This window comes from Pseudomonas sp. UYEF17 (assembly GCF_040546125.1).
Taxonomy (GTDB): domain Bacteria; phylum Pseudomonadota; class Gammaproteobacteria; order Pseudomonadales; family Pseudomonadaceae; genus Aquipseudomonas; species Aquipseudomonas putida_Z.
In genome coordinates this window covers 56,876-155,251 of record NZ_JBEPNE010000014.1, presented here as the reverse complement: position 1 = coordinate 155,251, position 98,376 = coordinate 56,876, and the positions used below count along the sequence as shown (strand labels likewise).

Genomic DNA, 98,376 nt, shown 5'->3' with positions numbered 1-98,376 from the left:
ATGACTGTTACCCTGATCAAGACCATCGCAATGGAAGACGGTCTGCGCTTCGCTATCCGTGAAGGCGGTCGTACCGTCGGCGCCGGCGTCGTAGCCAAAATCATCGAGTAATCACTCGACCGATTGAAAAAACCCCCGCTCAGCGGGGGTTTTTTTTATTGGGTTGACACTAAATGGGGGCGTCTATAGAATCACGCCTCCTTTTAGCGGGCGTAGTGCGTCCGTTGGGAACAGCCTGGAGTCTGAAATCCAATGCAAAATCAGCAAATCCGTATCAGGTTGAAGGCTTTCGACCATCGCCTGATCGACCAATCCACCCAGGAAATCGTGGAAACCGCGAAACGTACTGGTGCACAAGTGCGTGGTCCAATTCCACTGCCTACCCGCAAAGAGCGTTTCACCGTTCTGGTTTCCCCGCACGTCAACAAAGACGCGCGTGACCAGTACGAGATCCGCACTCATAAGCGCGTTCTGGACATCGTCCAGCCAACGGATAAAACCGTTGATGCGCTGATGAAGCTTGATCTGGCGGCAGGTGTGGAAGTACAGATCAGCCTCGGCTAAGACTTCGGTCTGGTCGTGTAACGCTCTGAAATGGGCGGCCATAGCGGGTGAAAGCCCCGTACACTCATGAGGTTTACAACATGACTATTGGTGTAATCGGTCGCAAGTGCGGTATGACCCGCATTTTCACCGAAGAAGGTGTCTCCATTCCGGTCACGGTCATCGAGATCGAGCCGAATCGCGTCACCCAGTTCAAAACTGAAGAAACCGATGGCTACCGTGCAGTGCAAGTCACTGTCGGCGAGCGTCGTGCTTCGCGTGTGACTGCCGCTCAGGCAGGTCACTTCGCCAAGGCCAACGTTGCCGCTGGTCGCGGTGTCTGGGAGTTCCGTCTTGAAGAAGGCGATTTCCAGGCTGGCGATCTGATCAAAGCTGAACTCTTCACTGCAGGCCAGCTGGTAGACGTTACTGGTCAGTCCAAAGGTAAAGGCTTCGCCGGTACCATCAAGCGCTGGAACTTCCGTGGCCAGGACAACACCCACGGTAACTCCGTGTCGCACCGTGTCCCAGGTTCCATCGGCCAGTGCCAGACTCCTGGTCGTGTGTTCAAGGGCAAGAAAATGTCCGGTCACATGGGCGCCGAGCGCGTGACTGTTCAGTCCCTGGAAGTAGTTCGCGTAGACGCTGAGCGCAACCTGCTGCTGGTCAAGGGTGCCGTTCCAGGCGCTACTGGCGGCGACGTGGTTGTACGTCCAGCTGTCAAGGCTCGCGGTTAAGGGGAAACTGACATGCAACTCAATGTAAATGACGCTCAGGCGATCGAAGTTTCCGAACTGACTTTCGGTGGCGAATTCAACGAGACGCTGGTACACCAAGCAGTCGTGGCCTACATGGCCGGCGGCCGTCAGGGCACCAAGCAGCAGAAGACCCGTTCCGACGTGGCTGGTGGCGGTAAGCGCCCATGGCGTCAGAAGGGTACTGGCCGTGCTCGTGCTGGTACCACTCGTGGTCCGATCTGGCGTGGCGGTGGTGTAACCTTCGCAGCTCGCCCTCAAGATCACTCGCAGAAGCTCAACAAGAAGATGTATCGCGCAGCCCTGCGCTCCATCCTCGCTGAGCTGGTGCGTAGCGACCGTCTGGTCGTGGTTCAGGACTTCGCTGTTGAAGCACCGAAAACCAAAGATCTGCTGAACAAGCTGAACGGCATGGGTCTGAACGACGTACTGATCGTTTCCGACGCTGTTGATCAGAACCTGTACCTGGCTGCTCGCAACCTGCCGCACGTCGACGTACGTGACGTACAAGGTTCCGACCCGGTCAGTCTGATCGCATACGAGAAAGTGTTGATCACTGTCTCGGCCGTGAAGAAATTCGAGGAGCTGCTGGGATGAACCAGGAACGCGTATTCAAAGTCCTCCTTGGCCCGCACGTTTCCGAGAAGGCTACCGTTCTGGCTGAGAAAAAAGGCCAGTTCGTATTCAAGGTTGCTACCGATGCAACCAAGCTGGAAATCAAGAAAGCTGTCGAAGGCCTGTTCAACGTAAAAGTTGAAAACGTGTCGACTGTTAACGTTCTGGGTAAAACCAAGCGTACCGCACGTGGTCTGGGCAAGCGTAATGACTGGAAGAAGGCGATCGTCTCCCTTCAGCCAGGCCAAGATCTCGATTTCAGCAGCAGTGCTGAGTAAGGAAGGGGTGCATCATGGCAATCGTTAAATGCAAACCGACTTCCCCTGGCCGCCGTTTCGTGGTCAAGGTGGTCAACCAGGAGCTGCACAAAGGCGCTCCTCACGCACCGCTGATCGAGAAGAAATCGAAGTCTGGTGGTCGTAACAACAATGGCCGCATCACCACTCGTCACGTTGGTGGTGGTCATAAGCAGCATTACCGTCTGGTCGACTTCCGTCGCAACGACAAAGATGGCATCCCAGCCACTGTCGAGCGTATCGAATACGACCCGAACCGTACTGCTCACATCGCCCTGCTGTGCTACGCAGACGGTGAGCGTCGCTACATCATCGCCCCTAAAGGCGTGAGCGCTGGCGACCAGCTGATCGCAGGTGCCCTGGCCCCAATCAAGGCCGGTAACTCCCTGCAGCTGCGCAACATCCCAGTAGGTAGCACCATTCACGGCATCGAACTGAAGCCGGGTAAAGGTGCTCAGATCGCTCGTTCCGCTGGTGCTTCGGCTCAGCTGATCGCTCGTGAAGGCGTCTACGTGACTCTGCGTCTGCGTTCCGGTGAGATGCGTAAAGTACTGGCTGAGTGCCGTGCGACCCTGGGCGAAGTCTCGAACTCCGAGCACAGCCTGCGTTCGCTGGGTAAAGCTGGTGCCAAACGCTGGCGCGGCGTTCGCCCAACCGTTCGTGGTGTTGCCATGAACCCGGTTGACCACCCACATGGTGGTGGTGAAGGTCGTACCTCCGGTGGTCGTCATCCGGTATCGCCATGGGGCTTCCCAACCAAGGGTGCGAAGACCCGTGGTAATAAGCGTACCGACAACATGATCGTCCGTCGTCGCAAGTAACTAGAGGGATACGACAGTGCCACGTTCTCTGAAAAAAGGTCCTTTTATCGATCTTCACCTGCTGAAGAAGGTCGAAGTGGCGGTGGAGAAGAACGATCGCAAGCCAGTTAAAACCTGGTCGCGCCGTTCGATGATCCTGCCACAAATGGTCGGTCTGACCATCGCGGTACACAACGGTCGTCAACATGTCCCAGTTCTGGTGAACGAAGACATGGTCGGCCACAAACTGGGCGAGTTCGCCGGTACCCGCACCTATCGCGGGCACGTGGCTGACAAGAAAGCCAAGCGTTAAGGGGTAAGGAAATGGAAGTAGCCGCTAAGTTGTCGGGCGCTCGCATCTCCGCCCAGAAAGCCCGCTTGGTCGCCGACCAGATCCGCGGGAAGAAGGTGGGCGAAGCGCTCAACCTGTTGGCCTTCAGCAGCAAAAAAGCCGCTGAAATCATGAAGAAAGTCCTCGAGTCGGCCGTTGCCAACGCCGAACACAACGAAGGCGCAGACGTTGATGACCTGAAGGTCTCCACCGTCTTCGTCAACGAAGGGCGTTCGCTGAAGCGCATCATGCCACGTGCCAAAGGCCGTGCTGATCGCATCGTCAAGCGGTCTTGCCATATCACTGTCAAGGTTGCGGACAAGTAACGGAGTCGATCAGATGGGTCAGAAAGTACATCCCACTGGCATTCGCCTGGGAATCGTCAAGGAGCACACCTCCGTCTGGTACGCAGACGGTGCTACTTACGCAGATTACCTGTTGAAGGATCTGAAAACGCGTGAGTACCTCCAGGACAAACTAAAAAGCGCGTCCGTAAGCCGTATCGATATTCATCGTCCGGCTCAAACTGCACGCATCACCATCCACACCGCTCGTCCCGGTATCGTTATCGGTAAGAAAGGTGAAGATGTCGAGAAGCTGCGTCAGGACCTGACCAAGCAGATGGGTGTGCCTGTGCACATCAACATCGAAGAGATCCGCAAGCCGGAACTCGACGCTATGCTGGTTGCGCAGAGCGTAGCTCAGCAGCTGGAACGCCGCGTAATGTTCCGTCGCGCCATGAAGCGCGCCGTACAGAACGCCATGCGTATTGGTGCCAAGGGCATCAAGATCCAGGTGAGCGGTCGTCTCGGCGGTGCTGAGATTGCTCGTACCGAGTGGTATCGCGAAGGTCGTGTGCCTCTGCACACCCTGCGTGCCGATATCGACTACAACACCTACGAAGCTCACACCACTTACGGTGTGATCGGTGTGAAGGTTTGGATCTTCAAAGGCGAAGTTATTGGTGGTCGCCAAGAAGAACTGAAACCACAAGCACCAGCGCCTCGTAAAAAAGCTGCTAAGTAAGGGGTACGCCAAATGTTGCAACCAAAGCGTACAAAATTCCGCAAGCAGATGACCGGCCACAACCGTGGTCTGGCACTGCGCGGTAGCAAAGTCAGCTTCGGCGAATTCGCCCTGAAAGCTGTTGCTCGCGGTCGCCTCACCGCTCGCCAGATCGAGTCCGCACGTCGTGCGCTGACCCGTCACGTAAAACGTGGCGGTAAGATCTGGATCCGTGTCTTCCCGGACAAGCCGATCTCCAAGAAGCCTCTCGAGGTTCGTATGGGTAAAGGTAAGGGTTCCGTGGAATACTGGGTTGCCCAGATTCAGCCAGGCAAAGTCCTGTATGAAATCGAGGGTGTTTCTGAAGAGCTGGCGCGCGAAGCTTTCGCCCTGGCTGCTGCAAAGCTGCCTCTCGCCACCTCCTTTGTTAAGCGGACGGTGATGTGATGAAAGCGAATGAACTTCGTGAAAAATCGGCACAGCAACTGAATGAGCAACTGCTCGGCTTGCTGCGCGACCAGTTCAATCTGCGTATGCAGAAAGCAACTGGCCAGTTGGGGCAGTCGCACCTGCTCTCGCAAGTTAAGCGTGACATCGCTCGCGTGAAAACTGTGCTCAACCAGCAGGCAGGTAAGTGATCATGGCTGAAGCTGAAAAAACCGTCCGTACGCTGACTGGCCGTGTCGTCAGCGACAAAATGGACAAGACCATCACCGTTCTGATCGAGCGTCGCGTAAAGCACCCGATCTACGGTAAATACGTTAAGCGTTCGACTAAGCTGCACGCGCACGACGAAGCCAACCAGTGCAAGATCGGCGACAAGGTTTCCATCCGTGAAACCCGTCCGCTGGCCAAGACCAAGTCCTGGGCACTGGTTGAAGTCCTCGAACGCGCTGTTGAAGTCTAAGGGCTAGGGGTCGGAGAAATTTTATGATTCAGACTCAATCCATGCTCGATGTGGCCGATAACAGCGGCGCTCGTCGCGTCATGTGCATCAAGGTGCTCGGCGGTTCGCACCGCCGTTACGCCGGCATCGGTGACATCATCAAGGTAACCGTCAAGGAAGCAATTCCGCGCGGTAAGGTCAAGAAAGGCCAAGTGATGACCGCTGTTGTAGTGCGCACCCGTCACGGTGTTCGTCGCGCTGACGGTTCCATCATTCGTTTCGACGGCAACGCTGCTGTTCTGCTGAACAACAAGCAAGAGCCGATCGGCACTCGCATCTTCGGGCCAGTGACCCGTGAACTTCGTACTGAGAAGTTCATGAAGATCGTCTCGCTCGCCCCTGAAGTGCTGTAAGGAGATCCGACATGCAAAAGATTCGTCGTGACGACGAGATCATCGTGATCGCCGGCAAAGACAAAGGTAAGCGCGGTAAGGTGCTGAAGGTTCTGGCTGATGACCGTCTGGTCGTTGGTGGTGTGAACCTGGTCAAGCGTCATACCAAGCCTAACCCGATGGCGGGCGTACAGGGCGGTATCGTCGAAAAAGAAGCGCCTCTGCACGCTTCCAACGTTGCCATCTTCAACGGCGAAACCAACAAGGCTGACCGCGTTGGTTTCAAAGTAGAAGACGGTAAAAAAATTCGTGTCTTCAAGTCGACCCAAAAAGCGGTTGATGCTTGAACACTGCTAGGTAGAAGACCATGGCACGACTGAAAGAGATTTACCGGAACGAAATCGCTCCTAAGCTTAAGGAAGAACTTAAGCTGTCGAACGTGATGGAAGTTCCGCGCGTTACCAAGATCACCCTGAACATGGGTCTGGGCGAAGCGATCGGCGACAAGAAAGTCATCGAGCACGCTGTTGCCGACCTGGAAAAGATCACCGGTCAAAAGCCGGTCGTGACTTTCGCTCGTAAATCCATCGCGGGCTTCAAAGTCCGTGAAGGCTGGCCGATCGGTGTCAAGGTGACCCTGCGTCGCGACAAGATGTACGAATTCCTGGACCGCCTGCTGGCGATCTCCCTGCCTCGGGTTCGCGACTTCCGCGGCCTGAATGCCAAGTCCTTCGATGGCCGTGGCAACTACAGCATGGGCGTGAAAGAGCAGATCATCTTCCCGGAAATCGACTACGACAAGATCGATGCTCTGCGCGGTTTGGACATCACCCTGACCACCACTGCTCGTTCGGACGACGAAGGCCGCGCTCTGCTGCGTGCTTTCAAGTTCCCGTTCCGCAACTGATTGGAGTAGGAAAATGGCCAAGAAGAGCATGAAAAACCGCGAGCTGAAGCGTCAGCTCACGGTAGCCAAGTACGCCAAAAAGCGTGCCGAGCTGAAAGCGACCATCGTCAACCTGAACGCCTCTCCTGAAGAGCGTTTCGCTGCCGTTGTCGCCCTGCAGAAGCAGCCACGTGATGCCTCCGCTTCGCGTCTGCGCAACCGTTGCCGCCTGACCGGTCGTCCTCACGGTGTATACCGTAAGTTCGGCCTGGGCCGTAACATGCTGCGTCAAGCTGCAATGCGCGGTGACGTACCAGGTCTGGTCAAGGCCTCCTGGTAATCGCTGCAGGCTGGATCCCGGCGGAAGGGGAGCATTCTTCCGACCGCCGGTGACCTCGCCAACAAACAAGCCCCTATATGGGGCTTGTTTCGTTTCTACCTTGTGTCTAGAATGACCGGCTCACCTGAGCCTGGGTTTTTTGCCCTGTCCGCTCGGGTGGTTGTGATAGCCGCAAGGCTAATAATTCTTGTATCAGGAGCATCTAGCCCATGAGTATGCAGGACCCGTTAGCGGACATGCTAACTCGCATCCGTAATGCCCAGATGGCTGAAAAGTCCGTCGTAAGCATGCCTTCCTCCACCCTGAAGGTCGCGGTTGCCAAAGTTCTGAAAGACGAAGGTTACATCGCCGGCTACCAGGTAACTGGTGAGGCCAAGCCTTCCCTGTCGATCGAACTGAAGTACTTCGAAGGCCGTCCGGTCATCGAGGAACTGAAGCGCTCCAGCCGTCCAGGCCTGCGCCAGTACAAGTCCGTCGCAGAGCTGCCGAAAGTACGTGGCGGTCTGGGCGTGTCTATCGTCTCCACCAACAAAGGTGTGATGACTGATCGCGCTGCACGCGCTGCCGGTGTCGGCGGCGAAGTTCTGTGCACAGTGTTCTAAGGGGAGATAGGCATGTCTCGCGTCGCTAAGAACCCCGTTAAGCTGCCAGCAGGCGTCGAAGTCAAATTCGCCGGCCAGCAGCTTTCGGTGAAGGGTGCCAAAGGCACTCTCGAACTGAACGTTCACTCGTCTGTTGAAGTTACCGAAGAGTCTGGCGAGCTGCGTTTCGTCGCTCGCAACGGTGACCAGCAAGCTCGCGCCATGGCCGGTACCACCCGCGCTCTGGTGAACAACATGGTCCAGGGCGTAAGCCAAGGCTTCGAGCGCAAGCTCCAGCTGGTCGGTGTTGGTTACAAGGCACAGGCCAAGGGCACCGTCCTGAACCTGGCCCTGGGCTTCTCGCACCCAGTGGACTACGAACTGCCAGCCGGTATCACCGCTGAAACCCCAAGCCAGACCGACATCCTGATCAAGGGTATCGACAAGCAGCTGGTGGGTCAGGTGGCCGCTGAAATCCGCGACTTCCGTCCGCCAGAGCCTTACAAAGGCAAGGGTGTGCGTTACGCGGACGAAGTAGTCCGTCGTAAAGAAGCCAAGAAGAAGTAGGGCCTAGCAAATGACCGACAAAAAAGTTACTCGACTGCGTCGCGCTCGCAAAGCACGTCTCAAGATGCACGAACTCGAAGTCGTGCGCCTGTGCGTGTTCCGCTCCTCGCAGCACATCTACGCCCAGGTCATTTCGGCCGACGGCAGCAAGGTTCTGGCAAGCGCCTCGACCTTGGACAAAGAACTGCGTGATGGCGCCACTGGCAACATCGACGCGGCCACTAAGGTTGGCAAGCTGGTAGCTGAGCGTGCGAAAGCCGCCGGTGTATCTCAAGTTGCCTTTGACCGTTCCGGCTTCAAGTACCATGGCCGCGTCAAAGCGCTGGCTGATGCTGCTCGTGAAGGCGGGCTGGAGTTCTAAGTTATGGCAAATAACGATCAAAAGCGCGACGAAGGCTACATCGAGAAGCTGGTTCAAGTTAACCGCGTTGCCAAAACCGTAAAAGGCGGCCGTATCTTCACCTTCACCGCGCTGACCGTGGTAGGTGATGGTAAAGGTCGTGTTGGCTTCGGCCGTGGCAAGTCGCGCGAAGTACCTGCCGCGATCCAGAAAGCCATGGAAGCTGCTCGCCGCAACATGATCCAGGTTGACCTGAAGGGCACCACCCTGCAGTACGCCACCAAGGCTGCCCACGGCGCCTCGAAGGTTTACATGCAGCCTGCCTCGGAAGGTACCGGTATCATCGCCGGTGGCGCAATGCGTGCTGTCCTGGAAGTTGCTGGTGTTCAGAACGTTCTGGCCAAGTGCTACGGTTCGACCAACCCAGTGAACGTGGTTTACGCCACCTTCAAGGGTCTGAAAGCCATGCAATCTCCTGAATCCATTGCTGCCAAGCGCGGCAAGAGCGTCGAGGAGATCTTCTGATCATGGCAACCGTAAAAGTAACGCTGATCAAGAGCGTCTCGGGCCGTCTGCCTAACCACAAGCTGTGCGTTAAGGGCCTGGGTCTGCGTCGCATCGGTCACACTGTAGAAGTCCAGGATACTCCCGAAAACCGCGGGATGATCAACAAGGCTTACTACATGCTGAAGGTCGAGGGTTAATCGATGAAACTCAATGATCTGAGTCCAGCGCCGGGTTCCCGTCGCGAGAAGCATCGTCCAGGTCGTGGTATCGGTAGCGGTCTGGGTAAGACCGGCGGCCGTGGCCACAAAGGTCAGACTTCCCGTTCGGGTGGTTCGATCGCTCCTGGCTTCGAAGGCGGTCAACAGCCGCTGCACCGTCGTCTGCCGAAGTTCGGCTTCGTTTCCCTGAAAGCCATGGACCGCGCCGAAGTGCGTCTGTCCGAGCTGGCCAAGGTGGAAGGCGACGTGATCTCCGTGCAATCCCTGAAGGATGCCAACGTGATCGGCCAGAACGTACAGCGTGTGAAAATCATGCTGTCTGGCGAAGTCACTCGCGCAGTCACCATCAAGGGTATCGCAGCCACCAAGGGTGCGCGTGCGGCTATCGAAGCAGCTGGCGGCAAGTTCGAGGAATAAATGGCTAAGCAAGGTGCTCTCTCTTCGCTCGGTAAGGGCGGGATGTCGGAACTCTGGGCTCGTCTGCGCTTTCTGTTCATGGCGATCATCGTCTATCGGATAGGTGCGCATATCCCGGTTCCTGGCATCAATCCAGACCGTCTGGCGGATCTGTTTCGGCAGAATGAGGGGACCATTCTTAGCTTGTTCAACATGTTTTCCGGTGGCGCGCTCGAGCGCATGAGCATCTTTGCACTGGGGATCATGCCGTACATCTCGGCATCGATCATCATGCAGCTGATGACGGCGGTCAGCCCGCAACTGGAGCAGTTGAAGAAGGAAGGTGAAGCTGGCCGTCGCAAGATCAGCCAGTACACCCGCTACGGCACCGTTATCCTGGCACTGGTTCAAGCCATTGGCATGTCCATTGGCCTGGCCAACCAGGGCGTGGCGTTTTCTGTAGGCCTGGGCTTCCATGTCGTTGCCGTCTCCACCTTCGTGGCGGGCGCGATGTTCATGATGTGGCTGGGCGAGCAGATCACCGAGCGCGGTGTGGGCAACGGTATCTCGATGTTGATCTTCGCGGGTATCGTTGCCGGTCTTCCGAGAGCAATCGGGCAGTCTTTCGAGTCTGCACGCACAGGCGATATCAACATTTTCGCCCTGGTCGCTATCGGTTTGCTGGCAGTAGCGATTATCGGCTTCGTGGTGTTCATTGAGCGTGGTCAGCGTCGTATCGCCGTTCACTACGCCAAGCGTCAGCAGGGCCGCAAGGTCTTCGCTGCGCAGACCAGCCACTTGCCGCTGAAGGTGAACATGGCGGGGGTTATCCCGGCCATTTTCGCGAGCAGCATTCTGCTGTTCCCGGCTTCGCTGGGTGCCTGGTTCGGTCAGTCCGAAGGTATGGGCTGGCTGCAGGACATCTCGCAGTCGATCGCTCCTGGTCAGCCGTTGAACATTCTGCTGTTTAGTGCAGGGATCATTTTCTTCTGCTTCTTCTACACAGCGCTGATGTTCAACCCGAAAGACGTAGCGGAAAACCTGAAGAAGTCCGGTGCCTTTATTCCGGGTATCCGTCCTGGTGAGCAGTCGGCACGCTACATTGATGGCGTTCTGACCCGTCTGACCATGTTCGGTGCTCTTTACATGATGGCCGTCTGCCTTCTGCCCCAGTTCCTGGTGGTGGCAGCAAATGTGCCGTTCTACCTTGGCGGGACCTCGTTGCTGATTGTGGTAGTGGTTGTGATGGACTTCATGTCCCAAGTACAATCGCACCTCGTTTCGCACCAGTACGAATCCCTGATGAAGAAAGCCAACCTGAAAGGCTACGGTGGCAGCGGTCTGCTGCGCTGATACGCCCCTAAGGTTCGAGGAGTCGGTAATGAAAGTTCGTGCATCGGTGAAAAAGCTGTGCCGTAACTGCAAGATCATCCGTCGCGAAGGCGTCGTACGAGTGATCTGCAGCGCGGAACCGCGTCACAAACAGCGCCAAGGCTGAGTGTGATCTGCGCTTCAAACCCAGCAGCTAGTGTGCTGCTGGGTTGATTATTCGTTTCTACAGCGATATTATCTCGCGCCCTATTTCTTGGCTTCCGGGGCGTAGGTAGCTGTCAATTGGAGTCCCACTGAATGGCCCGTATTGCAGGCGTCAACATTCCAGATAACAAGCATGCTGTTATCTCGCTGACCTACATCTATGGTGTCGGTCGCACTACTGCACAGAAGATCTGTGCAGACGCTGGTGTAAACCCAGCCGCTAAGATCAAGGATCTGAGCGACGAGCAAATCGAAACCCTGCGTGGCGAAGTCGCGAAGTTCACCACCGAAGGTGACCTGCGTCGTGACATCAACATGAAGATCAAGCGCTTGATGGACCTGGGTTGCTACCGCGGCCTGCGTCATCGTAAAGGTCTGCCGGTTCGCGGTCAGCGCACCAAGACCAACGCACGCACCCGTAAGGGCCCGCGTAAGCCGATCCGCAAGTAATCGCCCAGGAATATAGACATGGCAAAACCTGCTGCTCGTCCTCGTAAGAAAGTCAAAAAGACAGTGGTTGATGGCATCGCCCACATCCATGCCTCTTTCAACAACACCATCGTGACCATCACCGACCGTCAGGGCAACGCTTTGTCCTGGGCGACCTCCGGTGGTTCGGGTTTCCGTGGTTCGCGCAAATCCACCCCGTTCGCAGCCCAGATCGCTGCTGAGCGTGCTGGTCAAGCTGCGCTGGAATACGGTCTGAAGAACCTCGACGTAAACGTCAAGGGTCCAGGTCCAGGTCGTGAGTCCGCCGTTCGTGCACTGAACAGCTGCGGCTACAAGATCGCCAGCATCACCGACGTGACGCCAATCCCGCACAACGGGTGCCGTCCGCCGAAGAAGCGTCGCGTGTAATCAGGAGACAGATAAATGGCACGTTACATTGGTCCAAAATGCAAACTGTCTCGTCGTGAAGGCACTGACCTGTTCCTGAAGAGCGGCGTTCGCGCTCTGGAATCGAAGTGCAACATCGAAGCAGCCCCAGGTATCCACGGCCAGCGCCGTGGCCGTCAGTCCGACTACGGTACCCAGCTGCGCGAGAAGCAAAAAGTTCGTCGTATCTACGGTGTTCTGGAGCGTCAGTTCCGCGGTTACTACCAGGCTGCAGCCTCGAAAAAAGGCGCAACCGGTGAAAACCTGCTGCAACTGCTCGAGTGCCGTCTGGATAACGTCGTCTACCGTATGGGCTTCGGCTCGACTCGTTCCGAGTCCCGTCAGCTGGTTTCGCACAAAGCGATCAGCGTCAACGGTAAGACTGTAAACATTCCATCCTACCAAGTTCGTCCGGGTGACGTGGTCGCGGTTCGCGAGAAGTCGCTGAACCAGCTGCGCATTGTTCAAGCCCTTGAACTGTGCGCCCAGCGTGGCCGCGTTGAGTGGGTTGACGTGGATGCTGCTAAAAAGTCGGGCGTTTTCAAGAACGTTCCTGCTCGCAGCGACCTGTCTGCCGACATCAACGAGAACCTGATTGTCGAGCTCTACTCCAAGTAAGGGCTAGAAAATAGGTGCATCCATGCAGATTTCGGTAAATGAGTTCCTGACTCCCCGCCACATTGATGTGCAGGTAGTCAGTCCGACCCGCGCCAAGATTACGCTCGAGCCTCTCGAGCGTGGTTTCGGCCATACCCTGGGCAACGCGCTGCGCCGCATCCTGTTGTCCTCCATGCCTGGCTGTGCAGTAGTCGAGGCCGAGATCGACGGCGTACTCCACGAGTACTCCGCGATCGAAGGTGTTCAGGAAGACGTCATTGAAATCCTGTTGAACCTGAAAGGCCTGGCTATCAAACTGCACGGTCGTGACGAAGTTACGCTGACCTTGTCGAAAAAGGGTTCGGGGGTGGTTACCGCTGCCGATATTCAGCTGGATCACGATGTCGAGATCGTCAACCCCGATCACGTAATCGCGAACCTGGCGTCGAACGGCGCTCTGAACATGAAGCTCACTGTAGCTCGTGGTCGTGGTTACGAGCCGGCCGACTCCCGTCAAACCGACGAAGACGAAAGCCGTAGCATTGGCCGTCTGCAGTTGGACGCTTCGTTCAGCCCGGTGCGTCGTATCGCCTATGTGGTCGAGAACGCCCGTGTTGAACAGCGTACCAACCTGGACAAGCTGGTCATTGATCTGGAAACCAACGGCACCCTGGATCCTGAAGAGGCTATCCGCCGCGCTGCGACCATCCTGCAACAGCAGCTGGCCGCGTTCGTCGACCTCAAAGGTGACAGCGAGCCTGTCGTAGTCGAGCAGGAAGACGAGATCGATCCGATCCTGCTGCGTCCGGTTGACGACCTGGAACTGACTGTACGTTCGGCCAACTGCCTCAAGGCGGAGAACATCTACTACATCGGCGACCTGATTCAGCGTACCGAAGTAGAGCTGTTGAAGACTCCTAACCTGGGCAAGAAGTCCCTGACTGAAATCAAGGACGTCCTGGCCTCTCGTGGTCTGTCTCTCGGCATGCGCCTCGACAACTGGCCGCCTGCAAGTCTTAAGAAAGACGACAAGGCGACCGCCTGATCGTCGTAATCACCGAACGTAGTGTTTGGTAAGGAATGAATCATGCGTCATCGTAAAAGTGGACGTCACCTGAGCCGTACCAGCTCTCACCGCAAGGCTATGTTCCAGAACATGGCAGTGTCGCTGATCGAGCACGAGCTGATCAAAACCACCCTGCCGAAAGCCAAGGAACTGCGCCGCGTTGCCGAGCCGCTGATCACCCTGGCCAAGGAAGACAGCGTAGCTAACCGCCGTCTGGCCTTCGATCGTACCCGTTCGAAGTCCGCTGTTGGCAAGCTGTTCAACGACCTGGGTAAGCGTTACGCCACCCGTCAGGGCGGCTACCTGCGCATCCTGAAGTGCGGTTTCCGCGCTGGCGACAACGCTCCTATGGCGTACGTCGAGCTGGTTGATCGTCCGGTCGGCGGTGCTGTAGAAGCTGCTGAGTAAGACGTTCTGTCTGCTACAAAGAACCGGGCCTAGTGCCCGGTTTTTTGTTTCAGGATGTATTGTTTATTTCTATTGATGCAAGTCATGTAATGCATTTGTTCTTGTAACCTTGCTCGTCAATACTCTCTCCAGAGCCGTTTAGCCGGCGCTTGAAGACCGATAAGGAGAGCCCATGAGCAAGATTCTCACCACCGCCAGCGGTGCACCTGTAGCAGACAACCAGAATTCCCGTTCCGCCGGCCCGCGTGGCCCGCTGCTGCTCGACGACTTCCACCTGATCGAGAAGCTCGCCCACTTCAACCGCGAGAACATTCCTGAGCGCCGCGTACACGCAAAAGGCTCGGGCGCCTACGGCACCTTTACCGTCACCCGCGATATCACCGAATACACCAGTGCCAAGTTGTTTGAACAGGTTGGCAAGCAGACCGAAACCTTCCTGCGCTTCTCCACCGTTGGTGGTGAGCGTGGCTCCGCTGATACCGAGCGCGATCCCCGTGGTTTCGCCGTCAAGTTCTACACCGAGGAAGGCAACTGGGACATCGTCGGCAACAACACGCCGGTGTTCTTCATCCGCGACCCACTGAAGTTCCCGGACTTTATCCACACCCAGAAGCGTCACCCGCAATCCAACCTGAAGAACGCTCAGATGATGTGGGACTTCTGGTCGCACTCTCCCGAGGCGCTGCATCAGGTCACCATTCTGTTCTCCGATCGCGGCATTCCGGACGGCTACCGCCACATGCACGGCTTCGGTAGCCATACCTACAGCCTGATCAATGCCAAAGGTGAGCGCACCTGGGTCAAATGGCACTTCAAGACCCAGCAAGGCATCAAGAACCTCGCACCGGCAGATGCCGCGCGCCTGGCAGGTACTGACCCGGACTACGCCCAGCGCGACCTGTTCGAAGCCATCGAGCGGGGCGATTACCCACGCTGGACCGTATGCATCCAGGTGATGAGCGAAGCCGAGGCTGCCGGCCGCGACGAAAACCCCTTCGACGTGACCAAGACCTGGTCGCAGAAGGACTACCCGCTGATTGAAGTGGGCGTGCTGGAGCTCAACCGTAACCCGCTCAACTACTTTGCCGAGGTCGAGCAGGCAGCGTTTGGCCCAAGCAACATGGTGCCGGGTGTTGGCCTGTCGCCGGACCGCATGCTGCAAGGGCGGGTATTCGCCTACGCCGACGCGCATCGCTACCGGGTGGGTACCAACCACCAGCAACTGCCGGTGAATGCACCACGCTGCCCGGTCAACAGCTACCAGCGTGATGGTTCCATGGCCGCTGGCGGTTACGGCAGCGCGCCGAACTATGAGCCCAACAGCTACAGCGATGCACCGAAGCAGTCGCCACGCCACGCCGAGCCTGCACTGGCCCTGAGTGGTTCCGCAGACCGTTACGACCACCGCGAAGACACCGACTACTACAGCCACGCCGGCGCGCTGTTCCGCCTGATGAACGATGAGCAGAAAGCCCTGCTGATAAACAACATTGCCGGCACCATGGCAGGCGTCAGCGAAGACGTGATCCAGCGTCAGTTGCAATACTTCTTCAAGGCCGATCCGGCCTATGGCGAAGGGGTTGCCAAGGCCTTGGGCATCAATTTCGCCTAAGTCGAAGTGATAAGAAGAACCGCCCTCATTTGGGCGGTTTTTCAATGAATATCACTACTGTTTGACCGATTTTTTGCTTCTAATTGCGCGGTTTTCAGTGACCGCAGGCAAAAGCTGGTTCACACTATGTGGCATAGACGTTTTCACATGGAGAAGCAGGGCGATGCAAGGTCACCCGGACGTAATCAACTACCTCGTTACGCTGCTGAAGGGCGAACTGGCGGCGCGTGACCAGTACTTCATTCACTCGCGTATGTACGAAGACTGGGGCCTGTCCAAGCTCTACGAGCGCATCAACCACGAAATGGAAGAAGAGACGCAGCACGCAGATGCCCTGATGCGTCGCATCCTCATGCTCGAAGGCACCCCTGACATGCGCGCGGACGACCTGGAAGTGGGCAGCACCGTGCCGGAAATGATCGAGGCGGACCTCAAGCTCGAGTACAAGGTACGCGGCGCGCTGTGCAAAGGCATCGAGCTGTGCGAGTTGCACAAGGACTACATCAGCCGCGACATCCTGCGCGCTCAGTTGGCTGATACCGAAGAAGATCACACCTACTGGCTGGAGAAGCAGCAGGGGCTGATCAAGGCCATTGGCCTCGAGAATTACCTGCAGTCGCAGATGTAAAAGCCTGGGCTGCTTTGCAGCCCTATCGCGACACAAGGCCGCTCCCACAGGGAAATGCATTACTCCTGTGGGAGCGGCCTTGTGTCGCGAAAGGGGCGCAAAGCGCCCCCAAGGCCTTACGCCCGATCCCGCTCCAGCAACGGTTTCAGGTAGTGCCCGGTATACGACTGTTTCATCGTACTCAGTTCTTCTGGCGTACCGCAGGCAATGATCTGCCCACCTTTCGAGCCACCCTCCGGCCCTAGATCCACCAGCCAGTCCGCGGTCTTGATCACATCCAGGTTGTGCTCGATCACCACCACGGTATTGCCGTGGTCACGCAGGCGATGCAGCACGTCCAGCAACTGCTGGATATCGGCAAAGTGCAGGCCCGTGGTCGGCTCATCGAGGATGTACAGGGTCTTGCCGGTGTCACGCTTGGACAGTTCGCGCGATAGCTTGACTCGCTGGGCCTCACCACCCGACAGGGTGGTCGCCGACTGCCCCAGCTTGATGTACGACAGCCCCACATCCATCAACGTCTGCAGCTTGCGCGCCAGCGCCGGCACTGCGTCGAAGAACTCGCGGGCATCCTCGATGGTCATCTCCAGCACCTCGTGGATGTTCTTGCCCTTGTACTTGATCTCCAGGGTTTCGCGGTTGTAGCGCTTGCTCTTGCACACGTCGCACGGCACGTAGATGTCCGGCAGGAAGTGCATCTCCACCTTGATCAGGCCATCGCCCTGGCAGGCCTCGCAACGGCCCCCCTTGACGTTGAACGAGAAGCGCCCCGGACCATAGCCGCGCGAACGCGATTCCGGCACACCGGAGAACAGCTCGCGGATCGGCGTGAAGATGCCGGTGTAGGTCGCCGGGTTCGAGCGAGGGGTGCGGCCGATCGGGCTCTGGTCGATATCCACCACCTTGTCCAGGTGCTGCAGGCCATCCATGCTGGCATGCGGCGCCGCTTCCAGGCTGCTTGCGCCATTCAGGGCGGTGGCGGCCAGTGGGAACAGGGTGTTGTTGATCAGCGTCGACTTGCCCGAGCCGGACACCCCGGTCACGCAGGTCAGCAGGCCGATCGGGACTTCCAGGTCGACGTTTTGCAGGTTGTTGCCACGCGCGCCCTTGAGCTTGAGTTGCAGCTTCTTGTTGCGCGGCGTGCGCTTGGCCGGCACGACAATCTTCTTGCGCCCGGACAGGTACTTGCCGGTCAGCGAGTCGGGGTGGGCCATGACCTCCTGCGGCGAGCCCTCGGCGACGATCTGCCCACCGTGCACGCCGGCCCCCGGGCCGATGTCCACCACGTAGTCGGCCAGGCGGATGGCGTCCTCGTCGTGTTCCACCACGATCACCGTGTTGCCCAGGTCGCGCAGGTGGTTGAGGGTGGCCAGCAGGCGGTCATTGTCACGCTGATGAAGGCCGATGGACGGCTCATCGAGGATGTACATCACCCCCACCAGGCCAGCGCCGATCTGGCTGGCCAGGCGGATACGCTGCGCTTCGCCACCGGACAGGGTATCGGCGCTGCGGTCCAGGGTGAGATAGTCGAGACCGACGTTGACCAGGAACTGCAGGCGCTCGCAGATTTCCTTGAGGATCTTCGCCGCAATCTCGCCACGGCGACCGGTCAGGGTCAGCTCGCCGAAATAGTTGCTGGCTTCACCGATCGGCAGATTGGTCACCGCCGGCAGGGTTTTTTCGCCCACCCACACGTGCCGTGCCTCACGGCGCAGGCGGGTGCCGCGGCAATCCGGGCAGGGCTGGGTGCCGAGGAACTTGGCCAGTTCTTCGCGCACGGTGGCCGACTCGGTCTCGCGGTAGCGACGCTCCAGGTTCGGCACGATGCCTTCGAACGGGTGCGAGCGCTTGACGATGTCGCCACGGTCGTTGAGGTACTTGAAGTCGACGCTCTGCTTGCCGCTGCCCTGCAGGATCACCTTCTGGTGCTCGGCCGAAAGCTGGCCGAATGGTTCCTCCAGGCTGAAGCCGTAATGCGCGGCCAGCGAGCCGAGCATCTGGAAGTAGTACACGTTGCGCCGGTCCCAGCCGCGGATCGCGCCTTCGGCCAAGGTGAGCTCGGCATTGACCAGGCGCTTGGTGTCGAAGAACTGCTTCACCCCCAGGCCATCGCAGGTCGGGCAGGCGCCAGCGGGGTTGTTGAAGGAGAACAGCTTCGGCTCCAGCTCGCTGATGGCATGACCACAGACCGGGCAGGCGAAACGCGCGGAGAAGATCGTCTCTTCGCCTTGTTCGTCATCCATCGGTGCCACCAGGGCGATGCCGTCGGCCAGCTTTAGCGCGGTCTCGAACGACTCGGCCAGGCGTTGTTGCAGGTCGGCGCGGACCTTGAAACGGTCCACGACCACATCGATGCTGTGTTTTTTCTGCTTGTCCAGCTTGGGCAGTTCGTCGAGTTCGTAGAGCTTGCCGTTGACCCGGGCGCGCACAAAGCCCTGGGCACGCAGCTCGTCGAACACTGCCAGGTGCTCGCCCTTGCGCTCGCGCACCACCGGAGCCAGCAGCATCAGCTTGCTGCCTTCCGGGCGCTCCAGCACCAGGTCGACCATCTGGCTGATCGTTTGCGCCTCCAGCGGGATATCGTGATCCGGGCAGCGTGGGGTGCCGACGCGGGCGTACAGCAGGCGCAGATAGTCGTAGATTTCGGTGATGGTGCCGACCGTGGAGCGGGGGTTGTGCGAGGTCGACTTCTGCTCGATGGAAATGGCTGGCGACAGGCCTTCGATGGTATCGACGTCGGGCTTTTCCATCATCGACAGGAACTGCCGGGCGTAGGCCGACAGCGATTCCACATAGCGGCGCTGGCCTTCGGCGTACAGGGTGTCGAACGCCAGGGACGACTTGCCGGAACCGGACAGGCCGGTGATCACGATCAGCTTGTCCCGGGGCAGGGTCAGGTCGATGTTCTTCAGGTTGTGGGTACGTGCCCCACGAATCAGGATCTTGTCCACTGCGGCCTCGCTCGGCGGGCATAAACAAGGAAGTATACGGCGCGCTGCCAGTACGCGGCAAAGCGTCGCGTAGATGCCGTCAAGCTGTCGGACTGATAGAATCGCCGCCGGTTCACACGAGATTAATCCATGCACGACACCCACAACGAACGCATGAGTGGCAGCGAAACCCGCGCCGCTGGCGGCCTGGCCCTGGTCTTTGCCTTTCGTATGCTGGGCATGTTCATGGTCTTGCCGGTGCTGGCCATCTACGGGATGGACCTGGCCGGTGCCACGCCTGCGCTGATCGGCCTGGCCATTGGTGCCTATGGCCTGACGCAGGCCGTATTGCAGATCCCGTTCGGGATGATTTCCGATCGTATCGGCCGCCGGCCGGTGATTTACCTGGGGTTGGTCATCTTTGCCCTGGGTAGTGTATTGGCGGCCCAGGCCGACTCCATCTGGGGAGTGATCGCCGGGCGTATCCTGCAGGGCGCCGGGGCGATTTCCGCTGCGGTCATGGCGCTGCTGTCCGACCTCACGCGCGAGCAGCACCGGACCAAGGCCATGGCCATGATCGGCATGAGCATCGGCCTGTCGTTTGCTGTCGCCATGGTCGTTGGCCCATTGCTGACTCGTGTCTTTGGCTTGTCAGGATTGTTCCTCGCCACGGCAGGACTTGCCCTGGTCGGCATCCTGCTGATCGCCTTTGTGGTGCCCAATACCCACAGCATCCTGCAGCACCGTGAGTCGGGTGTGGCGCGCCAAGCCATCGGCCCGACCCTGCGCCATCCGGACCTTCTGCGCCTGGATGTGGGCATTTTCATCCTCCACGCCATCCTCATGGCCAGCTTCGTCGCATTGCCACTGGCCTTTGTCGAGCGCGGCGGTCTACCGAAGGAGCAGCACTGGTGGGTGTACCTGACCGCGTTGTTCATCTCATTTTTTGCAATGGTCCCGTTCATCATCTATGGCGAAAAAAAGCGCAAGATGAAACGCGTGCTGGCCGGGGCGGTCAGTGTGTTGCTGCTGGTGGAGGTGTTCTTCTGGCAGTGGGCTGACGGTTTGCGCGGACTGGTGATCGGCACCGTGGTATTCTTTACTGCATTCAACCTGCTGGAGGCATCGCTGCCTTCGCTGGTGAGCAAGGTGTCGCCTGCAGGTGGCAAGGGGACGGCAATGGGGGTCTACTCCACCAGCCAGTTCCTCGGCGCTGCCCTGGGAGGAATCCTCGGTGGCTGGTTGTTCCAGCACGGCGGGCTGAACATGGTGTTCCTCGGTTGTGCGGTGCTGTGTGCCATCTGGTTGGTCGTCGCCTTGCGCATGAACGAGCCGCCCTATGTGACCAGCCTGCGCATGCCGCTGACGCCAGAGGCAGTCCGGGAAGCCGGCCTGACCGAGCGCCTGATGGCTGTGCCAGGTGTGACCGACGCCGTCGTGGTGGCGGAAGAAGCCGCCATCTATATCAAACTGGATACGAAAATTTTGGACCGTACGACCCTCGAGCGCCTGGTGAACCCGGCCTCTTCGGCGTGCGAAGCCTAGGAGAACGTTATGGCCCGTGGGGTTAACAAAGTCATTCTGGTCGGCACCTGTGGCCAGGATCCCGAAGTCCGCTACCTGCCCAACGGTAACGCCGTGACCAACCTGAGCCTGGCTACCAGCGAGCAGTGGACCGACAAGCAGTCGGGCCAGAAGGTCGAGCGTACCGAGTGGCACCGTGTGTCGCTGTTCGGCAAGGTTGCCGAAATCGCCGGCGAATACCTGCGCAAGGGTTCGCAGTGCTACATCGAAGGCAAGCTGCAGACCCGCGAGTGGGAAAAAGACGGCATCAAGCGCTACACCACCGAGATCATCGTCGACATCAACGGCACCATGCAGCTGCTCGGCGGTCGTCCGCAGAATCAGCAGCAGGGCGGTGACCCGTACAACCAGGGTGGCGGCAACTACGGTGGCGGCCAGCAGCAGTACAACCAGGCCCCACGCCAGCAGGCCCCGCGCCCGCAACAGGCGCCTCAGCGCCCGGCACCGCAGCAGCCCGCCCCGCAGCCGGCGGCGGATTTTGACAGCTTCGATGACGATATTCCGTTCTGATCAGAGCGGGTTAGCGTCTAGCAGGGCCAGAAACCCAGGGCAGAGTTGCCCTGGGTTTTTTCATTTGTGGGGAATGCCAGAAGAGAAGGTGAGGGCTGCCAGGTGCTCATCTCCCGGCGAGCACATCACCGGTTGCTAATTTTCAGCATTTGGTGATGAAGCTTTTTCATGGGCAATAGCACGTACCCTGTGGGAGCGGGCAAGCCCGCGAAGCAGGCGATGCGATGGATGGCACCGGCTACGCCGGTGTTCGCGGGCATGCCCGCTCCCACAGGTTGCGTGGGTTTCTGCTACGGCGCAATCCTGTGAGGGCGGGTGCAGCCAGCGCTTCAATAAAACAACCGTGGCTCCGGCGAGTCCAGCAAGCTGACCAGCTTGGTCAGGGCAAAGCCCAGTTCCTGGCGGCTGGGGGCCATCAGGGCGATGCGCACGCCGCAGTTGGCGTGGCTGCGTTCTGGCAGGAACTGGCTGCCACTGACTACCGTGACGCCGTTGTTACGCGCCAGGTTGGCGAATTCGTCGCTGGTCCACGGCTCCGGCAACTCCAGCCAGATGTGGAAGCTGTTGGGCTGGCTGCGGATCTTGTACTTGCCAAGGATCTCCCGGGCCATTTGCTGGCGCGCGGCCGCCTCGTCCTGTTGTGCCTGCACCAGCTGGTCGGCCATGCCGCTGTTGATCAGGTTGCTGGCCAGTTGTGCCATCAACGGCGATGGCATCCAGACGCTGCTGCGTACCATCGACGATAGCCGCGAGAGGGTTTGCGGTGGGGCGTACAGGTAACCGATACGCAGCGCCGGCAGCACACTTTTGGACAGGCTGGTGAGATACACCGAACGTTCTGGCGCATACGCCGCTAGTGGCTGGTAATCCGGTGCGGGTTCAAGGAAGCCGTAGATATCGTCATCGACGATGAACAGGTCGAACTCGCGGGCGATCTCTGCGATGGCCTGGCGCCGTGCGTGGGGCATGATCGAGTTGGTGGGGTTCTGGTGGGTGGTGACACACACCAACAGGGAAGGGCGATGCTCCAGGCAGGCCGCACGCAATGCCTCGGGAATAAGGCCATGCTCGTCCATGGCCACGCCACGCAGGCGGCGGCCCATGCTGTGGGCCAGGGAGATGATGCCTGGGTAGCAGAACGATTCGCACAGCACCACATCGTCGCTCTTCGACAGGCTACTGATGGCTACCAATAGTCCATGCTGTGCGCCAGAGGTCAGTACAACCTGTTGCCAGCGCGCGCCAGGCAGCCAGCGCCGAATCCAGTCTGCACCTGCTTGTTTGTGGGAGGTGTGACCACCTTCTGTCACATAGTCGAGGACCTGTCCCAGGTCCGCAGAGGTGGCCAGCTCGCTGATCGCCGCACCCAGCCACTCACTCATGTGGGCATCGTTGGGTTTGATGATCGACAGGTCGATCTGGCTGCTTTCGCCAGTAACGGGGGCGGGCGCCGACGGGGCGGATAACCGCTGTCGCAACTGTCTGACAAATGTGCCACGGCCCACCTCTCCAACCACCAGGCCGCGCTTGGCCGCTTCGTCGTAGGCTCTTCCAACGGTGCCGGGGGTTACATTCAGTGCCTCGGCAAGGTCTTTGAGGGTGGGCAAGCGATCGCCTGCTGCAAGCCGACCACTTTCGATGTCCTGTTCAAGGGCATTAGCGATCATCAGGTAAACCGGCTGGGTTTGATCGCCGTATTGAGGGACCCACATGGAAATGGCACCAGATTCTGCAAGTGCGCGCAGCCTAGCATGAAAGCCAAGATACGGGTAATGATGGTAATTCTCGCCATTGAATCGATTTAATTTATGATTGAATCGATTCAATTGTTGTAATTACAATCACCGCGCTGACTGGGGCAAGCGCACTCGCGTTGTGCTTGGCATGACACTCCACTGGATGGACTTTGCTATGGAAATTCTGGGCGCATTCTGGGCGGAACACTGGTTGCTGGCGATCCTCATGCTCGGGGCGATTGCCTTCGTTGCCGGCTTCGTCGACAGCATTGCCGGTGGCGGTGGGCTGTTCCTGGTACCGGGCTTTCTGCTGGTTGGCATGCCACCCCAGGTTGCCCTTGGCCAGGAAAAACTCGTCAGTACCCTCGGCACGCTGGCGGCCATCCGCAACTTCCTGGCCAACAGCAAGATGGTCTGGAAGGTGGCGCTGGTCGGCGTGCCATTCTCGCTGCTCGGTGCCTACCTGGGGGCGCACCTGATCGTGTCGATCTCCCAGGAAACCGTAGGCAAGATCATCCTGGCGCTGATCCCCTTCGGCATCCTCATCTTCCTCACCCCCAAGGACCGCCCGGTCGGGGAGCGCGAACTGTCATCGCGCATGCTGTTCACCGTGGTCCCGCTGACCTGCCTGGCCATCGGTTTCTATGACGGCTTCTTCGGCCCCGGTACCGGCAGCATGTTCATCATCGCTTTCCATTACCTGCTGCGCATGGACCTGGTCTCCAGCTCGGCCAACTCCAAAACCTTCAACTTCGCGTCCAACATCGGCGCCCTGGTGGCCTTCGTCATTGCCGGCAAGGTCGTCTACCTCCTGGCGTTGCCGCTGGTGGCCTGCAACATCCTCGGTAACCACCTGGGCAGCGCACTGGCCCTGCGCAAGGGCAACGAAGTGGTGCGCAAGGCGCTGGTGTTCTCGATGCTCTGCCTGTTCACCAGCCTGGGCGTGAAGTACCTGGCCTGACCCTTCCATAGGAGACAACTGATGAAAACCGCATTCGTAACCGGCGCCTCCTCGGGCTTTGGCCGCGCCATCTGCCGTACCTTGATCGGCAAAGGCTACCGCGTGATCGGTGGTGCCCGGCGCATGGACAAGCTGCAAGCGCTGGAGGCCGAGCTGGGCGTCAATTTCATTCCGCTGGCGCTGGACGTTACCGACCCGGTGTCGCTCGAGACGGCGGTCGATCAGATTCGTGATGCTTCGCTGCAGATCGACCTGCTGGTCAACAATGCCGGGCTGGCGCTGGGCGTGGACCGTGCCCAGGCCAGCAGTGCGGAAAACTGGCAGCGGATGATCGACACCAACATCACCGGCCTGGCCATGGTCACCCACAAGATCCTGCCGCAGATGGTGGAAGCCGACAGCGGCATGATCATCAACATCGGCTCGATCGCCGGCACCTACCCCTACCCGGGCGGTAACGTGTATGGCGCCAGCAAGGCCTTTGTCCGCCAGTTCAGCCTCAACCTGCGCGCCGACCTGGCGGGCACCCGCGTGCGAGTGAGCAACATCGAGCCAGGGCTGTGCTCGGGGACCGATTTCTCGGTGGTGCGCCTGAACGGTGACCTGGATGCCGTGCAGGCGCTGTATCGGGATGTGGAGGCCATCCTGCCCGAGGACATCGCGGCCACGGTGGCCTGGATTGCCGAGCAGCCGGCGCATGTGAACATCAATACCATCGAGATCATGCCGGTGGCCCAGAGCAGTGCGGCGCTGAACGTGGTGCGCAACCTGCCGGCTTGCTGATCGGCTGGTGGTGGATGGCACCGGCCTTGCCGGTGTTCGCGGGCTCGCCCGCTCCCACAGGAATAGCGCCCTGCTTCGGGCATGTGCAGTACCTGTGGGTTTACCCGCGAATCTGGCAACACAGCGCCTTCAGCTGACCCATGTCATCGCACCTTCTCGATTCTTGGCTAGTCTTAACTGTTGGCGGCCATCAATTGGCCGCCACCGTGACTACCAAGAGGCGCCGGCCATGTTCCGTGCGTCCACCACCTGATCAGGAGTGCACGATGGACCTGAACCGTCGGCAGTTCTTCAAGGTCGCCGCCGTCGGCCTTGGAGGCTCGAGCCTTGCGGCGTTGGGCATGGCCCCGACACCAGCATTCGCCGAGCAGGTGCGTCACTTCAAGCTGGCGCATACCAAAGAAACCCGTAACACATGCCCCTACTGCTCGGTCGGCTGCGGCCTGATCATGTACAGCCAGGGCGATGCGGGCAAGAACGTCAAACAGAACATCATCCATATCGAAGGTGACGCCGACCACCCGGTCAACCGCGGCACCCTCTGCCCGAAAGGCGCTGGCCTGCTGGACTTCATCCACAGCCCGAGCCGCCTGCAGTACCCCGAGGTACGCAAGCCTGGCAGCAAGGAGTGGGTGCGGGTCAGCTGGGACGAGGCGCTCGATCGCGTCGCCGACCTGATGAAGCAGGACCGCGACGCCAACTTCATCGAAAAGAACGCCCAGGGGCAAACGGTCAACCGCTGGCTCACCACCGGTTTTCTCGCTGCTTCCGCCGCCTCCAGCGAGGCTGGCTACCTGACCCACAAGGTCGTCCGCGCAACAGGCATGCTGGGGTTCGATAACCAAGCTCGTGTCTGACATGGCCCGACGGTGGCAAGTCTTGCCCCGACGTACGGCCGTGGCGCCATGACCAACCACTGGTCCGATATCGCCAACGCGAATCTGGTCCTGGTGATGGGTGGCAACGCAGCAGAAGCGCATCCGTGCGGCTTCAAGTGGGTGACCGAGGCCAAGGCGCACAACAAGGCGCGGCTGATCGTGGTCGACCCGCGGTTTACCCGTACCGCTTCGGTGGCGGACTACTACGCACCGATCCGTACCGGTACCGACATCGCCTTCATGGGCGGGCTGATCAATTACCTGCTGAGCAACGACAAGATCCAGCACGAGTACGTGCGCAACTACACCGACGTGTCGTTCATCGTCAAAGAGAACTATGGTTTCGAGGATGGCCTGTTCAGCGGCTACGACGAGGCCAAGCGCGTGTATGCCGACAAGTCCGGCTGGGGTTACGAGCTGGGTGAGGACGGTTTTGCCAAGGTCGACCCGACCCTGCAGCACCCGCGCTGCGTGTTCCAGCTGATGAAGCAGCACTACAGCCGCTATACCCCGGAACTGGCGAGCATGACCTGTGGCATGCCGCAGGACGCCATGTTGAAGATCTGGGAAGAGATCGCTACCTGCTCGGTACCGGGCAAGACCATGACGATCCTCTATGCGCTTGGCTGGACGCAGCACTCGATCGGCGCACAGATCATCCGCAGTGCGGCCATGGTGCAGTTGCTGTTGGGTAACGTCGGCATGCCGGGTGGCGGGGTCAACGCCTTGCGCGGGCACTCCAACATCCAGGGCCTGACCGACCTCGGCCTGCTGTCCAACTCGTTGCCGGGTTACCTGACCCTGGCCGGCGATGCCGAGCAGGACTATGCCGCCTATATCGACAAGCGCGCCTCCAAGCCACTGCGCCCTGGCCAACTGTCGTACTGGCAGAACTACGGCAAGTTCCATGTCAGCCTGATGAAGGCCTGGTACGGCGCCAATGCCACGGCGGAGAACAATTGGGGCTACGACTGGCTGCCCAAGCTCGACGTGCCGGCCTACGACGTGCTGCGCATGTTCGAGATGATGGGCCAGGGCAAGGTCAACGGCTACATGTGCCAGGGCTTCAACCCGATTGCCGCGCTGCCAGACAAGAACCGCGTCACCGCGGCCCTTGGCAAGCTCAAGTGGCTGGTGATCATGGACCCGCTGGCCACCGAGACCTCGGAGTTCTGGCGCAATGCCGGGCCGTTCAATGATGTAGACACGGCCAACATCCAGACCGAAGTGATCCGCCTGCCCACCACCTGCTTCGCCGAGGAAGACGGCTCGCTGGTCAACAGCAGCCGCTGGCTGCAGTGGCACTGGAAGGGCGCCGACGGCCCGGGCGAGACCCGCACCGACGTTCACATCATGAGCGAGCTGTTCCTGCGCCTGCGCCAACGCTACCAGGCCGAGGGCGGCGCCTACCCTGATGCGCTGATGAACATCAACTGGCCATACAAGGTCCCTGAAGAGCCATCCCCGGAGGAACTGGCCAAGGAAATGAACGGCTGGGCGGTGGCCGACGTCACCGACCCGACTGGCGCAGTGCTCAAGGCCGGCCAGCAACTGGCGGGCTTTGGCCAGCTCAAGGACGACGGCAGCACCGCGTCCGGCTGCTGGATCTTCGCCGGCAGCTGGACCGAGCAGGGTAACCAGATGGCTCGCCGTGATAACAGCGACCCGTACGGCATGCACCAGGTGCAGAACTGGGCCTGGGCCTGGCCGGCCAACCGCCGCATCCTCTACAACCGTGCCTCCAGCGACCCGCAAGGCAAGCCGTGGGACCCGGAGAAGAAGCGCCTGGTGTGGTGGAACGGCAAGGCCTGGACCGGCACCGACGTGCCCGACTTCAAGGTCGACTCGCCGCCTGAGGCGGGGATGAACCCGTTCATCATGAACCCCGAAGGCGTGGCGCGGTTCTTCGCCATCGACAAGATGGCCGAAGGCCCGTTCCCCGAGCACTACGAGCCGTTCGAGACGCCGATTGGCATCAACCCGCTGCACCCGCAGAACAAGAAGGCCACCAGCAACCCGGCCGGGCGGGTCTTCGACTCGGTGTGGGACAGCCTCGGCAAGCACGACGAGTTCCCATACGCGGCGACCACGTACCGGCTGACCGAGCACTTCCACTTCTGGAGCAAGCATTGCCGGCTCAACGCCATTGCCCAGCCCGAGCAGTTCGTCGAAATCGGCGAGGTGCTGGCCAACGAGAAAGGTATCAAGGCCGGTGACCGGGTGCGGGTGTCGAGCAAGCGCGGGCACATCGAGGCGGTGGCAGTGGTGACCAAGCGGATTCGCCCGCTCCAGGTCAACAACCAGACCGTGCACCAGATCGGCATCCCGCTGCACTGGGGCTTCACCGGGGCTACGCGGCATGGCTACCTGACCAACACCCTGGTGCCTTTCCTGGGTGACGGCAATACCCAGACGCCAGAGTCCAAGTCGTTCCTCGTCAAAGTGGAGAAACTCTGATGGCCAGCCAAGACATCATCGCCCGCTCGGCCACCACCACCGTACCGCCTTCGGTACGCCAGCAGCAGGAAGTCGCCAAGCTGATCGACACCACCAAGTGCATCGGCTGCAAGGCCTGCCAGGTGGCGTGTTCGGAGTGGAACGAACTGCGTGACGAGGTCGGCCACAACCACGGCACCTACGACAACCCCCAGGACCTCACCGCCGAGACCTGGACCCTGATGCGCTTCACCGAGCACGAGCGCGACGACGGCAACCTGGAGTGGCTGATTCGCAAGGACGGCTGCATGCACTGCGCCGAGCCAGGTTGCCTGAAGGCCTGCCCGAGCCCGGGGGCGATCATCAAGCACGCCAACGGCATCGTCGACTTCAACCAGGACCACTGCATCGGTTGTGGCTACTGCATCACCGGTTGCCCGTTCAACATCCCGCGCATCTCGCAGAAGGACCACAAGGCGTACAAGTGCACCCTGTGTTCCGACCGCGTGACCGTGGGCCTGGAGCCGGCCTGCGTGAAAACCTGCCCGACCGGGGCCATCGTGTTCGGCACCAAGGACGAGATGAAGGTGCATGCCGCCGAGCGCATCGTCGACCTCAAGTCGCGGGGTTACGACAAGGCCGGGCTGTACGACCCGGACGGCGTCGGCGGCACCCACGTGATGTATGTGCTGCACCATGCCGACACGCCGAAGCTGTACGCCGGCCTGCCGGACCAGCCGGTGATCAGCCCGCTGGTGGGGTTGTGGAAGGGCTTCACCAAGCCGCTGGCGCTGCTGGCCATGGGCGCGGCGGTGCTGGCCGGGTTCTTCCACTATGTGCGGGTCGGGCCACAGCGGGTGGAGGAGGACGAGCACCCGGCACCTGCGGATGAAAGCGTGCATCAGGTGGACCCGTCGGTCCATGTCTATGATCCGACCAAGCCCGGCGGGCAAGGGGAGCAGCGACCATGAACGACAACAAACCCATCCTGCGCTACAACGCCAACGAGCGCAGCAACCACTGGGTCGTCGCGATCCTGTTCGTCCTGGCTGGTCTGTCGGGGCTGGCGCTGTTCCATCCGGCGCTGTTCTGGCTCAGCAACCTGTTCGGCGGTGGGCCGTGGACACGCATCCTGCACCCCTTCATCGGGGTGGCGATGTTCGTGTTCTTCCTCGGCCTGGTGCTGCGTTTCTGGCGGGCCAACTTCATCACTGCCAACGACCGCCTGTGGCTACGCCGCGTGGACCGGGTGATGCTCAACAAGGAGGAGGGTGTGCCACCGATCGGCAAGTACAACGCCGGGCAGAAGCTGTTGTTCTGGACCCTGCTGGTGTGCATGCTGGTTCTGCTGGTCAGCGGCGTGGTGATCTGGCGCGCATACTTCAGCCATTTGTTCGGCATCGAAGTCATTCGGCTGTCCGCGCTGCTCCACGCCCTGGCGGCGTTCGTGCTGATCCTCAGCATCATCGTGCACATCTACGCCGGCATCTGGATCAAGGGCTCGATCGGCGCCATGCTGCATGGCTGGGTCAGCCGCGCCTGGGCGCGCAAACACCATGAGTTGTGGTACCGCGAAGTGACCGGTGACAAGACGCCGGGCAATCACGGACGAAAAGAAGGATGAGCGCTTGAGCACGATACTCGAACCCGGGCAGATCGAAGCGTCGGCAGTGATGCCGCCGTTTCTGCACCTGCCCCCTGCCAACCTGTTCGAACTGCGCGCCGCGCGCCTGGAGCAACTGGCCGAGGGCAATGCCCTTGGCGAATACCTGAAGCTGGTGGCTCGTTTGTGCCGTATCCAGCAGCAGCTTGTGGATAACCCGCCCGCTGGCATGCCGGTGGCCGAGGAGCGTCAGCGCCTGTGCATAAGTCATGGTTTGCCGCCATTGGCGGCGGACAGCCTGGTGCGTGAGGGGCCGTGGCTGGTCTGGTTGCAGGCCTTGCTTGAGCACCTCGACGCGGACACCAGCGGTCCGTTGGGGGAGGCGCTGCAAGCCCTGCGCAGCAGTGACGACCATCAACGCAAGGGTTGGGGCATCGCCTTGCTCGCCGGCCAGTACGATGCCGTGCCTGCGGCACTGGTGCCGTTCATTGGGGCGGCCTTGCAGGCGGCCTGGTCCAGCTGGTTGCTGGCGCTGCCCGCGCCAGAGCTCAAGCCCGCCGGCAGCCTGGCCCAGTGCCCGGCCTGCGGTTCGCCGGCGATGGCTGGGGTGGTGCGCAACCGCGGCAAGCACAATGGCCTGCGCTACCTGGCTTGTTCGCTGTGTGCCTGCGAATGGCATGTGGTGCGGGTCAAATGCGTGTACTGCGAGTCGAGCAAGGACCTGCGCTATACCAGCCTTGACGATGACCGCCATGCGCCGGGCAAGGCGCCGCTACGGGCGGAATGCTGCCCGCAATGCGAGAGCTACCTGAAGCAGAACTACCTGGAAAACGATGCGGCGGCCGAGCCGCTGGCCGATGACCTGGCCAGCCTGGCACTGGACATTCGCCTGGACGAGGAGGGCTTCCATCGGTTGGCACCGAACCTGATGCTCGCACCCGGGTAATGGAGAGTGTCTACACTGTAAGACCGAGTCGCCTTCTTCGCGGGTAAACCCGCTCCCACAGGGCCCGCGCAGCTTTTGAGGCTTGCGCGGGCCCTTGTAGGAGCGGGTTTACCCGCGAAGAGGCCAGTACAGACAACGGATCAGTCCAAGGTAGTACCGCATGTCCTCCAGCCTAGCCAGCGACACCCCACGCCTGCCCTCCATCGACACCCTTTTACGCCACCCGGCCTGCCTCCCGCTGATCGACCGCCACGGCCGCGACGCGGTCCTCGCCACCCTGCGGCAACTGCTCGACGACCTGCGCGACCCCGCCCGCACCGGCCAGCTCAGTGCCGCCGAACTGGCCGCTGAAGTCCTGCTGGGCCGCACTGGCGAACGCTTGGCCACCCAGCAACGCAGCCAGGTCCGCCGAGTGTTCAACCTCACCGGCACCGTGTTGCACACCAACCTCGGCCGCGCCTTGTTGCCAGAGGAGGCCATCGAGGCCATGCAGACCGCCGCCCGCTACCCGCTCAACCTGGAATTCGACCTGGCCACCGGCAAGCGCGGCGACCGTGACGACCTGATCGAAGGCCTGATCCGCGAGCTGACCGGCGCCGAAGCCGTCACCGTGGTCAACAACAACGCCGCCGCCGTGCTGCTGGCGCTCAACAGCCTGGGCGCGCGCAAGGAGGGGATCATCTCCCGCGGTGAACTGATCGAGATCGGCGGTGCCTTCCGCATCCCAGACATCATGGCTCGCGCCGGTGTGAAGCTGCACGAAGTCGGCACCACCAACCGCACCCACGCCCGTGACTACGAGGCCGCCATCAGCCCACGTACCGGCCTGCTGATGCGGGTGCATTGCAGCAACTACAGCATCCAGGGCTTCACTACCCAGGTGCCCACCGGCGAGCTGGCGCGCATCGCCCACCAACATGAATTGCCTCTACTTGAAGACCTTGGCAGCGGCAGCCTGCTTGACCTTACCCGCTGGGGCCTGCCCGCCGAGCCGACCGTGCGCCAGGCCCTGGCAGATGGCGCCGATATCGTCACCTTCAGCGGCGACAAACTGCTGGGCGGGCCGCAAGCCGGAATCATCGTCGGGCGCAAGGAGCTGATCGCCAGGATCAAGAAGAACCCGCTCAAGCGCGCGCTGCGTGTCGACAAGATCACCCTGGCCGCACTCGAAGCGGTGCTGGCGCTGTACCGCAACCCCGACCGCCTGGCCGAGCGCCTGCCCAGTCTGCGCCTGCTGACCCGCAGCCAGGCCGAAATCCAGACCCAGGCCGAGCGCCTGGCGCCAGAGCTCAAGGCCCGCCTCGGCGAACAATGGGCGGTCAGCGTGGAACCGGCGTTGGGCATGATTGGCAGTGGCAGCCAACCGGTGGCCCGCCTGCCGAGCGCGGCGTTGTGCCTGCGCCCGCAGGTGTCGAAGAAGCTGCGCGGGCGCAGCCTGCATGTGCTGGAGCGGGCCTTGCGTGACCTGCCGGTGCCTGTGCTCGGCCGTATCGCCGATGACGCACTGTGGCTGGACCTGCGCCAGCTGGATGACGAAGCCCAGTGGCTGGCGCAGTTGCCCGCCCTGCAATTGGGGCCGGTACAGTGATCGTTGGTACCGCCGGCCACATCGACCACGGCAAGACCGCATTGCTCCAGGCCCTGACCGGCCAGGCCGGTGACCATCGCCAGGAGGAGCGCGCCCGTGGCATGACCATCGACCTTGGCTACCGCTATGCGGCGTTGACCGAGGGGGCAGCACTGACCGGCTTCATCGATGTACCGGGCCATGAGCGCTTTATCCACAACATGCTGGCCGGCGCCCACGGCATCGACCTGGTGCTGTTGGTGGTGGCGGCCGACGACGGGGTGATGCCACAAACCCGAGAGCACCTGGCGATCATCGAGCTGCTGGGCATCCCCCAGGCCCTGGTGGCGATCAGCAAATGTGACCGGGTAGAGCCGACCCGCCTGGTCGAAGTGCAGGCACAGGTCAGCGAGCTTCTGGCGCCGGGCCCGTATGCTGGTGCACGGCAGTTTCCGTTGTCGAGTGTGACCGGCGAAGGTATCGATGCCCTGCGCCAGGCGTTGCTGGCCGCGCAACAGCGCGTGCGCCAGCGCAGCGTGCGTGGCGGTTTCCGTCTGGCCGTCGACCGCGCCTTCGCCGTTACCGGTGCGGGTGTGGTGGTCACGGGCACGGCGGTGGCTGGGCGGGTCAGTGCCGGCGACACTTTGTTGCTGGGCAAGGCCGGCAAACCGGTGCGGGTGCGTGGCCTGCATGCGCAGAACCAGGCCGCGCTGGTGGCCGAGGCGGGACAGCGGGTGGCACTGAACATCGCTGCCGAACGGCTGGCGGTGGAGCAGGTGCGCCGGGGTGACTGGCTAGTGCCCGAGTGGCTGCATGCGCCCAGCGTGCGGGTGGATATCGAGCTGAACCTGTTGCCGGGCGAGACCCGTACCTTCGAACATTTCAGCGCTGTGCACGTGCACCTCGGCACCCAGGACGTAACCGCCCGGGTGGCCTTGCTCGAAGGTGAAACCCTGGTGGCGGGCCAGCGCATGTTCGCCCAGTTGCTGCTCAACGCGCCGCTGCAGGCGGTACACGGCGACCGTCTGGTACTGCGCGACCAGCGTGCCCAACGCACCCTGGGGGGCGGCAAGGTGCTCGACCCGTTCGCGCCAAGCCGTCAGCGCCGCAGCGATGAGCGCCTGCGCCAATTGCAGGTGCTGCGTGATGCCGAGGACCTGGAGCAGGCCTTGCCGGCACTGCTCGCCAGCGCACCAGGGGGTATCGACCCACAGCGTCTGGAGCGGCAGTTCAATCGTCTGCGCGAAACCTGGCAGTTGCCGGAAGATGTGCTGGTGGTGGCCACGCGGCAGGGCCAACTGCTGTTTGCCAGTGCCCGGTGGCAGGCGCTCAAGCGCCAAGTGCTGGAGCAGCTGGCGCGGTTCCATGAACAGGAGCCCGACCAGCTCGGCCCGGACCGCGACCGCCTGCGCCGCTTTGCTGCCTTGCCGCTGGAGCGGCCCGCTTTTGTCAGCCTGCTGGATGAGTTGCTCGAGGACGGCGCCATTGCCAGCAGCGGGCCTTGGCTGCACCTGCCCGATCACAAGGTGCAGCTGAGCGAAGCCGACAGTGCGTTATGGGCAAATCTGCAACCGAAGTTGCTGGCGGGGCAATACGATCCGCCCTGGGTCAGGACGCTGGCGAGCGAGGAAAATTGTGCCGAAGCCGATGTGCGCCTGTTGCTGCGCAAGCTGGCCCGGCTGGGCCTGGTGCACCAGGTGGTGCGCGACCTGTTCTACCCCGAGGCGACGCTACAGCGCATGGCAGAGCTGCTGCTGGGGCAGGCCAGTGAAACGCCGATAGTGCAGGTTGCCGCGTTTCGCGATATGTTGGGCATCGGTCGCAAGCGCAGTGTGCAGATTCTGGAGTACTTCGACCGCATCGGCTTGACCCGGAGGGTGGCCGATCAGCGTCACATTCGCGCCGACAGCGCCCTGGCCCAGCAGCAGGCCAGGCACTGAGTTCAAGGAAGGCAATCGCGCCCGGTGGCGCGGCCGGGCTTCAAACCCGGTTGGGGACGGCAGCCGTTCCCGGGCAGGTTCGACTCCCGCTGCCTTCCGCCAATCATTTGTACAGGGGCTGCGTTGCAGCCCATCGCGACACAAGGCCGCTCCTACACAGGACTGCGCCGTACCTGTAGGAGCGGCCTTGTGTCGCGACGGGGCGCGAAGCGGCCCCAGTCGATCAGGCCCGTTCCCCACACAGATCCAGGGCAAACCACCGCTCCGCCGTGTCGACATCCAGCCCGGCCCCCAGCAACGCAACCATCTTGGCCAGCGCCGCCTCCCGGGTCATGCCACCGCCACTGACCAGCCCGGCCCCGCGCAAGCGGTTACCCGCCGCATAGGTATCGAACACCACCGCCCCCTCTGGGCACTGGCTGATAGCCGCCAGCATCACGCCCCGCTGGCGTGCCGCGCTCAGCACATCCAGCAACGCCTGGTCATCCGACGGCCCGGTACCGCTGCCGTAGCACTCCAGCAGCAACCCCTGCACGCCGCTGCCCAGCAGTGCCTGCAAGTGCCCGGCCTGCAGGCCCGGGAACACCGGCACTACCGCCAGGTTGACCGGCTGGCGCGGGTGCTTGTAGCCAAGTTCGGCAGGGATCGCCGTGGCGCGCTCACCGTCACGATGACGCGGCAGCGCGGCAAAGGCATCGAACGCCTCGCTGCGCAGCTTCGACGCCCGGCAGCCATGCAGTAGCTGCCCATGGAAGTACAGCTGCACGCCATCTTCCAGCCCCTGTTCGAACTGGCGCAGTGCGCCGCACAGGTTGTCCCAGGCGTCGCTGTCCGCGCTACCCGCCGGCAGCATCGAGCCGGTCAGCAGCACCGGCACCGGCAGGCCCAGCAGCAGGAACGACAATGCCGCGGCGCTGTAGGCCAGGCTGTCGGTGCCATGCAGCACCAGCACGCCATCATGGCCAGCCACCTCTACCGCTGCGACGATGGCATCGCGCATCGCCAGCCAGTTGTGCTGTTGCATGTTGGCACTGTCGAGCAGCGGGTTCAGTTCCTGCAGGGTCCAATGCACCTGGGGCGCATCGGCCAACTGGGCGAAGTGTTCACGCATCCGCGCGTCGAAACCACCGGCCGGCGCCAGGCCTTCCGGTGTTTCGAGCATGCCGATGGTGCCACCGGTATAGAGAACGAGAAGATTCTTTACTGCACGCATGGAAAGCATCCGTAGCGATGAGCGGAGAAAGAAAAGCCGCCCGCGGACGGGGCGGCTGGGCAGGAGAGGATATCAGCGCTGCGTCTGAGCTTGGCCGACTGCTTTGTCAGTGGCTGTTTCCGCCTGCGGATTGGCAGGCCAGGCATTGCGGTCCAGGTCCAGGTCGGTGAACTTGGCCGAGTCGAACACTGGCTGGTCGACGCCCGCCTTGCGCTGGTCGTCGTAGTCGCGCATCACCCGCAGGCCGACCTTGAACAGCAGGGCCAGGGCCACCAGGTTGACGAAGGCCAGGCAGGTCATGGTGATGTCGGCGAAGGCGAACACGGTCGACAGGTCCTGCATCGAACCCCATACCACCAGCGCCAGCACCAGGCCACGGAACACCATCAGTACCACGCGGTTGCGGCTGAGGAACTGCAGGCTGTTTTCGCCCAGGTAGTAGTTGTAGAGGATGCAGGTGAAGACGAACAGCGACAGCGCCACGCTGACGAACACGCGGCCCCAGTCACCGACCACGGCGGCCAGCGAGTTCTGGGTCAGGACGATGCCGTCACCTTCGAAGCCCGGGGTGTAGAAGCCCGACAACAGGATCAGCAACGCGGTGCAGGTGCAGATCACGAAGGTGTCGAGGAACACGCTGAAGGCCTGGACAACGCCCTGGGCACCAGGGTGTTTCACGGCGGCCACGGCGGCGACGTTCGGCGCACTGCCCAGGCCCGCTTCGTTGGCGAACACACCACGCTTAACGCCCATGACGATGGCGCTGCCGAGCAGGCCGCCGAATGCCGGGTCGAGGCCGAAGGCGCTCTTGAAGATGGTTTCCAGCATGGCTGGCACGTGCTCGATCTGGGTACCGATCACGTACAGGGTCACGCCGATGTAGGCCAGGGTCTTGACCGGTACCAGCAGGTCGGACACCGCAGCGATGCGCTTGATGCCGCCGATGAAGGTGATGGCCAGCAGCACGGCGAGGACAATGCCGGTGTGCTTGGGGTCGAAGGCAAAGGCGTTCTGCAGCGAGTGGGTCACGGTGTACGACTGCAGGCCGATGAAGGCGAAGCCGTAGGTGACCAGCAGCAGGATCGAGAACACGATGGCCATGCTTTTCAGCTTGAGGCCGTGCTGGATGTAGTAGGCCGGGCCACCACGGTACAGGCCGTCGCCATCGGCGCGCTTGTAGACCTGGGCCAGGGTGCATTCGAAGAAGCTGCTGGACATGCCCACCAGTGCGGTGACCCACATCCAGAACACAGCGCCTGGTCCACCCAGTGTCACGGCAATGCCGACACCGGCGATGTTACCGGCGCCCACGCGGCCGGCCAGGCTCAGCATCAGGGCCTGGAAGGAGCTCAGTTGGCCTGCCTGGCCACGCAGCGATTCTTTGAACACACCGAACATGTGGCCAAAATGGCGGAACTGGACGAACCGGGAACGGATGGTGAAGTAGCTACCCAGCCCTACGATCAGCACAATGAGAAGTTTCCCCGAGAGGAAATCGTTGAGTACTTCGAGCATTGGAAAATGACCTCGATTCTTATTGTTCGTGTGGAAAGATCAGCGGACGGCAGGCGCACCGCTATTCGTGGGGCGCATGGTTGGCTATGACAAGAGCGGTTACAATTTCGCGGGTTGCTCTGATTTGGTGCAACTTGATGCTACAATCGCGCCATTCGCGTCACCTGAGTCCCGAGTCATGAGCGATCATTTCGCTACCAACCTCAAACTGGCCTGCAGCCACTACCGCTCTATCTCCGAAGTTTGCCGCCAGCTGTCGATCAACCGCGCGCAGTTCAACAAGTACCTGAGCGGGCAGAGCCGCCCGACGGCCTACAACCTCAAGCGCATCGGCGATTTCTTCGGGGTCGAAGATTACGAATTGCATTTGCCACCCGAGCAGTTCAGCCGCCTGATCGGTGCTCGCGTGTCGACCCCGGCCGAGCAGCCTGGCGACCCGATCAGTGATCTGTTCCGTCCGTTGCACGCCCATGCGGGGAACCTGTCGCGCTATTGCGGTTACTACCTGGAATATTCCAACTGCATGTCGGTTCCGGGCACGGTCCTGGTGTCGTTGGTTCACCTGTGGGAGGAACGCGGGCAGTTCCTTTTCGAACGCCAGGAACGCCAGGAGCGTTCCAGCGCCACCAACCCCCATGCCGAGGTGCGTTGTCGCTATCTGGGAGCGGCGTTCCAGTTGCAGGACCGGATGTTCCTGGTCGATTACGAGTCGCTGACGTTCAACGAGATGAGCCAGACTATCCTCATCCCCAGTTTCAAAAGCCGCATTACCCGCCTCAACGGCCTGAAGGCCGGCGTATCCAGCGGAGACCGGCGCAACCCGGCCTGCACTCGGGTTGTGTGGGACTACCTGGGAGAGGAGATCAATCGCATAAATGTCTACCGGCAGGTAAAACTGTACCAGCCGGATGATCCCCGCATAGATGACGATGTGCGTGAGCGCCTCAGCGTGGGGCCGTTGCGTAACAGTCTGTTCGAAATCGAGTGATGCTTTTTTCAGAGAACAAGTTGATGTAACCACTCGCCGACAGGGTTGCCTGGGTCGAGCAGCAACTTGATTGCCATGATGCAGCAAACACAGACCAGCAATGGCTTGATCAGCCGTGGGCCAAAGTGCACTGCGCAGCGTGCGCCCAATTGAGCCCCCACAAAAGCCGCGAACGCCATTGCCAGCGCCAGTGGCCAGATGATCGCCCCGCTGAGTGAAAAGACTGACAATGCGCCCAGGTTACAGGCAGCGTTCAAAAGCTTGCTGGTGCACACGGCTTGTATCAAGTGCTGGCCCAGGAGGATCACGCAGGCCAGCATGAAGAACGAGCCGACACCAGGGCCGAAGATACCGTCATAAAAGCCAATGATCGGTGCAACCGCCACGCAGAACAGGCTGGTCGATATCTTTGCCTTGCGCGCTTGTTCATTCGGCTTTGGGCTGAAGGCAAAGTAAGCGGCTATCAGAATCAGCAGTGGTGGGACGCACGCCTGCAGAACGCTTTTGGGCACGTAAGTTATCGACAAGGCACCCAACGCCCCTCCGATAAATGACATGACAGCCATTGGACTGCCTCGTCTCCAGTCGATCATGCCTTTGCGGGCAAAGGCGCACGTAGCCGAAACCGTAGCCGAAGCCGCCTGGAACTTGTTGGTGGCAATTGCCGCCAAGGGTTCGATACCGGCAATGAACAACACCGGGAGTGTGATCAGGCCACCACCACCGGCGATGGCATCGAAAAAGCCGGCCATCAGTGCCACCAGTGCGAGTGTCAGAACAAGCGTTACGTCGAATTCGATCATGGGGTGTTTTCCTGTGATCAGCCACGCACGAGCAGTGGGTCTTCAGCGAGCACCAACGGTACTGCGAAGGGGGAGTATCCGAATTGACGGATGAGCAGCCGCCGGTTGTCCTGGACCATGTCGCGGCCGTGCAAGGCTCGGCTGTTGTTGATCAACAGTGCGCTGTCAGGCTGCAGGACAAACGCCAGTGGTCGAGCGTTATCCAGTGCTTTCTGAAAGGCGTCGAAAGCGCGCGCCGCTGCGCTGCAGGCGCGTTCATTCAGGCTGAAGCGATAGCTGTTGTAACGAACAGAGAAACCACCATTGGGCTCGAATTGCAGCATTGAAACTGCTTTGCCTGCATTGCCTTGTCCGTGAGCGAAGCAGTCACTGCGGGTGAAGTCGAAGGACGTTGAAGTCAGCGCAAGTGTGTCCAGGCTACCCAGGCGTTCGATGATTTCCCGGAGCGGGAAGACATTCGTAGGTTCATTGGCGGGGTTCCAGCGCGCAGTCAGAATCAGTGCAGAGGGAGCAGGGGAGTTGGCATTGGTGGAAATTGTCGAGCAGTTGTAGGGCGCTTCAGTGTGCGGCCCCAAGCGCAAGCCCGCATGCGAGCTGGTTTCAACTTCCAGGCAGGGATCTTCGTCGAGCCGCGGGACGCGGCCACCGCCCTTGAAGTTGCCGACCAGGCGAACCTGTTTACCATCGTTGTCTATATCGAAGGCGAAACTGCGGTAGCGCACGAGCTCCAGCAGCAGTTGATTGCGGGAGGCAAGGTATTGGCAGCGAGGGTTTTGCGCCAGGGCGGAAATGTCGGGCAGGTACTCTGGTATTGGCTCGTTGGCACAAGGCATTTGCCTGTACATCAAGGCAGATAGCTGGCCTTCACTGAAGCGTTGTAACAGTGCACGCTGTTCCTCACTCAAGGCTTGCTCGAGTTGATCGGCGAATACACGAGCCTGAAGTGCTACTCCTTTGGTCTCCGGGCCACCCAAGTCAGCAATCGTCTGGCTTGCAAAGGTTATGGCCTTGCTTTGCTCCGGGCTGAAATCCAGGTATGCAACTTCCGAACGAGGCATTGAACGTTCCCTGTACTTGTTTTTGTGAAGCTCCCCGGCTGGCAAGTGGGGGAGTCAACTATTCAATGCGGTTGTGCTGCGGTATGGAAGTCAGGTCGTTCCTGGTATGTCGTAGGAGATTTCTGCCTATGGTGGTATTGAACTGTGGAACTTTGGAATCAATACCGCCTGTGGCATCGAACGGGTCCGGTGTTGGACTTCCCGGGCAGGAAACCGCAAAATGGCCCCTTTCCTTCAATCAACCTCTCCGGATCTGCTGACTCTATGCGTATGCGCCTAATGCTGTTGGGTGGTGGCAATGCCCTCGGGCAAGCGCTGATTCGTCTTGGGGCCGAGGAGGACATCGCATTCCTGGCGCCGCGCCCGCCCGAGAACGGCTGGACGCCGGCCAGCCTCACCCAGCTGCTCGACGATCATCGTCCCGATGCCCTGGTCAACCTGGCCTATTACTTCGACTGGTTCCAGGCCGAGTCGGTCAGTGAGCAGCGCCTGGCCCAGCAGGAGCGGGCTGTGGAGCGGTTGGCGGAGCTGTGCCAGCACCACCAGATCACCTTGGTGCAGCCTTCCAGCTACCGCGTGTTCGATGGTTCGCGGGCCACGGCCTACAGCGAAAAGGACGAGCCGGTACCGCTCGGCCTGCGTGGCCAGGCCCTGTGGCGCATCGAGCAGAGCGTACGCGCGGCTTGCCCGCAGCACGTGCTGTTGCGCTTTGGTTGGCTACTCGACGAAAGCATCGACGGGGCGCTGGGGCGCTTCCTGACCCGCGCCGAGCAACCACAGGAACTGCTGCTGGCCGATGACCGGCGTGGCAACCCGACGCCGGTCGACGACGCCGCCCGGGTGATCCTGTCGGTGCTCAAGCAACTCGATTGCAGTGCGCCGCTGTGGGGCACCTACCATTACGCCGGCAACGAGGCGACCACGCCGCTGGCGCTGGGCCAGGCGATCCTTACCGAAGCAGGCCAGTACCGCCAGCTGGCCGTGCAGGCGCCGACGCCGCAGGCCCATGCCGCACGGCCGGATGCCAGCGAAGAGCCGCAGCACGCGGTACTGGCCTGCAAGAAAATCCTTCATACCTTCGGCATCAAGCCGCGCGCCTGGCGCGCCGGCCTGCCGCCTCTACTGGACCGGTTCTACCGCCATGGCTGACGCCCCCATCCTGATCACCGGCGGTGCCGGCTTCATTGGCTCTCACCTGTGCGATGCGTTGTTGGACAAAGGCTACGCCGTACGCATTCTCGACGACTTTTCCACAGGCCAGCGGGGCAACCTGCAGGTCGGCCACCCACGCCTGGAACTGGTTGAAGGCGATGTTGCCGATGCCGGTCTGGTCACGCAGGTTGCGGCTGGCTGCAGTGCCGTGGTGCACCTGGCAGCGGTGGCCTCGGTGCAGGCCTCGGTCGAGGACCCGGTGCGGACCCACCAGAGCAATTTCATCGGCACCCTCAACGTGTGCGAAGCCATGCGCGTGCATGGGCTGCGCCGGGTGCTGTTCGCCTCCAGTGCGGCGGTGTATGGCAACAATGGTGAAGGCGAGTCGATTGCCGAAGACACCCCCAAGGCGCCGCTGACCCCGTATGCCGTGGACAAGCTGGCCAGTGAGCAGTACCTGGACTTCTACCGTCGCCAGCATGGCCTGGAGCCGGTGGTGTTCCGCTTCTTCAATATCTTCGGGCCGCGCCAGGACCCATCCTCGCCGTACTCCGGGGTGATCAGCATCTTCTCCGAGCGTGCTGTGAAGGGTTTGCCGATTACGGTGTTCGGTGATGGCGAGCAGACCCGGGACTTCCTCTACGTGGGCGACCTGGTGCAGGTGATGGTGCAGGCGCTGGAGCAGCCGCAGGTCGAAGAGGGGGCGGTGAATATCGGCCTCAACCAGGCCACGTCGCTCAACCAGTTGCTGGCAGCGCTTGAGAAGGTGGTGGGTAGCTTGCCGGCGGTCAGCTATGTGGCGGCACGTTCGGGTGACATTCGCCATTCGCGGGCGGATAACCAGCGCTTGTTGGCGCGGTTCGAGTTTCCGCAGGCAACGCCGATGGTCGAGGGCTTGTCGCGGCTTCTGGGCAAGGGCTGAAATTCTTGGGGGCGCTTTGCGCCCCTATCGCGACACAAGGCCGCTCCTACAGCGACCGCGCCAGGCCGAGGTTGCGCGGTCGCTGTAGGAGCGGCCTTGTGTCGCGATGGGCTGCGCAGCAGCCCCAGAATCACTCATGCCGCACCACTTTTCGCAGGCAATCCCCTGCCGCCAGCACCCGCCCGTCCCGGGCCCGCACCTGCAGTGTTTCCAGCGCCTGCCCCGTATCACCATCCACCAACTCTGAACGCACCTCGCCCGCCTCGAACAGAAACCGCTCCCCCCACTGCCTCAAGCCAACCACCACCGGGAACACCGATCGCCCTTTCTCGGTCAGCACATACTCCTTGTAGGCACTGCCATCCGACGCCGGCTGCAGCGTCAGCAGCCCGCTTTCCACCAGCCACTTAAGCCGTGAGGCGAGGATGTTCTTCGCCAGCCCCAGGTTCTTCTGGAATTCACTGAAGCGCCGCAGGCCATCGAAGGCGTCGCGCAGGATCATCAGCGCCCAACGGTCTCCCAGCACCTCCAGAGCCCGGGCGACGGGGCATTGCGTATTGTTTTCATCGAGCATGGACGGGGCCTTTCGTGATCATCTGGTTGCAGATTAAAACCACATTTGCTAAATAGCCAGCATGTGGTTTCAATTCGAAACCAGATTGACGAGGCCAGCCCGATGAACCCTGCACTGACACGCTGGATAACCCTGCTGCTGGCCATCACCAGCGCCATGGCCGTGGCGACTGTGTATTTCGCCCAGCCTCTGCTCGAGTCGATGGCCGCTGACCTGGGCGTGGCGCAGCAGCAGATCGGTTGGGTAGTAGGCGCGACCCAGGCGGGCTATGCTCTGGGTTTGTTGCTGATCGTGCCGCTGGGGGACCTGATCGACCGCAAGCGCCTGTTGCTCGGGCAGTTGCTGTTCTCGGCCCTGGCGCTGGTTGGGGTAGGCATGGCACCCAACTGGGCGCTATTGCTGCTGGCCCTGGCCATCACCGGGCTGATGGCGGTCATGGTGCAGGTGATGGTGGCGCATGCAGCGAGCCTTGCCGCCCCCGGCCAGCAAGGGCAGGCCGTGGGCACCGTCACCAGCGGCATAGTGCTGGGCATTCTGCTGGCGCGGCTGGTCTCGGGCGGGCTTGCCGACCTGGCTGGCTGGCGCAGCGTGTACCTGATTGCCGCAGGGCTGTTGATGCTGCTGGCCCTGGTGCTGTGGCGCAGCCTGCCTGCGGGGCAACCGGTGTCGCTGCGGTCTGGCTACCGGGCGCTGATCGTTGCCCAGTTCAGGCTGTACCGGCACGACCGGCTGCTGCGTCAGCGCGGGCTGTTCGGCGTGTTGATCTTCGCTGCGTTCAGCGTGCTCTGGAGTGCCATGGTCATGCCTCTGAGTGCCGAGCCACTGGCGCTGAGCCATACCGAGGTCGGTCTGTTCGGCCTGGCGGGTGTTGCCGGCACATTGGCGGCAGCGCGCGCCGGTCGCCTGGCCGACCAGGGGCTGGGGGAGCGCACCACCGGTCTGGCGCTGGTTCTGCTGGTGCTGTCATGGCTGCCCACGGCCTTCGTCGGGCATTCACTGATGGTCTTCGGGTTGGGTGTGCTGATGCTGGACTTTGCCGTGCAGGCGGTGCATGTCACCAACCAGAGCCTGCTGCTGGCCGGGCGTGGTGCAATGGCCAGCCGGTTGATCGGCGCCTACATGTGCTGCTATTCGCTTGGCAGTGGAGTGGGGGCAGTGCTGGCGAGCTGGGTGTATGCCCATTGGGGTTGGGCAGCGGTGTGTTGGCTTGGGATGGGCATCAGCGCGGTGGCGCTGGGGTACTGGCTATTGCTGCAACGCGCGAGGGCGGCCGAAGCCGCCCTGCAGTGTTCAGGTCAGAACTTGTAGCCAAGGCCGACCATGTACACCCACGGGTCGACATCGACGTCGACCTTGGTCTTGCTGTAGCCCAGTGCGCTCGGGCCGTTGACGCTGGCCTTGGTGTCGATGTCGACGTACCAGACCGATGCGTTGACCAGCAAGTTGTCGGTGATCATGTAGTCCATGCCCAGCTGGCCGGCGATGCCGACCGAGTCTTGCAGCTTCAGGTTGCTGAAGCCCTGCTGCTTGCGTGCACTACTGAGGTCTTCATCGAAGAACAGGGTGTAGTTGATGCCGACGCCGGCATACGGCTGGAACTTGGAAGTCGGTTCCATCGGGTAGTACTGCAACGACAGGGTCGGTGGCAGCTGCTTGATGTCGGCGAGCTTGCCGTCCAGGCCGCCGCCCAGGCCTTTGACGCCGACGGTGTGCTTGAACGGGGTGGCAGCCAGCAGCTCGAGGCCGATGTGGTCGGTGAGCATATAGGCGAAGGTCAGGCCCAGTTGGGTGTCGCTGTCCAGAGTCGCCTTGGTGCCCGAGACTTTGTTGCCGTCGAATTTCAGGTCGCCGCTGCTTTCGTTGGGAGCTGTGGTAATGGCACCTGCGCGGACGATGATATCGCCTGCCTGGTGGGCGTGGGCGACAGGGGCAGCGAGCGCCAGGGCCGCGAGGGCGGCGCTGAGCAAGGACTTGTTCATGGAAGCTCCCAGAGGACGTGAGTAATCGAGTAGTCCAATGGTACGGATGCCGTTAAACAGAAAGTTTGACCCAGCTCAAAGAAGCGTCGTCACGAATTCGAAACAGTTCTCATCTCAGCTCATAAGCGTATATTTTCTCGGCTTCCATCTGGTAGCCGGCATCGGCCAGTTCGCTGCTGGAGGCTCTAACCTGCAGCTTTCCCTCGATCCAGTAGGGCTGGTAGAGGTCTTCTACGCGCACGCCCATTTCGCTGAAGATGTGCACGATCTGGTTCGAGGGTGGTGGTGGCACGTGGATGCACGCGCCGTAGTAGGGGACCAGCAGGAATTCGGTGGTGCGGCCTTCTTCGCTCACCTCCAGCGGCACGATGTAGCCGGGCAGTTTGATCTGCTGGCCGTCGAGGCTTTTTACCACCGGGGCGTCGGGTGCCTGCTGGCGCGCCGGTGGGGCGGACTCGGCGGACAGGGCATTGCTGAGCTGCGACATGTCGTGCAGCGGCGCGAGTTGGGGCGGGATGACCGGGGCGCCTTCGGGGATGAGGGCGGGCCAGTCAAGTTCGCGGGGTTCCGAGGCCCACAGAGGCATCGCTACTGTCAGCAGCAGGATCAGCAGCGTATGCAGTGCTGGCCTCTTCGCGGGCATGCCCGCTCCCACAGGGTTCACCACAGGCTTCGAACCTTGTGAAAGCCCTGTGGGAGCGGGCGCGCCCGCGAAGAAGGCAGTGAGGTATTGGATCATTGCACGCCCTCAGAGGTGAATGGACAAGCCATCGGCCAACGACTGCCGATAGGCCCGCCACGCCGGCACGCTGCCCATCAACAGCGCAGCTCCCAGGATGATAGCCAGCAACCTCCATTCATGAGCGCTCGGCATGGCCAGCGGCAAATACAAACCATAGTTGGCTTGCACATACCCCTGCGCCAGGGCGATTCCCGCATACAGCAAGCCAAGCCCGGCAGCGATCCCGACCGCCGCCAGCGACAGTGCCTCCAGCACCAGCAGCCCTGCGATATGCCACGGCCTGGCGCCAACCGAGCGCAATATCGCCATCTCCCTGCGGCGTTCATTGAGGCTGGTGAGAATCGCCGTAAGCATGCCGATCAGGCCGGTCAGCACCACGAACAGCGACACCACGAACAACGCCTGCTCCGCGGTGCCCATCAGGCTCCATAGCTCCTGCAGGGCTACCCCGGGCAGGATCGCCAGCAACGGCTCGCTGCGGTATTCATTGATCTCCCGCTGCAGGCTGAATGTCGCGATCTTGCTGTTCAGGCCGAGCATGAACGCAGTGATGGCGGCAGGCTGCAGGTCCATGGTCCGTGCCTGCTCGGCGCTGATACGCCCGGCGCCACGGGCCGGCACACCGTTGTGCCAGTCGATGTGGATGGCTTCCATGCCGCCCAGGCTGATATGCAGCGTGCGGTCGACCGGCGTACCGGTGCGCTTGAGCACACCGACCACGGTGAATGGCTTGTCGTCGTGCTTGACCAGGCTGATCGCGGCCACGCCGTGGGCAAGCACCAGCTTGTCGCCCAGTTTGTAGTGCAATGCCTCGGCCACTTCGGCACCCAGCACCACCTCGAACGGATCATCGGCAAACGCGCGGCCCTGGTTCAATTCCAGGTGCTGGCGGCGGCCGTACTGATAATGGCTGAAGTAGTCGCCGGTAGTGCCCATCACTCGATAACCACGGTGCGAGTCGCCCAGCGAGATGGGGATGGCCCATTTCACCCGCGGGTCCTTGGCGTAGTGCTCATAGCTGTCCCAACGGATGTTGTTGGTGGCGTTGCCGATGCGGAACACCGAGTACAGCAGCAGGTTCACCGAGCCGGAGCGGGCGCCGACGATCAGGTCGGTACCGCTGATGGTGCTGGCGAAGCTGGCCCGGGCCTCGGTACGGACCCGTTCCACGGCCAGCAGCAGGCACACCGACAGGGCGATGGCGAAGGCGGTGAGGAATGCGGTGAAGCGGCGGTTGGCCAAGCTGGCCAGGGCAAGGCGGAGCAGGTACATCAGGCCTCCCGGGGCTTGGCGGCACGGTTGAGTTCGGCCAGCGACAGGTGGCGGTCGAACAGCGGCGCCAGGCTCTGGTCGTGGCTGACGAACAGCAGGCTGGCACCGGCGGCGCGGCATTCATCGAACAGCAGGCGGATGAACGCTTCGCGGGTGTCGGCATCCAGCGCCGAGGTCGGTTCGTCGGCGATCACCAGTTCGGGTTGGCCGATCAGTGCGCGGGCGGCAGCGACCCGTTGCTGCTGGCCGATCGACAGGCTGTCGGCGCGGCGGGCGAGCAGGGTGGGGTCGTCCAGGCCCAGGTGGGCCAGCAGCGTGCCGGCTGCCTGGTCGACACTGCCATGGCGCTGCTCGGCGCGGGCCTTGCGGCTGCGCGAGAAGCGGCAGGGCAGCTCGACGTTTTCGCGTACCGAGAGGAACGGCAGCAGGTTGAACTGCTGGAAGATATAACCGGTGTGGTCGACCCGGAAGCGGTCACGGGCGCCTTGGCCCAGGCGGCCGAGGTCCTGGCCGAGCAACTGGATGCGGCCCTGGCCCGGTACGTTCACCCCGCCCAGCAGGCCCAGCAATGTGGTCTTGCCACTGCCACTGGGGCCCTTGAGAAACAGGGCCTCGCCAGCCTCCAGGCGGAATGCCGGAATATCCAGCAGCGCCGGCTGGCCGGGCCAGGCGAACACCAGGTCATGCAGTTCGATCAACGGCTGGCGCATTCAGAACGCGACCGCGGCCTTGGCCGGTGTGGTTTCCATGCCTTTCTGGCCATTGGGGCCGATCAGTTGAACGTTGATCTTCTGGGTGGCCGGGAAGGCCTTGAACAGCGGAGCGAGGTCCACCTGCGTCAGTTTGTCGGGGTTGGCGCAGGTCAGCTGGTAATGGGCGCCGATGTCGCTGTGCTGGTGCTCGTGCTCGTCCCCATCGTCGTCGGCTTTCGGGGCATCACCGAACAGCGGGCTTTCGAGTTCCTGCTGGTCTTCCTTGCAGCCAGCGGCAGCGGGCAGGCCGAACAGCTTCAGTGGCTGCTCCAGCTGCTGGCGCACCGCCGCGACCTTGGCCTTGTCGGCGTCGCTGTTGGCGGCGTGTTCGAAGCCGACCAGGTTCATTGCCGGGCTGTCCAGCTCCAGCTCCAGGGTGTTGCCATCGAGCACGGCGTTGAGCTTGGCCACGCCATGCTCGTGGGCGCCGAGGGTGCCGTGGGCGTGGTCGTGATCATGGTCATCATCGTGGGCATGGGCCACGGCCAGGGGCAGCAGGGCGAAGGGCAGGGCGAGCAACAGGCGACGCATGGACGACTCCGGAGCGGGCGGGAAGATTGGGTTATGTTATAACAACTTTTCCGGATGCTGCCAGCCTGCGTGGCGCAGGTTTCATGTTGGGGTAGGATGGTGGCATTGACTTGGGTTCAGGGAATGCAGCATGAGAATTCGTGGACAGATTGGTGACTGGCCTGTGGATCTGACCATCGAGCTGGCGCCTGAAGAGTGGGCGCAACTGGGGCGGCAGATCGAATTGCCCGCGGTGCCGCAGAATGCAGCAACGGAAACCGTGGCGACAACTCGTCAGGATGACGGGCAATGGACTGCTGCACGTGAGGTGTTGCGCCTTGCAGGGCAGATGAGCGGGCCGGAATTGCTGGATCGGCTGGAAGGGCTGGCCGGGAGTACGGCGGCGGGTAAACGGCTGCTGGTGCGCTTGCGGCATAGCAGTGAAGTCAAGGTGGAAAGTGGCGTGGACGCGCCGGTGTATCACTGGGTTGGGTGAAGGCTTTCAGAATTTTGGGGCTGCTTTGCAGCCCATTCGCAGCACAAGGCTGCTCCTACAGGGACTGCGCAAAAATGGCGGCCACTTGATCTCTGTAGGAGCAGCCTTGTGCTGCGAATGGGCCGCAAAGCGGCCCCAAAATTCTCAGAACATCGCCGCCGACAGCTTGCGACGATATACGCCAACCAGCGGGTGATCCCCACCCAGCAACTCGAACACCTGCAGCAACGCTTTCTGCGGCAGCCCGTTCTCATAACCACGGTTACGCTGGAACAGCTTCAGCAACCCTTCCAGCGCCGCTTCATACTGCTGGCGCGCCAGTTGCTGGATGCTCAACTGATAGGCCGCCTCGTCATCCTGAGGGTTCTGTGCCAGGCGGCTTTTCAGGTCGGCCACTTCCGGCAGGCTGGCAGCCTGGCGCAGGAAGGTCAGCTGGGCCTTGGCGCCGGCCAGCGCGGCCTTGTGCTCGTCGGTCTTGACCGCATCCAGCACCACCTGGGCTTCACCCAGTTCCCCGCGCTCGGCCAGGCAACGGGCATACAGGATCAGCGCCTCGGCATTGCTGTTGTCCTCACCCAGCAGTGCCTGCAACAGTGCTTCGGCCTCGGCAAAACGGCTTTCGGCAAACAGCCCCTTGGCCTGCTCCAGCGGCGATGCGCTGGGGGCAGCGGGCAGTTGCACGTGTGGCTCGAGCATGGCGCGGATCGCCGATTCCGGCTGTGCACCGGCAAAGCCATCCACCGGCTGGCCGTCCTTGAACAGCACCACGGTCGGCAGGCTGCGGATGCCGAACTGGGCAACCACCTGTTGCTCCACGTCACAGTTGATCTTGGCCAGCAGCAGCTCGCCCTGGTAACCCTCGGCGATCTTCGCCAGCAGTGGCATCAGTGCCTTGCACGGCGCGCACCACTCGGCCCAGAAGTCCACCAGCACCGGTTTGTGGAAGGAGTTCTCGATAACCAGTTGCTGGAAGGTGGCATCGGTAGCGTCGAAAATGTAAGGCGTGTCTTGGATCATCGCGACTCTCGCAAACTCGTGGATAACACCACTATAAGGTGTCGCGGCTGGCGTGGTACAGGCTGACCCGGCGGAATTCGTGCGGCTCGGCCAGGTCCGGCAGGGTCAGCGCTTCCAGCACGCCCAGCTGCTGGTACAGCGGGTGGCTGAAGTCGCGTACCCGCGAGTCGGCCACCAGCGCCTGGCGCCCGCGGCCGAGGAAGGCATCCAGCAGCGGCAGGTTGGCGCGGTCGTACAGCACGTCGGCAACCAGGATCAGATCGAAGCGATCGTCTTCGGCGAAGAAATCGCTGCTGTAACCCAGTTCCACCCCGTTCAGCGCGGCATTCGCGCGGCAGGCATCGAGTGCCAGCGGGTCGAGGTCGCAGGCCACCACTTCCAGCGCACCGGCGCGGGCGGCAGCAATACCGGCGATACCGGAGCCGGCGCCAAAGTCCAGCACGCGCTTGCCGGCTACCCATTCCGGGTGCTCGGCCAGGTAACGGGCCATGGCCAGGCCGCTGGCCCAGCAGAAGCTCCAGTAGGGCGGTTCTTCAAGAATGCGCCGGGTCTCTTCGCTGCTGAAGGCGCGGTCCATGTTCTGGTCGTCGATCAGCCACAGCTTGAGGTCGCAGCCGGGCAGCGCGCTGACGACAAGACGCGCTTCGCCGATCAGACTGCTGAGGGCCTGTTGCAGGGGCTGTTGTAGGGAGACTGGCGCCACTTACGGCGCCTTCTCGAAACGCAGCGGGCCGATGGCCTGGGTCTGGGCCTGGGTAATTCGCACCGGCGGCAGGTGCATGATCAGCTGGCCAGAGCTGCTGGCGCGGCCGCGCAGCTCGACCCGGGCACCGGCGGGGAAGGCCTCGGGGTTGAAGCGCAGTTGGTAGGGCAGGGCCTGGCCGGTGCCGGTCAGGTTGCTGCTGGCCAGCAGGCGTTGTGGGCGGTCGCGTTCATCGATGACCAGCAAGGCCAGCTCCACGTCGGCACCGGCCGGGATTGCCAGCAAGGTGCCGCTCAGCTCGCGCTGGTAGGCCGGCAGCGGGCCCAGTACTGCGGCCGGCTTGGCCGTGCGGGCTGGCGTGGGTGCCGGAGGGGTGTCGGGCTTCGGCCTGTCGCTGCCGCAGGCGGCGAGCAGGGCGGCGCAGCACAGCACGACGAGCGCTCGGTAGTGCATGGGGTAGTCCTTCACGGGCAGATTTCCCATGGATGTTAACCCCTTTGGCTTGTCTTGCCAGTGGGATGCGCTACCATGGCCCTCCCTTTTTTTGTTGCCTGCCACCATGCACTGTCCCTTTTGCGGTGCCAACGACACCAAGGTCATCGACTCTCGCCTCGTCGCCGAGGGCGAGCAGGTGCGCCGCCGCCGCGAATGCGTCGCCTGCGGCGAGCGCTTCACCACCTTCGAAACCGCCGAGCTGGTGCTGCCCCGGCTGATCAAGCAGGACGGCACGCGCCAACCCTTCGACGAAGAAAAACTGCGCGCCGGCATGCAGCGGGCACTGGAAAAACGCCCGGTCAGCGTCGAGCGCCTGGAAGCTGCGCTGGCGCATATCAAGAGCCGCCTGCGTGCCACCGGCGAGCGTGAAGTCAAATCGCTGGTGGTGGGTGAGATGGTCATGGCCGAGCTGCGCAAGCTCGACGAAGTGGCCTATATCCGTTTTGCCTCGGTTTACCGCCGCTTCCAGGACCTCGACGAGTTCCGCGAAGAAATCGACCGCCTGGCTCGCGAGCCAGCTAAAGAGTGACCATGCCCAGCCAAGCTGCCATCCTCGACGCCCACTACATGGCCCGCGCGCTGGAGCTGGCGCGCAAGGGCCTGTACACCACCCACCCGAACCCGCGCGTAGGCTGCGTGATCGTGCGCGATGGCGAGGTGGTCGGTGAAGGCTGGCATGTGCGCGCCGGCGAGCCGCATGCCGAAGTGCATGCCCTGCGACAGGCTGGTGAGCGTGCCCGTGGCGCCTGTGCCTATGTCACCCTCGAACCGTGCAGCCACCATGGCCGCACGCCGCCGTGCGCCGAAGCGTTGGTGAAGGCCGGGGTAGCACGGGTGGTAGCCGCCATGCAGGACCCCAACCCGCAAGTGGCGGGGCAGGGCCTGCGGCGCCTGGCCGAGGCCGGTATCGAAGTGGCCAGCGGCGTGCTCGAGGCCGAGGCCCGCGCACTCAACCCCGGTTTCCTCAAACGCATGGAGCACGGCCTGCCGTTCGTTCGTGCCAAGCTGGCCATGAGCCTGGATGGCCGCACCGCCATGGCCAGTGGCGAAAGCCAGTGGATCACCGGCCCGGCCGCCCGTTCGGCGGTGCAGCGCCTGCGCGCCCGCTCCAGCGTGGTGCTGACCAGCGCCGCCAGCGTGTTGGCCGATAACGCGCGGATGACCGTGCGCGGCGCCGAGCTGGGCCTGGACGCCGAAACCACCGCCCTGGCACTCAGCCGCACACCGCTGCGCGTGCTGGTCGATGGCCGCCTGCGCCTGCCGCTGGATGCACCGTTCTTCCAGGCTGGTCCGGCACTGGTGGTGACCGCTGTCGCAGATGACCCGCGCTATGCCGCTGCCGGCCACGAACTGCTCAGCTTGCCGGGTGACAATGGCCAGGTAGACCTGCCGGCGCTGCTACAGGCCCTGGCAACCCGTGGCGTCAACGAAATCCTGCTGGAAGCCGGTGCCGGCCTGGTCGGCGCCTTCGCCCGGCAAGGCCTGATCGACGAGTACCAGCTGTTCGTCGCCGGCACTTTCCTCGGTTCCCAGGCCCGCCCGCTGCTGGACTGGCCACTGGACAAGATGAGCGAAGCGCCGCGACTGAAAATTACCGAAATGCGCGCAGTGGGCGATGACTGGCGGGTCACGGCCATCCCCCTGCCGGCGCCCGGCGTATAATGCCAGGCTTGCCCCGCGCAAACCGTTTTTGAGGAAGACCCCATGTTCACCGGCATCATCGAATCCATCGGCACCATCCGCAGCCTGACCCCCAAGGGTGGCGACGTGCGCGTCTACGTCGAAACCGGCAAGCTCGACCTGGGTGACGTCAAGCTCGGCGACAGCATCGCCGTCAACGGCGTGTGCCTGACCGCCGTCGAACTGCCGGGCGACGGCTTCTGGGCCGACGTCAGCGTCGAAACCCTCAAGCGCACCGCCTTCATCGACCTCAAGAGCGGCAGCAAGGTCAACCTGGAAAAAGCCCTGACCCCCACCACCCGGCTGGGCGGGCACCTGGTCAGCGGCCACGTCGACGGGGTCGGCGAAATCATCTCGCGCAGCGATAACGCCCGCGCCATCCAGTTCCGCGTGCGTGCACCGAAGGAACTGGCCAAGTACATCGCCCACAAGGGTTCGATCACCGTCGACGGCACCAGCCTGACGGTCAACGAGGTCAATGGCGCCGAGTTCGAGCTGACCATTGTCCCGCACACCCTGTCCGAAACCATCATGGCCGACTACCGTGCAGGGCGTCGGGTAAACCTTGAGGTCGACCTGCTGGCCCGCTACCTGGAGCGTCTGCTGCTGGGTGACAAGGCCGCCGAACCGAGCAAGGGCAGTGGCATTACCGAAAGCTTCCTGGCCGCCAACGGCTTCTTGAAATCCTGATTGAGAAGGGGGTGCCGCGTGGCGCTCAACAGCATCGAAGAACTGGTCGAAGACATCCGCCAGGGCAAAATGGTCATCCTCATGGATGACGAAGACCGCGAAAACGAGGGCGACATCATCATGGCAGCCGAGTGCTGCCTGCCCGAGCACATCAACTTCATGGCCAAGCACGCCCGTGGCCTGATCTGCATGCCGATGACCCGCGAGCGTTGCGAAACGCTGAAGCTGCCGCTGATGGCACCGCGCAACGGCTCGGGCTTCGGCACCAAGTTCACCGTGTCGATCGAAGCCGCCGAAGGTGTCACCACCGGCATCTCCGCCGCTGACCGCGCACGCACCGTGCAGGCGGCCGCTGCCAAGGACGCCAAGGCCGAAGACATCGTCAGCCCTGGCCACATCTTCCCGCTGATGGCCCAGCCTGGCGGTACCCTGGCCCGTGCCGGCCACACCGAGGCCGCGTGCGACCTGGCGCGCATGGCCGGTTTCGAGCCGAGCGGCGTGATCTGCGAAGTGATGAACGACGACGGCACCATGTCGCGCCGCGCCGAACTGGAAGTGTTCGCCGCCGAGCACGGCCTGAAGATCGGCACCATCGCCGACCTGATCCACTACCGCATGATCCACGAGCGCACCGTGCAGCGCGTCTCCGAGCAACCGGTGGAGAGCGAGCTGGGCGAGTTCAACCTGGTCACCTACCGCGACGCGGTGGAAGGCGACGTGCACATGGCCCTGACCCTGGGCAAGATCTGCGCCGAAGAGCCGACCCTGGTGCGCGTGCACAACATGGACCCGCTGCGCGACCTGCTGCTGGTCAAGCAACCGGGCCGCTGGAGCCTGCGCGCCGCCATGGCCGCCGTGGCCGAGGCCGGCAGCGGCGTGGTATTGCTGCTGGGCCACCCGCTGGACGGCGACGTGCTGCTGGCGCACATCCGCGAAAGCGCCGGCGATGCACCCGCCAAGGCACCGACCACCTACAGCACCGTGGGTGCCGGTTCGCAGATCCTGCGTGACCTTGGTGTGCGCAAGATGCGCCTGATGAGTTCGCCGATGAAGTTCAACGCGATATCCGGATTCGATCTGGAAGTTGTAGAATACGTGCCCTCCGAGTGACTTGAGGCGGCAGTGACGCCCTCCAGCTCGAGTCCATACCCCTGTCGAGGCCGCCAGCATGCGGCCTCGCTCTTGAAGATGAGAATATCGGAATGACCCTGAAGACCATCGAAGGTACCTTCATCGCCCCCAAAGGTCGCTATGCTTTGGTGGTTGGCCGCTTCAACAGCTTCGTCGTCGAAAGCCTGGTAAGCGGTGCCGTTGACGCCCTGGTACGCCACGGTGTCAGCGAAAGCGACATCACCATCATCCGTGCCCCGGGTGCATTCGAAATCCCGCTGGTGGCACAGAAGGTCGCCCAGCAAGGCGCCTACGACGCGATCATCGCCCTGGGCGCCGTGATCCGTGGTGGTACCCCGCACTTCGAATACGTGGCGGGCGAATGCACCAAGGGCCTGGCCCAGGTGTCCATGGAGTTCGGTGTTCCGGTGGCCTTCGGCGTACTGACCGTCGACTCCATCGAACAGGCCATCGAGCGTTCCGGCACCAAGGCCGGCAACAAAGGTGCTGAAGCTGCCCTGTCCGCTCTGGAAATGGTCAGCCTGCTGGCGCAGTTGGAGGCCAAGTGATTAGCGACGAAAGCGATCGTTTCAACCCGCGCGATCCAAAACCTGCGGATGCCGGCAAGCCATCGAAGAGCGCCAAGCGCCGCGAAGCCCGCAAGCTCGCGACCCAGGCACTGTACCAGTGGCACATGGCGCAGCATTCGCTGAACGAGATCGAAGCGCAGTTCCGGGTCGATAACGATTTCACCGATGTCGACGGTGCCTATTTCCGCGAGATCCTGCATGGGGTCCCGGCAATCAAGGGCGAAATCGACAAAGCGTTGGTGCCGTGCATGACCATCGCACTGGAAGAGCTCGACCCGGTCGAGCTGGCCGTGCTGCGCCTGTCCACCTGGGAACTGATCAAGCGCGTTGATGTACCGTACCGCGTAGTGATCAACGAAGGCGTGGAACTGGCCAAGGTCTTCGGCGCCACCGACGGCCACAAGTTCGTCAACGGCGTGCTGGACAAGCTCGCCCCGGCCCTGCGCGAAGCAGAAGTCAAGGCGAACAAGCGCTGATCCTGGCGCTTGCGGACCATGGGTGAGTTCGAGCTGATCAGCCATTACTTCGCCGCCGCGCCCTGTGCGCAAGGCGGTGAAGGCGTGGCCCTGGGCATCGGTGACGACTGCGCCCTGCTGAGCCTTCCCGCCGGCGAGCAACTGGCGGTGTCTACCGACACCCTGGTTGCCGGGGTGCATTTTCCGGCGGTGTGCGACCCCTGGTTGCTCGGCCAGCGCTCGCTGGCCGTGGCGGCCAGCGACCTGGCTGCCATGGGCGCCACCCCCATCGGTTTCACCCTTGCCCTGACCTTGCCCGAGGTCAGCGCCGACTGGCTGCAAGCCTATGCCAGCGGCCTCAACCGCATGGCCGGCCACTGCCAGCTGAGCCTGATCGGTGGCGATACCACCCGTGGCCCCCTGAGTATCACCATGACCGTGTTCGGCCGGGTTCCGGCGGGGCAGGCGTTGCGCCGTGACGGCGCTCGTCCGGGCGACCTGCTGTGCGTTGGTGGCGAGTTGGGCAACGCGGCGGGGGCCTTGCCGCTAGTACTGGGCCAGCGCCAGGTCGATGCCGCGCTGGCGCAACCGTTGCTCGACCATTACTGGTCGCCATCGCCACAGTTCGCCCTGGGCCAACTGCTGCGCGGGTGTGCCACCTCGGCGCTGGATATTTCCGACGGCTTGCTGGCCGACTGCGGGCATATCGCCAAGGCCTCCCGTGTGGCGCTCGAGGTGAACCTGGAGCAGGTACCGGTGTCAGCCGCTTTGCAGGGGTTCCTCGGTGCCGAGGCGGCCGTGCAGGCGGCGCTGACCGGTGGCGACGACTATGTGCTGGCGTTCACCTTGCCGCCAGCCGAGCTTTCATCCCTGCAGGCACAAGGCCTGGCGGCGTTCCATGTCATCGGGCGGGTGCTCGAAGGGCAGGGTGTCAGCCTGCGCGATCAGCAGGGCCAGGACATCACCCCGCGGCAACGCGGCTATCAACATTTTAGGGAGACACCGTGACCGATCACCCCAACCAGGTGCCTGCGGAGTTCGTTCCGCCTTCGGTCTGGCGCAACCCGTGGCACTTCATCGCCTTCGGTTTTGGTTCCGGCACCTTGCCCAAGGCGCCGGGCACCTGGGGCTCGCTGGTGGCCATACCGTTCATTCCGCTGTGGCAGATGCTGCCCGACTGGGGCTATTGGCTGTTGCTGGGCGTGAGCATGCTGTTCGGCTTCTGGCTCTGCGGCAAGGTCGCCAATGACCTGCGCGTGCACGACCATGAAGGTATTGTCTGGGACGAGATCGTCGGCATGTGGATAACCCTCTGGCTGGTGCCGGAAGGCTGGCAGTGGCTGCTGGCGGGGTTCCTGATGTTCCGCTTCTTCGACATCCTCAAGCCGTGGCCGATCCGCTGGGTCGACCGCCATGTGCATGGGGGTGTCGGGATCATGCTCGACGATATCCTGGCCGGCGTGTTTGCCTGGCTGGGGATGCAGGTTCTGGTGTGGGCGGTTGCCTGATACAGGGAGCGTGTGAATGGCCATGAGGACGGTGCTGCTGGCAATGCTGCTGAGCCTTGCCCCGTGGGCGGCGGCTGCCGAAAGTGTGCCGAAGCAGATCCACTTGGTCAGCGAAGAGTGGCTCGACTACACCAACGCCGACGGCACCGGGGTGGCCTGGGACGTGCTGCGCAAGGTGTTCGAGCCGGCCGGGGTCAAGGTGGTGACCCAGAGCGCGCCTTACAGCCGTGCGATCGGGCTCGTCAAGCGTGGCGAGGCTGACGCCTGGGTAGGCTCGTACAAGGACGAGAACGACGACAACCTGTACCCGCGCTGGCACTTCGACATGGACCACATCTACGCCCTGGGGCTGGTCAGCAAGCCTGTGCCTACCCAGCAGACCATAGGCCAGTACCGCCTGGCCTGGGTGCGTGGCTACGATTTCGGCAGCTACCTGCCCAATGTGCATGACTTTCGCGAAGTCCAGCGCCGCGAAGGCATTTTGCCGATGCTCGAGCATGACCGCGTGGACTACTACATCGATGCGCTGACCGAGGTCGACTACGTGCTCGGCCAGACCTCCCAACCCGAGCGCTTCCGCCGCACCCATGTGGCCGAGCTGCCGCTGTACCTGGCCTTTGCCCGCAACGCCCAGGCCAAGGCCCTGCGCGACCTGTTCGACAAGCGCATGGCCGAGCTGGTGCGCAGTGGCGAGCTGAAGCCGATCTTCGAGCACTGGCAGCAGCCGTATCCGTTCAGCCCGAATAGCAAACCGCATTGAGGCCAGAGCACCAAGGCCTGTGCGGTCCCTGTGGGAGCGGGTTTACCCGCGAACACCGGCGAAGCCGGTGCCAGGCACCGCGTTACCTTCTTCGCGGGTAAACCCGCTCCCACAGAAGCCCGCGTAGGGGGCAGGGTTGATCGATGGCCTAATAAGCATCGAACTTTTCGATCTTAAGCCACGGTATTCAGCCAGCCCACATCCCCCAACCTGCTGATACAATCGGCCCACGAGAAATTTTCAACTTATTCCAGGAGCACAACGTGCCCGTCGTCTTTGTTGCCGCCTCTAAACTCCCGACTCCCTTCGCGACCTTCACCATGCATGGCTTCCTCGACGAAGCCACTGGCCGTGAGCACGTGGTGCTCAGCCTGGGTGACATCGCGGACGGCCAGCCGGTGCTGGGGCGCCTGCACTCCGAGTGCCTGACCGGCGATGCCCTGTTCAGCCAGCGCTGCGACTGCGGCTCGCAGCTGGAAGCCGCGCTGCAGGCCATTGCCCGTGAAGGCCGTGGCGTGCTGCTGTACCTGCGTCAGGAAGGCCGTGGCATCGGCCTGCTGAACAAGATTCGCGCCTACGAGCTGCAGGATGGTGGCGCCGATACCGTCGAGGCCAACGAGCGCCTGGGCTTTGCCGCCGACCAGCGCGACTACGCCATGTGCCTGCCGATGCTGGAGCACCTGGGCGTGAAGTCGCTGCGCCTGATGACCAACAACCCGCGCAAGGTCAAAGCCCTGACCGACATGAACATCGTCGTTGCCGAGCGCGTACCGCTGCACACCGGGCACAACCCGCACAACCGCTACTACCTGGCAACCAAGGCCGGCAAGCTGGGCCACATGCTGGGTAACGAGCACCAGGGCGAGGTGCCTCAGGCGTGACCCGCGCCGAGGTCAAGCGGCGCCTGGCGCTGGCCTGGTGGCAGTACCTGGCGGTGGGCCTGGTGCCGCTGCCAGTGATGGCCTGGGCCTTCGGTGGTGGTGATGCGCTGGCCTCGGTGCTGGCCATGCCACTGTTCATTGCCGGTGCGGCGACCATGTTCCTCAGCCTGCCGCGCTTCGGTGCCTACAAGCGCGCCCTCATCGCCACGTCCAAGGTGCTCGGCACTGGTGAAGAGCCCGCCGCCTGGATCGAGCTGGCGCGGGTGCGGCGCCTGGCCATGCTGTATGCTTGCTTCCCGGCCTGGGTCGCCGCCTTGTCGGTGCTGGTCGGCCTCGAGGCGGTGCCGCAGATCCTGCTGGCGTTGTCCACCGCAGTGGTGCTGTACCTCTATCGCATTCCACGCCAGCTCGGCTGATGCGCCTGCTGCCCGGCCTGCTGGCGCTGTTCGTCTGTTCCGCACTGGCCGCCGAACCCCTGCGGGTGGTCAGCCTGGCCCCGTCGATGAGCGAGATCATGCTCGAACTGCAGGCCGATGACCTGCTGGTAGGTGTGCTCGACGGTGGCGAACGGCCGGCGGCGCTGCGCGCGCTGCCCTCGGTGGGGCGCCAGGGGCAGCTGGACCTCGAACGCCTGCTCAGCCTGCGCCCCGACCTGTTGCTGCTGTGGCCGGGCAGCGTGCCGCCGGCCCAACGCGACCAGCTCAAGCGCCTGGGTATCGCTACGTACAGCGCAGAACCCCATGACATCGACCAGCTGATCGAGCAGATTGAAGCCATCGCCGAACGAATCGGCCGTGCCGAACAGGGCCATCGGTACGCCCAGGCCCTGCGTGACCGGCTGCGGCAGCTGCGCCAGCAGTATCGACGGGACGAGCCCCTGCAGGTGTTCTACCAGGTCTGGGACCGACCGCTGTATACGCTCGGTGGCCGGCAGGTGGTCAGCGATGCCCTGGCCGTTTGCGGCGCGCGTAATGTCTTCGCCGATCTCACCCAGCCGGCGCCGCAGGTAAATGTGGAGTCTGTGCTGCTGCGCAACCCGCAGGTCATTCTGGCGGGTGATGAGGCGCAGCTGGAGAGTTGGAAGGCCTGGCCGCAACTGCGTGCGGTTGCCGATGATCGTTTACTGGTGGTGCCAGACAAAGGCCTGGAGCGGCCCAGTGGGCAGATGATCGAAGCTACGGCGCGCTTGTGTGCGCTGCTCGAGGCTAACGCGCCAACGCCCAAGTGAGCTTTTGCGAGGGCTGCGCCCTCGATCGCGACGCAAGGCCGCTCCCACAGGGATTGCGCAAGGCTTGGTGCTTGCACGACCTTTGTGGGAGCGGCCTTGTGTCGCGAAAGGGCCGCAAAGCGGCCCCAGGGATTACAACCCGAGCTTGGCCATACGAGCCTTCACCGAAGCCCCGATCCCGGCCGCATCAAGCCCACACTCAGCCAGCATCTGCGCAGGCTTGGCATGCTCGACATAGATGTCCGGCAACCCCAGGTGCAGCAGCGGTTTCACGATTGCCTGGCTGGCCAGGAACTCACCCACAGCAGCACCGGCACCGCCCATGATGGCGTTTTCTTCGATGGTCACCAGCAGCTCATGGCTTGCGGCCAGTTCCAGCACCAGTGCCTCGTCCAGCGGTTTGACGAAGCGCATGTCGACCACGGTAGCGTTGATCTGCTCAGCCACCTGCATGGCCTCGGCCAGTTGCACGCCGAACACCAGCAAGGCGACTTTCTCGCCCTGGCGACGGACCACGCCCTTGCCGATTTCCAGCGGTTTCAGGTCACCACTGATCGGCGCGTTCGGGCCGGTGCCACGCGGGTAGCGCACAGCCGCCGGGCCGTTGTACAGGTGGCCGGTGCTGAGCATCTTGCGCAGCTCGTTCTCGTCGCTTGGGGTCATCACCAGCATGCCCGGGATGCAGCGCAGGTACGACAGGTCGTAGCTGCCCGCATGGGTCGGGCCGTCTTCGCCGACCAGGCCGGCGCGGTCGATGGCGAACAGCACGTCGAGGTTCTGTACCGCCACGTCGTGGATCAGCTGGTCGTAGGCGCGCTGCAGGAAGGTAGAGTAGATCGCCACCACCGGCTTGCTGCCCTCGCAGGCCATGCCGGCCGCCAGGGTCACGGCATGCTGCTCGGCGATCGCCACGTCGAAGTAACGCTCCGGGTAGCGCTCGCTGAAGTCGACCAGGTCGGAGCCTTCCTTCATCGCCGGGGTAATGCCCACCAGGCGGTTGTCGGCGGCAGCCATGTCGCACAGCCACTGGCCGAACACCGCGGAGTATTTCGGGCCGCTGGCTTTCTTCGGTGCGGCGGGTTTGTCGGCCGGCTCCAGCTTGGTGATGGCGTGGTAGCCGATCGGGTCGATCTCTGCCGGGGCGAAGCCCTTGCCCTTCTTGGTCACCACGTGCAGGAACTGCGGGCCCTTGAGGTCACGCATGTTGCGCAGGGTGGCGATCATGGTCGGCAGGTCGTGGCCGTCGATCGGGCCGATGTAGTTCCAGCCCAGTTCTTCGAACAGCGTGCCCGGCACCAGCATGCCTTTGGCGTACTCCTCGGTGCGGCGGGCGATTTCCCAGGCGCCCGGCAGGCGCGACAGCACTTTCTTGCTGCCTTCGCGCATGCTCGCGTAGGTGCGGCTGGAGAGGATCTTGGCCAGGTAGTTGGACAGGCCGCCGACATTGCGCGAAATCGACATGTCGTTGTCGTTGAGGATCACCAGCATGTCGGCGTTGACTTCCTGGGCGTGGTTCAACGCCTCGAAGGCCATGCCGGCGGTCAGCGCGCCGTCGCCGATCACCGCGATCGACTTGCGGTCGCTGTTCTGCAGGCGGGCGGCAATGGCCATGCCCAGTGCGGCGCTGATCGAGGTGCTGGAGTGGCCGACGCCGAAGGTGTCGTACTCGCTCTCGCTGCGGCGCGGGAATGCGGCGATGCCGTCCTTCTGGCGCAGGCTGAGCATGCGGTTACGGCGCCCGGTGAGGATCTTGTGCGGGTAGGCCTGGTGGCCCACGTCCCACACCAGCCGGTCGTCGGGGGTGTCGAAGACGTAGTGCAGGGCGATGGTCAGCTCGATGACACCCAGGCCGGCACCAAAATGCCCACCGGTCTGACCCACGGTGTAGAGCAGTTCCTGGCGCAGTTCGTCGGCCAGGGTCTCCAGGTCGGCTTCGGCCAGCCGGCGCAGGCCGGCAGGCGTGTCAGCGCGGTCGAGCAACGGCGTGACCGGGCGTTCGCGGGGGATCTCTTGAAACGTCGTGGGCATCAGGCGAGTCGTTATAGGTGTGTGAAGACGCGGCAGTTTACCCCATTGTAGGAAATACTGCCCATTCAACCACGGGTTACGCGGCCCCTGTGGGAGCGGGTTCACCCGCGAATGCGGCGGTAAACTCAACATCGCATTCGCGGGTAAACCCGCTCCCACAGGGATTGGTGTCGTTGCTTAATTGCGGCGTTCGACGATGTAACGCGCCAACGCCCGCAGCGGTTCGGCCTTTTCGCCGAACCCTTGCAGTGCGACCAGCGCCTGGTCGCGCAGTTCGATCGCGTAGGCCTTCGCCGCTTCCAGGCCCAGCAGTGCCGGGTAGGTCGGTTTGTCACGGGCGATATCGGCCCCCTGGCGTTTGCCCAGGGTGGCGGTGTCGCTTTCCACGTCGAGGATGTCGTCCTGCACCTGGAACGCCAGGCCGATGGCCTGTGCATAGGTCTGCAGGGCATCCAGTTGCGCCTGTTCGGCGCGGGCGCTGGCCAGGGCGCCGAGGCGCACGCTGGCTTCGATCAGCGCACCGGTCTTGTGCCGGTGCATGAACTCCAGGGCCTGCTGGTCCAGCTTCAGGCCAACCGAGCCCAGGTCGATGGCCTGGCCACCGACCATGCCTGCCGGGCCGGCAGCCTTGGCCAGGGCCTGGACCATGGCCAGGCGAATGCTGTCGGCCTGCGGGCTCAGGCGCGGGTCGAGCAGGGCGCTGAAGGCCAGGCTCTGCAGACCATCGCCGGCGAGGATCGCGCAGGCTTCATCGAAGGCTTTGTGGGTGGTCGGCTGGCCGCGGCGCAGGTCGTCGTCATCCATGGCCGGCAGGTCGTCATGCACCAGCGAGTACGCGTGGATCAGTTCCACCGCACAGGCTGCGCCGTTGGCCTGTTCGGCAGGGGCGCCCAAGGCTTCGCAGGCCGCATAGGCCAACAGCGGACGAACGCGTTTGCCACCGTTCATCACGCTGTAGCGCATGGCGGCGTAAAGGCGTTCGAGTTCCTTGGTCGGGGCGACGAACAACGGTTCGAGGGCGGCGTCGACCCGCGCCTGGCAGCTGGCCTGGTAGGTGCCGATCATGCTTCCGGCTCCGCGTCGAAGGGCTGTGCTGCCAGTTCGCCATCGCGTTCCAGCAGGATCTGCACCTTCTGTTCGGCCTGGGCCAGGGCGCCCTGGCAATCGCGGGTCAGGGCGATGCCTTGCTCGAAGGCGGCCAGCGACTCTTCCAGCGACAACTCGCCGTTCTCCAGGCGCTCGACCAGTGCTTGCAGGTCTGCGAGGGATTGCTCGAAATCGAGGGAGGCTTTTTTGCGGGCCATGGCGACTGTCTCGGTGGCATTCAGAACGGCGCGACACTAGCAGAGCGGGGCGGGGGGAGCAAACTTCCGGCCACCCGATCGCTTAACGCGGTCAATTGTAGGAGCGGCCTTGTGTCGCGAAAGGGCCGCAAAGCGGCCCCAGGGTTTCAGCGCAGACGCACAAATTGCTGGGGCTGCTTTGCAGCCCTTTCGCGACACAAGGCCGCTCCTACAGACACTGTGTCAGTTTTGAACCCGGTGCGGGATCAGGCTGGCTCTGCTTCCAGCTCCAGCATGGCCTCACGGTACCGCGCCAGTTCCTCGATGGTCAGCACCGGCAGATTGTATTGCCGCGCATACACCGCCACCTGCTCGCCACGGGCCATCGTGCCATCGGGGTTCATCAGTTCGCACAGCACTGCCGCCGGGCGCAACCCGGCCAGGCGTGCCAGGTCCACCGAGCCTTCGGTGTGGCCACGGCGGGTCAGCACCCCGCCATTGCGGGCGCGCAGCGGGAACACATGCCCCGGGCTGACGATATGGCGCTGCTCCGCAGTGGAACGCAGTGCCGCGCCAATGGTGGTGATGCGGTCCTGGGCGGACACCCCGGTGGTAATGCCTTCCGCCGCCTCGATGGTGACGGTGAAGCCGGTGCCATGGCGGGCCTGGTTGTTCTGCACCATCGGTGCCAGTTGCAGTTCGTCGACGGTGGCCTCGTCCAGGCACAGGCAGACGATGCCGCTGCAATCGCGAATCATCATGGCCATGGTCTGCAGCGAGATGTTCTCGGCGGCGGCGATGATGTCCGCTTCGTCCTCGCGGTCGTCGTCGTCGAGCAGCAGTACAGGGCGCCCGGCCTGGAAGGCGGCGATGGCAGCGCTGACATTGGGGAATTGCGGGTGGTGCCTGGTGGACATGAAACGCTCCTCGTGAATGATCGATGAACGTCTCGGGGCGAACAAAATGCGCGCGCAGGGGCGCCCGGATGGCCCCTGCCTGACGCCTTCTTTCATCCGGACTATGACCGTCGGCTCTGGAGTCTCACCAGATCTGCTGACCCCCGGCATGGCCGGGGCGCTCGCGGGCTCATCTTTCGATTTACCGCCGGTGGGGACTTTCACCCCGCCCTGAAGACCCGCCAAGCATACAGCACATTGCCACCTCGCTGGCAACCCACGGCTCTACGACCTTTGGCGGTATCATTCGGCTATGCATTCGAGGAACAACCCCATGGACATTCTCCAGGTCGCCGGCGGCAAGCCGGTCAAGTTGTGGACCGACGGCGTGCCGGTGGAAGACGACGCCCGCAAGCAACTGCTCAACACGGCCAGGATGCCGTTCATCTTCAAGCACCTGGCAGTGATGCCGTACGTGCACCTGGGCAAGGGCTCGACCATTGGCAGTGTGATACCCACGGTTGGCGCGATCATCCCCGCCGCGGTGGGTGTGGATATCGGCTGCGGCATGATCGCCGCGCGCACGTCGCTGCACGCCCGCGACCTGCCGGACAACCTGCATGGCCTGCGCAATGCCATCGAGCACGCCGTGCCGCATGGAAAGACCTTCGGCAAACGTGACCAGGGCGCCTGGGCCGATGTGCCAGCCAAGGCGGACAAGGCCTGGGGGCAGTTGGCCGGGCGCTTCAAGGCCATCACCGACAAGTACCCGCGGCTGGAGAAGACCAATAACCGCCATCACCTGGGGACGCTGGGCGGCGGCAACCACTTCATCGAGGTGTGCCTGGACGAGGCCGACCGCGTCTGGTTCATGCTGCACAGCGGCTCCCGGGGTGTGGGCAATGCCATCGGCAACCTGTTCATCGAACTGGCCCAGGCCGACATGCGCCAGCACCTGGCCAACCTGCCGGACAAGGACCTGGCGTATTTCGAGGAAGGCAGCCGCCATTTCGCCGACTACGTCGAAGCGGTGGAGTGGGCGCAGGATTACGCCAGGCAGAACCGCGAACTGATGATGCTGGCGGTGGTCGGTGCGGCTCGCAAGGCGCTGGGCAAACCGTTTGAGGCCAGCCTGGAAGCGGTGAACTGCCACCATAACTATGTGCAGCGCGAGCAGCATTTTGGCCGAGAGGTGCTGGTGACGCGCAAGGGGGCGGTGTCGGCGCAGAAAGGGCAGTTGGGCATCATTCCCGGCTCGATGGGGGCCAAGAGCTTCATCGTGCGAGGGCTGGGCAACGAGGAATCTTTCTGTTCCTGCAGCCATGGTGCTGGCCGGATGATGAGCCGGACCAAGGCCAAGAGCCGCTTCACCGTGGAAGACCAGCGGCGGGCCACGGCGCATGTGGAATGCCGCAAGGACAAGGAGGTGATCGACGAGATCCCCATGGCCTACAAGGACATCGATGCGGTGATGCGCGCGCAGCAGGAATTGGTGGAGGTGGTGCACACCTTGCGGCAGGTGGTGTGTGTGAAGGGCTGACGGGGTGCTGCCTGTGCCGGCCTCTTCGCGGGTAAACCCGCTCCCACAGGGATCGAGTGAACCTATGGGGCACAGGTTGCCATGAAAAGATGAAGCCTGTGATGGCGCAGGTTGCAACTGAAGGTGAAGCCTGTGGGGGCTCTGTGGGAGCGGGTTTACCCGCGAAGAGGCCAGTGCAGGTTATCGAGACATCCCTTCAATCACCCGCTTCAGCGAGGCCGGTAACATCGGCCCATGCCCCAGCCCGTCAATCCGCTCGAACCGTGCCTGCAACCCCGGCACCTTGGCCAGGTCTGCCACCAGCTCCCGCGCCGCCCGTTCTCCATCCCCTTGCACCGGCATGCGCGGGTTAGCCGGCTCCTCACTCCCGCGCATCAGCAACAATCGAGGCCGGCTGCTACCCAAGCGCTGGTCAAGCCCCTGCGCCTCACGCACGATCGCACCGTCATGCCACCACAGCGAAGGGCTGGCCGCCACATAGTCGCTGAAAGCCCCAGGCCGGGTGAACAGCGCATGCAGCACGGCCAACCCACCGTAGGAATGCCCCCACAACGTCTGCCGCTGCAGGTCGATCGGTGCCACACCCGCCACCAGCGGCCGCATGCGCTCGCTCAGCAGATCGAGGAACTCGTCCACGCCACCGCTCGGTTGCCCGGTCAACGGGTCCAGTTGCTCAGCCTGCCCAGGCAACGCCGGGGTGTAGTCATAGGTACGCCCGACCCGCTCGATCCGCTGATCGGTCTGGTACCCCACGGCCACCAGCAATGGCGCCTGGCCGGCGGCAAGCTTGCCCAGCAGCAGGCTGTCCAGCGCCCCCAGCGCGGCGTTGCCATCGAGCATCCACAGCACCGGGTAACCCGCCGCTGGCGCCGGGCGGTCTGGTTTGCCGACCCACAAGCGGTAATGACGCTGGCCATCGGCCGAGTCCAGGTCGAGCTGGCTGAAGCGGTAGGCCAGGTCCTGGCGCTGCAGCAGCGAGGTATCCATCCTCTGTTGATGCTCGGGCTGTGCCAGGGCGGCTGGGGTCGCAAGGGCCAGTGCCAAAACCAGTGTCAGGGTCATCTTGCTCATCAGGTGTCTCATCAGGGCTTTGCAAGGAGCGCAAGGCAGAAACGCCAAGATGATAATCAGTCCTGATTGAGCGTAAAGCGCATTAACTTTCTAAACAGTCCCGGGTCATCGGCAAAGTCATGTGCAGGCACAGGCCTGGGTGACCGTTGCTGGCCCACAAGCGACCGCCTTGCAGTTCGATGGCGCGGCGGGCGATGGCCAGGCCCAGGCCGAAGCCCGCGCCGCTGTCGGCCAGCCGCTGGTAGGGCTTGAAGATGCGTTCGAGCTCGGCGTGCGGCACCCCGGGCCCCTGGTCACTCAGGCGCAGGTGCCAGCAGTCGCCCTCCAACCAGCCATCCAGGCTGACCCGGCCCTCGGCCGGCGAGTGGCGGATGGCATTGCGCATCAGGTTTTCCAGGGCTTGGGCCAGGCTGTCCAGGTGGGCTTGCACCACGCAGTCGGGGCCGAGCGAGCAGGGCAGGCGGGCGCGGTCCCAGCCGCTTTCGAAGCAGATGTCCTGGCACAAGGCTTCCCACACCGAAACCATCAACACCGGTTCGGTCGGCAAGCTGGGCTGTTCGGTGTCCATCCAGGCCAGGTCCAGCGTGTCCTCCAGAAGCTTCTGCATGTCGGCGACCTCGCGGTCCAGGCGCTTGCGCAACTGGGCCGGCGGCAAGCCGCTGTCATGGGCGATGCGCAGCCGCGCCAGCGGCGTGCGCAGTTCGTGAGACAGCGTGCGCAGCAACAGGCGCTGCTGCTCCAGGCTCTGGCGCAGGCGCCCGGCCATGTGCTCGAAGGCCTGCGCCAGTTCGCCAAGCTCATCGCGCCGCTCCTGCAGGGGCAGGGCCGGGCTGTCGAGGTCGTCGGCACGCAGGGCGTCGGCGCGGTCGCGCAGGCGGTTCAGTGGCACCACAAGGTGGCGGTACAGCGCCAGAACCAGCAGCAGGGCGAGTAGCGTGGGGGCAACGCCATGGGTGATTACATGGGTCCATGGGGTCAGGCCGGTAGGCAACAGGTGTTCGGGCAGTTGCATTACCAGGCGACCGTGCTCGGGGTGTTGCGGGAACTCGATGCTGACGTAGGGCAGTTCATCCTGCAGGCGCCGGCTCATCGGCCAGTCGAGCTTGCGCATGAAGGTCAGGTGGCTGGCTTCCTCAGCGCTCAGTGGGGTGGTGCCAAGGCTCTGCAGGTGCGGCCCGACCAGCGCCACCCAAGTGCCCTCGGCCTGTTCCAGTTGCCTGCGCCAGGCCTCGGCACCCTCCGCGCCGCCTTGCTCCCAGGCCTGTTCGGCTTGCTGTGCAAAGCGCGCCAGGTAGTCCTGGTCGGCTTGGGACAGGAAGTAGGTACTGCGCTCCACCGACAGGCCCCAGGTCCAGATCAGCCAGGTCAGCAACAGGCAGAAGCCAACCTGCAGTACGGCCAGTTTCCATAGCAAGGGATGACGGCGCATCAGGCTTGTTCCGTGTCGACCAGGATGTACCCTTGGCCGCGTACGGCCTGGATCTGCAGGTGCTGGGCATCGATGTCGGCCAGCTTGCGGCGCAGGTTGCACACATGCACATCCAGGCCGCGATCCAGGCGGGTGTAGGCCCGGTGCAGCACGGTCTGGTAGAGAAATGGTTTGCTCAAGGCTTCGGAAGGGTGGGCCCGCAGGGTGGCCAGCAAGCGGAATTCGGACGCGGTGAGGCCGGCAGCCTTGCCGTTGTGGATAACGTCCTGGCGGTCCTGGTCGAGCATCACCTCGCCGACGTCGGCACGCAGCGCCGTACCACGATCGAACGCCACACGCCGCAGCAATGCATCGACCCGGGCGTCCAGCTCGGCCAGGCTGAAGGGCTTGGGCAGGTAATCGTCCGCGCCCCGGGTAAAGCCACTGATGCGATCCTGCTCGGCCCCCAACGCCGACATCAGCATGACCGGCACCGCCTGCTGCTGGCGCAACTCGTCGAGCAGGCTGAGGCCGTCGATGCCTGGCAGCATGATATCCAGCAGCACCAGCTCGAACTGTGATTGCTGTATGGCATTCAGGGCCTGGGCGCCGGTGGCGCATGCGTGCACCCGGAAACCCCGGTTGAGGAAATGGCGTTCCAAGTCCTGACGCAGGCTTGCGTCGTCTTCGGCTAGGAGGAGTGAGGTGGGCACGGCGAGCCTTGAATGAGAATTCGTATCAGTTACGAATCATCCCATTGCCGGCAGGGCGAGGGCAACGCCTGGATGTGTTAAGAAGGTTAATCCTGCTGCACCCCCGATTTCCCTTCGGTATCGTTCGCAAAAAGCAACTTGTTTCGTTTGCGAATTACTACCATTTGGGGAAAGGGTGTGTCATGAGCAGTTTCAAAAGTTTGGGGGACTCGCGACGGGTTCGGGGCTGGCTGGTGCTGGGGCTGTTGGCGCCGTTTTCGTTGTCGGCACTGGCCGAGACGGTAGCGACTCAGGCGTCTGCCGAGGACAGCGCGCTTGACCTGCCGGCATTGACCATCGAAGGCAACCGCCTGTATGACATGCTGCCGTCGGAAGAAACTGGCGGCTACAGCGTGGATGCCGCCACCGTGGGCACCAAGACCCCCGCAGCGCTCAAGGACATCCCGCAATCGATCACCGTCTACACCCAGGACTACGTCAAGGACCGCCAGTTCGTGCACCTCGATGACCTGGCCAAGTACACCGCCGGCCTGCGAACCCTGACCAACGACAGTGGCCGTTCGTCGATCTACGCCCGTGGCTACGAGTACAGCGAGTTCAATATCGACGGCCTGCCGGCGCCCATGGCCAGCATCTTCGGTACAGTACCGTCACTGGCGGCATTCGACCGTGTCGAGATCATGCGTGGCCCGGCCGGGCTGTTCAGCAGCACCAGCGAACTGGGCGGCATCGTCAACATGGTGCGCAAGCGCCCGACCGCCGAGTTCCAGGGGCACGTTGAAGGCAGCTATGGCACCTGGGACACCAACCACGAAGAAATCGACCTGAGCGGGCCGCTGGATGATGCCGGCCGCGTGCGTGGGCGCTTCATCGCCTCGCGTGACGACACCAATGGCGAGGTCGACTACAACGCCAACACCAGCAACAGCTACTACGGTGCGCTGGACGTCGACCTGGACGACGCCACCACCCTGTCGTTCGGCCTGATTCATGAAGTGAAGAACATCACCCCGCACAATGGCTATCCGGCAACGCTGTCCGGCGAAGTACCCGACTTCAGCCATTCGAAGTTCCTGGGGGCCGACTGGAATTACTTCGACGGCAAGACCACCGACCTGGTCGCCGAGCTGACCCACCGCTTCGACAACGGCGGCTATGGCCGTGTCGCAGCCCGTGGCTCGCATCGCGACACCAATTACCTGTACGCCTTCACCGCGACCAACGCCACCACTGGCGCGAATTCCGAGCGCGCCAGCGCCCGCGATTTCACCCAGGACACCTACTCGCTGGACGCCAGCTACAGCCAGCCGTTCGAAACCTTCGGCCAGGTCAGCGAATTCGTGGTCGGCAGCGACTACAAGAACTACGACACCGAGTACCTCAACGGCACAACCAACCTGGGCGCCATCAACGTCAACACATACTCGCCCAAGCAGTTCGCCAAGCCATCGCCCAACTACAGCACCGAGACCGGTATGCAGGAAGAGGAATACGGCCTGTACTCCAAGGTCACCTTCCGCCCGGTCGAGCGTCTGGCGCTGATCGCCGGGGGCCGCTTCAGCTGGTATCGCGGTGATTTCTACACCACTACCCTCAGCAGCGGCGCCACCACCAACGACAGCAAGCGCGTGGATGGCCACTTCACCCCGTATGGCGGCCTGGTCTACGACCTGACCGAGAACCATGCGCTGTACGCCAGCTATTCGCAGGTTTTCAAGCCGCAGTCCGACACCGACAGCAATGGCCGGGTGCTCAAGCCGCGTGAGGGCGAGCAGTACGAGTTCGGTCTCAAGAGCAGCTACTTCGGCGGCGACCTGAATACTCGCTTTTCGGTGTTCCGCCTGACGGACAAGAACCGCGCGACCACCGTGTATGACGCCGACGGTGTCGCTACCACTGACTCTGTGGCATCCGGCAAGACCCGTGTGAAAGGCGCTGAAGTGGAAGTGAGCGGCAAGCTGACGCCGAACTGGGAAGTGCTGGCCGGCTACACCTGGATGGAAACCGAAACCCTCAAGGGCGATGCCGAAACCACCTTCTTCATCATGCCGCGCAACCAGGCATCGCTGTGGAGCAAGTACACCATCAGCCAAGGGCCGCTGAACGGCCTGGCCATTGGTGGCGGTATTTCGGCGATGAGCAACTTCTATTCCGAGAACGGCGGTGTGCGCATCGACGCGCCAGGCTATGCGACGGTGGATGCAATGCTGTCTTATCCGGTTACCTCGAAGCTGACGGCCACCGTCAACATCAACAACCTGTTCGACCGGGACTACCTGTCGCGGGTGGGGTCGACCTCAACGTTCAACTTCTACGGGCCGTCGCGGAGCATGATGGTTGGGGCGCGGTATGACTTCTGATAATCAGATTTTTCCCGTTGCGCGTAGGCCATTTCTGAAATAGCTTCCTAGCGCCCTTGAGCCATTGCGGTGGTGTTCCTGGCGGACTAGTGTGGCCCAGTCGTTGCCAAATCAGCGACCGGGCCTGCAAGCCCGCTCAGAGAACGATTACCGATCACCAATAGCCAATGGCATGCCATTGCGCGCGCTTTATGGTGGCTGCGTACGGGAGGTTTTCGAACCTGCCGGTTTCGTTCTCTGCCGGTCTTGCAGACCTGTACGTGGCCGCCCCCCATCACACTGCAAGTAATGAGTGGCGGTTCTAGCCAATCAATTGAGAACCTCACCATGCTTAAGATTGTCCCCGATCCACCCCACGATATTCATTCCCTTGAAGACACCCTGATCCAGGCCACGGACTATGCGCTGTGCGCTGCGACCGTTGTGCATCAGGCCATGCTGCTGCAGCCCAAGTCGCCGGCGTCGGTTTTGATGATGACGTCGATGCATGAACTGGAGACGCTGCGGGCTTTGCTGGAGTCGGCATTGATTCAGGTGCAGATGCCCACTGGGCCCAGGACTTTGCACTGAGGCTTGAGTGATGTGTTGTCTGGGCGGGCCCTTTCGCGGGTAAACCCGCTCCCACAGGATCACCACAGTCTTCAAGACTTGCACAGTACCTGTGGGAGCGGGTTCACCCGCGAAAGGGCCCGTCCAGGCAGTCGAGAATTTTCAGGGGATTCAACAATGACCACAGAAGACACCCAATTCACCGTCGGCAAAACCACCTTCTACCAAGGCGAACACGGCACCCACCCACTGTTCCGCATCGAGCCCGGCATCCCCTGCCGCGATGCCCGCGAACAATCTTCGGAGTTGATGGGCTATGTCCGCGAACTGACCATCACCGGCCTGATGGATGAGAAGCCGATGATGATCTGGGCTGCGCACTACCTGAGTGCGATGGCCAAGGCGCTGATGGATGATGCTGAGTTGGGTATGAAGCAGTGAGTGCTTGCCTTCAGTTCTTGTGGATGTGCGCCTTGCCATCGCGATGAGTATGCGCCTTTGAATGCCCCTCATCACGCTGGCCTGCGCCCGAGGCCTGCTCACCATGGTGGCCAGGCACGTTGCCGCGGTGCTGGCCTTCATGGTTGTGCATTTCACTCTCGCCGCCACCATGCTGGTGGCCGCCACTAGCCGCTACCATCGTTTTGTACTGCTGGGCGTTCAACTGGGGTAGCTGGTCCAGGAAGGCGACGATGCCCCAGATGTATTCATCGCCCATGCTCTTGCCCCAGGCCGGCATGCCGGAGGCCTTGATGCCGTGCTTGATGGCCCAGAACGCCGCAGCGGGGTCGCCACCAATCCCTCTTTGGGTCAGGTTGGGGGGCGATGGATACAGAGCCTGGCTGAGCTCGGTCTTCTCGACGCCAGGGGCAAGGTGACAACCGATGCACATGGCATTGTAGTTACCGGCGCCGGTACCAATCAGCGTTTCATCTTTCAGGTCCGGCACCTCGATGTCCCTGGCCCGTACTGCGATCGAGCGGTCCCGTGCCATGGCCAGAAAGGCATGCACGGCGGGGAAATGGGGATCATCGGCCCCGACGTTAACCAGGCCGGAGTACGCAGCACCCAGCACGGCCACGCTGGCCACCGCGCCTGCTGCAACAAGCGTTGTTATTGTTCTTTTCATGTCTGGTTCTCAAAACCACATGCGGATACCGGCCACGAAACGCGCTTCATCCACATCACCACCCTCGTCGCGGATAAAATCGGCGGTTTTGCCGTAGGAGCGGTTCCAGGTGATGCCGATGTAAGGGGCGAACTGGCGGACTATTTCATAGCGCAGGCGCAGCCCGACTTCGGTATTTGCCAGGCCGGACCCCACACCGCGCCCAGGGTCGTTCTTGCCATAGAAATTGGCTTCAGCGGTCGGCTGCAGGATCAGGCGGTTGGTCAGCAGAATGTCGTAGTCGCCTTCCAGGCGCGCGGCAGTCTGGCCGTTCTCGCCAATGAACGCGGTGGCTTCGGCTTCGAAGTCGTAAAGCGCCATGCCCTGGATACCGAATGCCGCCCAGGTCTGGGGGGATTCAGGCTTGAAGTCCTGGCGCACCCCGGCAACCACATCCCACCATGGGCTGATCGAGCGGCCGTACAGCAGCTGCAATTCGGCATCCTCGGTGACACCGTTGGTACGTTCACCTTCGGAGCGGATCCACAGCCGGTTGATATCGCCGCCTACCCAGCCAGAAGCATCCCAGGCCAGCGTGCTGCCTTCATCGGCGTTCTGGTACTCGAGTTGATCCAGCAGGAAAAAGCTGTTGACCGCACTGTCGTGCATCTGATGCCCGCCCAACGGGGGGAAGGCTGCCTGGCGGTCGGCATCGGTCAGCACCGGGATCGGGGTACGGCTGGTCGTCGGCGTATTCGCCGAGCCGTGGTTCATTTTCGAATGGTCCATCGCTTCATGGTTCATGGCTCCATGATCCATGGACCCATGATCCATGCCCGGCATGCTGCCATGATCCATCTTGCCGTGGTCCATCATCGAATGGTCCATTTCTTCAGCGGCGAAGCTGGGCGCAGCGCCCAGCACGCCGAGCGAAACGGTCAATGCCAGCAGCGATGGTCGTGCCAGGCTATTGAGCATCTTTCCCTGCCTTGGCTTTGTCGCTGCCATGGGATTCCATCATCTTGCCGTGGTCCATGCCTTGCATCGAGCCATGGTCCATACCCTTCATCGAACCGTGGTCCATGCCCTTCATGGCGCCATGATCCATGCCCTTCATCGAACCATGGTCCGTGCCTTGAGCACCCTTGGCTTTTGCGCCATCGGCAGGCTGCTGGTTGTTGTCGCCGGACCACGACGGCGGGGCATATACGGCAAACAGGCCGGCCATCACGGCAGAAAGGAAAAACGCGCTTCGTTTCATTGGTTTGCTCATCTCGGATCTCCAGTTCATTCGTCCACACGGACTTCGCGGAACATGCCCATTTCCATGTGGAACAGCAGGTGACAGTGATAGGCCCAACGCCCCAGGGCATCTGCCGTGACGCGATAGCTTCGTTTTGAGCCAGGCGGCATGTCGATCGTGTGCTTGCGCACCATGAAGTTGCCGTTTTCATCCTCCAGGTCGCTCCACATGCCATGCAGGTGGATGGGGTGGGTCATCATGGTGTCGTTGACCAGGGTGATGCGCAGGCGCTCGCCATACTTGAGGCGCAGTGGCTCGGCATCGGAAAACTTGATGCCGTCGAAGGACCAGGCGAACTTTTCCATGTGGCCGGTGAGGTGCAGCTCGATTGTGCGACCAGGCGCGCGGCCGTCCGGGTCCGGGAAGGTGCTGCGCAGGTCCGCGTAGGTCAGTACACGGCGGCCGTTGTCACGCAGGCCGATGCCCGGATCGCCCAGTTTTGGTGTCGGGGTCATGGTCTGCATGTCGACCAGGGGGTTGTTGGTCTCGGAGTCTGGGTGGCTCTGCATGGGCGCGCTGGTACCAGCCATGTCGCCATGGTCCATGCCGGCCATGTTGCCGTGGTCCATGCCTGCCATGCTGCCGTGATCCATGCCTGCCATGTCGCCGTGATCCATGCCCATATCGCTCATGGAAATGATTGGCCGTGGATCGACAGCTGGAACAGGGGCTTGCAAGCCTTCGCGAACAGCCAGGGTGCCCCTGGAATACCCGGTACGGTCCATGGATTGAGCGAAGATGGTGTAAGCCTGCTCGCTTTCGGGCTCGACGATGACATCGTAGGTTTCGGCAACGGCGATGCGGAACTCGTCGACCGCAACGGGTTTGACATGCTGCCCATCCGCCGCGACAACCGTCATCTTCAGGCCGGGAATTCGCACATCGAAATACGTCATGGCCGAGCCGTTGATGAAGCGCAGGCGGATTTTCTCGCCCGGCTTGAACACGCCCGTCCAGTTACCGTCCGGGGCCTGGCCGTTCATCAGGTACGTGTAGGTGTAGCCGCTCACGTCAGCGAGATCGGTGGGGCTCATTTTCATCTCGGCCCACATCTTGCGGTCGGCTACCGCGGCGGACCAGCCCATTTCGCTCACATCGTTGACGAAATCGCCCACCGTGCGCTTGTGGTAGTTGTAGTAGTCGGACTGCTTCTTGAGCTTGGACAGCACCCGTGCAGGGTCTTCATCCGTCCAGTCGCTGAGCATGACCACGTAGTCCCGGTCATAGGTGAACGGCTCAGGCTCCTTCGCATCGATGACCAAGGCGCCATAAACCCCGACCTGCTCCTGGAAACCGGAGTGGCTGTGGTACCAGTAGGTGCCGTTTTGCTGGACCTTGAACTTGTACTCATACATGCCGTCGGGGGCGATGCCATGGAAGCTCAGGCCCGGCACGCCGTCCATGTTCGCCGGCAGGATGATGCCGTGCCAGTGGATGGAGGTGTCCTGCTGCAAGCGGTTGCGCACACGCAGCGTGACGGTATCGCCTTCGCGCCAGCGTAGGATGGGCCCGGGAATGGAGCCATTGATTGCCATCGCTGTACGTGCAGTGCCGGTAATGTTGACCGGCAGCTCACCGATGTAGAGGTCGAATTCGGTGCCGCTCAGCACATTCGGTTGGCCGGGGCTGGTCACGGCCCAGACCGGCGTGCGCCACATGCCCAGCCCGCCAAGCAGTCCGGTAGCGGCCAGGCCTTTGACGAAGGAGCGTCTGGTGGTTTTGCTTTGCATGCCGTTGCGTCCAGTCAGTCGAAAAGTTGCTGGTGTTCAGGCGGTTGAACGCCCCAGCCGTGGGTCGAGAAGCCCCACAATCTTCCTTCACGCTAGCGGACCTGCGCTGTCAGCTGGCTGAGCTTCAGATTACTTTTCTGTCAGCTTGTGGTGGGTCAAATTCAGTAAGCGCGCCGCGCACTCTGTGGGAGCGGGTTCACCCGCGAAGAATGCGACGCGGTGTATGGCACCGGCTTTGCCGGTGTTCGCGGGTAAACCCGCTCCCACAAGGCCCTGCGAAATCTTTGGGCTATGTATTCTGTGGGAGATTACCCAGCCCTTTTGGGCTGCGCTGTCGCGCAGAGAACAAATATCGCTCGTTTGACGCGTCCTTTGTAGGAGCAGCCTTGTGCTGCGAAGAGGCCGGTGCAAGCAATAGAAAGGCTTTGTCAGTACCGGCCTCTTCGCAGCACAAGGCTGCTCCTACAGGACTTCACTGAACCGATGAGTCATGTGTTGTTCTATGGGAGCGGGCGTGCCCGCGAAGGGCTGCAAAGCAGCCCCATCAAGGGGCCCTTTGGCCTGGCCGCTACTCGATGCGCAGCGCTGCCACCGGATGCAAGCGGGCCGCCCGCACGGCCGGAGCCAGGCCGGCGAGAATGCTGAGCATCGCCGCCAGCAGCAGCGCCAGCAGCAGAAACAGCGGTTGCAGCGCCAAGGGCAGGCTCGGCATGGCCAGGTGCAGTAGCCCCAGCAGCATGCCCATCAACAGCAGGCCAAGCAGGCCACCGGCCAGGGACAGCAGTGTCGCTTCAGCGAGAAACAACCCAAGTACCTGCCGCGGACTGGCGCCAATCGCCCGCAACAGGCCGATTTCTGCCGTGCGCTCGCCCACAGTGGTCGTCATGATGGTGAGAATGCCGACGGCGCCGACCAGCAGCGAAATGCCCCCCAAGGCACCAATGGCCAGGCTCAGGGTGCCGAGAACGCGGTTGAAGCTGCGCAGCATGTCGTCCTGGGTGGTCAGGCTGAAATCCTCCGCACCGTGTCGTTCGCCGAGCACCTCGCGAATCTGCCGGCTCAATGCCCGTGACGTGGTACCTGCGCCGAACACCACATGGGCTTTGACCACTCCGGTGCGGTTGAACAGGCTTTCCGCCCAGTCCACCGGGATGTAGGCAATATCGTCGAGATTGAAACCGAGCAACTGGCCTTTCTCCGCCATCACGCCGATCACCCGGAAACGCACGCCGCCGACGCGGATCAGCTCACCCAGCGGGTTGCGCGCCCCGAACAGTTCGGTACGCAGCTGATGGCCGAGCACCACATAGGGCGGCGAACGGCCGTCACGGGCCGGGGGCAGGAACTCGCCCAGGCTCAGTTGCATGCGCCAGGCCTGCGCCATCTGATGGCCGCCACCGAGAATGTCGCTGCGCCGGCTCAGTTGACCGAACTGGATATTCCCGCTGCCCTGAATGATCGGCACCGCTGCCTCGACATGCGGCAAGCGCCGCAGGGCGTCGGTGTCACTGATGGTCAGTGGCCGCACGCTGCCAAGCAGGCCGCCGAGGCCGCTGGTCTGGGTCTTGCCCGGGCGCACGGTGATGATCCGCGTACCAAACTGCGAGAAGTTCTCCAGCACATAGCCGCGCACGCCTTCGCCTATGGCCGTGAGCAGCGCCACGGCGGCTATGCCGATCGCTACCCCGAGCAGGGTCAGCAGGCTGCGCAGCGGGCGGCAGGTCAGCGCCGAGCTGGTCAGCCGGAAACCATCTTGCCAGCGCATCAGTGCGCTCCCGGCGGGCGTAGCGCCGCCACCGGCTCCAGCGCCGAGGCCCGAGCGGCCGGCAGCCAGGCGAACAGCAGCGCCGTGCCGAGTGCCAGCAGCACGGCGCCAGCCCGCGCCCACCAGGGGGCATAGAGCGGCAGATCGAACGCCAGGCGCCCCAGCCAGAGCAAGGTTTCGGCCAGCAGCAGCCCTGCCAGTGCCCCTGTCAGGGCCAGCAGCGCCGCCTCGCCGAGGAACAGCAGGCGCAGCTGCGCCGCCGTCACGCCTATGGCTTTGAGCAGGCCGATCTCGGCGCTGCGCTGGCTTACTGCAATCCAGGTCACGTTCATGATCAGGATGCCTGCCACCAGCAGGCTGATCGCGGCAATGCCGGCCACCGCCAGGGTCAGCACCGCGAGTATCTGGTCGAAGGCGCTGAGCAGGCTGTCCTGGCTGACCAGGGTGACGTCCTCCTCACCCTCGTGGCGCTCCTTGAGCGTGGCGAGTATCAGCTGCTTGCTACGGTCGAGAAAGCTCGGACCATGCACCTCGACAAACACCCGCGACAACCCCTCGCTATTGAACAAGGCCTGGGCGCTGGCCACCGGGATGATCAACATCTCGGCGAAATCCATCCCCAGCGATTCGCCCCGCTCGCCGAGAATGCCGACCACCCGGAAGCGCCGGTCGCCAGCGCGCAACCATTCACCCAGAGCCGGGCGAGCCCCGAACAGCTCGCGCCGGAGTTTGCCGCCGATCACGCAGACGGCCTCGGCCTGCTCAGGGTCCAGCGTCGGCAGGGGCTGGCCTTGTACGACCGCCAGTTGGCGAATGGCGAAGAAGTCCCGGGTGGTGCCCAGCGTCAGCACCTCACGATTGCGGTTGCCGACTATCACCTCCATCTGCCCGGCCTGCTGCGGCGCGACCCGGTGGATGCCCGGCAACCGGGTGATGGCCTGGACATCCTGCAAGGTCAACTCGTGTGGTGTCAGGCCGGTGAGCGGCGGCATTCGCCCCGTGGTTTCCTTGCGCCCCGGGAAAACGATGAGGATGTCGCGCCCGAGCAGCGAGAACTCGTTCAGGACGAAGGCCCGCGCCCCCGCGCCAAGACCGGTGAGCAGGTTGACCGCGACCACTCCGATAGCGATGGCCAGCAGTAGCATCAGGCTGCGTGAGCGATGCCCACGCAAGGCACCTAGCCAGAAACCCAGGGCATCGGCAGCGCGCATCAGGCCAGCGCCCACTGCGGCGCAATACTGTGGATCCGCCCGTCACGCATGTGCAGCTGGCGCTGTGCGCGGGCGCCCAGGCTGGCATCGTGGGTCACCACTATCAGGGTCAGCCCCTCGCCGTTGAGCTCCTCCAGCAGGCTGAAGACCTCTGCGCCAGCCTGGCTATCGAGATTGCCGGTGGGTTCGTCGGCCAACAGCAGCGCCGGTTGCATGACCATCGCCCGGGCGATCGCCACGCGCTGGCGCTGGCCACCGGACAGCTCGGCCGGGCGGTGGGCAATGCGCTCGCCCAGCCCCAGGCGTGCCACCAATTGGCTGCTGCGCTTGCGCCGTTGCGCCGCACCAATGCCGGCGAGGACCATCGGCAGCTCGATGTTTTCCAGCACCGTAAGCCGTGCGATCAGGTGGTAGGACTGGAACACGAAACCTATCAGTCGGCTGCGCAACTGGGCGCGGCGCGCCTCGCTCAGCGCCGCCGTGGCCTCGCCCAGCAGCCAGTATTCGCCGGCGCTCGGCGCGTCGAGCAGGCCGAGGATGTTCAGCAAGGTCGACTTGCCCGAGCCCGACGGGCCCATCACCGCCATGTAGTCACCGGCCGCGATGTCCAGGTCCAGGCCATCCAGCCCCATCACCTGCTGCTCGCCCAACTGGAAGCTGCGGCTGCCGCCGCGCAGGCGGATCATTTCTCGGTCTCCGCGGCATCCACCGGGATCACCGCCACGGTATCCTTGAGCCCTTCCTGCTCGTGGCTGGCGACTATGCGTGCGTCCTCGTCCAGCCCTGCAAGCACCTCGGTCCAGCGCCAGTTGCTCAGCCCGGTTTGCACCTGCACCTCGCGCAACACCCGGGCGCTCGGGTCATATCGCAGCACACGCTGCCCCTCCAGCAGGGTCTCGGTGGGGATGCGCAAGGCACCCGCGTGCTGCTCCAGGAGGATCTCGACATCGGCGCTATAGCCGGTGAGCAGGGCCAGGTCTGCCGGCGGCTGGTCGAAGCGCACCTCGACATCGACGGTGCGCGCCTGCTTCTCCAGTTCGCGCACATAGGGCGCGATGCGGCTGACGCGGCCGGTGAAGTGCTGACCACGGAAGGCATCCAGGCTGATCCGTACGGCGGTTCCCGGGTGAACCCGGGCAGCGTCCACCTCATCGATCGGTGCCTCTACAAACAGGCAGCTGTCGTCGATCAGGTCGACTGCCGGCGGCGTGGGAATACCTGGCGGCGAAGGGGTGACGAACTCGCCGAGTTCGCCGTTGATTTCTGCGACGATGCCGGCGAATGGTGCACGCAGGGTTGTCTGTTCCAGCAGTGAACGCTGCAGCTGCAGGCTGGCGTCGGCCTCGCGGATCAGCACGGCACTGGCACTGCACATCAGCTTCGCCAGGTTGGCCTTGGTCGCCGCCTGATCGAGGCGGTCGGCGGCAATCAACTTGCGGTCGGCCAACTGGCCCAGGCGATCAAGGTCGCGCCGGTCCAGCAGAGCTTGCTGGCAGCGCTGTTCGCGGGTGTTGCGCTGGGCCTCCAGCCGCGCCTCGGCTTCCTGCAGCCTGGCCTGTTGCTCGTCCTGCCGCAGGCGCATGAGCACCTGACCCGGCTGGACCCGCTGGCCCTCGCTGACCAGCAACTCGGCAACCTGGCCGCCGACATTGAAGGACAAGTGCGAGCGTCGACAGGACTTCAGCGTACCCGCGCGCGTGTTGGCCACCACCGTCTCCACCGGCCCCCGCTCAACTTCCAGCAGCCTGACCGGCACCGGCTGCGGTCGACTCAACCAGCCGCCCAGCACCACGAGACAAGCCAGGATCGACGAGCCAATCAATAGTTTGCGCATGGACTACACCTCCTCCCATATGGCTTGAGCCTAGATCAGGAGGGTGAAAGCTCCACGCGAAACGTCATTTATCCGACGATTTTCGGATGAGTGTTAGTGTGGTGTCAGATAAATGGCGAATGAGATTTTTTTCGCTCACGCAGCGGCGATTCCCCGGCGATGGAAAGGCCGCAGAAAGTTTCAGAGGATGAGAATGGCGGGCATTAAAAAGCCGGCTTGTGGCCGGCTTCTCGGGGACGCTTCCGACTAATTTATGGTAAGCCGCAATCGCCTTAACTGTGTGGCCATCAAGGGCCTGAAAGAGATGGCAGATGCCCGTGTGGGATATCGCCGAGCCCTCTGGACCGCGGCTCGCGCCGGTCGGGGCTGAATGTGCGGCGTAGCATACAAGGGCGCGCGCAGGATGCCCAGCAAAAAATGGCACAGGTTGTTTCAGTCGGGCCGTTGCTGGCGGAAATGCGACCAGTGGAACACCCAGCCCAGAATCTCCAGCCCTTGTGTCTGGCGCTGGGCGGTGGTGTAGCGTTCGACCGCATAGTTGCGCCGATCATGGCTGTGCAGGTACAGCGTGCCGTGCTGGCCGAGGCTGAGGTTGTTCACCCTGAGCACGCCGTTGTGCAGCAGGGCATAGGTTTCGCCCTCAAACACCTGGGTCATGCCCAGGTCGATGGCCAGGGTGGCCTGCAGCGGAATCAGCGGTGTCATGTTGCTGGCGGGCATTGCCAGGCAGATGGCGTTGTCGGCATGCACTCCCAACCCTTTCAGGGCTTTTGCGGGCAGGCACATGTGCTTGCCCGCCACGGGCGACAGCAGGCCGTTGTGCAATTCGTAAAAGGGCACCTTCAGTGCCCGGCCGCCTTGCGCCGACAGCGGCGTGCGCGGGTTGGCGGGCGCCGGCCCTGGCGGGCAGCTGCGCAGGATCGGGTTGTGGTGTTTGGGGCCTTCGCCCGTGCGTAACCAGCGACGATGCACGCAGAACAGGTCGGCCATTTCGTCCAGCCGGGCCAAAGGCACGCCGCGCTTGAGCCAGTTGTTGACGTGCTGGGGGGTGACGCTGCGCTGGGCGGCGAAATCGGAAGAGGTCAGGCCACATTCGTGGAGGAGGGCTTTGAGTCGGTCGCCGGATGTGTTCATGGCGGCGAGTGTAGCGGCGGGGTGCCAGCAAGGATATGAACCGGATGTTGATGAGGCTTGTGTGAAAAGCGCCTGTTTGTAGGGCGTTGGAGTAGGACTGCGTAGGATTTATTACCGCATCGAGCAGCGGCGCGATTTCTGTGGGGGGGCTGTGTGCGGTCTGTGGGAGCGGCCTTGCGTCGCGATCGGGCGCGCAGCGGCCGCAAATCAGGCAACGCGGTCTTTCAGGTAAATCGTGCGGGATGTATTGGGGGCCGCTTCGCGCCCCATCGCGACGCAAGGCCGCTCCCACAGGCCACCAACCCACAGGCCGTCTTCACAACGGGTGGGAAGGCCAGCCATCCATCAGGCATAAAAAAACCCCGCCTGGGCGGGGTTCTTCATGCAACCGGCATCAGCCCTTGTAGGCAGCAACCGATTTGGTGATCGCGGCGCGGGCGGCGTCAGCGCCTTCCCAGCCTTCGATCTTGACCCACTTGCCCTTCTCGAGATCTTTGTAGTTGGCAAAGAAGTGCTCGATCTGCTGGATCAGCAGGGCTGGCAGGTCGGTGTATTCCTTCACGTCGACGTACAGCTGCGACAGCTTGTCGTGAGGAACAGCGATGACCTTGGCGTCGCCGCCGCCGTCGTCGGTCATGTTCAGCACGCCGACCGGACGGGCGCGGATAACCGAACCTGGGGCTACCGGGTAAGGGGTAACGACCAGCACGTCCAGCGGATCACCGTCATCGGCCAGGGTGTTCGGGATGAAGCCGTAGTTGGCTGGGTAGAACATCGGGGTAGCCATGAAACGGTCGACGAACAGGGTATCGCTGTCCTTGTCGATCTCGTATTTGATCGGCGCGTGGTTGGCCGGGATCTCGATGGCGACGTAGATGTCGTTCGGCAGGTCTTTGCCCGCCGGAATCTTGCTGTAGCTCATTGGGCAGTGCCCCCGTGTTTGACCAAAAAAGTGGCGGCGATTATAGGCACATTCTGCATGGGCATGCCACGCCTGGCCTGATGTGCGGCCCCGTCAGGCGTGGCTTTCGCGGTATTCCGGGTGTTCGGCCTGCAGCCGGCACAGGCGCGCCAGTGGGTCCTGGCGGTAGAACAGCGACAACTGGCGGTAGACCTGTGGATAAGCCTGTTGCAGCAGGTCGGGGGCACTAAAGAAGTACTCGCTGGTGACGGCAAAGAACTCCGCGGGGTTCTCCGCGGCATACGGGTCGATGGCGGTTTCGGCGTCGGGGTTGGCGTCCAGCTGGCGGTTGAGGTCGTCATATGCCTGTTGCATGGCGGTTGCCCATTCATCCACAGGCATGCCGCTGTGCAGCGGCGGCAGGCCGTTGGCATCGCCATTGAGCATGTCGAGCTTGTGCGCCAGTTCATGGATGACCAGGTTGTAGGCCTCCCAGCCACCGCTTGCCAGCACGCCGTTCCAGGCGAGGATGATCGGGCCCTGCTGCCAGGCCTCGCCGCTGTGCTCGCCGTCCCATACGTGCTCCACGCCACTGGCATCGCGGTGGCGCTGGGGGCTCTTGAAGTCGTCGGGGTAGAGGATGATTTCGTGGAAACCCTGGTACCAGTTCAGCTCGCCCAGGTGCAGCAGCGGCAACTGTGCCTGGGCCGCCAGCAACAGGCGCTGCTCGTCGTCCGGCTCGACGCCGGGCAGGCAGGTGAGGTGCTTGTCGAGCAGGAACAGGATGCAGGCTTCACGCAGCCAGCGATCTTCTTCGTCCGTGATGCCGTCCAGCATCGGCAGGCGCTCGCGCACGGCCTGCCATTGCTGGGGGGTGATGGGGTAGCGCGCCAGGGTGCGCTTGCGCCGCCAGGCGCTGAACGACCACATCGGCAGGTTTCAGTGGGCCTTGGCCGTGCGGCCCAGGCGGCCACGCAGCAGGCCGAGGATCATCGGCACCAGCGACAGGATGATGATGCCCACCACCATCAGCGACAGGTGCTGCTTGATGAATGGCACGTTGCCGAAAAAGTAGCCCAGGGTCACCAGGCCGCCGACCCACAGCAGCGAACCGGCGACGCTGAAACCGAGGAAGCGCGGGTAGTGCATGTGGGCGATGCCGGCGACGAACGGTGCAAAGGTGCGCAGGATGGGCAGGAAGCGCGCCATGGTCACGGTCTTGCCGCCGTGGCGTTCATAGAAGTCGTGGGTACGCTGCAGGTAGTCGCGACGGAAGATCTTCGAGTTGGGGTTGTTGAACAACCGCTCGCCGGCCGTGCGGCCGATCACGTAGTTGGTGCTGTCGCCGAGGATTGCGGCGGCCATCAGCAGGCCGGCCAGCAGCAACGGGTCCATGCCGCCACCGGCGGCCACGGCGCCGGCAATGAACAGCAGCGAATCACCGGGCAGGAAGGGCATGACCACCAGCCCGGTTTCACAGAAGATCACGGTGAAGAGGATGGCGTAGATCCAGGGACCGTAATTGGTTACCAGCAGATCGAGGTAGGCATCGAGATGCAGGATAAGGTCCAGCGGGTTGAAATCCATGTACAGCACCTGTGTTCTTGGGCGTAGGCTCGGTTACCTGGGGATGGGTAAATTTTCACACATGACAGGTGGGCCATTATACGGCTAAGTCAGGAACATGCCCGGGGAGTTTGTAGCGGGGGGTTACGGCAGGGGGTATTCCTGTACCGGCCTCTTCGCGGGTAAACCCGCTCCCACAGGTACAGCACCGACTTCAGATGCGCCGCTATGCCTGTGGGAGCGGGTTTACCCGCGAAGAGGCCGGTGCAGGTCAATCCTGGCTGATCGGCAGGATATAGCTCTTGAACTCGTTATCCTCACGAAACCCGATGGATTCGTAAGTCTTGTGCGCTACCTCATTGTCCGCACTGGTCGACACCCGCATGCGCACGGCGTTGGTTTCCTTGGCCATTTTCTTCGCCTCGCGCATCAGGTGGTCGGCCACCAGCATGCGCCGCGAGTCCTCGGCCACATAGATATCGTTGAGAATCCATACCCGCTTCAACGACAGCGATGAGTAGCTTGGGTACAGCTGGCAGAATCCCAGCAGTTTGCCGTCGTCATCATCGGGTAGCGCCAGGTAGATCACCGACTCATCCCGCTTCAGGCGCTTTTCCAGGAAACTGCGCGAGCTGTCAGGGTAGGGTAGCTGCCCATAGAACTCACGGTATTTGACGAACATCGGCGTGAGCAGGTCGAGGTGTTCCAGGGTTGCCTTGATAATGCGCATGTGCGGCCCTCAGAGTCCATTAGGGGAAACAGCGGATTGCCATCAGCCTTCAAGGGCATGCTGCCCAATGCGCGGTGCAAGTGCAATCCGCCTTCCGTGACATGTTTTTTACCCTTTGCCGAGCAGGAAGTTACCTTTCTGGCCGGTGCTGTGTTCACTCTCCAGGCTATGGACCTCGGCTTCGTCCTTCAGATTCACCCCGGAAAGCTGGCGCCGGCAGGCTTCGCGCATCAAGTACAGCAAGCGGTGCGCCGCCATGCCATAACTCAGGCCCTCCAGGCGGATGTTGGAAATGCAGTTGCGGTAGGCATCGGTCAGGCCGACCTTCGGTGCATAGGTGAAGTACAGGCCAAGGCTGTCGGGCGAGCTGAGCCCCGGGCGTTCGCCGATCAGCATCACCGTCATTCGTGCGCCCAGCAGTTCACCAACCTCGTCGGCCACTGCCACGCGGCCCTGCTGCACCAGCACCACCGGGGCGCTGGTCCAGCCATCGGCGGCGGCCTGTTCCTCGAAACGCGCCAGGAACGGCAGGGTGTGGCGGTGCACGGCCAGTGCCGACAGGCCGTCAGCGACGACGATGGCCAGGTCGACCCCGCCGGGGTTGGCCTGGGCGTGCTGGCGCAGCGCGGCAACCGAATCTTCGTTCAGCCGTCGCCCCAGGTCCGGGCGTTGCAGGTACTGGTTGCGGTCGCTGGCGGCGCTGTGCAGCACCAGGCTTTCGCGCCCGCGGTCACTCAGCTGTGTAGCCAGGCCGGCATGGTCGAAGGCCAGGTGCACGGCGTCGCGGGCCTGGGCGTGGGCAAACTGGAAGTCCAGCTGCGCACCGGTCGGCAGGCTGGTGCCGGTGCGGCCCAGGGCTATGCGCGCCGGGGTCAGGTTGCGCAGGGCCAGCCAAGGGTTGTCGGGGGTAGGCGTGCGGTGGTCCATGGTCATCCCTATGCAAGCTGTGCCAAGGCCTGGCGGAAGGCCGGCGGCAGGTTGTCACCAAAGCGCACCCGGCCATCGGCCTGGGTGAAGATGCCGGTGCGGGCCAGCCATGCCTCGAATTCCGGCCCGGGCTTCAGGCCCAGGGTCTGGCGCGCGTACAGCGCGTCGTGGAACGAGGTGGTCTGGTAGTTGAGCATGATGTCGTCGGAGCCGGGGATGCCCATGATGAAGTTGATCCCGGCCACGCCCAGCAGGGTCAGCAGGGTGTCCATGTCATCCTGGTCGGCCTCGGCGTGGTTGGTGTAGCAGATGTCGCAACCCATCGGCACTCCCAGCAGCTTGCCGCAGAAGTGGTCTTCGAGGCCGGCGCGGATGATCTGCTTGCCGTTGTACAGGTACTCCGGGCCGATGAAACCGACCACGGTGTTGACCAGAAACGGCTTGAAGTGGCGGGCCACGGCATAGGCGCGGGTTTCACAGGTCTGCTGGTCGACGCCGTGGTGGGCGTTGGCCGACAGCGCGCTGCCCTGGCCGGTTTCGAAGTACATCAGGTTCTGCCCGAGGGTGCCGCGTTTCAGCGAAAGGCCCGCTTCGTAGCCTTCCTGCAGCACGTTCAGGTTGATGCCGAACCCGGCGTTGGCCGCCTCGGTGCCGGCGATGGACTGGAACACCAGGTCCAGTGGCACGCCACGGTTGATCGCCTCGATCGAGGTGGTGACGTGGGTCAGCACGCAGGCCTGGGTGGGGATGTCGTAGCGCTGGATGATGGCGTCGAGCATTTCCAGCAGGGCGCAGATCGAGGCGATGCTGTCGGTGGCCGGGTTGATGCCGATCATGGCGTCGCCGTTACCGTACAGCAGGCCGTCGAGAATGCTGGCGGCGATGCCGGCTGGCTCGTCGGTGGGGTGGTTGGGCTGCAGCCGGGTCGACAGGCGCCCGCGCAGGCCCATGGTGCCACGGAACCGGGTGACCACGCGGATCTTCTGTGCCACCAGCACCAGGTCCTGCACGCGCATGATCTTCGATACCGCGGCGGCCATTTCCGGCGTCAGCCCGGGTGCCAGGTTGCGCAGGCTGTCCTCGTTGGCCTCTTCGCTCAGCAGCCAGTCGCGCAGGCCACCCACGGTCAGGTGGCTGACCGGGGCAAAGGCCTGGGCATCGTGGGTGTCGATGATCAGGCGTGTTACCTCATCATCTTCGTAAGGGATCAGCGCTTCGTTGAGGAAATGGGTCAGCGGGATATTGGCCAGGGCCATTTGTGCGGCGACCCGTTCGCCGTCGTTGCTGGCCGCGACGCCCGCCAGGTAGTCCCCCGAGCGGGCGGGGCTGGCCTTGGCCATCACTTCCTTGAGGCTGTCGAAGCGGTAGACCAGGTGGCCGACCGTGTGTACGAAACTTGCCATACAGACTCTCCAGAGCCGCGGGTTGCCCCGCGGCGGGTGGCGGCGATCAGTGCAGGGCCTCTTCGGCCTTCTGGATCGCGGCGAATTCCTCTTCCGGTGTACCCGCGACCAGGTGGTGGCGGCTGTAGAAAGCAAAGTAGGCAATTAATACCGCATAGATCACTGCGGCGCCAATCACCACCCGTGGGTCGACCAGGAAACCGGCGACCACGGCGATGCAGGCCAGTACCAGTGCCAGGCCCGAGGTGAAGATGCCACCGGGGGTGCGGTATGGGCGCTCCATCTTCGGCCGGCGGATGCGCAGGGTGATGTGCGCGGCCATCATCAGCACGTACGACAGGGTAGCGCCGAACACCGCTACCAGGATCAGCAGGTCACCCTGGCCGGTCAGCGACAGGGCAAAGCCGATGATCCCGGGGATGACCAAGGCCAGTACCGGGGCCTTGCTCTTGTTGGTTTCCGACAGCTTGCGCGGCAGGTAGCCGGCGCGGGACAGGGCGAAGATCTGCCGGGAGTAGGCGTAGATGATCGAGAAGAAGCTGGCGATCAGCCCGGCCAGGCCGACCAGGTTGACGAAACCGCCCATCCAGGTGCTACCGCCGTAGGCTTTGGACAAGGCCTCTACCAGCGGGTTGCCGGACGCTTTCAGTGCTTCGGAGCCTGCGCCGCCGGGGCCGACCACCAGGATCAGCAGGGCGAAGGCCAGCAGCACCAGCATGGCGCCGATCAGGCCGCGTGGCAGGTCACGCTTGGGGTTCTTGGTTTCTTCGGCAGCCAGCGGCACGCCCTCTACGGCGAGGAAGAACCAGATGGCATAGGGGATGGCCGCCCACACGCCGACATAGCCGAACGGCAGGAAGCTGCTGGCGCCCACGGCGTCCGTTTTGGCGATGTCGAACAGGTTGGCTGCATCAAAATGGGGCACCATGCTCACCAGGAACACGGCCAGGGCGATGGCGGCGATGGCGGTGATGATGAACATCAGCTTCAACGCCTCACCCACGCCAAAGATGTGGATGCCGATGAACACGATGTAGAACGCCAGGTAGATCATCCAGCCGCCGATGCCGAACAGTGACTGGCAGTAGGCGCCGATGAACACCGCGATGGCGGCGGGGGCGATGGCGTACTCGATGAGGATCGCCGTCCCGGTGAGGAAGCCGCCCCAGGGGCCGAATGCGCTGCGGGCAAAGCCGTAGCCGCCGCCTGCGGTGGGGATCATCGACGACAGTTCGGCCAGCGAGAAGCACATGCACAGGTACATGGTGGCCATCAGCAGGGTGGCGAGGAACATGCCGCCCCAGCCGCCCTGGGCCAGGCCGAAGTTCCAGCCGGCATAGTCGCCGGAGATGACGTAGGCCACGCCCAGGCCGACCAGCAGGACCCAGCCGGCGGCGCCTTTTTTCAGTTCACGTTGCTGGAAGTAGTCCGAGCCGACTTTTTCGAAATCGACGGAAGAGCCTGCCGGCGAGCCGGCGGAATGATCGCTTGGCATAGATTCACCTGTTGTTTTTCTTGGTGGCCGGACGGGTTCCGGGCCGATGGTGATGGGTACTGCAGGAAGCGAGCCAGAGCGGTTGGTGCACGGTTACCGCTCTGGGTTTTGTATATGCAGGCCTGGCCTCTTCGCGGGCTTGCCCGCTCCCACAGGGACTGCACAAGTTTCAAGACCGGCGCAATACCTGTGAGAGTGGGCGAGCCCGCGAAGGCCGCGACGCGGTTTAGAAGAAGCCCAACGGATTGATGTCGTAGCTCACCAGCAGGTTCTTGGTCTGCTGATAGTGGTCGAGCATCATCTTGTGGGTCTCACGCCCGACCCCCGACTTCTTGTAGCCACCGAACGCGGCATGCGCCGGGTACAGGTGGTAGCAGTTGGTCCACACGCGGCCAGCCTTGATCCCACGGCCCATGCGGTAGGCACGGTTGATGTCGCGGGTCCACACGCCGGCACCCAGGCCGAACTCGGTGTCGTTGGCGATCGCCAGGGCTTCGGCTTCGTCCTTGAAGGTGGTGACGCTGACCACCGGGCCGAAGATTTCTTCCTGGAACACGCGCATCTTGTTGTTGCCCTTGAGCAGGGTCGGCTGGATGTAGTAACCGGTGGCCAGCGAGCCTTCCAATTTCTCGACCTTGCCGCCGGTCAACAACTCGGCGCCTTCCTTCTGGGCGATGTCGAGGTACGACAGGATCTTCTCGAACTGCTGTTGCGAGGCCTGGGCGCCGACCATGGTGTCGGTGTCCAGCGGGTCGCCGCGCTTGATCTGCAGCACCTTCTTCATCACCACTTCCATGAACTGCGGGTAGATCGACTCCTGTACCAGTGCCCGTGACGGGCAGGTGCATACCTCGCCCTGGTTGAAGAACGCCAGCACCATGCCTTCGGCCGCCTTCTCGATGAAGCTTGGCTCGGCTTGCATGATGTCTTCGAAATACACGTTCGGCGACTTGCCGCCCAGTTCGACGGTGGACGGGATGATGTTCTCGGCGGCGCATTTCATGATGTGCGAGCCGACCGGGGTCGAGCCGGTGAAGGCGATCTTGGCGATGCGCTTGCTGGTGGCCAGTGCTTCACCGGCTTCGCGGCCAAAGCCTTGCACCACGTTGAGCACGCCTTTTGGCAGCAGGTCACCGATCACTTCCAGCAGCACGGTGATGCCCAGCGGGGTCTGTTCGGCCGGCTTGAGCACCACGCAGTTGCCGGCGGCCAGTGCCGGGGCAAGCTTCCAGGCGGCCATCAGGATCGGGAAGTTCCACGGGATGATCTGCCCGACCACGCCCAGCGGCTCGTGGATGTGGTAGGCCACGGTGCCTTCGTTGATTTCCGCGGCGCCGCCTTCCTGGGCGCGGATGCAGCCAGCGAAGTAGCGAAAGTGGTCGACCGCCAGCGGAATGTCGGCATTGAGGGTTTCGCGGATCGGCTTGCCGTTGTCCCAGGTTTCGGTGATTGCCAGCAGTTCGAGGTTCTGCTCGATACGGTCGGCGATCTTCAGCAGAACGTTGGAGCGGTCCTGCACTGAAGTGCGGCCCCAGGCGTCGGCCGCAGCGTGGGCGGCATCCAGGGCTTTATCGATGTCTTCGGCAGTGGAGCGAGGGAATTCAGCGATCAGCTTGCCATTCACCGGGGAGGTATTTTCGAAGTACTGCCCCTTTACCGGAGGAACGAACTCACCACCGATGTAGTTGCCGTAGCGGCTCTTGAAGGAAACCTTCGCGCCTTCGGTACCGGGATGTGCGTAACGCATGGTGTGTCTCCTGGCTATTGTGTTTGTTAGGGAGTTGGAAAGCGTAGAGCAAAGGTTGGGCCAGCGTTTCGAGCACCAGGCAAATCAATGACTTGGCTCGGTTCTTTGGGCCTGGCCCACGGTCGCTGTGCCAGCGCCGGTACGCGCGGGGGTGACACTTTGTGCCATTTGCGACACGTAACCGGAGGGTGCATTGCAAAGCCTTCCCGGGTGGAGGATGCTGGCGGGACTCTCTATCTGCGGAGAACTACAACAATGCAGAGCAATCATTTCAGTCGCCATGCCCAGCAAGTCCATACCGTCGCCCATGGTGGGGCCGGGGAGGGCGGCAGTGACCCGTCCATCGCCCGCTCCTGGCTGCGCTGCCTGGAGGACTACCACCTCGACCCGTCGGTGATCGAGGCCCCGGTGGTGCTCGAGCATGGGCGCCTGCTGGAAAGCCGCGAGCGCCTGCGCCAGGTGCTGCAGATTGCCGACCATGAAATGAACAGCCTGCACCAGCAGCTTTCCGGGGCCGGCCATGCAGTGCTGCTGACCGATGCCCGTGGGGTGATCCTGAATTGTGTCAGCGCGCCGACCGAGCGGCGCAGCTTCGAGCGCGCCGGCCTATGGTTGGGCGCTGACTGGAGCGAGGCGCGCGAGGGCACCAACGGCATCGGCACCTGCCTGGTCGAGCGCCAGGCGCTGACCATTCACCAGAACGAGCACTTCCGTGGTCGCCACACCGGCCTGACCTGCTCGGCCAGCCCGGTGTTCGACCCGCATGGCGAGCTGCTGGCAGTGCTGGATGTGTCTTCGGCGCGGCCCGACGTTTCCCGGCAAAGCCAGTTCCACACCATGGCCCTGGTCAACCTGTCGGCGAAGATGATCGAAAGCTGCTACTTCCTGCGCCATTTCGAACAGCAATGGCTGCTGCGTTTTCACCTGCAAGCCGAGTCGGTCGGCCTGTTCAGCGAAGGCCTGCTGGCGTTCGACGGTGACGGGCGCATCTGCGCCGCCAACCAGAGCGCGCTGAACCTGCTGGGCACGGTGCGTGGTGGCGTGCTGGGCAAACCGCTGGAACGCTTTTTCGCTTGCAGCCACGACGAACTGTTCAGCCGCGCCACGCCCGGTGGCAGCACGGCCTGGCCACTGCATACCTTGGACGGGCGCCAGGTGTTCGCCAGCCTGCGTGGCCAGGCGCGCGCACCGGTGTGGTCGGTGCCGGCCGCCCAGCCGCGACCCGCACGGGAAGTGGAACCGCTTATCTGCCTGCTTGACCCGGCCTTGCAGAACGACTTCCGCCGCAGCGTGCGGGTGTTCGAGCGCGATGTGCCGCTGTTGCTGCGCGGCGAGACCGGCTGTGGCAAGGAGGCCTTTGCCCAGGCCGTGCACCAGGCCAGCGAGCGGCGCGGCAAGCCGTTCGTCGCCATTAACTGCGCCTCGATCCCGGAGAGCCTGATCGAGAGCGAACTGTTCGGCTACCGCGGCGGCAGCTTTACCGGTGCGCGCAAGGAAGGCATGCGCGGCAAGCTGCTGCAGGCCGATGGCGGCACCTTGCTGCTGGACGAAATTGGCGACATGCCACTGGCCCTGCAAACCCGCCTGTTGCGCGTGCTGGAGGAGCGCCAGGTGGTGCCGATCGGTGGCGAGCCGCAGGCGGTCGACGTGCGCATTGTCAGCGCTACCCACCGTGACCTGCTGGAACGGGTGGAGCAGGGCAGTTTCCGCGAGGACCTGTATTACCGGCTTAATGGCCTGGAAGTGGCATTGCCTGCGGTGCGCGAGCGCAGTGACAAGGCGCAGTTGCTGGACTTTCTGCTGCGTCAGGAGGCGCAGGGAGAACCGATCGATATCGAGCCCAGGGCACGGCAGGCACTGCTCGACTTCGCCTGGCCGGGCAACGTGCGGCAGATGCGCAACGTGCTGCGTACCCTGGTGGCACTTTGCGAAGACTCCCGGATCATGTTCCCTGATCTCCCCGCCATTCTCCGCAACGGCACCGTCCCTGTAGGAGCGGCCTTGTGTCGCGAAAGGGCCGCAGAGCGGCCCCAGGGTCCCAGCCGCGCCGACCAATTTGCAGGGGCTGCTTCGCAGCCCGATCGCGACACAAGGCCGCTCCTACAGGATGCGGAGCGGCAAGCATTGTTGGAGACGCTAGAGGCAAAACACTGGCACCTCACCCGTGTCGCCGAGCACTTGGGCATCAGCCGCAATACCTTGTATCGAAAACTGCGCAAACACGGCATCACCAGGGCCGACTGAGCGAAACATCTGGTGCGATTTGTCGCGCCCTGGGCTACCCTGCCTCGATGTTTTGCGAGGTCGACCATGCATATTCACATTCTCGGTATTTGCGGCACTTTCATGGGCTCGCTGGCGGTGCTGGCCAAGGAACTTGGCCACCGCGTCACCGGCTCGGACGCCAACGTCTATCCCCCGATGAGCACCCAGCTCGAAGCCCAGGGCATCGAGCTGACCCAAGGCTATGACCCGGCCCAGCTGGACCCGGCGCCAGACCTGGTGGTCATCGGCAACGCCATGTCGCGTGGCAACCCGGCGGTGGAGTACGTGCTGAACAAGGGCCTGCCCTATGTTTCCGGCCCGCAGTGGCTGGCCGACCACGTGTTGCAGGGCCGCTGGGTGCTGGCCGTTGCCGGTACCCACGGCAAGACCACGACCAGCAGCATGCTGGCCTGGGTGCTGGAACATGCCGGCATGAGCCCGGGCTTCCTGATTGGCGGTGTGCCGCAGAACTTCTCGGTGTCGGCGCGCCTGGGCGATACGCCGTTCTTCGTGGTCGAAGCCGACGAGTACGACAGCGCCTTCTTCGACAAGCGCTCGAAGTTCGTCCACTACCACCCGCGCACGGCGATCCTCAATAACCTTGAGTTCGACCATGCGGACATTTTCCCCGACCTGGCCTCGATCGAGCGGCAGTTCCACCACCTGGTGCGCACCATCCCCAGCGAAGGCCTGGTCATCCACCCCACCACCGAGCTGGCGCTGGAACGGGTGATCGGCATGGGTTGCTGGACCCCGGTGCAGACCACCGGCGAAGGTGGCCAGTGGCAAGCCCGTCTGCTCAGCCCCGACGGCTCGCGCTTCGAAGTGCTGTTCGACGGCGAAGCGCAGGGCGTGGTGGACTGGGCGCTGACTGGCCAGCACAACGTCGCCAACGCCCTGGCTACCCTGGCAGCGGCGCGCCATGTAGGCGTGGTGCCAGCCATGGGCATCGAAGGCCTGAGCGCCTTCAAGAGCGTCAAGCGGCGCATGGAGAAGGTTGCCGAAGTGCAGGGCGTGACCATCTACGATGACTTCGCCCACCACCCGACCGCCATCGCCACCACCCTCGACGGCCTGCGCAAGCGCGTCGGCGAGGCCCCGGTGATCGCCGTGATCGAGCCGCGTTCCAACTCGATGAAGCTCGGTGCCCACCGTGACGGCCTGCCGGAAAGCGTCAACGACGCCGACCAGGTGATCTGGTACGCCCCGGCCAACCTTGGCTGGGACCTGGCTGCAACCGCCGCGCAATGCAAAGTGCCCAGCGTGGTGGCCGACAGCCTCGAAGCGATCATCGAGCGGGTCAAGGGCCAGGCTCGCCCAGGCACCCATGTGGTGATCATGAGCAACGGCGGCTTCGGCGGCCTGCACGGCAAGCTGGCCGAGGCACTGAAGTGAGCGGGCCGGAACGCATCACCCTGGCCATGACGGGCGCCTCTGGCGCCCAGTATGGCCTGCGCCTGCTCGACTGCCTGGTGCGTGAGGACCGCGAGGTGCACTTCCTGATCTCCAAGGCCGCGCAACTGGTGATGGCTACCGAGACGGACGTGGTGCTGCCGGCCAAGCCACAGGCGATGCAGGCCTTCCTCACCGAATATACCGGTGCTGCCGACGGGCAGATCCGCGTGTATGGCAAGGAAGACTGGATGTCGCCGGTGGCCTCGGGCTCCGGCGCCCCGGCGGCAATGGTCGTGGTGCCCTGTTCCACCGGCACCTTGTCGGCGATTGCCACCGGTGCCTGCAACAACCTGATCGAACGTGCTGCCGACGTTACCCTCAAGGAGCGTCGCCAGCTGATCCTGGTGCCGCGCGAGGCGCCGTTCTCCACCATCCACCTGGAGAATATGCTCAAGCTGTCGCAGATGGGCGCGGTGATCCTGCCGGCGGCGCCGGGCTTTTATCACCAGCCGCAGACCATCGACGACCTGGTCGACTTCGTGGTGGCGCGCATCCTCAACCTGCTGAACATTCCCCAAGACATGTTGCCGCGCTGGGGTGAGCACCACTTCGGGGTGGATGATTGAAGCGAGCGCTGGCGGGTTTGCTGGCGCTGGTGCTGCTTGGTGGCTGCGCCACCGTGCGCACGCTGGATGCCAACAAGCCCGGGGCACCGGTGGTGTATGCCGGTACCCGGCTGGACTTGTATGTGATCAATGGCGGGTGCTGCCCGCGGGATCGTTACGGGGCTGATGCGCCGGCGTATCCGGGGCTGGACCTGCCGGGGAGCATGTTGCTCGATACCCTGTTGTTACCGTTGTCGCTGCTCACGGCAGCCGGTGTAGGCTTCCAGGCCACCGGCGGCCTCTGAACAGATCGCGAACCTTTGTAGGAGCGGCCTTGTGTCGCGAAAGGGCCGCGAAGCGGCCCCAGCAATTGTTGCGCTAACACTAAAATCCGGGGGCCGCTGTGCGGCCCTTTCGCGACACAAGGCCGCTCCTACAAGTAGTACTGCGCAGGTCCAGGTCGATTATTTCTTGCCCAACCTGCGCAACTCATCCGACTCCACAATCCGCACACCGTCCTCTTCCTCCAGCGCCAGCCGCCACAGCGCCCGGGCCAAGGTACAAGCCTCGATCCCCCGATACTTCCCGGGTATCAGCTTGGCAAACGGCGAAGCCAACTGTTCGCCGAGCCGCGGCTGGACCCGCTCGCCCAGCAGCAACGATGGCCGCACGATGGTCAGCTGCGGCCAATCCTGGGCCTTGAGTGCCTCTTCCATCTCGCCTTTGACCCGGTTGTAGAAAACCGACGATTTCGGGTCGGCGCCCAACGCACTGACCACCAGCAGATGCCGTGCGCCCAACTCCCGGGCGCGCTTGCTGAACGCCACCACCATGTCCAGGTCCACCGCGCGGAAGGCCGACTCGGAACCGGCCTGCTTCAGCGTGGTGCCCAGGCAGCAGTAGGCGATATCGACCCGCCCGGCCAGCTGTGGAAGGAACACCGCCGGGTCGCCTACCGGGTTTTCCAGGTGCGGGTGCTCGGCCAGTGGCCGGCGGGTTGGCGCCAGTACGCGGGTGATGGTGGGCTCGTTGAGCAGGCGGTCGAGCAGGTGTTCACCTGTCAGACCCGTGGCACCGGCAAGCAGGACATGCTGAGGCGTCAAATACATGATGTCTCTCCCTTGTTACACACAAGCTTAGTGGTTGCCGGGCGTTTGCGCCTGTTCCCCCACGTTGGCCTGTGCGGCGTTACGCAATGCTTCTTCGGCCTGTTGGCGGCGCAGGTGCTGCCAGTGCTCAAGCACATTCGGCGGCGCCCACAGCTGCGGTTCGGAGGCCTCGAAACCTTCCCTTTGTTCTCTTTCGGCAACGCTGGCGCGCGCCAGTTCAAACGCCTGTTTCAGGTCGTCGGTCTGGTTCAGCGCTTCGGCGAACAGGGCATCGCCGAAGTAGGTGAAATCGGCTTCTTCCGAGCAACCGAAGGACACGCGGTCGGCCCGGGCGGCGGTCATGATCAGCGTGCGCTCATCCTTGAGCGGGGCGATATAGCCCCCTGAATAGCACGCGGATATGACAATGACCTTGTCGCGGTCCTTCAGCGGTGCCAGGGCGCTGGCGAGTTCGTCGGCGGACAGGTCGGCCAGCTGCAGGCGCGGTTGGTCGAACACCAGCTGGTGGTCGTGGCTGCCATGGCTGGTGAGGTAGATGAACACCAGGTCTTCGGGGCCGCTGCGCTCGGCCAGGGTGCGGGCGGCGCGGGTAAGGTTTTCACGCGTGGCCATGGGGCGGGTGGTCATGTGATCGCGGTGGTTGACCAAGGTCACCTGGCCACGGGCGCCAAAGCGCACCTTGAGCATGTTGCTGACGTAGTCGGCTTCGCGCATGAACACGCTCTGCTGGCCATCGCCGCCCACCACCAGGCTGTACAGCTGGACTGCTGGCGCCGAGCGCGGTACCCGGGCCAGCGCTTCGTCCAGCAAACGGCCCTGGTTGAGCAGCGCCAGGTCCAGCGGGTCGGGCAACAGTTTGCCGTTCTGGTCGCGTACGCGCACGCCGTTGCTCCAGGTGCCGCTTTCGACCTTGCCGTTGGCCAGGATCAGCCGGCCCTGGCCGTGGTAGGCATCGTTGAGGAAGCCGCCGATGTATTTGCTGCCGTCAGCCAGTTGCAGGCTGCCCCGGCCCGACAAGCGCCAGTCGGCAAAGGTGCCCTTGTAGTGGCTGCCATCGCTGCCCAGCAGTTCGCCTTCGCCGACCAGCGAGCCGTCCTTGAATTCGCCGATCCACACATCACCATCGGCATTTTCGTAGCGGCCACGGCCTTCCAGGCGGTTGTCCTTGAACTCACCGATGTACTGCTCGCCGTCGACGCTCTCGTAGGTGCCGCTGCCTTCCAGCTGGCCGTTGATGAAGTGGCCGCTGAACTGGTTGCCGCTGGCATCGCTGCGCACCCCGGCACCGTTGGGCTTGCCCTTGGCGAACAGGCCCTGATAGCGGCTGCCGTCGGCCAGTTCCAGCTCGCCGGCGCCTTCGTACAGGTCGTCCTTGAACTGGCCGCGGTAGGTCTGGTCGGCTTGCTTGAGGGTGCCTTCGCCGTCGCGGCGGCCGTGGCTGAAGGTGCCGGCATAGTGGCTGCCCGGGGTGTTCAGCTCACCTAGCCCCTGGAACAGCCCTGCGGCGAACTGGCCGCGGTAGACCTCGCCGTTGCGGCCGTGCCATTCGCCCTGGCCGTGCCATTGGCCGTCCTTGAAGGTACCGGCGTACCAGCTGCCGTTGGGGTAGTCGATCCGTCCCTCGCCTTGCAGCAGGCCATCGACCACCTGCCCCCGGTACCGCCCACCGTCAGGCAGGCGCGCGTCCGGCGGGAGCAGCGATTCGCCATCGCCGCAGGCGGCGAGCAGCAGGACCAGGGTGACGGGGAGCAGTGAACGCATGGCGAGAACCGGGCAATAGGTCTGCCGAGTATGACGCAGAATGGGATCCTGAAACAGCGAAGGCATGTGCTGGCGCAGCTCTCGAGCCTGCACTGCATCCAAAAGCTGGCACGGAACCTGTGGGAGCGGTGACTTTCAGTTTTGCGCAATACCTGTGGGAGCGGCTTTAGCCGCGAACACCGGCGGAGCCGGTGCCATGCACCGCGTCGCCTGCTTCGCGGGTGAACCCGCTCCCACAGGTTTTGCGGGGACTTTCAACTTTGCGCAATACCTGTGGGAGCGGCTTTAGCCGCGAACACCGGCGAAGCCGGTGCCATCCACCGAGTTGCCTGATTCGCGGGCACGCCCGCTCCCACAGGTATTGCGGGGACTTTCAGCTTTGCGCAATACCTGTGGGAGCGGCTTTAGCCGCGAACACCGGCGAAGCCGGTGCCAGGCACCGCGTTGCCTGCTTCGCGGGCACGCCCGCTCCCACAGGTTCCGTGTTGCCTTTGAGGTGCAATCAGCGCACGCCTGGCGAAACGATGATCTTCACGTTCTCCTCCTTGTTGTTGACCAACTCCTCGAAGCCCAGCTCGACAATCTGCTCCAGCCCGATCCGCCCGGTCACCAGCGGGCGAATGTCCAGCCTGCCGTCAGCGATGAAGGCAATCACATCGGCAAACTCGCCGTTGTACGCCAACGCTCCCAGCACCTGCTTTTCGGTGGACACCAGTTCGAAGAAGTTGAACTCGCTAGGCTCCTCGAATATCCCCACCAATACGCACTTGCCCGCCTTGCGGATGGTGTCGATGGCCAGCTTGGCCGTGTGCTTGTTGCCGATGCATTCAAAACTCACATCCGCCCCCAGCCCGGCAGTCAGCTTGCGGATTTCCGCCAGGGCGTCGCACTGGCTTGGGTCCAGCACCACGCTGGCGCCAACCTCTTTGGCCTTGGCCTTGCGTGCCGAGGACATTTCCAGGGCGATCACCTGCGCCGCGCCTGCCGCCTTGGCACACATGATGGTGCACAGGCCGATGGTGCCGGCGCCGACCACCACCACCGTCTGGCCAAGCAGGCTACCGGCCTTCTTTACCGCATGCATGCCCACCGCCAGCGGTTCGATCAGCGCCCCGGCCTCTGCCGGGAAACCCTGCGGCAGCCGGTACAGCAGGTTGGCGGGCACGTTGACCAGTTCGGCAAAGGCGCCGTTGTTCATCAGGCCGGTGAAGGCCAGGCGCTCGCAGATGTTGTACAGGCCGTGGGTGCAGTAGTAGCAGGTGCCGCAATGCTGGCAGGCGTCCGCAGCCACCGGGTCACCGACGGCAAAACCTTCCACGCCTTCACCCAGCTTGGCGATCTGGCCGCAGAACTCGTGGCCGAGGATGCACTGGCCCTGGATGCCGGTCAGC

108 protein-coding genes, 1 tRNA gene and 1 riboswitch (1 of these 110 running past the window's edge) are annotated in these 98,376 nt (G+C 63.0%); of the genes, 67 read left to right on the top strand and 42 right to left on the bottom strand.

What is annotated here, in order from left to right:
* From ABIB24_RS19840 to bfr, 31 genes are all read left to right on the top strand, one after another.
* A partial coding sequence (locus ABIB24_RS19840; RefSeq protein ID WP_080667851.1) for an EF-Tu C-terminal domain-related protein occupies positions 1–111 on the top strand: 111 nt, incomplete at its 5' end.
* A gap of 141 nt (positions 112–252) precedes the next feature.
* On the top strand, positions 253–564 hold the full coding sequence (gene rpsJ / locus ABIB24_RS19835; protein ID WP_003186070.1) for a 30S ribosomal protein S10: 312 nt from the start codon (positions 253–255) through the stop codon (positions 562–564).
* Between the two features lie 80 nt (positions 565–644).
* The gene (gene rplC / locus ABIB24_RS19830; RefSeq protein WP_003257089.1) at positions 645–1,280 is read left to right on the top strand and encodes a 50S ribosomal protein L3; all 636 of its coding nucleotides are present in this window, start codon (positions 645–647) and stop codon (positions 1,278–1,280) included.
* 12 nt (positions 1,281–1,292) lie between these two features.
* The gene (gene rplD / locus ABIB24_RS19825) at positions 1,293–1,895 is read left to right on the top strand and encodes a 50S ribosomal protein L4 (protein WP_008089819.1); all 603 of its coding nucleotides are present in this window, start codon (positions 1,293–1,295) and stop codon (positions 1,893–1,895) included.
* Positions 1,892–2,191 carry a 50S ribosomal protein L23 gene (rplW, locus tag ABIB24_RS19820; RefSeq protein ID WP_003255484.1) on the top strand — a complete coding sequence of 100 codons (300 nt, stop codon included), beginning with the start codon at positions 1,892–1,894 and terminating at the stop codon, positions 2,189–2,191. The genes rplD and rplW overlap by 4 nt, the downstream gene beginning before the upstream one ends.
* 14 nt (positions 2,192–2,205) lie before the next feature.
* Positions 2,206–3,030, top strand: a complete 825-nt coding sequence (rplB, locus tag ABIB24_RS19815; protein WP_015268750.1) for a 50S ribosomal protein L2 — start codon at positions 2,206–2,208, stop codon at positions 3,028–3,030.
* Between the two features lie 16 nt (positions 3,031–3,046).
* The gene (gene rpsS, locus ABIB24_RS19810; protein ID WP_003255482.1) at positions 3,047–3,322 is read left to right on the top strand and encodes a 30S ribosomal protein S19; all 276 of its coding nucleotides are present in this window, start codon (positions 3,047–3,049) and stop codon (positions 3,320–3,322) included.
* Between the two features lie 11 nt (positions 3,323–3,333).
* Positions 3,334–3,666: a 50S ribosomal protein L22 gene (gene rplV, locus ABIB24_RS19805; RefSeq protein WP_003103908.1), complete on the top strand. Its 333-nt coding sequence runs from the start codon at positions 3,334–3,336 to the stop codon at positions 3,664–3,666.
* 13 nt (positions 3,667–3,679) lie between these two features.
* The gene (gene rpsC, locus ABIB24_RS19800) at positions 3,680–4,366 is read left to right on the top strand and encodes a 30S ribosomal protein S3 (protein WP_003255481.1); all 687 of its coding nucleotides are present in this window, start codon (positions 3,680–3,682) and stop codon (positions 4,364–4,366) included.
* A gap of 12 nt (positions 4,367–4,378) precedes the next feature.
* Positions 4,379–4,792, top strand: coding sequence for a 50S ribosomal protein L16 (gene rplP / locus ABIB24_RS19795; RefSeq protein ID WP_003255479.1), 414 nt, complete (start codon positions 4,379–4,381; stop codon positions 4,790–4,792).
* Complete coding sequence (rpmC, locus tag ABIB24_RS19790; protein WP_002555481.1) at positions 4,792–4,983, top strand: 50S ribosomal protein L29; 192 nt, start codon at positions 4,792–4,794, stop codon at positions 4,981–4,983. Before rplP ends, rpmC begins: the two co-directional genes overlap by 1 nt.
* Before the next feature lie 2 nt (positions 4,984–4,985).
* Complete coding sequence (gene rpsQ / locus ABIB24_RS19785; RefSeq protein ID WP_003255478.1) at positions 4,986–5,252, top strand: 30S ribosomal protein S17; 267 nt, start codon at positions 4,986–4,988, stop codon at positions 5,250–5,252.
* 23 nt (positions 5,253–5,275) lie between these two features.
* Positions 5,276–5,644, top strand: coding sequence for a 50S ribosomal protein L14 (gene rplN / locus ABIB24_RS19780; protein ID WP_002555479.1), 369 nt, complete (start codon positions 5,276–5,278; stop codon positions 5,642–5,644).
* A gap of 11 nt (positions 5,645–5,655) precedes the next feature.
* Positions 5,656–5,970, top strand: coding sequence for a 50S ribosomal protein L24 (rplX, locus tag ABIB24_RS19775; RefSeq protein ID WP_016715319.1), 315 nt, complete (start codon positions 5,656–5,658; stop codon positions 5,968–5,970).
* Between the two features lie 20 nt (positions 5,971–5,990).
* Positions 5,991–6,530, top strand: a complete 540-nt coding sequence (rplE, locus tag ABIB24_RS19770; RefSeq protein WP_003257095.1) for a 50S ribosomal protein L5 — start codon at positions 5,991–5,993, stop codon at positions 6,528–6,530.
* A 13-nt stretch (positions 6,531–6,543) separates the two neighbouring features.
* The gene (gene rpsN, locus ABIB24_RS19765) at positions 6,544–6,849 is read left to right on the top strand and encodes a 30S ribosomal protein S14 (protein ID WP_013970638.1); all 306 of its coding nucleotides are present in this window, start codon (positions 6,544–6,546) and stop codon (positions 6,847–6,849) included.
* Between the two features lie 209 nt (positions 6,850–7,058).
* Positions 7,059–7,451: a 30S ribosomal protein S8 gene (gene rpsH, locus ABIB24_RS19760; RefSeq protein ID WP_009681971.1), complete on the top strand. Its 393-nt coding sequence runs from the start codon at positions 7,059–7,061 to the stop codon at positions 7,449–7,451.
* Between the two features lie 12 nt (positions 7,452–7,463).
* Positions 7,464–7,997: a 50S ribosomal protein L6 gene (gene rplF, locus ABIB24_RS19755; protein ID WP_009681972.1), complete on the top strand. Its 534-nt coding sequence runs from the start codon at positions 7,464–7,466 to the stop codon at positions 7,995–7,997.
* A 10-nt stretch (positions 7,998–8,007) separates the two neighbouring features.
* Positions 8,008–8,358, top strand: a complete 351-nt coding sequence (gene rplR / locus ABIB24_RS19750; protein ID WP_009397496.1) for a 50S ribosomal protein L18 — start codon at positions 8,008–8,010, stop codon at positions 8,356–8,358.
* A 3-nt stretch (positions 8,359–8,361) separates the two neighbouring features.
* On the top strand, positions 8,362–8,862 hold the full coding sequence (gene rpsE, locus ABIB24_RS19745) for a 30S ribosomal protein S5 (RefSeq protein WP_003255465.1): 501 nt from the start codon (positions 8,362–8,364) through the stop codon (positions 8,860–8,862).
* Positions 8,863–8,864: 2 nt separating this feature from the next.
* The gene (gene rpmD, locus ABIB24_RS19740; RefSeq protein ID WP_003255463.1) at positions 8,865–9,041 is read left to right on the top strand and encodes a 50S ribosomal protein L30; all 177 of its coding nucleotides are present in this window, start codon (positions 8,865–8,867) and stop codon (positions 9,039–9,041) included.
* Positions 9,042–9,044: 3 nt separating this feature from the next.
* Positions 9,045–9,479: a 50S ribosomal protein L15 gene (rplO, locus tag ABIB24_RS19735; RefSeq protein WP_003257107.1), complete on the top strand. Its 435-nt coding sequence runs from the start codon at positions 9,045–9,047 to the stop codon at positions 9,477–9,479.
* A complete protein-coding gene (gene secY, locus ABIB24_RS19730; RefSeq protein ID WP_003257108.1) occupies positions 9,480–10,811 on the top strand; it encodes a preprotein translocase subunit SecY in 1,332 nt (443 codons plus the stop codon).
* Positions 10,812–10,839: 28 nt separating this feature from the next.
* Positions 10,840–10,956: a 50S ribosomal protein L36 gene (rpmJ, locus tag ABIB24_RS19725; protein WP_002555468.1), complete on the top strand. Its 117-nt coding sequence runs from the start codon at positions 10,840–10,842 to the stop codon at positions 10,954–10,956.
* A 131-nt stretch (positions 10,957–11,087) separates the two neighbouring features.
* Positions 11,088–11,444, top strand: a complete 357-nt coding sequence (rpsM, locus tag ABIB24_RS19720; RefSeq protein ID WP_003257112.1) for a 30S ribosomal protein S13 — start codon at positions 11,088–11,090, stop codon at positions 11,442–11,444.
* Positions 11,445–11,462: 18 nt separating this feature from the next.
* Positions 11,463–11,852 (top strand): 30S ribosomal protein S11, encoded by a 390-nt coding sequence (gene rpsK / locus ABIB24_RS19715; protein ID WP_003255454.1) that lies wholly within the window; start codon positions 11,463–11,465, stop codon positions 11,850–11,852.
* 15 nt (positions 11,853–11,867) lie between these two features.
* Complete coding sequence (rpsD, locus tag ABIB24_RS19710; RefSeq protein WP_003257114.1) at positions 11,868–12,488, top strand: 30S ribosomal protein S4; 621 nt, start codon at positions 11,868–11,870, stop codon at positions 12,486–12,488.
* 22 nt (positions 12,489–12,510) lie between these two features.
* Positions 12,511–13,512 carry a DNA-directed RNA polymerase subunit alpha gene (locus ABIB24_RS19705; protein WP_003255452.1) on the top strand — a complete coding sequence of 334 codons (1,002 nt, stop codon included), beginning with the start codon at positions 12,511–12,513 and terminating at the stop codon, positions 13,510–13,512.
* Positions 13,513–13,554: 42 nt separating this feature from the next.
* The gene (rplQ, locus tag ABIB24_RS19700) at positions 13,555–13,941 is read left to right on the top strand and encodes a 50S ribosomal protein L17 (protein WP_003255451.1); all 387 of its coding nucleotides are present in this window, start codon (positions 13,555–13,557) and stop codon (positions 13,939–13,941) included.
* Between the two features lie 172 nt (positions 13,942–14,113).
* Positions 14,114–15,553, top strand: coding sequence for a catalase (locus ABIB24_RS19695; protein ID WP_354317058.1), 1,440 nt, complete (start codon positions 14,114–14,116; stop codon positions 15,551–15,553).
* Positions 15,554–15,716: 163 nt separating this feature from the next.
* On the top strand, positions 15,717–16,181 hold the full coding sequence (gene bfr / locus ABIB24_RS19690) for a bacterioferritin (protein ID WP_003257116.1): 465 nt from the start codon (positions 15,717–15,719) through the stop codon (positions 16,179–16,181).
* A 116-nt stretch (positions 16,182–16,297) separates the two neighbouring features.
* On the opposite strand, the gene uvrA is transcribed toward bfr, so the two are convergent.
* Positions 16,298–19,132, bottom strand: coding sequence for an excinuclease ABC subunit UvrA (gene uvrA, locus ABIB24_RS19685; protein WP_075044431.1), 2,835 nt, complete (start codon positions 19,130–19,132; stop codon positions 16,298–16,300).
* A 129-nt stretch (positions 19,133–19,261) separates the two neighbouring features.
* Here uvrA and ABIB24_RS19680 point away from each other — a divergent pair, with 129 nt between their 5' ends.
* A complete protein-coding gene (locus ABIB24_RS19680) occupies positions 19,262–20,656 on the top strand; it encodes an MFS transporter (RefSeq protein ID WP_137162864.1) in 1,395 nt (464 codons plus the stop codon).
* 9 nt (positions 20,657–20,665) lie between these two features.
* Entirely contained in the window at positions 20,666–21,205 is a 540-nt protein-coding gene (locus ABIB24_RS19675) for a single-stranded DNA-binding protein (protein WP_051101244.1), read from the top strand.
* A 329-nt stretch (positions 21,206–21,534) separates the two neighbouring features.
* Here ABIB24_RS19675 and ABIB24_RS19670 read toward each other — a convergent pair whose 3' ends face one another.
* Positions 21,535–22,917 (bottom strand): aminotransferase-like domain-containing protein, encoded by a 1,383-nt coding sequence (locus ABIB24_RS19670; RefSeq protein ID WP_137162865.1) that lies wholly within the window; start codon positions 22,915–22,917, stop codon positions 21,535–21,537.
* Positions 22,918–23,116: 199 nt separating this feature from the next.
* Here ABIB24_RS19670 and ABIB24_RS19665 point away from each other — a divergent pair, with 199 nt between their 5' ends.
* From ABIB24_RS19665 to ABIB24_RS19625, 9 genes are all read left to right on the top strand, one after another.
* Positions 23,117–23,902, top strand: a complete 786-nt coding sequence (locus ABIB24_RS19665; protein WP_354317057.1) for a TSUP family transporter — start codon at positions 23,117–23,119, stop codon at positions 23,900–23,902.
* Positions 23,903–23,923: 21 nt separating this feature from the next.
* Positions 23,924–24,685, top strand: coding sequence for an SDR family NAD(P)-dependent oxidoreductase (locus ABIB24_RS19660; protein WP_354317056.1), 762 nt, complete (start codon positions 23,924–23,926; stop codon positions 24,683–24,685).
* A 266-nt stretch (positions 24,686–24,951) separates the two neighbouring features.
* Positions 24,952–28,020, top strand: coding sequence for a formate dehydrogenase-N subunit alpha (gene fdnG, locus ABIB24_RS19655; RefSeq protein WP_137162867.1), 3,069 nt, complete (start codon positions 24,952–24,954; stop codon positions 28,018–28,020).
* Positions 28,020–28,970, top strand: a complete 951-nt coding sequence (fdxH, locus tag ABIB24_RS19650; protein ID WP_025337500.1) for a formate dehydrogenase subunit beta — start codon at positions 28,020–28,022, stop codon at positions 28,968–28,970. Before fdnG ends, fdxH begins: the two co-directional genes overlap by 1 nt.
* The gene (locus tag ABIB24_RS19645) at positions 28,967–29,623 is read left to right on the top strand and encodes a formate dehydrogenase subunit gamma (protein ID WP_075044437.1); all 657 of its coding nucleotides are present in this window, start codon (positions 28,967–28,969) and stop codon (positions 29,621–29,623) included. The genes fdxH and ABIB24_RS19645 overlap by 4 nt, the downstream gene beginning before the upstream one ends.
* A gap of 4 nt (positions 29,624–29,627) precedes the next feature.
* Positions 29,628–30,548 carry a formate dehydrogenase accessory protein FdhE gene (fdhE, locus tag ABIB24_RS19640; protein WP_354317055.1) on the top strand — a complete coding sequence of 307 codons (921 nt, stop codon included), beginning with the start codon at positions 29,628–29,630 and terminating at the stop codon, positions 30,546–30,548.
* Positions 30,549–30,708: 160 nt separating this feature from the next.
* Positions 30,709–32,136, top strand: coding sequence for an L-seryl-tRNA(Sec) selenium transferase (gene selA, locus ABIB24_RS19635; RefSeq protein ID WP_354317054.1), 1,428 nt, complete (start codon positions 30,709–30,711; stop codon positions 32,134–32,136).
* Entirely contained in the window at positions 32,133–34,055 is a 1,923-nt protein-coding gene (gene selB / locus ABIB24_RS19630; protein ID WP_274120399.1) for a selenocysteine-specific translation elongation factor, read from the top strand. The genes selA and selB overlap by 4 nt, the downstream gene beginning before the upstream one ends.
* A gap of 6 nt (positions 34,056–34,061) precedes the next feature.
* Positions 34,062–34,157, top strand: a tRNA-Sec gene (locus ABIB24_RS19625).
* A 121-nt stretch (positions 34,158–34,278) separates the two neighbouring features.
* Here the strand turns inward: ABIB24_RS19625 and ABIB24_RS19620 are convergent.
* Both ABIB24_RS19620 and ABIB24_RS19615 read right to left on the bottom strand, forming a co-directional pair.
* Complete coding sequence (locus ABIB24_RS19620; protein WP_502945831.1) at positions 34,279–35,268, bottom strand: asparaginase; 990 nt, start codon at positions 35,266–35,268, stop codon at positions 34,279–34,281.
* A gap of 72 nt (positions 35,269–35,340) precedes the next feature.
* On the bottom strand, positions 35,341–36,783 hold the full coding sequence (locus ABIB24_RS19615; protein WP_025337506.1) for an alanine/glycine:cation symporter family protein: 1,443 nt from the start codon (positions 36,781–36,783) through the stop codon (positions 35,341–35,343).
* A 178-nt stretch (positions 36,784–36,961) separates the two neighbouring features.
* On the opposite strand from ABIB24_RS19615, the gene ABIB24_RS19610 reads away from it, so the two are divergent.
* The gene (locus ABIB24_RS19610) at positions 36,962–37,771 is read left to right on the top strand and encodes a helix-turn-helix domain-containing protein (RefSeq protein ID WP_025337507.1); all 810 of its coding nucleotides are present in this window, start codon (positions 36,962–36,964) and stop codon (positions 37,769–37,771) included.
* An 8-nt stretch (positions 37,772–37,779) separates the two neighbouring features.
* Here ABIB24_RS19610 and ABIB24_RS19605 read toward each other — a convergent pair whose 3' ends face one another.
* Together ABIB24_RS19605 and ABIB24_RS19600 are read right to left on the bottom strand one after the other, a co-directional pair.
* Complete coding sequence (locus tag ABIB24_RS19605) at positions 37,780–38,574, bottom strand: TSUP family transporter (RefSeq protein ID WP_274120397.1); 795 nt, start codon at positions 38,572–38,574, stop codon at positions 37,780–37,782.
* Positions 38,575–38,591: 17 nt separating this feature from the next.
* Positions 38,592–39,632 carry a Fe(II)-2OG oxygenase family protein gene (locus ABIB24_RS19600; RefSeq protein WP_354317052.1) on the bottom strand — a complete coding sequence of 347 codons (1,041 nt, stop codon included), beginning with the start codon at positions 39,630–39,632 and terminating at the stop codon, positions 38,592–38,594.
* 264 nt (positions 39,633–39,896) lie between these two features.
* Here ABIB24_RS19600 and ABIB24_RS19595 point away from each other — a divergent pair, with 264 nt between their 5' ends.
* Together ABIB24_RS19595 and ABIB24_RS19590 are read left to right on the top strand one after the other, a co-directional pair.
* Positions 39,897–40,781 (top strand): sugar nucleotide-binding protein, encoded by an 885-nt coding sequence (locus ABIB24_RS19595; RefSeq protein WP_038407862.1) that lies wholly within the window; start codon positions 39,897–39,899, stop codon positions 40,779–40,781.
* Positions 40,774–41,706, top strand: coding sequence for an NAD-dependent epimerase/dehydratase family protein (locus tag ABIB24_RS19590; RefSeq protein ID WP_025337510.1), 933 nt, complete (start codon positions 40,774–40,776; stop codon positions 41,704–41,706). Before ABIB24_RS19595 ends, ABIB24_RS19590 begins: the two co-directional genes overlap by 8 nt.
* Positions 41,707–41,836: 130 nt before the next feature.
* Here the strand turns inward: ABIB24_RS19590 and ABIB24_RS19585 are convergent, their stop codons facing one another.
* A complete protein-coding gene (locus ABIB24_RS19585; RefSeq protein WP_085617788.1) occupies positions 41,837–42,280 on the bottom strand; it encodes a winged helix-turn-helix transcriptional regulator in 444 nt (147 codons plus the stop codon).
* 102 nt (positions 42,281–42,382) lie between these two features.
* On the opposite strand from ABIB24_RS19585, the gene ABIB24_RS19580 reads away from it, so the two are divergent.
* Complete coding sequence (locus ABIB24_RS19580; protein ID WP_354317050.1) at positions 42,383–43,588, top strand: MFS transporter; 1,206 nt, start codon at positions 42,383–42,385, stop codon at positions 43,586–43,588.
* Here ABIB24_RS19580 and ABIB24_RS19575 read toward each other — a convergent pair.
* From ABIB24_RS19575 to ABIB24_RS19555, 5 genes are all read right to left on the bottom strand, one after another.
* Entirely contained in the window at positions 43,576–44,259 is a 684-nt protein-coding gene (locus ABIB24_RS19575) for an OmpW/AlkL family protein (RefSeq protein ID WP_046615944.1), read from the bottom strand. The genes ABIB24_RS19580 and ABIB24_RS19575 overlap by 13 nt on opposite strands.
* A gap of 109 nt (positions 44,260–44,368) precedes the next feature.
* Complete coding sequence (locus ABIB24_RS19570) at positions 44,369–44,881, bottom strand: DUF3299 domain-containing protein (RefSeq protein WP_025337514.1); 513 nt, start codon at positions 44,879–44,881, stop codon at positions 44,369–44,371.
* Between the two features lie 126 nt (positions 44,882–45,007).
* Positions 45,008–46,273 carry an ABC transporter permease gene (locus ABIB24_RS19565; protein ID WP_354317047.1) on the bottom strand — a complete coding sequence of 422 codons (1,266 nt, stop codon included), beginning with the start codon at positions 46,271–46,273 and terminating at the stop codon, positions 45,008–45,010.
* Positions 46,273–46,983 carry an ABC transporter ATP-binding protein gene (locus tag ABIB24_RS19560; RefSeq protein ID WP_354317045.1) on the bottom strand — a complete coding sequence of 237 codons (711 nt, stop codon included), beginning with the start codon at positions 46,981–46,983 and terminating at the stop codon, positions 46,273–46,275. Before ABIB24_RS19560 ends, ABIB24_RS19565 begins: the two co-directional genes overlap by 1 nt.
* Positions 46,984–47,556 carry a DUF2796 domain-containing protein gene (locus ABIB24_RS19555; RefSeq protein ID WP_354317043.1) on the bottom strand — a complete coding sequence of 191 codons (573 nt, stop codon included), beginning with the start codon at positions 47,554–47,556 and terminating at the stop codon, positions 46,984–46,986.
* Between the two features lie 130 nt (positions 47,557–47,686).
* Here ABIB24_RS19555 and ABIB24_RS19550 point away from each other — a divergent pair, with 130 nt between their 5' ends.
* A complete protein-coding gene (locus ABIB24_RS19550) occupies positions 47,687–48,031 on the top strand; it encodes a hypothetical protein (RefSeq protein ID WP_085665381.1) in 345 nt (114 codons plus the stop codon).
* Positions 48,032–48,175: 144 nt separating this feature from the next.
* On the opposite strand, the gene trxA is transcribed toward ABIB24_RS19550, so the two are convergent.
* From trxA to ABIB24_RS19535, 3 genes are read right to left on the bottom strand one after another with little or no spacing between them, the layout of a single operon-like run.
* On the bottom strand, positions 48,176–49,045 hold the full coding sequence (gene trxA, locus ABIB24_RS19545) for a thioredoxin (protein WP_354317068.1): 870 nt from the start codon (positions 49,043–49,045) through the stop codon (positions 48,176–48,178).
* A 34-nt stretch (positions 49,046–49,079) separates the two neighbouring features.
* Positions 49,080–49,751 carry a class I SAM-dependent methyltransferase gene (locus ABIB24_RS19540; protein WP_354317041.1) on the bottom strand — a complete coding sequence of 224 codons (672 nt, stop codon included), beginning with the start codon at positions 49,749–49,751 and terminating at the stop codon, positions 49,080–49,082.
* Positions 49,752–50,204, bottom strand: a complete 453-nt coding sequence (locus ABIB24_RS19535) for a YbaY family lipoprotein (RefSeq protein ID WP_025337521.1) — start codon at positions 50,202–50,204, stop codon at positions 49,752–49,754.
* 106 nt (positions 50,205–50,310) lie between these two features.
* Here ABIB24_RS19535 and nrdR point away from each other — a divergent pair, with 106 nt between their 5' ends.
* From nrdR to ABIB24_RS19475, 12 genes are all read left to right on the top strand, one after another.
* On the top strand, positions 50,311–50,775 hold the full coding sequence (gene nrdR, locus ABIB24_RS19530) for a transcriptional regulator NrdR (protein ID WP_003255402.1): 465 nt from the start codon (positions 50,311–50,313) through the stop codon (positions 50,773–50,775).
* Positions 50,776–50,777: 2 nt separating this feature from the next.
* Positions 50,778–51,908: a bifunctional diaminohydroxyphosphoribosylaminopyrimidine deaminase/5-amino-6-(5-phosphoribosylamino)uracil reductase RibD gene (gene ribD, locus ABIB24_RS19525; RefSeq protein WP_354317038.1), complete on the top strand. Its 1,131-nt coding sequence runs from the start codon at positions 50,778–50,780 to the stop codon at positions 51,906–51,908.
* 42 nt (positions 51,909–51,950) lie between these two features.
* Positions 51,951–52,616 (top strand): riboflavin synthase, encoded by a 666-nt coding sequence (locus tag ABIB24_RS19520; RefSeq protein ID WP_003255399.1) that lies wholly within the window; start codon positions 51,951–51,953, stop codon positions 52,614–52,616.
* Between the two features lie 18 nt (positions 52,617–52,634).
* Entirely contained in the window at positions 52,635–53,726 is a 1,092-nt protein-coding gene (gene ribBA / locus ABIB24_RS19515; protein ID WP_016484697.1) for a bifunctional 3,4-dihydroxy-2-butanone-4-phosphate synthase/GTP cyclohydrolase II, read from the top strand.
* Positions 53,727–53,818: 92 nt separating this feature from the next.
* On the top strand, positions 53,819–54,295 hold the full coding sequence (gene ribH / locus ABIB24_RS19510) for a 6,7-dimethyl-8-ribityllumazine synthase (protein ID WP_003255395.1): 477 nt from the start codon (positions 53,819–53,821) through the stop codon (positions 54,293–54,295).
* Positions 54,292–54,792, top strand: coding sequence for a transcription antitermination factor NusB (nusB, locus tag ABIB24_RS19505; protein WP_003255393.1), 501 nt, complete (start codon positions 54,292–54,294; stop codon positions 54,790–54,792). The genes ribH and nusB overlap by 4 nt, the downstream gene beginning before the upstream one ends.
* 18 nt (positions 54,793–54,810) lie before the next feature.
* On the top strand, positions 54,811–55,779 hold the full coding sequence (gene thiL, locus ABIB24_RS19500; protein ID WP_354317034.1) for a thiamine-phosphate kinase: 969 nt from the start codon (positions 54,811–54,813) through the stop codon (positions 55,777–55,779).
* The gene (locus ABIB24_RS19495; protein WP_004376077.1) at positions 55,776–56,279 is read left to right on the top strand and encodes a phosphatidylglycerophosphatase A family protein; all 504 of its coding nucleotides are present in this window, start codon (positions 55,776–55,778) and stop codon (positions 56,277–56,279) included. Before thiL ends, ABIB24_RS19495 begins: the two co-directional genes overlap by 4 nt.
* A 16-nt stretch (positions 56,280–56,295) precedes the next feature.
* A complete protein-coding gene (locus ABIB24_RS19490) occupies positions 56,296–57,039 on the top strand; it encodes a substrate-binding periplasmic protein (protein ID WP_354317032.1) in 744 nt (247 codons plus the stop codon).
* Positions 57,040–57,302: 263 nt separating this feature from the next.
* Positions 57,303–57,920: a GTP cyclohydrolase II gene (gene ribA / locus ABIB24_RS19485; RefSeq protein WP_003260612.1), complete on the top strand. Its 618-nt coding sequence runs from the start codon at positions 57,303–57,305 to the stop codon at positions 57,918–57,920.
* Positions 57,917–58,336 carry an MFS transporter gene (locus ABIB24_RS19480; protein ID WP_075044459.1) on the top strand — a complete coding sequence of 140 codons (420 nt, stop codon included), beginning with the start codon at positions 57,917–57,919 and terminating at the stop codon, positions 58,334–58,336. The genes ribA and ABIB24_RS19480 overlap by 4 nt, the downstream gene beginning before the upstream one ends.
* Positions 58,336–59,148 (top strand): cobalamin-binding protein, encoded by an 813-nt coding sequence (locus ABIB24_RS19475; protein WP_137162880.1) that lies wholly within the window; start codon positions 58,336–58,338, stop codon positions 59,146–59,148. Before ABIB24_RS19480 ends, ABIB24_RS19475 begins: the two co-directional genes overlap by 1 nt.
* Positions 59,149–59,280: 132 nt before the next feature.
* Here the strand turns inward: ABIB24_RS19475 and dxs are convergent, their stop codons facing one another.
* The 4 genes from dxs to ribB all read right to left on the bottom strand — a co-directional run bounded on the left by dxs (position 59,281) and on the right by ribB (position 63,376).
* Positions 59,281–61,176, bottom strand: coding sequence for a 1-deoxy-D-xylulose-5-phosphate synthase (gene dxs, locus ABIB24_RS19470; RefSeq protein ID WP_354317030.1), 1,896 nt, complete (start codon positions 61,174–61,176; stop codon positions 59,281–59,283).
* Positions 61,177–61,353: 177 nt separating this feature from the next.
* On the bottom strand, positions 61,354–62,241 hold the full coding sequence (gene ispA / locus ABIB24_RS19465; RefSeq protein WP_039614624.1) for a (2E,6E)-farnesyl diphosphate synthase: 888 nt from the start codon (positions 62,239–62,241) through the stop codon (positions 61,354–61,356).
* Entirely contained in the window at positions 62,238–62,480 is a 243-nt protein-coding gene (locus ABIB24_RS19460; RefSeq protein WP_003255380.1) for an exodeoxyribonuclease VII small subunit, read from the bottom strand. The genes ispA and ABIB24_RS19460 overlap by 4 nt, the downstream gene beginning before the upstream one ends.
* Before the next feature lie 245 nt (positions 62,481–62,725).
* The gene (ribB, locus tag ABIB24_RS19455) at positions 62,726–63,376 is read right to left on the bottom strand and encodes a 3,4-dihydroxy-2-butanone-4-phosphate synthase (RefSeq protein ID WP_137162882.1); all 651 of its coding nucleotides are present in this window, start codon (positions 63,374–63,376) and stop codon (positions 62,726–62,728) included.
* Between the two features lie 80 nt (positions 63,377–63,456).
* Positions 63,457–63,598: riboswitch (FMN riboswitch) on the bottom strand.
* Between the two features lie 91 nt (positions 63,599–63,689).
* Between ribB and ABIB24_RS19450 the strand changes: the two genes are divergently transcribed.
* The gene (locus tag ABIB24_RS19450; RefSeq protein ID WP_354317028.1) at positions 63,690–64,895 is read left to right on the top strand and encodes an RtcB family protein; all 1,206 of its coding nucleotides are present in this window, start codon (positions 63,690–63,692) and stop codon (positions 64,893–64,895) included.
* Between the two features lie 180 nt (positions 64,896–65,075).
* On the opposite strand, the gene ABIB24_RS19445 is transcribed toward ABIB24_RS19450, so the two are convergent.
* The 3 genes from ABIB24_RS19445 to ABIB24_RS19435 all read right to left on the bottom strand — a co-directional run bounded on the left by ABIB24_RS19445 (position 65,076) and on the right by ABIB24_RS19435 (position 68,087).
* Positions 65,076–65,966, bottom strand: coding sequence for an alpha/beta hydrolase (locus ABIB24_RS19445; RefSeq protein WP_274078665.1), 891 nt, complete (start codon positions 65,964–65,966; stop codon positions 65,076–65,078).
* A gap of 82 nt (positions 65,967–66,048) precedes the next feature.
* Positions 66,049–67,395 (bottom strand): HAMP domain-containing sensor histidine kinase, encoded by a 1,347-nt coding sequence (locus ABIB24_RS19440; RefSeq protein WP_137162885.1) that lies wholly within the window; start codon positions 67,393–67,395, stop codon positions 66,049–66,051.
* Complete coding sequence (locus tag ABIB24_RS19435) at positions 67,395–68,087, bottom strand: response regulator transcription factor (RefSeq protein ID WP_274078664.1); 693 nt, start codon at positions 68,085–68,087, stop codon at positions 67,395–67,397. The genes ABIB24_RS19440 and ABIB24_RS19435 overlap by 1 nt, the downstream gene beginning before the upstream one ends.
* A 182-nt stretch (positions 68,088–68,269) precedes the next feature.
* Here ABIB24_RS19435 and ABIB24_RS19430 point away from each other — a divergent pair, with 182 nt between their 5' ends.
* The 3 genes from ABIB24_RS19430 (at position 68,270) to ABIB24_RS19420 (ending at position 71,437) form a co-directional block, all read left to right on the top strand.
* Positions 68,270–70,447, top strand: a complete 2,178-nt coding sequence (locus tag ABIB24_RS19430) for a TonB-dependent siderophore receptor (protein ID WP_274078663.1) — start codon at positions 68,270–68,272, stop codon at positions 70,445–70,447.
* Between the two features lie 327 nt (positions 70,448–70,774).
* Positions 70,775–71,017, top strand: a complete 243-nt coding sequence (locus ABIB24_RS19425) for a hypothetical protein (protein WP_025337535.1) — start codon at positions 70,775–70,777, stop codon at positions 71,015–71,017.
* A 156-nt stretch (positions 71,018–71,173) separates the two neighbouring features.
* Complete coding sequence (locus tag ABIB24_RS19420) at positions 71,174–71,437, top strand: DUF3077 domain-containing protein (protein ID WP_085617830.1); 264 nt, start codon at positions 71,174–71,176, stop codon at positions 71,435–71,437.
* 10 nt (positions 71,438–71,447) lie between these two features.
* On the opposite strand, the gene ABIB24_RS19415 is transcribed toward ABIB24_RS19420, so the two are convergent.
* From ABIB24_RS19415 to exaC, 17 genes are all read right to left on the bottom strand, one after another.
* Positions 71,448–72,125, bottom strand: coding sequence for a c-type cytochrome (locus ABIB24_RS19415; RefSeq protein WP_354317027.1), 678 nt, complete (start codon positions 72,123–72,125; stop codon positions 71,448–71,450).
* A gap of 9 nt (positions 72,126–72,134) precedes the next feature.
* Complete coding sequence (locus tag ABIB24_RS19410; protein ID WP_354317026.1) at positions 72,135–73,082, bottom strand: copper resistance protein B; 948 nt, start codon at positions 73,080–73,082, stop codon at positions 72,135–72,137.
* Positions 73,072–73,395 (bottom strand): hypothetical protein, encoded by a 324-nt coding sequence (locus tag ABIB24_RS19405; RefSeq protein WP_354317025.1) that lies wholly within the window; start codon positions 73,393–73,395, stop codon positions 73,072–73,074. The genes ABIB24_RS19410 and ABIB24_RS19405 overlap by 11 nt, the downstream gene beginning before the upstream one ends.
* Positions 73,392–75,137 carry a copper resistance system multicopper oxidase gene (locus ABIB24_RS19400; RefSeq protein WP_274078661.1) on the bottom strand — a complete coding sequence of 582 codons (1,746 nt, stop codon included), beginning with the start codon at positions 75,135–75,137 and terminating at the stop codon, positions 73,392–73,394. The genes ABIB24_RS19405 and ABIB24_RS19400 overlap by 4 nt, the downstream gene beginning before the upstream one ends.
* Positions 75,138–75,705: 568 nt before the next feature.
* Entirely contained in the window at positions 75,706–76,902 is a 1,197-nt protein-coding gene (locus tag ABIB24_RS19395; protein WP_354317024.1) for an ABC transporter permease, read from the bottom strand.
* The gene (locus tag ABIB24_RS19390) at positions 76,902–78,113 is read right to left on the bottom strand and encodes an ABC transporter permease (protein WP_274078660.1); all 1,212 of its coding nucleotides are present in this window, start codon (positions 78,111–78,113) and stop codon (positions 76,902–76,904) included. Before ABIB24_RS19390 ends, ABIB24_RS19395 begins: the two co-directional genes overlap by 1 nt.
* Entirely contained in the window at positions 78,113–78,799 is a 687-nt protein-coding gene (locus ABIB24_RS19385) for an ABC transporter ATP-binding protein (protein ID WP_274078659.1), read from the bottom strand. Before ABIB24_RS19385 ends, ABIB24_RS19390 begins: the two co-directional genes overlap by 1 nt.
* A complete protein-coding gene (locus tag ABIB24_RS19380; RefSeq protein WP_085617845.1) occupies positions 78,796–79,947 on the bottom strand; it encodes an efflux RND transporter periplasmic adaptor subunit in 1,152 nt (383 codons plus the stop codon). The genes ABIB24_RS19385 and ABIB24_RS19380 overlap by 4 nt, the downstream gene beginning before the upstream one ends.
* Before the next feature lie 432 nt (positions 79,948–80,379).
* Complete coding sequence (locus tag ABIB24_RS19375) at positions 80,380–81,081, bottom strand: XRE family transcriptional regulator (protein WP_085705921.1); 702 nt, start codon at positions 81,079–81,081, stop codon at positions 80,380–80,382.
* A 394-nt stretch (positions 81,082–81,475) separates the two neighbouring features.
* The gene (ppa, locus tag ABIB24_RS19370) at positions 81,476–82,003 is read right to left on the bottom strand and encodes an inorganic diphosphatase (RefSeq protein WP_003255365.1); all 528 of its coding nucleotides are present in this window, start codon (positions 82,001–82,003) and stop codon (positions 81,476–81,478) included.
* Between the two features lie 93 nt (positions 82,004–82,096).
* Positions 82,097–82,912 (bottom strand): M90 family metallopeptidase, encoded by an 816-nt coding sequence (locus tag ABIB24_RS19365; protein ID WP_025337546.1) that lies wholly within the window; start codon positions 82,910–82,912, stop codon positions 82,097–82,099.
* Between the two features lie 9 nt (positions 82,913–82,921).
* Positions 82,922–83,569 carry a DedA family protein gene (locus ABIB24_RS19360; RefSeq protein WP_025337547.1) on the bottom strand — a complete coding sequence of 216 codons (648 nt, stop codon included), beginning with the start codon at positions 83,567–83,569 and terminating at the stop codon, positions 82,922–82,924.
* Between the two features lie 250 nt (positions 83,570–83,819).
* The gene (locus ABIB24_RS19355; RefSeq protein ID WP_003257044.1) at positions 83,820–84,278 is read right to left on the bottom strand and encodes a GNAT family N-acetyltransferase; all 459 of its coding nucleotides are present in this window, start codon (positions 84,276–84,278) and stop codon (positions 83,820–83,822) included.
* A 108-nt stretch (positions 84,279–84,386) separates the two neighbouring features.
* Complete coding sequence (eutC, locus tag ABIB24_RS19350; protein WP_025337548.1) at positions 84,387–85,205, bottom strand: ethanolamine ammonia-lyase subunit EutC; 819 nt, start codon at positions 85,203–85,205, stop codon at positions 84,387–84,389.
* A gap of 8 nt (positions 85,206–85,213) precedes the next feature.
* Entirely contained in the window at positions 85,214–86,608 is a 1,395-nt protein-coding gene (locus ABIB24_RS19345; protein WP_025337549.1) for an ethanolamine ammonia-lyase subunit EutB, read from the bottom strand.
* A gap of 46 nt (positions 86,609–86,654) precedes the next feature.
* Entirely contained in the window at positions 86,655–88,103 is a 1,449-nt protein-coding gene (gene eat, locus ABIB24_RS19340) for an ethanolamine permease (RefSeq protein ID WP_025337550.1), read from the bottom strand.
* 226 nt (positions 88,104–88,329) lie between these two features.
* Positions 88,330–89,850, bottom strand: coding sequence for an acetaldehyde dehydrogenase ExaC (gene exaC, locus ABIB24_RS19335; protein WP_025337551.1), 1,521 nt, complete (start codon positions 89,848–89,850; stop codon positions 88,330–88,332).
* 255 nt (positions 89,851–90,105) lie between these two features.
* On the opposite strand from exaC, the gene ABIB24_RS19330 reads away from it, so the two are divergent.
* The 4 genes from ABIB24_RS19330 to ABIB24_RS19315 all read left to right on the top strand — a co-directional run bounded on the left by ABIB24_RS19330 (position 90,106) and on the right by ABIB24_RS19315 (position 94,420).
* Positions 90,106–92,094: a sigma-54-dependent Fis family transcriptional regulator gene (locus tag ABIB24_RS19330; RefSeq protein ID WP_274078658.1), complete on the top strand. Its 1,989-nt coding sequence runs from the start codon at positions 90,106–90,108 to the stop codon at positions 92,092–92,094.
* Between the two features lie 66 nt (positions 92,095–92,160).
* Positions 92,161–93,510, top strand: coding sequence for a UDP-N-acetylmuramate:L-alanyl-gamma-D-glutamyl-meso-diaminopimelate ligase (gene mpl / locus ABIB24_RS19325; RefSeq protein ID WP_075044477.1), 1,350 nt, complete (start codon positions 92,161–92,163; stop codon positions 93,508–93,510).
* On the top strand, positions 93,507–94,136 hold the full coding sequence (gene ubiX / locus ABIB24_RS19320) for a flavin prenyltransferase UbiX (protein ID WP_013970698.1): 630 nt from the start codon (positions 93,507–93,509) through the stop codon (positions 94,134–94,136). Before mpl ends, ubiX begins: the two co-directional genes overlap by 4 nt.
* On the top strand, positions 94,133–94,420 hold the full coding sequence (locus ABIB24_RS19315; RefSeq protein ID WP_085591950.1) for a YceK/YidQ family lipoprotein: 288 nt from the start codon (positions 94,133–94,135) through the stop codon (positions 94,418–94,420). The genes ubiX and ABIB24_RS19315 overlap by 4 nt, the downstream gene beginning before the upstream one ends.
* 159 nt (positions 94,421–94,579) lie before the next feature.
* Here ABIB24_RS19315 and ABIB24_RS19310 read toward each other — a convergent pair whose 3' ends face one another.
* The 3 genes from ABIB24_RS19310 to ABIB24_RS19300 form a co-directional block, all read right to left on the bottom strand.
* Positions 94,580–95,224 (bottom strand): oxidoreductase, encoded by a 645-nt coding sequence (locus ABIB24_RS19310; protein WP_085591948.1) that lies wholly within the window; start codon positions 95,222–95,224, stop codon positions 94,580–94,582.
* Between the two features lie 27 nt (positions 95,225–95,251).
* Entirely contained in the window at positions 95,252–96,985 is a 1,734-nt protein-coding gene (locus ABIB24_RS19305; protein ID WP_274078657.1) for a C13 family peptidase, read from the bottom strand.
* 502 nt (positions 96,986–97,487) lie between these two features.
* On the bottom strand, positions 97,488–98,376 hold the 3' portion of the coding sequence (locus ABIB24_RS19300) for a 2,3-butanediol dehydrogenase (RefSeq protein WP_230386520.1). It continues 176 nt past the right edge of the window; the window shows 889 of its 1,065 coding nt (coding positions 177–1,065); its start codon lies off the right edge, out of view; its stop codon occupies positions 97,488–97,490.

Coding starts and splice junctions, on each gene's coding strand:
- ABIB24_RS19535 (WP_025337521.1), bottom strand. CDS start 50,204: ATGCACTACCGAGCGCTCGTCGTGCTGTGCTGCGCCGCCCTGCTCGCC.
- ABIB24_RS19385 (WP_274078659.1), bottom strand. CDS start 78,799: ATGATCCGCCTGCGCGGCGGCAGCCGCAGCTTCCAGTTGGGCGAGCAG.
- eutC (WP_025337548.1), bottom strand. CDS start 85,205: ATGGACCACCGCACGCCTACCCCCGACAACCCTTGGCTGGCCCTGCGC.
- ABIB24_RS19565 (WP_354317047.1), bottom strand. CDS start 46,273: ATGTACCTGCTCCGCCTTGCCCTGGCCAGCTTGGCCAACCGCCGCTTC.
- ABIB24_RS19645 (WP_075044437.1), top strand. CDS start 28,967: ATGAACGACAACAAACCCATCCTGCGCTACAACGCCAACGAGCGCAGC.
- ribB (WP_137162882.1), bottom strand. CDS start 63,376: ATGTCCACCAGGCACCACCCGCAATTCCCCAATGTCAGCGCTGCCATC.
- ABIB24_RS19520 (WP_003255399.1), top strand. CDS start 51,951: ATGTTCACCGGCATCATCGAATCCATCGGCACCATCCGCAGCCTGACC.
- ABIB24_RS19575 (WP_046615944.1), bottom strand. CDS start 44,259: ATGAACAAGTCCTTGCTCAGCGCCGCCCTCGCGGCCCTGGCGCTCGCT.
- rplC (WP_003257089.1), top strand. CDS start 645: ATGACTATTGGTGTAATCGGTCGCAAGTGCGGTATGACCCGCATTTTC.
- ABIB24_RS19660 (WP_354317056.1), top strand. CDS start 23,924: ATGAAAACCGCATTCGTAACCGGCGCCTCCTCGGGCTTTGGCCGCGCC.
- ABIB24_RS19365 (WP_025337546.1), bottom strand. CDS start 82,912: ATGTGGTCGTTCAGCGCCTGGCGGCGCAAGCGCACCCTGGCGCGCTAC.
- rplF (WP_009681972.1), top strand. CDS start 7,464: ATGTCTCGCGTCGCTAAGAACCCCGTTAAGCTGCCAGCAGGCGTCGAA.
- eat (WP_025337550.1), bottom strand. CDS start 88,103: ATGCCAAGCGATCATTCCGCCGGCTCGCCGGCAGGCTCTTCCGTCGAT.
- rpsJ (WP_003186070.1), top strand. CDS start 253: ATGCAAAATCAGCAAATCCGTATCAGGTTGAAGGCTTTCGACCATCGC.
- ABIB24_RS19305 (WP_274078657.1), bottom strand. CDS start 96,985: ATGCGTTCACTGCTCCCCGTCACCCTGGTCCTGCTGCTCGCCGCCTGC.
- ABIB24_RS19310 (WP_085591948.1), bottom strand. CDS start 95,224: ATGTATTTGACGCCTCAGCATGTCCTGCTTGCCGGTGCCACGGGTCTG.
- ispA (WP_039614624.1), bottom strand. CDS start 62,241: ATGATCGGCACCTACCAGGCCAGCTGCCAGGCGCGGGTCGACGCCGCC.
- ABIB24_RS19355 (WP_003257044.1), bottom strand. CDS start 84,278: ATGCGCATTATCAAGGCAACCCTGGAACACCTCGACCTGCTCACGCCG.
- ribD (WP_354317038.1), top strand. CDS start 50,778: ATGCCCAGCCAAGCTGCCATCCTCGACGCCCACTACATGGCCCGCGCG.
- ABIB24_RS19345 (WP_025337549.1), bottom strand. CDS start 86,608: ATGGCAAGTTTCGTACACACGGTCGGCCACCTGGTCTACCGCTTCGAC.
- ABIB24_RS19475 (WP_137162880.1), top strand. CDS start 58,336: ATGCGCCTGCTGCCCGGCCTGCTGGCGCTGTTCGTCTGTTCCGCACTG.
- ABIB24_RS19410 (WP_354317026.1), bottom strand. CDS start 73,082: ATGCTCAATAGCCTGGCACGACCATCGCTGCTGGCATTGACCGTTTCG.
- ABIB24_RS19560 (WP_354317045.1), bottom strand. CDS start 46,983: ATGCGCCAGCCGTTGATCGAACTGCATGACCTGGTGTTCGCCTGGCCC.
- ABIB24_RS19400 (WP_274078661.1), bottom strand. CDS start 75,137: ATGCAAAGCAAAACCACCAGACGCTCCTTCGTCAAAGGCCTGGCCGCT.
- rpsQ (WP_003255478.1), top strand. CDS start 4,986: ATGGCTGAAGCTGAAAAAACCGTCCGTACGCTGACTGGCCGTGTCGTC.
- ABIB24_RS19550 (WP_085665381.1), top strand. CDS start 47,687: ATGAGAATTCGTGGACAGATTGGTGACTGGCCTGTGGATCTGACCATC.
- selA (WP_354317054.1), top strand. CDS start 30,709: ATGTCCTCCAGCCTAGCCAGCGACACCCCACGCCTGCCCTCCATCGAC.
- rpmJ (WP_002555468.1), top strand. CDS start 10,840: ATGAAAGTTCGTGCATCGGTGAAAAAGCTGTGCCGTAACTGCAAGATC.
- ABIB24_RS19460 (WP_003255380.1), bottom strand. CDS start 62,480: ATGGCCCGCAAAAAAGCCTCCCTCGATTTCGAGCAATCCCTCGCAGAC.
- ABIB24_RS19695 (WP_354317058.1), top strand. CDS start 14,114: ATGAGCAAGATTCTCACCACCGCCAGCGGTGCACCTGTAGCAGACAAC.
- rpsM (WP_003257112.1), top strand. CDS start 11,088: ATGGCCCGTATTGCAGGCGTCAACATTCCAGATAACAAGCATGCTGTT.
- nrdR (WP_003255402.1), top strand. CDS start 50,311: ATGCACTGTCCCTTTTGCGGTGCCAACGACACCAAGGTCATCGACTCT.
- dxs (WP_354317030.1), bottom strand. CDS start 61,176: ATGCCCACGACGTTTCAAGAGATCCCCCGCGAACGCCCGGTCACGCCG.
- ABIB24_RS19675 (WP_051101244.1), top strand. CDS start 20,666: ATGGCCCGTGGGGTTAACAAAGTCATTCTGGTCGGCACCTGTGGCCAG.
- ABIB24_RS19580 (WP_354317050.1), top strand. CDS start 42,383: ATGAACCCTGCACTGACACGCTGGATAACCCTGCTGCTGGCCATCACC.
- ABIB24_RS19590 (WP_025337510.1), top strand. CDS start 40,774: ATGGCTGACGCCCCCATCCTGATCACCGGCGGTGCCGGCTTCATTGGC.
- rplB (WP_015268750.1), top strand. CDS start 2,206: ATGGCAATCGTTAAATGCAAACCGACTTCCCCTGGCCGCCGTTTCGTG.
- ABIB24_RS19395 (WP_354317024.1), bottom strand. CDS start 76,902: ATGCGCTGGCAAGATGGTTTCCGGCTGACCAGCTCGGCGCTGACCTGC.
- ABIB24_RS19615 (WP_025337506.1), bottom strand. CDS start 36,783: ATGCTCGAAGTACTCAACGATTTCCTCTCGGGGAAACTTCTCATTGTG.
- ABIB24_RS19425 (WP_025337535.1), top strand. CDS start 70,775: ATGCTTAAGATTGTCCCCGATCCACCCCACGATATTCATTCCCTTGAA.
- rplX (WP_016715319.1), top strand. CDS start 5,656: ATGCAAAAGATTCGTCGTGACGACGAGATCATCGTGATCGCCGGCAAA.
- mpl (WP_075044477.1), top strand. CDS start 92,161: ATGCATATTCACATTCTCGGTATTTGCGGCACTTTCATGGGCTCGCTG.
- rplE (WP_003257095.1), top strand. CDS start 5,991: ATGGCACGACTGAAAGAGATTTACCGGAACGAAATCGCTCCTAAGCTT.
- ABIB24_RS19390 (WP_274078660.1), bottom strand. CDS start 78,113: ATGCGCGCTGCCGATGCCCTGGGTTTCTGGCTAGGTGCCTTGCGTGGG.
- rpsC (WP_003255481.1), top strand. CDS start 3,680: ATGGGTCAGAAAGTACATCCCACTGGCATTCGCCTGGGAATCGTCAAG.
- rpsH (WP_009681971.1), top strand. CDS start 7,059: ATGAGTATGCAGGACCCGTTAGCGGACATGCTAACTCGCATCCGTAAT.
- secY (WP_003257108.1), top strand. CDS start 9,480: ATGGCTAAGCAAGGTGCTCTCTCTTCGCTCGGTAAGGGCGGGATGTCG.
- rpsK (WP_003255454.1), top strand. CDS start 11,463: ATGGCAAAACCTGCTGCTCGTCCTCGTAAGAAAGTCAAAAAGACAGTG.
- ABIB24_RS19360 (WP_025337547.1), bottom strand. CDS start 83,569: ATGGATTTCAACCCGCTGGACCTTATCCTGCATCTCGATGCCTACCTC.
- ABIB24_RS19405 (WP_354317025.1), bottom strand. CDS start 73,395: ATGAACTGGAGATCCGAGATGAGCAAACCAATGAAACGAAGCGCGTTT.
- rplO (WP_003257107.1), top strand. CDS start 9,045: ATGAAACTCAATGATCTGAGTCCAGCGCCGGGTTCCCGTCGCGAGAAG.
- ABIB24_RS19585 (WP_085617788.1), bottom strand. CDS start 42,280: ATGCTCGATGAAAACAATACGCAATGCCCCGTCGCCCGGGCTCTGGAG.
- bfr (WP_003257116.1), top strand. CDS start 15,717: ATGCAAGGTCACCCGGACGTAATCAACTACCTCGTTACGCTGCTGAAG.
- rpmD (WP_003255463.1), top strand. CDS start 8,865: ATGGCAACCGTAAAAGTAACGCTGATCAAGAGCGTCTCGGGCCGTCTG.
- ABIB24_RS19415 (WP_354317027.1), bottom strand. CDS start 72,125: ATGAAAAGAACAATAACAACGCTTGTTGCAGCAGGCGCGGTGGCCAGC.
- rplD (WP_008089819.1), top strand. CDS start 1,293: ATGCAACTCAATGTAAATGACGCTCAGGCGATCGAAGTTTCCGAACTG.
- ABIB24_RS19430 (WP_274078663.1), top strand. CDS start 68,270: ATGAGCAGTTTCAAAAGTTTGGGGGACTCGCGACGGGTTCGGGGCTGG.
- ABIB24_RS19330 (WP_274078658.1), top strand. CDS start 90,106: ATGCAGAGCAATCATTTCAGTCGCCATGCCCAGCAAGTCCATACCGTC.
- fdxH (WP_025337500.1), top strand. CDS start 28,020: ATGGCCAGCCAAGACATCATCGCCCGCTCGGCCACCACCACCGTACCG.
- rplR (WP_009397496.1), top strand. CDS start 8,008: ATGACCGACAAAAAAGTTACTCGACTGCGTCGCGCTCGCAAAGCACGT.
- exaC (WP_025337551.1), bottom strand. CDS start 89,850: ATGCGTTACGCACATCCCGGTACCGAAGGCGCGAAGGTTTCCTTCAAG.
- ABIB24_RS19680 (WP_137162864.1), top strand. CDS start 19,262: ATGCACGACACCCACAACGAACGCATGAGTGGCAGCGAAACCCGCGCC.
- ABIB24_RS19600 (WP_354317052.1), bottom strand. CDS start 39,632: ATGCCTCGTTCGGAAGTTGCATACCTGGATTTCAGCCCGGAGCAAAGC.
- ABIB24_RS19445 (WP_274078665.1), bottom strand. CDS start 65,966: ATGAGCAAGATGACCCTGACACTGGTTTTGGCACTGGCCCTTGCGACC.
- ABIB24_RS19555 (WP_354317043.1), bottom strand. CDS start 47,556: ATGCGTCGCCTGTTGCTCGCCCTGCCCTTCGCCCTGCTGCCCCTGGCC.
- ABIB24_RS19420 (WP_085617830.1), top strand. CDS start 71,174: ATGACCACAGAAGACACCCAATTCACCGTCGGCAAAACCACCTTCTAC.
- rplV (WP_003103908.1), top strand. CDS start 3,334: ATGGAAGTAGCCGCTAAGTTGTCGGGCGCTCGCATCTCCGCCCAGAAA.
- rpsD (WP_003257114.1), top strand. CDS start 11,868: ATGGCACGTTACATTGGTCCAAAATGCAAACTGTCTCGTCGTGAAGGC.
- ABIB24_RS19610 (WP_025337507.1), top strand. CDS start 36,962: ATGAGCGATCATTTCGCTACCAACCTCAAACTGGCCTGCAGCCACTAC.
- ABIB24_RS19620 (WP_502945831.1), bottom strand. CDS start 35,268: ATGCGTGCAGTAAAGAATCTTCTCGTTCTCTATACCGGTGGCACCATC.
- rpmC (WP_002555481.1), top strand. CDS start 4,792: ATGAAAGCGAATGAACTTCGTGAAAAATCGGCACAGCAACTGAATGAG.
- ABIB24_RS19665 (WP_354317057.1), top strand. CDS start 23,117: ATGGAAATTCTGGGCGCATTCTGGGCGGAACACTGGTTGCTGGCGATC.
- ABIB24_RS19450 (WP_354317028.1), top strand. CDS start 63,690: ATGGACATTCTCCAGGTCGCCGGCGGCAAGCCGGTCAAGTTGTGGACC.
- ppa (WP_003255365.1), bottom strand. CDS start 82,003: ATGAGCTACAGCAAGATTCCGGCGGGCAAAGACCTGCCGAACGACATC.
- rpsN (WP_013970638.1), top strand. CDS start 6,544: ATGGCCAAGAAGAGCATGAAAAACCGCGAGCTGAAGCGTCAGCTCACG.
- rplQ (WP_003255451.1), top strand. CDS start 13,555: ATGCGTCATCGTAAAAGTGGACGTCACCTGAGCCGTACCAGCTCTCAC.
- ABIB24_RS19440 (WP_137162885.1), bottom strand. CDS start 67,395: ATGCGCCGTCATCCCTTGCTATGGAAACTGGCCGTACTGCAGGTTGGC.
- ABIB24_RS19490 (WP_354317032.1), top strand. CDS start 56,296: ATGGCCATGAGGACGGTGCTGCTGGCAATGCTGCTGAGCCTTGCCCCG.
- ABIB24_RS19380 (WP_085617845.1), bottom strand. CDS start 79,947: ATGCGCAAACTATTGATTGGCTCGTCGATCCTGGCTTGTCTCGTGGTG.
- ABIB24_RS19595 (WP_038407862.1), top strand. CDS start 39,897: ATGCGTATGCGCCTAATGCTGTTGGGTGGTGGCAATGCCCTCGGGCAA.
- rplW (WP_003255484.1), top strand. CDS start 1,892: ATGAACCAGGAACGCGTATTCAAAGTCCTCCTTGGCCCGCACGTTTCC.
- ABIB24_RS19375 (WP_085705921.1), bottom strand. CDS start 81,081: ATGAACACATCCGGCGACCGACTCAAAGCCCTCCTCCACGAATGTGGC.
- ABIB24_RS19605 (WP_274120397.1), bottom strand. CDS start 38,574: ATGATCGAATTCGACGTAACGCTTGTTCTGACACTCGCACTGGTGGCA.
- ABIB24_RS19705 (WP_003255452.1), top strand. CDS start 12,511: ATGCAGATTTCGGTAAATGAGTTCCTGACTCCCCGCCACATTGATGTG.
- ABIB24_RS19670 (WP_137162865.1), bottom strand. CDS start 22,917: ATGTGGGTCCCTCAATACGGCGATCAAACCCAGCCGGTTTACCTGATG.
- rplP (WP_003255479.1), top strand. CDS start 4,379: ATGTTGCAACCAAAGCGTACAAAATTCCGCAAGCAGATGACCGGCCAC.
- rpsE (WP_003255465.1), top strand. CDS start 8,362: ATGGCAAATAACGATCAAAAGCGCGACGAAGGCTACATCGAGAAGCTG.
- ribH (WP_003255395.1), top strand. CDS start 53,819: ATGACCCTGAAGACCATCGAAGGTACCTTCATCGCCCCCAAAGGTCGC.
- rplN (WP_002555479.1), top strand. CDS start 5,276: ATGATTCAGACTCAATCCATGCTCGATGTGGCCGATAACAGCGGCGCT.
- thiL (WP_354317034.1), top strand. CDS start 54,811: ATGGGTGAGTTCGAGCTGATCAGCCATTACTTCGCCGCCGCGCCCTGT.